This is a genomic window from Sphingobium sp. PNB (assembly GCF_019873065.1).
GTDB classification, from domain to species: domain Bacteria; phylum Pseudomonadota; class Alphaproteobacteria; order Sphingomonadales; family Sphingomonadaceae; genus Sphingobium; species Sphingobium fuliginis.
In genome coordinates, this window is record NZ_JAINEZ010000002.1 from 1 (window position 1) to 114,873 (window position 114,873).

The following is a 114,873-nucleotide window of genomic DNA, read 5'->3' on the forward strand; positions in this document are numbered from 1 at the left end:
ATCAGGACATTCCCCCTCCCGCCTGCGGGAGGGGGAATGTCCTGATTTCACCCCGGAAAGCCGCTCAAATCCGCATCTGGTTCATCAGTCCCAGCGTCGCGGCATAATAGTCCTGATCGGCGGTGGCGGCCGGCAGATTGCGGTTCAGCAGGCGTCCGGCGATGGCGGTGGCGCCGGCGGAGAGCGCATAGGGCGCGGTTTCGCCCGTGACCACATTCACCCAGGCGGGCAGCGGCTTGCCCGCGCGCACGAGGGCGAGCCAATAGCGCGCGATCGAGTCGCAAGCGCTCCGCCGCCCGCTCATCAGGCAGTAGAGCGGCACGCGGATGCCTTCGAAGCCGAAGACCGGATCGCGTCCCTCCGCCGGTTCGACCACGCCCTTGCCCTTGATGTCGAGCCAGTCGGCGGGAAGGCCGGAGGGGCCGAAGCGCGCGGCCTTCAGGATCTTCAGCCCATCGGCCGCCAACGGACCCCAGACGCGCGGTTCCAGCCGGGCGAAGGCGTCGATCGCCGGCCAGACATAATAAGAGGGGTTGACGATCACCCGATCCGCCTTGGCGAAGCCGACAAGGCCGGGCAGCAGCAGGGTGAAGCCATGGCGCTGCACGATCAGCTTCTGCGCGACCGCGCCCCGGACCGCCGCCGACTGCTGGAGATAATCCGCCTTGCCCCAGCGGCGACCCGCCATCAGCAGCGCCCAGGCGATCAGCAGGTCGCCGTCGGTCGCATTGTTGGGATCGGCCACCGGATCGGCGCGGCCGGGCGTGTAGCGCCAGCTATGCAGCGCGATGTCCTTGCGCAACAGCGTCTGGGCGGTCCAGCGCGCCATGACGTCGAAGGCCGCGCTGTCGCCCGCCGCCTGCGCCAGCGCCATGCCATAGCCCTGACCCTCGCTATGGCTGACGCCGCCATTGCCATTGTCGACGATCCGGCCTTCTGGCGCCAGGAAGCGGGCCTTGTAGCCCTGCCAGAGCGCGGGATCGAGCATCAGGCCGTCCATGGATTTGGCGGAGGACTTGGCGCGGGCGCAGCCGGTCGTCAGGGCAAAGGCGAGGGCGGTCAGGACCGTCCGCCGTTCAAATCCCATGACGCAGTTCGATATGCCCGCCCTGGCTGCGTGAAATCCGGGTGCTGAGCCGTTCGCCGCTGCCCATCTGCCGGAACCATGCGTCATAGGCTCCCTCCAGGATGAAGGGGGCGACTCCGGCCCATATGCCGTCGGCATCGCCCTCCAGCCTTTCGGGCAGGCCGTCATGGAAGATGTCGATTCCTTCATCGTCCAGTTCGAATCGGACGCTGCCCCAATGCAGCCTGTCCCAGACCATGTTGCCGTGCTGGGTCAGCCTGTCCATATCCTTGGCATTGACGATCGGATGGCTTTTGGCAAGCCGCGCGCCGACCGCCCGGAAAAAGCCCTGCATCTGTTCCGCCGTGGCGGCGGAGGCGATTTCGCCGAGGATCAGGCTGACGAAGCGCTGGGCGGCCTCCCCGCCGGATGCGAGCATGGCGATGTCCTGATTGCCCGCCATCGGGAAATCCTTCACGAACAACATCAATTGCCTCCGATATTCTGCTTGAGCCCGATCAGTGTCTTGAACTCCTTATATTCACCGAAAGTGTTGATATTCAGTTCCCCGCCCAGCCGCGTGTTCGGGCTGACCCGATAGGAAATCGCGCCGGCCGCCGACAGGCCGAAGCCGGTCTTGCTGATGCTGTCGTAACGGGAACGGACGTCGCTGTTCTGGCTCTTGAGGAAATCCAGCACGCCCTGCGCGCCCGGCTCTGTCGGATAGACGGGCTCACCCTGCTGATCGTAGCTCTGATAGCCGGGCGCGACGCTGGCCTGGATGCTCATCGGGCCGTCATTCGTCCAGTAACGGATCGGGAAATTGACGCTGAGGAAGCTCTGCGGGCTGAAATAGCCGCCATGGCCGTAGGTGAAGTAATTCTGGTTGTTGTCGTAATTCTGGTAATTGACGTTGAAGCCCACGGAAACGCCCGAGCGCGCATTCTGCCACGCCCGCAAATAGCCGCCGGCATTGATCTCCACGCTGTCATTGTCGCGCACCGCCGTGCCGTCATAATGATAGAAGGAGCCGTCGGCATAGACGCCATTGCCGTTGCGGTCATAGGACAGGGACAGGCCGCCGCCGCTCTTCATCACAGCGCCCCAGAAGGCGCTGGTGCGTGGGTCGTCCGTGCCCGCATAGGCGATGATGCTGTCGGTCACGGGCTTGCGGTCGGCCCAGATGCGGGCGGTGGCGTTGGTGGACAGGCGGGGCGTCACCTCGATCCTGCCGGTGACATGCTCCTTGGGGAAACCCAGCGGCGTGACGCCCGCTTCCAGCTTCAGCAGCTTGCTGACATAGCTGGCGGTGACGGCGACGCCTGACTGATGCTGCGTTTCGGCGCTGGTGAGCTGGGACGGCTGTTCGTCCACGATCCCCTGCGCCTCGGGCGTGGCGTTGGTGCCGAAGCGGGCGAGGCCCGACCCGGTCGGGCGGCCCGAATCCAGCACGACCGCCGTTGCCTTGACGCCGACCCGGCCCCCAGCGACGGGGGCGGAGAGGGAAGCGCTGCCAGTCATTTCGCGCAATTTGCTGAGGCCCGTTTCGCCCGAGCGCGACCGATAGCCTGTGTCGACGTCGACGCGCGGGCCGCTTTCGTCGGCCGATTGCTGCAATTGCTGGTCGATCTCCGCCAGCACCGGATCGGCGGGGACGTTCGTTACGCCGTTGTTCCGATCGGCATAGGCCTGATCGGCATAGACCGGGTTGCCGTAGGAAGGCGCCGGCGCCGCCATTCCGGGAAGCCCGGCGGGGGCAGCATAGCCCGGCGCGGGCGGGTAGGCGGGCATGGCAGCCGGGGCGGGCACGCCAAAGCTTGACCCTACGGGCGGCTGAGGGGCAAAGCCCATGGGCGGCGCATAGGGCGCCGACAGGGCCGTGGGATTGCTGCCGAGCGCGAACGGATTGACCGGCTGCGGCGCGGCCATGGCGCGGAAGGGGTTGGCCGATTGGGGCGCCGCCGCGAAGGGATTGCCGTTCGCCATGACGGCGCCGGGCGCCATGCCGGTTTCGCGCATGTAGAGCGCCCGGGCGGTCTTGAGGTAACGCGCCGCGTCCCCGTCATTGCCGCGCGTGCGGGCCATGCGCGCGGCCGCCATATAGACCCGGTAATCGGCCGGATGCATCTGGATCGCCTGCTGGGTGACGGCGCGCGCCGTTTCCATGTCGCCCGATGCGCTGGCCGTGTCGATCAGGCCCACCATCGCGTCGCGATCCGCCGGCTTCTGCGCCAGCAGCATGCGGAAGGTCTGCGCCGCCTGCGCGTTGAGGCCGCCCGTTTGGTACAGCCGCGCCAGGGCGGAAAGGATTTCCTCATTGCCCGGCGCATCGTTCCATGCCGCCTGCAACATGTCGAAGGCCGGGGCGAACTGCCCCGCCTGCCGCATCCGGTCTGCCTGCGCGGCCGCCAGCGTCGCCTTCAGATTGCCAAGGCTGCGTTGGCCCTGAAGCGAGGGGCCGGCCAGCACCGACGCCTTCTGCACGGCGCTCATGGCGATGCCGTCCTGTCCGGTCTGCGCCAGCACCCGCACCGCCGCGTCATAGGCGCCGGCGTCATTGGCGGGGGCGTCCAGCGCCTGCGCCGCCAGCTGGCCCGCGCCGCGCGCATCGCCCAGTTCCAGCATGCCCTGCGCCAGCGCCCCCATGCGGTCGGCGGACAGGCCGCGCATCTCCGACGCCTGGCGCAACATGGCGAGCCCCTGGCCCTGCGCGCCCCGCGCCCCAGCGGCCTTCGCCTGGGCAATGGTGGCGGATATGCCGAGGCCGGCGATGAAGTTGCGCATCTCCGCCGTGCGCTGCCCTTCCGGAATGCGCGCGGCGACGGCCTGCGCATCGCCGGTGCGTCCCGCGCGGTCCAGGATCAGCGCGGCGGCGTAAAGCGGTTCGGGCTTGTCGGAATAGGAAAGCTGGCGGACCAGCGCGTCCTGCTCCGCCACGCGGCCCTGCTGCTGAAGCAACCCGGCAAGATCGTAGGCGACCCATGGATCGTCGGGCGCATTGCCCATGGCGGAGCGCAGCAACTGTTCGGCGCGGGCGCTGTCCCCTGCGTCCAGGGCGGCGCGCGCCTCGTTGCGAGTGGCGCTGGCCTGGGCCGTGGCGGCTCCAGCGCCGGCCTTGCCCAACTGGCGGTAGAGTTCGGCCGCCTCATTATAGCGGCCCTGCCGTTCATAGACGCTGGCCAGCACCGATACCGCAGGCCCCTTGTCGCGAAAGTCCGACTGGCTGAGCGCGGTGGCGAGCCGCTCCGCCTGCGCGAGGTCGCCCTTGTCGAGCGCCGTCCGGGCGGAGTCCAAATCGGCATAGAAGCGCGCCGACTGCAATGCCTCGGCCCATTTGCCCGCGCCCCCCATGCGCGAGGCGCGGGTCAGCAGGTCGCGGGCCTGCGCGAATTCGGACTTGCGCAGCCGCACGATCCCCATGCCGCCCAGCGCGTCGGCATCGTTGGGATTGGCGGATAGCGCCGTGCGGAAGCGGGCGGCCGCGGCGTCGAGCTGTCCGGCCTCCAGCGCGCGGAAGCCGGCGGCACGGGCGTCGCCGCCCCGGTCCGTACGGGTGGCGCGCGCGGGCGCGGTGCGCGCCGGGGCGGGCGCCGCCGTCTGGGCAGGAGGGGCAGGGCGCGGGGCTTGCGCAGGCTGCGGCCTCGCCGCGGCCTTGGGCTGGGGCGCATTGCCGGCAAGGCCGCGCCGCGCTTCGGCATTGGCGGGATCGATGGCCAGCACCCGGTTATAGGCCTGTCGCGCCAGGTCGCCGCGTCCCTTGGACTGCCAGTAGCGCGCCTGCTTGAGCAGCGGGGCGACACCCTGCACCTCCGCCTGCGCCAGGGGCATCGTCGCGATGGCCAGCAGCGGCAGGCCGAGGATGGAGATCGTCTTCTTCATGATCATTTCACCGCTTCGAGGCGCTTGGTTTCCTGCCGCTTGAACAGCAGATAGACCGGTGCGGAGATGAGGAAGGCGACCAGCAGGCCACCCAGGGCGATCAGGAACGGCCGCTGGCTCATCCAATAGGCGATCTTCATCCAGACCGGCAGCGATCCGACCCAATAGCCGTCGCCCACCGCAAAGCTTGCCATGCCTTCGCCGTCCACCACCGAAAGATCGCCCTGCACCTGCGCGTTGATCCTGGTGTCGTTGAGGCCGTTGACCAGCGCCGGCAGCGCTTCGGGATCGCTGGCCAGCAGCGCGACGACGCTGCGGTCGGTGTCGAAGGGCGACTGGAAGCCGACGATGCCGCTGAAGCTGTCGGACCCGGAGAAGAAGCCGTCGACCGTGCCGCTGTCGCTGCGCTCATAGGGGGAGAAGAGGTCGAAGGCCCGCTCCACCGGCGTGCGTTCGGTGACGCGCAGCCGGCCGTCCTGGTAAAAGACGGGCGCGCCGGAAAAGAGCGATTCCGACTGGGCGATCTGGACCGGGCCGATGACCAATATGTCCTTGCCCGCCATGCGCGCGGCATCGACCGACCGGGTGACGCTGGCCCGGATCGCGGGTGCGCCGGTCGCGTCCCCGAAACGGCCCATGACGTTCAGGAAGGCCTCGACCACGGCGGCCGTCGGATCGCCGGGCAGCAGGACGACCGTCTCCGCCATGTCGGGCCGCACGGTGAAGGGATAGCCACCGCCCGCGAAGCTCGCCAGATTGGGCATGTGCAGCGCATGATAGGCGTGGCTGAGGTCGATCGAGCTTTCCGGCAAGATGCTCACGCGCACATTGTCGGGCAGCATTCCCTCGCAGCGCTGCTTGGACTGGACCAGCAGATTATAGTCGAACACCAGCGAGTTCTGGCCGAACAGGTCGTAGCGCGGCAGCACGACGTCGGCGCGCGACGTATAGGCCGTGGGCCGTCCGCCGCCGAACCATTTGTCCCACCAATGTTCGCCGGTCAGCGGCAGGGTGGTCAGATATTGGCCGTTCATCGACAGGTCGAGGCGCGAGCGGGACTTGTCCAGCCAGGGGGCGGAGGGATAGCGGTAGCGCAGGTCGAGCTTGGCCCCCTGGCGCGGCCAGAAGAACAGGTCGGGCGCGACATGGAAACCGGCGCTGAGCGGGCCGGGCGGCAGGCCGATGCCCTGCAGGGCATAGCGCGGCACGATCTCGCCCAGGCGCACCGGCCGGTCGGTCCGCAGCCAGCGCGGCGCGGAATAGCGGGGGAAGGAGGGCAGGCGCACGCCGTCCAGCGACGCGCTCGCCCCGCCCAGCATGCCCCGTCCGATGGCGAGCGCCGCGGCGGCCTGCTTCAACTGCTTCTCGTCGCTGCCGCTGACGACCAGCAACTGGCCCTCGCTGTCCACCGGATTGGTGATGACGGTCGCGGCGGGCCCCCCGGGAAGGTTGATGCCGGGAATGCGGCGGCCCGGCGTCACGAACAGCACGGCGTTGCCGGCGGGAATCTGGCCAAAGCTGGGCTTGAAGGAATAGCCGCGATAGCTGGCCATGCCGCCGAACCAGGATGCGGTGCTGGCCGCCGCCTCCAGCTCGCCATTGGTGGGCTTGCCCGCGAAGACGAAGGGCAGTTTCAGCGCCACATTGTCGTTGCGGTCGAAAAAGGGCGCGGGCAGGCGCGCGAGGTCGGGCTTCAGCGGCAGCGACTGGGTGGTGATGTTCAGCACCGACCGCGTGTTGCTGACATTGGCCCAGAGCGAGCTGTGGAAGGGGTCTTCGCAGTCGCGGGTGTAATGGCCGATGAAGCGCAGGTTGAGCGAATTGTCGCCCGGCAGGAACAGCGCCGGGTTGATCGGCATGGTCACCGTCTGCGTCGTGCCGTCCGAAGGCCGAAGCGGCAGGGCGTTGACCACTTCTCCGTTCAGCAGGACGACGATCTGGCTGAGGTCGCCCAGCAGCGAGGGCGAGAAGTTGAAGGCCAGGGTCAGAGAGGCGCCGGTCACGACCTGGTTGCTGCGCAGGCCGAAGGGAATGCCATATTCGCCGCGCGTTCCGGCGAGGCGGATGGGGTTCTTGACCTGCAGGTCCTTGAGCAGCAGCCGCTGCGGCTTGCCGCCCGCCGCCGGGACCGGCGTGGCCGCGGCGGGGGTGCTCGCCGGCACGGCGGGAACCGCATTGGCGGAAGTGGTGGCGAGCGCCCCAGCGGCCGCGGCGGCGGCCATGGCGCGCATCGCCTTCTTCCGGCGGCGCGGCAGGCGCCATATGTCGATGATCGTGTCGATACCCACGCTGAAAATATCCCTGATGGATTTGAGGCCGGCGACCGGCGCCAGCGGCTTGTCCGATTGCCACGCATCGGCGCGGCCCATGACGGCGCGCACCAGATGACGGGCATGCACCATGTCGAGCGGCTGGAAGCGCAGCTTGGCCCGGCCGTTATCCAGGCGAACCGTGTCGACCGGAATGGTCAGCGTCTCGTCGCCCATCGGCAGCGAGATGTCCGTGACCTTACGCCCCTGGAGCGCGAAACCGTCCGGCAGCTCCGCCGCCAGCCCGCCCAATGAAATGTCCACGGTCGTCCCGTCGACGACATAGCCGTCGTCGAAATAGAGCGTCACGGGCATTTGCGCGGTGATGCGGATATTCTCGCGCACCTGCCGCTGTTCCCGTGCGACCGAAATCGCCGCGATCAGGATCAGCAGGCTGAAGCTCGCCCATGCGGTGTTCAGCAGCACCGTGTCCCACTGGGCGTCGAACAGGAGGGGGAAGTTCAGCTTCACGAAGCCGAAGATCACGCCGAACACCAGCAGCAGCGCGGTGATGACATGCGGCCGCACCGTTGTGCCGTCGAAATAGGTCTGGTCCAGCAGGCCGCCCTTGTCGGTCACGTTGAACTTGCCCTTGCGCGGGTTCAGCAGCGTGAACAGCGTCGGCTTCACCAGATGGAAGGCGAGCAGCGTTTCGTAGATCTCGCCCCAGAAGGGCCGCCGGTCGCCGCCCTGGATGCGTTCGCTCGACATGGTGGAGATGAACAGGTGCGGCAGCGCATAGGCGAAGATCAGCGCGGCCGACGCATGGATGATGTTCTGTCCGCCGATCAGATAGGCGAGCGGCGACGTCAGGAACACGATGCGCGGCAGCGGAAACTGGAAATGCAGCATCGCGTTCAGGTAGCAAAGCCGCTGGTGCCAGTTCAGGCCCGGCCCGAACAGCGGATTGTCGATCCGCATGATCTGCGTCATGCCGCGCGCCCAGCGGATGCGCTGGCCGACATGCAGCACCAGCCGCTCGGTCGCGAGGCCCGCCGACAGGCGGATGCCGATATAGGCGGTGTTCCAGCCCATGCGCTGCAGTTTCAGCGCGGTATGCGCGTCCTCCGTCACCGTCTCGCCGGCAAAGCCGTTGGTCTGCTCCAGCGCGGATCGGCGGATGACCGCGCACGACCCGCAGAAGAAGGTCGCGTTCCACAGGTCGTTGCCCTTCTGCACCGCGCCGTAGAACAGGTCGCCTTCGCCCGGCAGTTCCTTCACATTGCCCAGGTTCCGCTGCACCGGATCGGGCGAATAGAAATGGTGCGGCGTCTGCATCAGCGCCAGCCGCGCGTCCTTCTGGAACCAGCCGACCGTCATCTGCAGGAAGGCGCGGGTGGGAACGTGGTCGCAGTCGAAGATCGCGATCAGTTCCCCGTCGGTCTTCTTCATCGCGGCGTTCAGATTGCCCGCCTTGGCGTGCAGATTGTCGGCCCGCGTCAGGTAGCCGCAGCCGGCCTGCCGCGCGAAGGCCCGGAATTCGGGGCGGCGGCCGTCGTCCAGGATATAGACGTGGAAGCGGTCGCGCGGATAATCAATGTCCATCGCCGCGAAAACCGTGTTCTGGACGATCGCCAGGCTCTCATTATAGGTGGGGATATAGACGTCGATGACCGGCCATTGATCGGGTTCGCCCTCGATCTCCACGACCGGGCGGTCCAGCGGCCAGCTCGTCTGCAACAGGCCCAGGACCAGGATGACCCAGGCGTAGAGTTCCGCCAGATAAAGGCCGGTGCCCAGCAGGGCCGCGGGCAGGCTGTCGAAGTCCAGCGTGTGCGTCGTGCGCCAGAACAGATAGCGGGTGGACACCAGCAGCGACAATATGCCGATGGCGATGGTCGACCGTTTGCCGGGCGAACGGTTGAACAGGATCACGCCCGCCATGGTGGTCAGCGCGAATATCCACTGCGATTCCAGGTCGAGCGGCACCGTCACCACGACGATGACGACGGCAGCCACGAAGAGCCCCGCCGCAAGCCTGAGAAGGGCCTGCGGGGCGAATTGGGAAGGGAGGGACATCAGGCGTCTCCTGTAACCTCGATGTTCGCCTCTCCCGGGGCGGGTTTCAGTCCGATGCGCTCTTCCACGGCGTCGGCGAACAGGCGCAGGTCCTGCAACGCGGCGCTCGGCGGCGCATATTTGCTGATGAGTTCGAACCGCGCGAGCGCTTCGTTGACGGCCTCGTCGCGGCGGATGGTGGCCAGCAACTGATCCCCGAACAGGTCGCGGACGAAGCTGTGGCTGTGGCGCGACAGCTTCTGCCGGTCGTCCAGCTGGTTGAGGACGAAGACGGTGCGGTCCAGCTTCATCGCCGGGGCCGTCTCGCTCAGGCGGTTCAGCGTGGCGAGAGAGGCGGCGGTGGGCAGAAGGGGACAGATATGCAGCACGCAGCGGGGCATCAGCAGTTCCAGCAGGTGCCGGTCCTCCGATGCGACGTCGACGATCCAGATATGGCCGGGATCGAACATCCGCTCGAACTCCCGGTCCACCCGCGCCGCGAAGGCGGCGGAGCGGCTCTGGCCATGGCCCTGCATGACGCTGACCCCGAAGGCCACCAGCGGTTCGCCGCCGCCCGCGCCCCATTCCGGCACGGCCTGCGCCGGCATGAAGCCGAAATGCATCTTCAGCGAATCCTGGAAGGTGCAGTCGAGCGCGTTGACCTCATAGCCCTTGCCGGCAAGGTGCAGGGCGAGCTGGGCTGCCAGGAAAGTCGTGCCGGTGCCCCCCTTGGGCGATTGAAGCAGGATGACGGCCATCAATCCAGCTCCGAGAAGCGGTTGAAGAATTCCTTGAGGTCGACATTGTTCTTCGGCGCCGCCCGCCGCTGGGGCGCGCCATATTGGGCGAAGATCTGATTCGGCGCGGCCGGGGGCTGCGATGTCCTGGCGGCGGGGGCGGGCCGTTCGTCCTGCTGGACCTGCCGGACGGGCAGCCGTGCGGCGTCATCGCCCACCACCTTCTGGTCGCCCAGCACGGCCGCGAAAATGGGCCATAATTCCGTTTCCGAGAACCGGTCCTCAAATTCGCGATAGGCGAAGTCCTTGCGGTTCAGCTTCTCCAGCAGTTTGCGAGCATCGCGGCGCATTGGCCCCCCATATGCGTGAACGGTAAGTAGTTTGTTGCTTATAGCTAATTTACTATATCTTTCTTAATAGAATGACAGTGGGATGCGACAAAAAACTGAAAACTGATATGGATCAAGAAAGATATGCCGATCGTTTCGCTAATAGACTGTTTCTGAACGGTATATGTCGGCAAATACATTCCAGCGGGCTTTTCCGTCATGTCTCATCCGTAACGATCCGGGGCAGCAAGGATCGGTTTTGTGCCAATGAGATACAGGTGGGGCTCGATTCATGGCATTTTTTCCACCTGAACCGGATTGGATTATAAAGGGAATATCATGATCGGGCGGCTGGCGGATAAAGGCCGGTCATTTCCCTTGCGACCCGGACAAGTGTTAAACAAGCTGGAATCACTGGCTCATCATCGCCGGATAGGCGACTTCATCAGGACCATATCATGAAGTGGTGGCCGATCCCGCAAGACGGGGATCGGGCTTTACTACAAACCCTCGGCCTCGACCCAATGGGCGCCTGTGATCTCCCGGGCCAGTTCCCAAACCTGGCGGCGGATGTCGGGAACGGCGACGATTTCCCAATGGGCGCCACGGGTCATCGGGCCGACGACGAAAAGGCGGGGCTGGGCCGATCCGTCGCGGGCTATGGCATGGCATTGGCGGTCGACATCGATGCCGATCGCCAACGGATCGGGGCGGATGTCGCCGCGCGATGCCAGACGACGCAGCAACGGATCGTCGGTGCGCCGCAGGTCGCCCAGCGGGCCGGTGCAATTGACGACCCTGGCGAAGGCGACGGTCTCGCCCTCTTCCCGGCCACGACGACGCAGATGCACATGGATCGTGCCGCCCTCCGGAACGGCCTGCACGACCTTCGCGGCGCGGATTTCCAGCCGTCCTTCCGCCTGCATCGCCGCCAGCCGCTCCGCCACCTGCGGTGCGATGCGGTGGCGGTGCACGTCCCAATAGGGGCGCAGGTGGCGCAGGAAGCGGCTGCGCTCCTCCGCGCTGGCGGCCCGCCACATATCCTGGGTGAAGCGGCGAAGCTCATCCACGGCATTGCGCCAGCCGATTTCCGCGCTGCGTCTGCGCAGCGTCCGGACCAGCGTGGAAGCGGTGCCCTTCGGCCGGTCGCTGCGCGGCGCATAGGGGGGCGCCGGCGCATGGCTTTGCGGCGCCAGCCCACGGCGGGATAGGGCGACGATCCGCCCCCGGAACCCGGCGCGGTCCAGGCTGAGCGCGCAATCCACCGCCGTCAGCCCGCTGCCGAGCAGCAGCACCCGATCGCTGTCCTGCAAGCCCGCCGCGATGGTCGCCGCCCAGGGATCGTTCACATAAACGGCATTGTCGGGGCCGTCCCTGTCGCGCAATCCGGCAAAGGCGGGCAGGTCGTGCGGCGGCAGATTGCCGGGCGCCAGCGCCACGATGTCGGCTTCGATCCCGCCCCCGGAACGCAGGACGACGCATATGCCGTCGTCGCGCAGCTGCAGGTCGACGGCATCGCCGTTCAATATGGTCAGCCTGTCCGCGGCCTGCCCCCGCATCTCGTCCAGCATGGCGCTGAGATAGGCGCCATAGTCGCGCCGGGTGGCGAAGCTGCCTTCCTGGCCCAGTCCCTGCTGCTTCAGCCAGTCGGTGAAATGATCGGGGCTGTCGGGCAGGGCGCTCATATTGGCGGCGCGCACGTTGAGAACATGGCCGGCATGCGCCGCTCCATAGGCGAGGCCCCGGCCCATCCGTTCTTCATGGCGCTCCACCATCGTCACGCGCAACGCACCATGACGAAGCAGGTTGATGGCGAGCAGCGTGCCGCTGAACCCTCCTCCGATAATGGCGGCGTGATCGACCTTCAGCATGGATCAGGCATTTTTCCATAACAGCGGTTGGCCCGGATGGCGCGGCGGACCATGGAAGAAGCAGGATCGCAACTGTCCCAACCCCTTCCGCCCGAACGCATTTCCCAAGCCTAGGAGCGGACAGGCAATAGGGGCAAGCCCCATTGTGGACAAGGGTCGCGGCAATGCCGATCCGGCGTCATGGAACGCCGTCGGCAATATGCTGTGCAACGGCATTTTGACGCATGGGCGGCCGCTCGCTACGGAGGCTGGCATGATCGCATTGCTATCCCCCGCCAAGACGCTTGATTTCGAACGCGCGCTGCCGCCCCTGCCCGTCACCACCCCGCATTTCGCCGAAGAGGCGCGCGACCTGGCCAGATCGGCCGCCAACCTTTCGCAGAAGCGGTTGTCCGAGTTGATGCATATCTCGCCGCGCCTGGCGAAGCTCAATGCCGACCGCTTCCGCGATTTTGCCGACCTGCCCGAACGGCAGGCTCTGTTCGCCTTCGCCGGCGATGTCTATACAGGTTTTGAAGCCTTTACGCTGGACGAAGCGGCGGTCGCCTTCGCGCAGGACCATGTCCGGATGCTGTCGGGCCTTTATGGCCTGTTGCGGCCGCTGGACGCGATCCGGCCCTACCGGCTGGAGATGGGGACGCGCTGGGCGCCGCGCCACAAGAAGCTGACCGACTGGTGGGGCGATCGCATCGCTGAACTGCTCCGCGGGCAGATCGCGGAGGAGGGGTCGGGCGTGGTCCTCAACCTCGCCAGCCAGGAATATTTCGCGGCGGTGGAAGGCAAGCTGGCGGGCATCCGCATCATCGACGTCGATTTTCGCGAGCCCGGTCCCGACGGACCGCGCTTCGTCAGCTTCAATGCCAAGCGCGCCCGGGGCATGATGGCCCGATGGATGTGCGAGCATCGCATAACCGACGTCGATGCGATGCGCGGCTTCGACAGCGACGGCTATCGCTTCGATGCCGGGGAGAGCGAGCCCGATCGCTGGCGCTTCACTCGGGCCTGAGTGGGCTTACCGCCGTTCCGTTGCTACGACCGTCCGGATGGCCGGATGGGAAGCGAGATCGTGATCGCTCGCTTCCCACCCATGATCAGGATTTGGCGGTCGCGGCTTCGGACGTCTTTTCCTCGCCGCCCAGATGCGAACTGGCTGCTTCCAATGCCGCCTTCAGCGACTTGGGCTTGGCGGTTCCATTGGCCTTCGCAGGAGCGGCCTTCTTTACCGGGGCCTTTTCCTGCGCAGGGGCCTTGGAAGCGGCGGTGGCCTTGCCGTCCGCCTTGTCGCCCTTGGCGGCGGCGATCGAAAGGCGCTGGCGCGGCTCCTTCCTGTCCTTACTGGCGGAGGCCGGCGCCGCGGCGCGATTGCCGCGGTTCGATATGACGGGGGCGGGCCCATCCTTCGCCTTGTTCGTCTTTGGCGCTGCGGCCTTAGCAGGCGCCGCGGCCTTCGCCGGCGCATCGGACCCGGCGGCGGAAGCAGCCTTTTCCGATGATTTGGGCGCTGCCGCCTTGGGCGCGGCGGCGGGGCTTGCCGGAGTGGCCGCTGCCTTCGCAGGGGCTGCGGCCTTCGCAGCGACGACCGGCTTACGGCCCAGGCCGGCCTTTTCCGCGACGGCGCGACGCGCCTGCGAATAGCTTTGCGCCACCAGCGGATAGGTGCTGGGCAGCTTGTAGCGTTCCCGATATTGTTCCGGCGTCAGGCCATGGGCGGCCAGATGGCGCTTCAAGGTCTTGTACGGCCTGCCGTCGATCAGGCTGAGGATATGATCGGGCGAGGCGAGGCTCTTGCGCACCGAAACCGCAGGCGTGAAGGTTTCGGCAGCGGGCTCGGCAATGGTCGCCGTGGCATTTTCCGTCAGCGCCGTGCGGGTGGTCTTGATCAGATCGGCCAGGCTTTCGCTCGGAACGCTGTTTCGCGAGACATAAGCGCTGAGCAACTGGACGGTAAGGGCAGTGATGTCGTTCTTGTCTTCGTCGGCCATGTGAGCGAACCCGTTTCAGGAGGATGTTAGCGCTATTTGCGCAAATCGACGCAGATTGTAAATGTCGGATTTCCAGTAAATGGTCTTCTATGCCTGTATTTGCCGGCAATCGATCCAATGTCGGAAAGTCGATCCCGTTCCATGATCGTCAAATCGGCGTGCGTGATCGGGCATCAATCCTTCTCAATGACATCGGTCCGGGGCATGAGGCGGCAGTCGCGCCAGTTCCGGTCGCCCCTGGGCACGAACGATACATAGTCGCCGTCGATGATGAGGGCCGCCCGGGGACTTCGATAATATCGGCCCAGCGATATTGCCCCGCGTTTGAGCGTGAGCTGCCCGTCCTTCCAGACGACCGTGGCGCGGTCGGCATCGGCGCGGACGGAAAAGCGCCGTCCGGCGGCGCACTGGACCTCCATGTCGGCGTCCGGCCGTTGTGCGCCTGCCGGCGCGAGGGTCGCGGCGGCCGCCACTATGGCGGCCATCGGCATGAGGGCGCCGGGGAGAGAGCGGCATGTCATTGCTGGAGCCTTGTTGGAACGGACTTCCTCCCTAACTCGCCGTCGAGTCGTCGGTTCCTGTGGCTAGGGCGTTGGCGATCATGGCGGCCAGCGTCTCCTCCGCCCGCTGCTTGACGCCCGCATCCTTGGACAGCAGGTCGTGCCTGATCCATTGCGGCGCCCGACTGAGAATAGCCATGATCAGATTCGTCGTCTTCTCGTCCATGCAACCGCTATGCGGGCCCTGTTTGCTTCCGGCAACCGCAAAAGGAATCACCCAGATCAAGCTGCGCCCTGGGCGTCGCGGACAATGGCCGCCGCGGCCATGGCGGAACGGCCCCGCGCCTTGACCGATGTTGAACCTGCGGGCGCTGAGTTGTTGCGGCGTGTCGCGAATTTTCGATGGGTTTGCCACGAAGCATGTCAGGCTATGAACCATGCCCGAACAGGTCGACGAAGATGCTGTTGCACCTCCATCCTGTTTTCAGCAATGATATTATAAGAGAAATATTATTCGGACATGTCCGACCATTTATGGCGTGGCAGCGAGGCGTGTCGGCCCCGCTGCCAAAACGCGGGGTAAGTCTTCAGTCGTCCATCCGAATTAAATCCCGGATGAACGCGTCCGGGCCGCCCACGGCGCAGAGGTCGAAGGGGCGCTTGATGGAGCCATCGATCTTCTCGTGCCTGTAGAAGGGCTCGACGACAAGCTTGTTCCTCTCGGTATCGAGGTTGCGTTGCAGTTCCTGCGACTATTCGTCCGACGTCTCGCCTAAGTCGATGGGGAAGAGATCGATGCCCAGCGGATTGAGGCCCGATTTCATGAGGAACGATTTGCCGCTTGGCCAAGCCGCGGGGCATCGATGTTCGCAGCAGGCCTGTTCATTGCCGAATGGCGAATGCCTTGCGCTTCACCGTGAATGTCTTGCGACGGCGGAGCCAATGCTGCACCGGCCGGTCCAGCAGGGCGAAGCCAAGGATGGACGCAAGCATGGCCATCGGCAGCATGGCGATCGCCAAGGCAATATCGCTTGCGGCCCCGGCGCCTGACCACCTTTCCATGAATGTGATCATCGGCCGGTGAATGAGATAGAGAGCGAAGGAGGCCTCTCCCAGCGATTGCAACCCAGGCTGGCGGAGCAGATGCGATAAAGCGCCCTGACCATGGGCGAATATCAATATCAGGACAGCCATCGGCGGCAGGAAGATGAGCTGGTAGCGAAAAGCGAGCGGAACTGCGAACCATTCCACGGCGACCATGGTCGCCGGCAGCGAAATGACCGCAAGCGCCTCCGTTGCGCTCGTCGCCCATCGTCGTCCGATGCACGATCGCCAGGCCCGGCACAGCAGGATGCCCGCAATGAATTCGAACAGCCGCGTAAGCGGGAACACATAGAAGATCCAGTCCACCCAGGGCGAATAACCCGCGACCCTAAGGGCGGTAAAACAGCTTCCCGCCACGATCAGGACCATGCCGGCGATGAAGACCGCGCGCAGCACCGGCTCGCGCCATTTCACAAGCCATGGGAAAAGCGCATAGAAGAACAGCTCGTCGGACAGGCTCCAGGAGGGGCCGTTGAGCGAATAATGGACCAGCGGGTCTGGAGACCAGCTATGAAGCAGCGCCAGGTTCAGCAGCACCGCAGGCATAGGCGGCAGATCGGCGCGCCAGGCCAGATAGGCGAGGAATGCGAGGCCAACCATCAGGTGGAGCGGAAAAATCCTTGCGACGCGCCGATGATAGTAGGTGAGGGCCGAAACCCTTCCTTCCTTCAGGGCGCGCTCATAGGCGTGGGTCAGGATGAAGCCGGAAAGAATGAAGAAGAAGGTGACGCCGCACGCACCCTGCCGGAAGAAAAGATCGTAAAGGCCGCGGAGGACGGGACTTCCGCTGCGCTCCAGAAATACGAGATGGGAAAGCAGAACCAGCAACGCCGCGCAGAAACGCAGCGAGGTGAGCTGCGCGAGCGAGTCCGGCCGGGCAGCGGCCGTCAGCATTTCAGCGCCGGCGTCAGCAACTCCAGATAGCGGCTGGCGGAGGCGCGGGTCGTGAACTGCTCCAGCCAGCCCGGCGGCACGGGCGCCGGCTTGCGGCGCAGCAGGTCGAGCATGGCGTCGGCCAGCATTTCGGCGTTTCCGACCTCGACCAGCCTTCCGAAGCGCCCCCCGTCCAGCGCTTCGGCCGGTCCGGATGGACAGTCCGTGGCGATCACCGGCGTTCCCAGCGCCATCGCCTCTATCACCACATTGGCCAGGCTTTCGAACCGGGAAGACAGGACGAACAGGCTGGCCCTGGCCGTGTAGGCGTGCGGATTGGGAGCGAAGCCGGGCATGGCCACGTCTTCGGAAAGGCCGAGGCTCCCGACCAACGCGGTCAGCCGGTCGCGCTCCGACCCGTCGCCCAATATCAGAAGCCGGCAAGGCATGTTCTGCCTCACCTGCGAAAAGGCGGTGATGAGCGTTGCGAAATCCTTTTGATGTTCGAGGCGACCGATGCCGATGATGACGGGTATGTCGCCGTCGCGGAACCATGGATGATCGACGGGGGCACGGCTCGATTGGATCAGGGCATCGCTGACGATGGGATTGTAGATGCAGGTGATGCTCTGCGGATCGATGTCGATGACATTGGCCAGGTCGCGGGCCGTTCCCTTGGAAACGGCGACGATATTGTCCGCCCGCGGATAGAGCAGATGCGCCAGGCGGAAGAACCAGTAACGCGATTGCCAGGGCTTTGCCGCATCATGATCCACTGACGGAAAACAATGTTCGGTCAGCATCAGGCGAAAAGGGAAACCCGCGATCCAGCGCACCATGATGGCGCAGAGATTGGGAAAGCCAAAGCCTGTGCACATCACCGCCTGAGGCCGGGTCCTGCGGAGATAGGCGCGCAGCTTCGCGATCCGGGCGATTGCCCCGTTCGCGCCCAGCACTTCATAGGGTACGCCCTGCGGCACCAGATCCCGGAACGGCGAATAGGGATTGTCGAGGTCGACCAGGATGACCGGACGGATGCCGCGCGCCAGAAATTCCTCCGCCAGGTTGAAGACGACCCTGTCGACCCCGCCATTGTAGAGCGACCGCGCATAGAAGACGATGTCGGCTTTCGGGATATGGTTCATGGGTCAGCCTTCAGACAGCCTGAATGAGGGATGCGCGCTCCGCCCAATGGGCCGGCGCGGCCGGGCGCGGACGTGAAATGTCGCGCAGGATGTCGGCTATGACGCGGGCCTTCACCGTCCAGTCATGCCCCTCGCGCTCCAAATGGCGGCGGCCGGCGCGGCCCAGTTCGCGGCGCAGTTCCGGCGAGGCTGCGAGGCGGCGCATGGCGGCGGTCAGCCCGTCGACGAAGGCGGCTTCCGACGAAGGCGGCACCAATATGGCGCAATCGCGGCTGGCATATTGGGCCGCCCCGCCCCAGTCCGCGGCGATGACGGGCACGCCGGTCGCCATCGCCTCCATCATCGCGATCCCGCCGCATTCCCGAAGGGAAGGAGAGACGAAGGCGCCCGCCTCTTGCAACATCTCCATATAGCGCTCCAGCGGCACGCGCCCGTGCAGGACGACGCTGTCGCCTATCCCCTCGGCCTGCACCAGGCGCTCGATCTCTTCGAACAGTTCCCCGTCACCCACCAGGTCCAGCCTGGCGCCCCCCTCCCGCGCGAGGGGCGCGAAGGCGCGCACCAGATATTCGATGCCCTTCCAATCCACGAAACGGCCGCAGAAGATGAAGGACATGGGGCCGTCGAGCGCCGGATCGGCGGCGCGGGGATGCCAGCGGCCAAGGTCCACCGCGCTTTCCATCACTTCGCAGATGACGCCGCGGACAGCGGAGGGCAGCGCCGCGCGGGTCCGGTCGTTCGCCACGAGCAGCACAGCCGCCTGCCGCTTGCCGGGAATCAACCGGTGCAGCAGTTCCGTCCCGCGGCGCGCACCCGCTATGGCCCACCGCACGAGCGGACCGTCCATGCGCCGGAAGCCCGGGGGCAGGTCCATCCCGCCGCTCATCGGGCCGATCACCACCGGCGCGCCGAGATCATACATGAAGCTGACCGCCTTCGCGGCGATGGGGGCGGGCTGGAAGACGACGTCGACGCTCCCTTCCTCGACGCGCGCCCTTGCCATCGCTCTCATGCGCGATTGGGTCAGCAACTGGATCAACTGGTTGAAGACAAGATCCTCGACCCGATGCGGAAAGAAGCGGCCGATCCGGAACAGCAGCTTCTGCCAGAGGCCGTCGCTGACGAAGGTGAAATGCGCGAAGCTGGCCGGGTCCAGGTCCGCGGCGAGCTGGTCTCTCACCCGCTCGTGACAGAGGATGCCGACCTTGTGGCCGAGCGCGAGGAACTGCTGGAGATAATAATAGGGAAGGATGGTCTCGCCGCTGAGGTTGCGGGAGACATTCTCCGCCACCATCAGGATATTGAGCCCAGCGGCATCGGGAAAAGGCGCGTCCTTCACGACCCCTCGGCATGATGCGGGAAGATGGGGGGAGGATAGCAGCGCCGTCATTTCGTCACCATTCATCCTATCCCGTGGGGAGTAATGGGAGGGTGATCAGCGGTTCCACCAGCCACCCTTCAATGGCTTTCCGCGCAGAATTCCTGGACGATCGCCACCGCCCTTTCGACATGATGGAGCGCCAGATCGGGATAAAGCGGCAGGCTCAATATCCGTTTGGCAAAGCTGCGGGCGACCGGCATGTCCCGATCGGCGGAGGGCAGGCCGCGATAGACGGAATGATCGCAGACCAGAGGCCAGAAATAGGGGCGGGCGTGAATGCCGGCCGCCAGAAGACGGGCGCAAAGTTCGTCCCGCCGGTGCGCCAGACCGTCTTCGAGCAGCATCGGGAAATAGCTGTGGTTGAGCTGCCAGCCGGGTTCCGCTTCGAACAGCCTTATAGCCGCCATGCCGCGCAGCCCCGCGCGATAGCTGGCGGCTATGAAGCCTCGCCGGGCGATCGCCTGATCGACATGGCGCAACTGGAGCAGGCCGAAGGCCGCCTGGAACTCGCTCATCTTGGCGTTGGTGCCGGCCGCGTCGACAGAATAGGCATCGGAAAAGCCGAAATTGCGCAACTGCGCGATCCGGGCCTTCATCGCTGCGTCCGCGCATATCACGGCACCCCCTTCGAAAGTATTGAAGACCTTGGTCGCATGGAAGCTGAGACACGAAGCGTCGCCCGAGCGCAGCAGGCTTTCCCCGTCGCGCCGGACATGGAAGGCGTGGGCGGCATCGTAGATCACCCTGAGGCCATGGTCTTGCGCGATCCCGGCGATACGCTCCGTCCGGCACGGGTGACCGAAGCAGTGCACCGGCAGGATCGCGCAAGTGGCACCCGAAATGGCCTGCTCGATCATTTCGGGGTCGAGATTGCCCGTCCTGGGATCGATGTCGACAAATACGGGCGTCAGGTTGCAGGACCGCAGCGCATGGGCGGTGGCGACGAAGGTGAAGGGCGTGGTGATGACCTCGCCCCGAAGGTCGAGCGCCTGCATGGCGAGTTCCAGCGCGGCGGTGCCGTTGGAGGTCAGGGCGACATGCTCCACCCCCAGGAAAGCAGCCATTTCCTCTTCAAGCTGCTGGTGGAAGGGGCCGGCATTGGTCAGCCAGCGATTGGCCCATATCCGTTCCAGATAGGGCTGGAATTCCTCCAGCGGCGGCAGGAAGGGGCGGGTGACGGGGGCATTGTCGAGATCGACCGGTGGTGGCCGCAGGGCGGGGGACGGACTGGCGGCAATGGCATTGCCGTCGGCGCTGCCTCCATGGTCAAGCGGGAAGTTTCCGTCGGCCGCGATCTGTTGCAATTCCATTGTCGATCCCCCGGATCATGGAACGAAAACAATATCGCCACGGACGAACGGGCGTCAGTCTGCATTGCCAGCACTGATTTTCCGGAGGTGAATATTGACTGGAGTGGCGGCGATGCTCAGGCCGGCAGCGCCTTCGATCCTCCTCCGAGCCAATGCGCCCGTCTCAAAAACTTCCGGCATGGACGTTCGATGCCTTCATGAACCAGCCAGGACAGGCAGATCACGGCCAGTCCGGCCGACAGAACAGCCAGGGGATGTCTGACGATGTGGAACGGTCCGGTGGCCGGCAGACGGGATTGGAGGGCCGACAACAGCCCCATGGCCTTATAATGGGTGAGATAAACCGGAAAGGAAATGCGCCCCAGGAAATGCATGGGCCGTGAACCGAAGATCGCCGGAAGCGCGCCCCTGCCTGCGCTCAGGCAGAATATCAGCCCGATAATGGCAAGATAGACGAAGAAATCCGTTCCGCGAAAGGCCGTCAGGCAGAGCAGGGACAGGCCGATGCCGACCTGAACGGCGTTGTTCGCGGCCCATTGCGCAATGGCGCCCTGCGCGTGGAGGCGCCAGACCAATTGGCCCAGGGTGAAGCCCGCCAGGCAGCGGATCAGGGTGTAGGGCGCATAGAACAGGTCGAGTTGCCCCTTGGCTATGGGCGATCCGATCCAGTGGAGGGATGCGGAGATGCTGAGGCCCATGATCGTTGCAAGCGCGGCCAAGGCCGTCATCAGCGCAAAACCGGGCCTGCTTCTGAAGCAGAGCCTCGCCAGTATCGGGAAGATCAGATAGGCGATCAGTTCAGCGCTCACCGACCATGCGGGAGGATCGATGCTGGGCCAATCCCCTATCGACTGGAGCATGAAGACATTGGAGACGATCACATCGGCGCCGAAGGCGGGATCATGCCTTTTTCACAGGCCGATCGCGAGGATGGCGGACGTCGCGACGATATAGACTGGATAGATCCGGGCGAGGCGATGAAGCAGAAAGGCGCGCAGGGTGAACGACCCTTCCTTCAGGGCCTGTCCATAGACATGGGAAAGAACAAAGCCGCTGAGGACGAAGAAGAGATCGACCGACAGATAGCCGTGATTGAGCATGGTGGATAAGGGGCTCGTGCTCTGCAATCCCCGTTCGAAATGGTAGATCATCACGATCAGCGCAGCCATGCCGCGAATGCCGGTCATTGCCCTGATCTCTCTGACGATCATCTGCCCTGTCCGCTGAAAGCAAGAGGAGGGGCGAAATTACGGCGGACGGCAAGGGCAATACAGACTGACTTTTGGGAGGGTGGTTCGCCTTTCTCCCCACGGCGCAATGATTTGGGCAATATTCCCCACCCAGGACTCGCCACACAGTCCAGGGAATAGCATCCCGGCGGGGGACATTGAATGCTGATCGCAGGCTGCCACAGGGGACAGGGGATGACATTCTGGTTGCAGAGCTGCGGTGCAACGGACCGATCGGACTGGCCGGTCCCATGACGGCCGAAGCTCCCGCCGACGGCCCGCTGATGACGGTGCCGGAAATCCTGGCGATCGCCTGTCGCCGACGGTGGTGGCTCATCCTTCCGCTGGCCCTGGGCATCGTCGCCGCGATCGCGGCGATACTGACGATCGACCCGCAATATCGTTCGACAGCCACTTTGCTGATCGCGTCGCAGGAAGTGCCGACGACGCTGGTCGCATCCCCCCTCACCAACTATGCCGATGAACGGATCGCGAAGATCCGGCAGCAGATATTGAGCCGCGCCAACCTGGTGCAGGTCATCCGCGATATGCGGCTCTATCCCCGGCAGAGCGCCACGCTGAGCCTGGAAGACGTGCAGAACTTGATGCGCCAGGCGATCAGCGTCGAGCTGGTGGGCGCCGGCAACACCGCCAATCCCGGCCATAATGGCGGCACGACCATCGCGTTCAGCCTTTCCTTCACCTATGACGATCCCGCCATCGCGCAACAGGTGACGGAGCGGCTGACCCGCATGTTCCTGGAAGAGGACAAGCGTCTTCGCACCGAGCAGGCCTCCGGAACGGCGGCCTTCCTGTCGCGGCGGGGCAATGAAATCCGCGACCGGCTGATGGAACTGCAAAAGCGGCGGCGGGAAATCGAGGCGCGCTATAATGGCGCATTGCCCGATCAGGTCGCGCTCAGCACCCAGTCGGCTTCAGCCCTGCGCGCGGAGGTTTCGCGGATCGATGCCGAAACGCAGGGGATCGCGCAGCAGAACGGCATATTGGCAGCCCGGAGCCAGGACCTGGCTGCCGCCCCCAACCCCCAGGCGGAGGCGCTGCGCCTGGCGCAGAACCGTTTGGCACAGCTCACCGCGACTTATTCCGACGCGCATCCCGACGTGGTGGCGGCACGGGCGGCCATCGCCAATCAGGAAGCCGGCCTCGCCGCGCTTGGGCCGTTGAGAGCGGGCGGAGGGGTAATTGCTGCCGAAATCGCATCGGGCCGTGCGCGCATCGGCATGCTGGGCCAGAGGCGGGGCGAACTGGTGGGGGCGATTTCGCAGATGGAGCATCTCACCGCGCAGGCGCCGCAGGCAAGCTATGAACTGAACAATCTGGAACGGGACTATGACAATCTGACCACCCAATATCAGGACATTCGCGAAAAGCAGATGGACGCGCAGATTGCCGCCAATCTCCAGGCCGAGGACAAGGGGGAGCGCTTCACGGTCGTGGACGCCGCCAGCCGTCCCGCCGACCCGGTCTTTCCGGATCGGAAGAAACTGCTCATGACCGGCGCGGGGGCGGGGCTTGCTCTCGGCCTGGTCCTGGTGGCGTCCATGGAATTGTCCGCCGGCCTCATCCATGGGGAGGCCGCCATTGGGCGATTGACCGGCGTGGCGCCGCTTGCCGTGATACCAGCATCCGGCCTGCCGCATCGCGGCGTGGCGGGATTGTTGCGCCTTTCCCTGCCGGGGCTGGCCTTTCCGAAAGGGGGTCGCGATGGTTACGGGGCTTGATGTCGTCGTCGGCGATCTTGGCTATCGTCACCCTGAACCGAAGGTGGGGGCTCGTCCATGTGATCCGGTGACGCTCGACCCGGCGCATCTGGCGGCGAACGGCATATGCGCGCTGGACCATCTGGATGCGCGGTCGCGGAGCTTCATCCTGCTGCGGACGCAGATCATGAACGGTTTTTTCGCGTCGGGCGGCAGGATCATGGCGGTCACGTCGACCCAGCCGGGCAATGGCAAGACGTTCGTCGCGACGAACCTCGCCATGGCGATCAGCCGCGTGCATCCGGTCGTGCTGATCGATCTTGACCTGGCGAAACCCGCTTTGGGCAGTCGCTTGGGCCTGGAACCGCATGCGGGGGTCGACGACTATCTGGCGGGCGCCGCCCCGCTCCCCCTCTGCCGGCAGGAGGTCGATGAACTGCGCCTTTCCGTTTTGCCGGTGCGGCAGCGGCGGCTCGATCCGGCCGGCCTTCTTTCGGGCGACCGGTTCGCCACGCTCTTTCCCGCGCTGGCCGATCCGGAAGGCGATCCGGTCTTCATCGTCGATAGCCCGCCGACGCTGGCCATCGACGAGATATTGGCGATCGGTTCCAGCGTGGAAGGAGTGCTGATGGTGGTCGAGGAAGGGCAGACCCATGCCGACGAGTTGCAGGAGGCCATGGCCCTGCTCGAACCCAGGCCGATCATCGGCACCGTCCTCAACAAGTCGATCGGCGGCATCTTCCGACGGCGCAAGAAGAATTATTATTATGGCGAACGCCTCCTCCTACCCAGCGAGGTGCAACCGTGAGGCCGGGGATCATCCTGGCGGGCGGATCGGGAACGCGGCTGCATCCGCTGACCCGCAGCATCAGCAAGCAATTGATGCCGGTCTATGACAAGCCGATGATCTATTATCCGCTCTCGACATTGATGCTTGCGGGGATCAGGGAGGTATTGATCATCACCACGCCGCATGATGCGGACGATTTCCGACAATTGCTGGGTGACGGTTCGCAATGGGGCCTGAACCTGCAATATGCATTGCAGCCCAAGCCCGAAGGGCTGGCGCAGGCCTATCATATCGGCGCCGATTTTCTTGCGGGCAGGCCGTCGGCGCTGATCCTGGGGGACAATATCTTCTATGGGCAGGGGCTGTCCGACATGCTTGCCCGGGCGGAGGGCCGCCGTTCGGGGGTCACCATCTTCGGCTATCATGTCGACGATCCCGGCGCCTATGGCGTGGTCGATTTCGACCGGCAGGGGCGGGTGGTGTCGATCGAGGAAAAACCGGCGGCGCCCCGGTCCAACTACGCCGTGACCGGTCTTTATTTCTATGACGAGCGGGCGGTGGATTTCGCGGCGCGGCTGCGCCCGTCCGACCGGGGCGAGTATGAGATCACCGACCTTAATCGCCTGTTCCTGGAGGCGGGCGACCTGAACGTCGAACTGATGGGGCGCGGTTTCGCCTGGCTGGACACGGGAACCCACGCTTCCCTGCTGGACGCGGGCCTTTATGTCCGGGTGCTGGAGCAGCGGCAGGGGCTGAAAATCTGCTGCCCCGAGGAAATCGCCTGGCGCATGGGCTTCATCTCCAGCAAGCAGTTCGAGACCTTGGCGGCGCGACTGCGCAAGAGCGGCTATGGCGAATATCTGCTGCGGCAGTTGGAAAGCGGCCCTGCTTCTCCGGGGAGTCTGGCGGCATGAAGATAAGTCCGACACGGTTGCCCGGCGTGATGCTGGTCGAACCCCGGCTGTTCGAGGATCAGCGCGGATACTTCATGGAGACATGGAATGAGCGGGCGGCGGCCCAGGGCGGGATCGAAGCGCGGTTCGTGCAGGACAATCACAGCCGGTCCCACCGCGACATATTGCGGGGACTGCATTATCAGCAGAACAGGCCGCAGGGGAAGCTGGTGCGGGTGGTGCAGGGCGCAGCCTTTGACGTCGCTGTCGATCTGCGTCCGGACAGCGCGACCTTCGGCCGGTGGACCGGGCATGTGCTGTCGGCGGAGAACCGGCACATGCTCTGGGTGCCGCCCGGCTTTGCCCATGGCTTCCTCAGCCTCTCGGACGACACGCATCTGCTGTACAAATGCACGGACTATTACGCCCCCGCGGATGAGAGGGCCCTGATCTGGAACGATCCGGACATCGGCATAGAATGGCCGATCGTCCACATGCCTTGCCTTTCGGCCAGGGACGCCGCGGCGGGGCGGCTGGTGGATATGGGGATGGCCGCGTGATCGATGCCGCGTTCCGGGGCGTGGTCTGGCAGGGGGCGATGCGGTGCGCGTGATGCTGGTGGGCGCGGGAGGGCAACTCGGCCGCGCGCTGGCGGCGACCGTTCCGTCCGGGCTGGCGCATCTGGCAGCCCTGTCGCGCACCGATCTCGACATTGGCGACAGATCGATGATCCAACGCAGGATGGAAGAGATACGGCCCGACCTGATCCTGAATGCCGCTGCCTGGACCGATGTGGAAGGCGCCGAGCGCGAGCCGCACATGGCCCATGCGATCAATGCCGTGGCGGCGGGGCTACTGGCCGAGGCGGCGGCGCGTCATGGCAGCCGCCTTGCCCATATCTCGACCGATTTCCTGTTCGACGGCGCGGCGAACCGGCCTTACCGGCCCGATGATCCGCCCAGTCCGATCAACGCCTACGGCCATTCCAAGGCGGCGGGAGAATGGGTCGTCGCCCAATATCTGCCCGAGGCGCTGATCGTCCGCACCGCCTGGCTCTACGGCCATGAGGGGAAGAATTTCCGCAACACCATGCTGCGCCTGCTCGCGACGCGGGAGGTGGTGCGCGTGGTATCCGACCAGATCGGCACGCCCACCCATGTGCGCAGCCTGGCAAGGGGAATCTGGCGATTGATCGAACATCGGGCCCATGGCATCCACCACCTGACCGATGGGGGAGCGGCGTCGTGGCACGAATTTGCCTGCGCCATCCGGCAAGAGGCGCTGAGGGCCGGCATCTTGCGCAGGGCGGCTCGGATCGAAGCGATTTTGACGGCGGATTTCCCTACATTGGCGCGGCGGCCTGCCTTCAGCCAACTCGATTGCAGCGACAGTTGGGCCTGTCTGGAACGACCACCGCTTCACTGGCGCGAGGAATTGCACCAAATGACTTGGGAGAGGGTGGCGACATGAAGACGCTGTTGGTGGCCGGTGGAGCCGGCTTTATCGGCACCAATTTCGTGCGCCATTGGCATCGGCGCCACCCGCAGGACCGGATCGTCGTGCTCGATCTCCTCACCTATGCGGGCAATGGCGGCAATCTGGACGGGCTGACCCGAGTGGAACTGGTGCAGGGCGACATTTGCGACAGCGCCCTGGTCGAGCGGCTGATGCGATCCGCCGATGTCGACATGGTGGTGAATTTCGCTGCGGAAACCCATGTGGACCGGTCAATTTCGGACCCGGGCGCCTTCATCCGCAGCAATGTGACCGGCACGCACAGCCTGCTCGCCACGGCGCGGAAATTATGGCTGGAGGAAAAGCGGCATCCCGACCGTCGCTTTCATCAGGTATCGACGGACGAAGTGTTCGGCAGCCTGGGACCGGACGAACCCGCCTTCAACGAAAGGACGGCCCATGCGCCCAATTCCCCTTATTCCGCGAGCAAGGCGGGGGCCGATCATCTGGTGCGGGCCTATCACCGCACCTATGGGCTGAATGTCACCACGTCCCATTGTTCGAATAATTACGGACCCTATCAATATCCGGAAAAGCTGATCCCGCTGTTCCTGGCCAATGCGCTGGAGGGGCGGCCGCTGCCAGTCTATGGCGACGGCGGCAATATCCGGGACTGGCTGTTCGTGGAGGATCATTGCCATGCCATCGCGCTGATCCTGGAGGGCGCGCAACCGGGCGCTGTCTATACGGTGGGCGGCGGCAGCGAGATGAGCAATATCGAACTGGTCGACCGGCTGTGCGCCGGCATCGACGCGGCCTTCGCCCGCGATCCGCTTCTGGCGGCGCGCTTTCCGGGCGCGCCGGCGGCGCAGGGCAGGCCCTCGGCGCAGCTCAAGGCCTTCGTGCCGGACCGGCCGGGCCATGACCGCCGCTATGCCATTGACGATGCCCGCATCCGGCACGATCTCGGCTATCGGCCGGCATCCAGTTTCGACCGGCATTTTGCCGATACGCTGCAATGGTATCTGGACAGGCCGGACTGGTGGCGGGCGAAGCTTTCCGACGCGGTTCCGCCCCTTTGGCTGAAGGCGGCTCAGGCAGGCTGAGATCCTTCGCGCCGCATCAGCACGCCGATGGAGTCATATTTCCGTTCCGGCCGCGCGAAGGCGGTCTGCAACAGCAGCAGCAGCGAACGCGGCCAGCTATGGCGGGTGGCGCCTTTGTGCAGGCCGCGCCGGACCAGCCGGTCGAAGATTTCGCACTCCCATCCCCGCCAGCCCGGCGTGAACAGGCGGGTGAAGCCGTTATAATGCAGGGCCGCGACCGTGAAGCCGCCCGCCTCCGTCAACCGCAGCAGGGCCTGTTGGCTGAAGAACCAGAGGTGACGCGGAGCATCGAACATTTCGGAACATTGGCGGAAAGTCTCGAAATGGCGGCAGCCGGCATTGGGCACCTCTATATAGGCCAGCCCGCCGGGGGCCAGCAGGCGGGCGATCGTGCGGATCGCGCGGACCGGGTCCAGGCAATGTTCCAGCGAATGCGACATGACGACCAGATCGAATTGCTGCCCATCCAGCGCGGCAGGCGGTTCTTCGGCGGTGCCGGGGAGCACCGCCAGCCCCCGCGCCGCACAGAAATCCCGTGAACGCTCGTCCGGATCGACCCCCAGGGCCGTGAACCCCCGGTCGCGAAAAGCTTCCAATATCTCGCCGTCGCCCGAGCCTATGTCCAATATGCGGGCCCTGGGCGGCAATTGCCCGGCCACGCTGTCGGGGTCGAAGGGGTGTGCGCGGTCGACCTTCCAGGCGAGGCGGATCAACAGCCGGTCCAGCAGATTGGCCTGTACCGCCGGCATATGGCTTTCGCCATGAGTATAATAGGATGCAAGGTCATAGAGGTCGGCGATCTCGTCCCGACAGGGCATGCGGGCCGCCATTCCCAGGCCGCAATGGTCGCAGCGCAGGACATCCCCGAAGGGCGTCGGCATGTCCTTCTTCGCGTCGATCGGCATGACGATCCAGGGGCGCGTATTGCGGTGACAGACGGGGCAGTCCATTGCCTTGTCTTCCTTCCCTATGCCAGATGGCGCATCATGCCGCTTTCCCGCGCACCCTCCGCGAAGAAGCGCGTTATGTCGCGGATTTGGCCGTCGACGACCATCAGTTCGGCGGGCGGCGCGTGGCTGATGAAATGAAAGGGGCTGGCAGTCAGGCCGTAGGCGCCGCTCTGGTGCACGGCGATGACGTCGCCTTCCTCGACATGCGGCAGTTCCACGGCGCTCGCCAGGCGGTCGATGGAGGTGCAGAGTGGGCCGACAATGTCGATCTTCTCACGCGGTCCCTGGCCGCCCAGCTTGTGCATGCGATAATTGCGGCGGACGACCATGCCGAAATGGCCGGAGGCGGGCAGATGATTGTTCATCCCGCCGTCGCAGATCGCGATGCGCGTGCCGCGAGACTCCTTGGTGGAAACGATGCGCGTCAGGAAATAGCCGGCCTCCGCCACCAGATAGCGGCCAAGTTCCAGCATAAGGCCGCTCTGGCGAAAGCGCGGGTCCATGACAAGGCGATCCAGTTCCGGCCCGATCGCGTCCGCGACGGCCGGCAGGTCGAGCGGCGCGTCGCCGTCATGATAGGGGATGCCCAGGCCCGATCCGAACACCAGTTTTTCCGGCATGAGGTCGTGGTTCGCGCAAAGCCTTCGGAAAATGGTGAGGAAAGCGCGGTAATTTTCAACCACCGCCTCTGCCTTCAGGCATTGGGTACCCGAATAGATATGCAGGCCGACGACCGAGAGCGCGGGCAGGGCGCGAATCTCCGCCAGCGCTGAATCGGCATCCTCCTGATCGATGCCGAAGGGGCTGGGACGGCCCGCCATATGGTCGCCAAAGCCGCGAGGCAGGCTGTCGGGCGCGATGCGGACCAGGACGGGCTGCTTCCTGCCCATGGATCTGGCTATCGCGTCGGCGGCCCGCGCTTCCCGCACGGATTCGACGACCAGCAGGCCAAGGCCCGCCGCCATGGCTTCGCGTAGTTCCTCCACCCGCTTGGCGGGGCCGGTGAAGCTGATCCTGGATGCGTCCCAACCAGCGCCCAGCGCCAGACGCATCTCCCCGATGGAACTGATGTCGAGATGGCCGATGCGGCCGTTCAGCCATGCCAACATGGCTGGATTGGGATTGCTCTTCACGGCGAAGCTGAGGGTGAAGCGGCTGCGGAAGACTTCGTGCAGCCGGGCGATGCGTTCCTCGATCGCATCGGCGGCATAGATGAAGCAGGGCGTTCCGAACCGTTCGGCGGCCTGCGCCAGCATGGCGTCGGACAGCGCCGCCGTCATCGGCTTCGTTCCCCGGCAAAGCGGACGATGCGCGCAGGCGTGTCGAAATTTTCCAGCGTCACTTCGTCGGCCCGGATTTCGATCCCGGCCTGTTCCTCGACAAAGGCGAGCAGGTTGAGCATCGCCACGGAATCCAGCGCACCGGAGGAAAATAGCGGCGTTTCTCCATGGGCGTCGGCGCCGATGTCGGAAAAGCCGCTGATGGTCTGGATCAGGATCGCTTCGGTCAGGGCCATTGCGTCGCTCCCTCGGCAACCGGTGGATTGTGCATGATCTGCGCCTCGCATCGGTGCACGACATCGGTGCGGGCCAGCTTGCCGCTGGCGGTGCGCGGCATGGCGTCGGGCCAGATATGGATGACGCGCGGCACCATATAGGCGGGCATGACCTTGCGGCAGTGCGCCGCCAGCGCCTCCCGCGTTGCGCCGGGGAGCAGGCTTGCCGCAACATGCACGCATTGGCCCAGAAGGTCGTCCTCGACGCCGAATGCGACAACATCGGCGGCCAGCCCGCTGCGATGCACCAGATCCTCCACATCATCGGGGCTGACGCGAAAGCCGCTGGTCTTGATCAGGGCATCGTTGCGGCCGACGAACCAGATGTCGCCATCTTCATCCCGCTTCACGATGTCCCCGCTATGGACGACCGGTTCATCGCCGATCAGATGGGCCAGTTCGGGGCACCGCCTGATCTTATCGGCCGTCGCTTCGGGCCGGTTCCAGTACCCCATGCTGACCAGAGGGCCGCGATGCACCAGTTCCCCGGCCTCCCCCGGAGCGGCGATGCCTTCGCCCGGCTTGACGACATAGACCTGCGCACCGGGAATGGCCCGGCCGATCGATCCCATTTTGGCGTCGAAACGCTGGGGGTCGAGATAGGTGGAGCGGAAGGCTTCCGTCAGCCCGTACATCAGGAAGATACGGGTGTTCGGGAAATGCCGGGGCATGCGCTGGAGGATGTCCAGTGGAATCTTCCCTCCGGAATTGGTGATGAGGCGCAACGACGGGAGCATGACCGGTGTTTCGTCCAGCAGACGGACGAGCTGTATCCAGAGCGGCGGCACGGCGGCCATGCCGGTGACGGCGTGGCGTTCCAGGGTGCGCAGGATTTCCGTCGCCATGGCGAGCGGCTGGTGAACCACGGCGCCGCCGAGCAGCATCATCGTCATCAACTGATTGAGCCCATAGTCGAAACTATAGGGCAGGACGCTGAGCAGGCGGTCCTCGCTGCGCAGGCCAAGATAGCGGGCCACCGACCGCGCGCCGGCCAATATGTTCCGGTGGCTGAGCATCACGCCCTTGGGCTTGCCGGTCGAGCCGGAAGTATAGATGATCGCCGCCAGTTCGCTGTCGAGGCCTGCGGCGGGAGGCGCCTCGTTCGCCGGTTGGCCGGCCCAAAGGTCGGCTGTCAGCACCGTCGCTGCGACATCGTGCAGCCTGACGGCGATCGGCGGTTCCACGATCAGCGCCGACGCGCCGCAATCCTCCGCCACAAACAGAAGCTGCTCCAGCGTGAAGGCGGTGTTGACGTTGACGATCACGCCCCCGGCCCGTGCTATGGCCAGCATGGCAGCGACTTCCCGCATGCTCTTGCGCAACTGGACGATGACCCTGTCGCCCGGTTTCACATCATGGTGAAGCAGGCAGGCGGCGGCTCGTTCGACTTCACGGCCGACCTCCCCATAGTTGTAGGAGCGGTCGGGGTCGATCAGGAAACATGCGTCTGCTCGCTCGGGAAGATTATCCGCGAACAGTTCGAACAGGGTGGTGGAAAGCGCGCTCATGACAGCTTGCCCAGCCGGGGCAGTATCCGTGCGGGCGATCCCACGGCGATGGAGTCCGATGGCACATCCGTCGTCACCGCCGTATTGGCGGCGATCCGCACGCGGTCGCCAATCCTGACGGGACCAAGTACAGTAGAATTGACGCCGATGAAGACGTCGTTGCCGATGATCGGTACGCCTTCGCCCATATTGGTGCCGATGGTGACATTATGCATCACGCCCAGCCTGTCTCCGATAATGGTGTCGGGATGGATCGACAACGATCCCTCGCAATGAATGATGTGGAAACCCTGTCCCATCTGGACATGGGGCGGTATCCATATCTTGGTGATGTTGGCGACGATGATATTGGTGAAACCATAGAGGCGCGACACCAGCCTGCGTCCAAGCGCGGTGCGGCGGTAAAGCCCCCAACGCCCGAAGCGATAGAGGCAGAGCGACAGGAAGGCGGCATTGGCGGCTGTCGAGCCGTGACGCCGGTAATCGGCCGCGACCGCCGCCAGCAGGGCTGAGAAACGCGCCTCATCCCGGGTGGGCCCGCAGTTCGCGGCGGTGCCGTCATGCAAGATCGAGGGTTCGTTCGACCTCGTCGCCATCGACGATGAAGGCTTCATGCGTTCCCACTCCGACTAGCATTGAATAATCCTGGCCCTGCCGGTCCGTCAGCCTTTTAAGTGCCGAGACGGCCCGGTCCGGCGGCTGGATGACGAAGGCGCGGGCATCGGGCGGCATCACCGCCAGCCCGTGGACCAGATGGCTTCCCTCTACCCCCGCCACCACCGACGCGCCGCCGCACAGGCGCACGATCTCCTCAAGGCTGGCGGTGGAGGGGTCCAGGATGGTGAAACCGCGTTTGACCGCGAGCCGCTCTGCAATGGCCTGCTCATTGGCCAGGACCCGCGGCGCCCCGCTTCGCCCGCGCAACAGGAATATGCCCGGATGCCGATCGATCCGCCCGCCGGTCAGCCGCAGGCGGAGCAGGTCCGCGCGCTGCCGCTTATGGTCATTGTGCGACTGGTCGTCGAACAGGATCAATTCCGCGAAGCGCGCCGACGCCCTGCGCAGGGGATGCATGCCCAGCGCCCGCTCATAAGCGGTCATATGGCCGCTGGCGGCCCGAGCGGTAAAGGGCTGGCCGCAATATGCCGCCAGATCATGGGTCAGGCAATCGTCGCTCAGCCAGTTGCCGAACCAGCGGTTGCCGAGCCAGCTTTCATAAAGGACCGCATCCAACAGGTCATGCGGCACGAGGTGGACAGGCAGCCGTGCCGAGCGCCGCTGCAAATGCCGCACCGCATCCCCCGCATAGAGCACGCCGTCGGTCAGCAGCACGTTCTTGAGACGATAGCCCATGGTGGGCGGCTGCATCGCGCCGAAGCCGCCGATAAAGTCCCTTACCACCTCCGCGACGCCGCCGAATTCGGCGCCCCTGATCCGGTAGAGCTGGCCGCCAAGCTTCTTCGCGGGGCGGACCTCCACCACATTGCCCGGTGCGATCTGCCATCGATCGACGGCGGCGGTGAGGATGTCGGGCGGGCGCTTGCCCAGGAGCCGGTGCAGCCCGTTCACACCCGGCCGCCAGGTGGGGCGGCGCGACCAGCGCGGCGGTGTTTCCGGCGGTGCTTCGAAGCTATGCATGTGGGATGCTATGCGCAAGGATCGGCCCCCTCCCGGCAGGGCAGGAGCAAAGTCGCATGCCCGCATGAAAGATCGTATCCCGCCGATGCAGGGGCCAGGATCGCGACATGCAAAACCGCTTCTGAAAAATCGGCAGGGAAGATTGCGGGCAGCATCATAGGGAGGCCGGCGGGATCAACCGCAGCAGAGGCGAAAGCTGGCGATGCCACAGGACGGCGTTGCGTTGCCGTTGCGGCAAATATCTGGCCAGCCGCGCGATGTCCCGCCGTTTCATCCCCGTCCGTTCGCACAGGAAGGGATGGCGGGGCCGGCGTGCGAAATAGCTGTAGAAGATCGCCGCCCGGTCGCGCGCCGTCGCCGGCTTGCCGCGATGATAGAAGCGTGCGGTGTCGGTGAAGATGACGGTTCCGCGCAACCCCTCGCAACTCACCAGATAGGGGGCGATCGGTTTGTCCAGGCGCGCCTCCAGCTCCGCATCGTCCGCCAGTTCGTAGGAAAAGCCGCTGCGGTCGTCCTGCACGGCCCCGTGGCGGCTGATGATCTGGAACGGGCCGCCCGCATGGTCGACATCGTGCAGATAGACGGCGACCTTCATCATCCGCCGGTCTTCCCAATCCCTGTGCCATTTGCGCGTGGATACGGCGCGCCCGTCCGCGACCGTGTAGTTGATGATCGCCCCGTCATAGGCGACGGGCAGGCCGATATAGGCCTCCGCAATGTCCAGCAGCCGCTCGTGCAGGCCCCATCGGAAAATGCGGGGATTGGCGACGATCTGTTCGGGCGGAACATAGAGAAAGGTCTGGCCGTCCCTTGCGCGGCTGTGTGCTTCCTCCGCAAAGCGATGGGCCAGCATGGCGCTGGTATCGATCATCGCCTCGCTGCCCGGCAGGCCAAGCGCGTCGATCTCCGTCACGAAGACGCCGTCTTCCTCCAGCGCATCGACGATCTGCCGCCCGATTGCGTCCAACCGGGGAAGACGGGGACGATGGCGCATGAGGGCCGCGTCATGTCTTGCCCCCAGCCATTCGCGGAAATGCACGTTGTTGCAGATGCGCAGGGCCGTCCTGGCAGGCATGTCGCGCAGCCACTGGACGGGGCGATGAAGAGCATTCTGCATCATCTTGCATCCATCTCCCTCGCAAGTGCCGACACGCTAAAGGGTGAAGCGCGGCAGTCCTATTGGCGGATTGACGTCCATCCTAGCCGGTCGGGAAAAATGGGATCATGGGCTTTGCCGGCAGAGGATCATGGTCCGAAAAGACGGGAGGATCATCTGGGAGCAGAAGCGTGCCGAATTTGCCGCCATGATGGTCGCAGGCGCGAGGCCCGGGGTCGGTTGTCGCCGCGATGCGCGGATGATGGCGCGCGGACGACGGACGCCCGCTGCAGGACGGGATCGTGCGATGCCGGATCGGCGCGCATGACGACCGGGCGACGAAAGGAGGGTCCTGATGGCTGGCTGGCGTGGGCGCGGACTCGGCTTGGCCGGCCAGGCTGCTTTCACCCTGCTTGCCCTCGCCCTGCTGGTCGGGATCGCGGTCTACGCCCTTCCTTCCCCATCGCATGAAGGCCGCCCTCCGGGATTGACGGCGGAAGTCCTGCCGTCGCCCGCGCCGACGCGCATCGGCATCAACCTGTTCGGTCTGGCGACGTTCAACCGCCAGCAGGTCTTTTCCAACCTCATCCTCCAGAGCGAATGGTTTTCCTCACGCGGCGACGGGTGGACGGCCTTTCCCTCCGAGCAGCTCGATCCGCAAGGATGGGTGCGTTTCCTGCGTCCGGGGCAGACCGCTCCCCGGCCGCTCGTCCTGCCGCCCGCGCCCTTTCATCCGGTCGAGATAGGTTGCCGCTTCGAAGGGCGGGGACTGATCGAAGCGGGCGGCCTCGCCCGGCTGCGCGACCGCACGGCACATGGCTTCATGCTCGATATGGCGCCGACCGGAGCGGAGGAGGAAGGCGCATGGATCGAACTGGCGGAGACCGATCCGCAGGACCCGGTGCGCAATATCGACTGCCGCTTGTCCGGCCGGCCCGCCGCGGAGCGCTTCAGCCCGGAATTCCTGTCCTTTGTCAGGCAGTTCGGGATCATCCGCTTTCTCGACTGGCAGCGCACCAACGACAACGTCCTGCCTCGCTGGGAGACGCGGGCGTCGCTGCAAAGCGCCACGCAGGTGGGGCCGGCCGGCGCATCGATCGAGGATATGGTCGACCTTGCCAACCGGACCGGGGCAGATCCCTGGTTCCTCATGCCCTATCAGGCCGACCAGGCCTATATCCGTCAGTTCGCCCGCATGGTGCATGACCGTCTGGCCCCCGGCCGGACGGTCTATGTCGAGTTGGGCAACGAGGTCTGGAATTCCATGTTCGATGCCGCGCGTCAGGCCCAGCAGGAGGGGATGACGCTTGGCCTGGGCGATGGCGACCCGATGCGTGCGCAGATGTTGCGCTATGCGCAGAAGCTGCGCGATGCGATGCGGATCTGGACTGATGTTTTCCGTGATCGCCCGGGACGGCTGGTGCGCGTGGCGGCCAGCCAGAATGCCTGGCCGGACCTCGCCACCATCGTCCTCGACGATGAAGACACCGTGCGCTGGATCGATGCGCTGGCCACAGCGCCTTATGTCTGGATGGAACTCGACGGATATGGCGTCGGCGACGTCGACCGGATATTCGCCCGCGCACCGGCTGCGGTGGAAGCGACCATCGCGGACGCCCTGACCCACAAGGCCATCGCCGCCCGCTATGGCAAGCGGTATCTGAGCTATGAGGGGGGGCAGCATTTCGTGACCGCGAACCTCGACCTCGCCCGAACCCTGCAGCGCGACCCGCGCATGGGCAGGCTTTATCGGGACTATCTGGCGCAATGGGATTCCCGCATCGGCGGCGAACTGCTTCTTTATGCGTCCACAGCGCCGGTGGCCGACTATGGGTCCTGGGGGTTGCGCGAATATGCAGGCCAGCCGCCGGGCGAAGCGCCCAAGCTGCGGGCGGTGCAGCAGTTTCTGGCGCGGCGGCCCTGATGGCGGCGGTGCTCCGGCGTCTGGCCGGCCCGTCCTCGGTCATCGCCGCCCTGGCCTTCCTCTATGTGCAGATCACCTCTGCCCTCCATGTGGCGTCGATCGGCGCGGCGGCCACTGTGCTTTACCTTCATTGCCTGTCCTCAAAGCCGCGCAGGGAAATGGCTGTCCGCGCGTTGCTGACCGTCATTCTGATGCCGCTGATCGCCTGGGCCACCCATAATCCCTGGCTGCTCTATGCGATCATGCTCGCATGGGTGCCGCTTGTCGCGGGCGATGCCGGCCGAGCCGTCCAGGTCTATCTGCTGAGCCTGCTGCTTTTGCCGGGCCTCGACAGCACGGTCTCCATCGGCTCGCTCAAACTGTTCGACTTCGGCGTGCACGACGCGCTGGCTGTGGGCGCGACAATCGTCATATGCCGTAACCGTCGCAAGATGCGGCCGGGCTGGCGGCTCGATCTTCCGGCCTTCGCCATTGTCTTCCTGATCGCCGCGGCGCTGTCGCGCGAAACCAGCCTTTCCAACTTTCTGCGCTTCACCTCCAATGTCGTGCTCGATCTGGGAGTCCCCTATTATCTCGTCAGCCGGGGCGTGCGGGACATCGACGAATTGCGGCGCGCCCTGCTCTGGATGGGGTGCGGAGCCGTGACGCTGGGATCGATCCTGGTCTATGAGGCCATGCGGGGATGGCCGATCTATAATGAGCTGAACGGCCAATATGGATTGATGCCCTTTCTGATCAAGGCGCGCGGCGGCATGTTGCGCGCCGGAGGGCCCTTCATCGAGCCGACGTCGGCAGCGATGGTGCTGGCCATCTGCATGCTCGCCCTATGGGTATGTGGAGACGCCTTCCGGTCGAGGCGGCATCATGGACTGGTCTTCCTGATCGCCTTTGCCGGCCTGGTGGCGCCGCAATCGCGCGGCGCCTGGATCGGCCTGGGCTTCGCCCTGGTGCTGGGCGAGCTATATCTGGGGCGTTATTGGCCGCTGCTGAAACGCGCCATGCTGGCCGGCTGCGGCCTGTCGGTCCTGCTGCTGGCGGCCTTGTCCTCCCCCAGCCTGTCCGAATCGCTGGGCCTGTCGGGAGGATCGAGCGACACGTCCGAATATCGGCGGCAGCTTTTCGACCGGGGGATGGAGGAATATTGGCACAGTCCGGTCATCGGCTTTTCCATGCCCGAACTCAACATAAGGCTGCATGACTTGCGGCAGGGTGAAGGCATTATCGACTTTGTGAACACCTATATATGGATCATGCTGATTTCCGGCGGGATCGGCCTCATCCTCTTCGTCGGCGCTTTTTTTCGATATATGATGGGCCTGTACCGATGCCGGAAACCGACCGGCAGGGATCGTTCCGACCGCGAAGTCGCAGCTTTCCTCTTCTGCTGTCTGGCCATGACGATGGAAATGCTGTTCTTCACTTCCTTCGGCACGCGGCCTGCCGTCTTCATCTTCGTCCTGTTCGGCTTTGCCGCCACCTATCTGAAGATTTCCGGCGAACCGTTCCGTCGTCGTCCGGCCCGGCCTGTGCGGGCCGCCGTCGCATTGTGATCAGGCCATCAAGGGCGTCAGCAGGGCGCTGCCCATCCCGCCGACCAGAATGCCGCCAAGGCCGGCCCCGATGAAGATCAGTTCCTTCCGCAGGTCCAGCAACTGCGCCCGGTGCATCCGGGCCCATTTGAAAAGGACGGACGGCAGTTCCATCAGCCCGATGGCCGCCACAAGGCCAAGCTGCCCTTCCGCCAACCAGGCAAGGGGCGCAGCCACGCCCAGCCAGACCAGCTTGGCGATGCTGGCCTGGAACGTGGTGGCGATTTGGCCGGTCGCGGTCAGCGTCTCGTTCGAACTGTAGGAAGCCAGGGCGAAAAAGGGGGTAATAGCCAGCAATTGCAGATAGATGGCGGTCCCGGCATAGCGATGGTCGTAGAGGATCGCGATCAGCAACGGCGCCGATCCGATCAGCCCGCCCGCGGCGAAGCTGTAGAGCAGGGAAGGGAGCCACCTCTTGGCATAGAAGATCGCGCGCAGGTCGCCTTCGCCCCTGCGCCAATATTCCGCATAGCTGGGATAGAGCACGCGGCTCGCATAGGCGGTGGTGAAGGCCATCGGCGCGGCGGCAAGATTACCCGCCAATATGTACAGGCCGAAAGCGTCCAGCGTCATGAAACGCGCCAGGATCAGCTTGTCGCATTGCATCAGCAATAATGTGATCAGGCTCGATCCGGTGACGTAGCGCGCAAAGCGCCACAGGTCGCGGGCATAAACGGGATCGAAGGCCAGCCGCCGTCGCGCGTCCGGGAAGACCGCATAGCTCAGCAGGCTCTTGCAGGCGCTGGCGGCGATCAGGGCCGTAAGAACCGCCCAGACATTGCGCCACAGGATGGCGAGCAGCACGCTGACGACGATCTGGACGATCATCACCCCCAGTTCCAGCAGCGAAAGGCGAAGGATCATCCTTTTCCTGATCGCGGTGAGCAGGCTGAGCGATCCAAGCCCCTCCAGGATGAAGATGAGCGCGGACGCTTCGATCATCGGCGCGAGTTCCGGCTTGGCGAAGAAAGCCGCGATCGGCTCGGACAGGGCGATCAGCGCGGCGGTCAAAATGGCGGAGCGCAGAAGCGCGATTGTCCAGACTGTGTCGAGGAAACGTACCGAATCGCCCTCTTCATGCCGCACCACAAATGCCTGGAAACCCAGATCGGATATCATGGCCGCGGTAAAGGAAACCGAAGCGATGATGCCGGATATGCCGAATGCCTCCGGAACCAGCAGGCGGGTCAGCACGACGCTGCTGATCGCCCGCAACAGATTGTTGAGGATGACCGATGCGACAACGACATTGGTGTCGCGCGTGGCAAAATCGATCAGCCGGGCCAAAATCTGGCGGCCCGCCAATGCGCCGGCGTCGCGTAGCTGCAGATTGTTCTGCTTCATCGCCTGCGTTCCGCGAGCGTCGCGCGATACCAGTCGACCATCCTGCCGCCCACGGCCTCCATCGAAAAACGCTCCCGGCAATGCCGCCGGCCATTGTCGGCCATAGAGGCCGCTTCTTCGGGATGATCCATCAGCCATTCCAGATTGCGCGCCAGGGCATCGGGATCGCCCATGGGGGTCAAAAGCCCTTGCCGACCTGCCTGAAACATCTCCTCCGCCCCCGCCCAGTCCGTGGAGATGACCGGGCATCCCGCTGCCAGGCTTTCCACCAGCGTGTAGGAATAGGTTTCGCTTCTGGATGCCTGAACGGTCACAAAGGCCTTCCTGCGCAACCGGGCGATGGTGTCCGGCGGCTGCCGGCCGATGAAGCGGACCCCCTCCCGTCCGCGCGGCGACAGATGCGTGGCCACATAATCCTTGAATGACAGGGCGCGTCCGGGGGACAGGGCCATGCCCCAATCCGGCCCGACCAGCGTCAGGCGGACGGACGGGCGTCGCGCGATCAGGCGGTCGAACGCCAACAACATGGTATCCGCGCCCTTGGCATAGTCGAAGCGGCCGACCATCAATATGTGCTGCCGGTCGCAGTCGTCCAGCCGCCACTGGCGGGCGGGCAATCCGACGGGATTGGGGATGGCGGTGCTCATGCCGCGGGCGGGCCGCCGATAGCGCGCGCAAGCGGCCTGAAGCGTGGCGCGGGTCGGCGCCGTCAGCGAAACGGCCCGGCGTACCGCCCATCGTTCCGCCTCGCATCGGTGGTTATAGGCCTCCATCTCCTGTTCGGTGCGCGGTACAGGCGCCTTCAGGAAGAAGGGACCGTGCAGCCGAGTCACGACCGGAACGCCTGACAGGCGCCGGACGGCGTCGCTCCAGCCGAAACTTTCCTCCATATCGAGGATGTCCATCGGCATGATCCGATGGGCCGCCTGCACCTGCGCGGCCACGGCGCGGCCGATGGCGGGCAGGTCCCCCCTGTGACGCTCCCTGTGGCGAAGCCAGTGCCGCGCCAGGGCGTTGACCGGTCCGGCGCGTCCGGATGCGAGGGGCAGATCGTGGATGCGGCCATCGCCATCCACCACCTGTCCGTCCGCGATGATCGACACCCGATGTCCCTGGGCCAGCAGATAGTCGCGCATGGCCGCCACATAGGTCACGATGCCGTTGGCGGCCATGGCGGGCGGCCAATGGGGCGAACAATAACCGATATGCACCCATGGCCTCCCTGCTTCCGGTTCGCCTATCTTATCGGTGGGAGCGCAAGCAAATCGATCATGAGAACTCCCCGGGTGTTTTACCGCGCTTGTGCGGGAGAGGACGAAGGCGCTTAATCCTTCCCGGCGCAAGTCGCCGCAACGGGATTTAAGAGGGACGAATGGCACTGCTCGATCTCGCGGATATTGGCGGCTACAGATGCTTCGATCCGGAACAGTGCAGGACGGCGGGCAAGGCGCTTTTCAATCGATATGCGTCTGAAAGGCCTTTTCCGCATGTCGTCATCGACGATTTCCTCGATACCGATATACTTAGGAAGGTTGTCTCGGAATTTCCGGATAGCAGCGGACATGGCAGTTTCAACCGCGATCAGGAAAGATTTAAGTTCCAATATCGCCCCGATCAGTGCAGCGGCGCCGCCACCCGCATGCTGTTCGCGGAACTGAACTCTTCCGCCTTCCTGCAATTTCTGTCCGAACTGACGGGCATTGCCGGCCTGATCCCCGATCCCTATCATGCCGGTGCCGGTCTCCATGAGATAAAGTCCGGGGGGCATCTGAGTATTCATGCCGACTTTCCCAGACATGAGGAAATGGGGCTCGAACGACGACTCAACCTGCTCATCTATCTGAACGAGGATTGGGAGGCTGGATATGGCGGATCGCTGGAACTGTGGGACAGGAAGATGCGCGCCGCCGAGCGCAAGATCATGCCGATATTGGGCAGGGCGGTCATCTTCAACACCGATCGGGATACTTTCCATGGCCATCCCGATCCGTTGCCCTGCCCGCCGGAACGCTCGCGCCGGTCGATCGCCACTTATTATTACACCGCGCCGGCAGTCGTCCGCCTCCGGACAGAGCGCACCACGGATTTCCGCAGGCGGCCCGGCACCAGCGACAAGCGCGACTGGCGGATCATGCTGCAGCATCTCAAGGCGGACTGGCTGCCGCCCGTGTTGCAGCGCCGCCGACCCGGTTGAAGGAGCGATGCATGCCGGACATGCCTTGCGCCGATGACGGCTCCGTCGGCTTTGTGGTCATCGGCCGCAATGAAGGACTGCGTCTGAGGCGCTGTCTGGAAAGCGTCGCTCGTGAAACGCGGTGCATCGTCTATGTCGACTCCGGATCGAATGACGGGAGCCCCGATATTGCCCGGCGCCTTGGCATATCGGTCATGGAGCTCAGCGATGAGGCGCCCTTCACTGCCGCGCGGGCGCGCAATGCGGGCGCCGCCTGGATGCGCGAGCAGGCTCTGCTCCTTCGCTATATCCATTTCATCGACGGCGATTGCGAGTTGCAGCCGGATTGGCTCGCCCGGGCCCTGGCGGCGATGGCAGCGGAGCCGCAACTGGCCGCAGTGTGCGGCCGCCGCCGCGAGCGCCATCCGGATCGGAGCGCCTATAACCGGCTCTGCGACAAGGAATGGAACACGCATGTCGGCATCGTCGACACATGTGGCGGAGATGCGTTGTTGCGCGTTGAGCCATTTTGGGAGGTGGGCGGCTTTTCCGAGACCTTGATCGCCGGAGAGGAACCCGATCTTTGCCACAGGATCCGCCGGCGCGGATGGATCATCCGGCGCATCGATGCCGAAATGACCGTGCATGACGCCGCCATGACGCGCTTTGCGCAATGGTGGCAGCGTAATCGTCGCAGCGGATATGCTACGGCCCAGGCTTTCGTCCTGCGCGGGAAGGAGGCCCGAGGACTGCTGAGGAATGTAGTCAGCAATATATTCTGGGCCATTCCTCTTAGCTGGCCATTATGGCCTGTTTTCTGGTGCCGCATTTTCGCGCGCAGGGGCGCGCTTGAAGCGAGTTTCCTTTTGTTGGGGAAATTGCCGCATCTCCAGGGTCAGATGGATTATTGGCGCAGCAGGCGACGCCTTATCGAATATAAATGATCGTTACCGAAATCAGATGTCGAACGACAGGATAAGTCTGGGTACGCAGGATCCCGGACCTTATGCCGGACGGATGCATGCGAAGTCGTCCCGCCGGATCATTGCGCCACCCTCTAGAAGCCGGCCGGTGGCGCTTCGCTGAAAAAGGATAGTGTCAGCGCGCAGCCGATAAGCCCCTTGGAAATGGCATATGCCACCATATGCGATCGATTGCGCGTCCGCGTCTTAAGGCGAACGCGCCCGATATGGCGTTCCACCGTCCGGGGCGCGATCTTGAGATTCTGGGCGATTTCCTTTGCTGACTGACCCTTGGCGATGCGAGTGAGAACTTCCATTTCCCTCTGCGTCAGCCAGCTCTCCCAAGCGGGATCGACATCATCCATAGAGCTACCCCATGCAATAAGGTGAACGCCGTTTCGCCCGAGATTGAGTTTTTCTGCTTTGTGATAAGCTTATCAAATATGTAAATACTCTATACTGGAATATGTCCGAAGTTAATAGGTGGGTGCCCTTAAATTTCGCAAAATATGATTTTACCAATCCGGGGTATCCGGATTCTACGGTTCAACTTCGCCCATTGCCAGATGAGACGCTCCAGCTTTCGAAAAGCATCAATGTTGATGGGGTTTCCATCTGTCTGATGATGCAAGGCGATGCCCTTTTTACGTGGGGGAAAATGACCCGCATTTTTCCATTGCCGATCGAGTGCGGTGGAAGCAAATATATGAATTTAAAGACTTAAAGTGAAACAGGATGGATTACGGGCAGGAAGAAAATCAACCCGTAATCAAAAAGGGGTATTGCCTCGAATCGTAAAGATATATAATCTTGGTTACGACATCGAAACTAGCAGGGTAAATCCCTGTAGTTATGTCCAACTTATTCAACCTGTGGATAAAGCTTTACAGGCGGAATAATTCCGTGGTCGCGGTTGCAACTTTGGATCTGCGTAACTGTATGTGTCGGTGGGGCAGGGAAGCCCCATGAGGCTTGTACACAGGCGCGGTATTTGGGGGACCAGCATGCCACATTATAACACTTCAAGCGCTATTGAACTTACCAATCGGGAAACCGAAGTTCTGCAACTTGTCGCCTTCGGCCTGTCGGCCAAGAGGGTGGCGAGAGAACTTGCTATCGCAACCTGCACGGTCGAACGCCACATCGAAAATGTAAGGCTGAAGACGCGGACACGGAACAGGGCCCATATGATCGCTTATGTGATCCGCACGGGAATGTTACCGATACAGCAGGAATCATCCTGACAATCGAAAGGGGATGGATACGGCTTTCCATCGGATCGGCCGGAACCGGACCTGATTTGCCGCCCGGGAGCGTCGGGCGTGCAATGGCCATGCAGGATGGAAGGCGATGAACAATCCGGGCGAACAAGCCGGGTCCGTCGCGCGTCCGCACCGCGAAGTTCCGCTGGGAATATTGCCGCTGACAACGCAGATATGCGATTTCATCGCGTTCAATGTTTCGGCCATATTCCTCAAGACATGGGTGGATGGCGCGGAGACCGGATTATCCTTTGCGGGGGCCGGCAGGCTGGGCCTGGCGGGCGGCACGATCTTCGTCATCGTCGCGCAACTCACAGGAGCTTACGAAGTCGAACTCCTATTTTCCGTGCGCAAGAACTGGTCGCGCCTTTTCAGCGCCTGGCTTGGTACGGCCCTATTGCTGCTGTCGCTGGGTTTCATGCTCCGTCTGATGCCGGCCATTCCGCGCAGCGGCATTTTGTTATGGTTCGCCTCGGGTCTTGCGCTGTTGGCCCTGTCCCGCGCAGTGCTTGTGCTGATCGCGCGACATCTCAAGAGACGAGGATGCTTCAATCGTCGATGCGCGATCTACGGCGCTGGAGAACAGGGGCGCGATCTGGCCCATTATATCATCAACCACGACAAGCTGACGCTCTCGCTCATCGGTTTCTATGATGATCGCGATCATGAGCGGCTGGGCGAATGTCTTCCGCTTCCGCTTCGGGGCGATATGGAAGACCTTGTCTCCGCAATCCGGGCGGGGGAGGTCGATCAGGTGATCCTGGCGCTTCCCTGGGCCGGTGAAGTGCGGCTGCGGCAGATCGTGGCGGCGCTGTCGGTGACGCCCGTGCAAATTCGGCTGGCCCCTGAAAAAGCGGGGTTCGCCTATGCCCGCATGCCCGTGATGCTGCTGGGCGGTTTGCCGGTCATGACCTTGCACGAAAAGCCGATGCACGGCAGCAGGGTCATGGAAAAATGGGCGGAAGACCGCCTTTTATCCTTGTTGCTGCTGATCCTGTCCTCTCCGCTTTTCCTGCTCATTGCCTTGGCCATCAAGATCGAATCCCCTGGGCCCGTCTTCTTCGTCCAGCGCCGCGAAGGCTTTAATTGTCATGATTTCCGGATATTGAAATTCCGCAGCATGCATGCCGACAAGTGCGAGGCGGACCATATCGTCCAGGCAAAAAGGGACGATCAGCGAGTGACCCGTGTGGGCGCCTTCCTGCGGAAGACCAGCCTTGATGAATTGCCGCAGCTCCTGAACGTGCTGTCGGGCGACATGTCGCTGGTCGGACCGCGACCGCATGCGCCGTCGACACGGGCCGCCGGCAGATTGTTCAGCGACGTCCTGACATCCTATGTCGCGCGACACAAGGTGAAGCCGGGTCTGACGGGATGGGCGCAGATATGCGGCTGGCGTGGCGAAACCGACACCGAAGACAAGCTGATCAGGCGGATCGAACATGACCTTTATTATATCGAAAACTGGTCGATCTGGTTCGATCTCTACATCATCCTGCGCACGGTCTTCGTCCTGTTCGGGGGTCAACGGGCGTATTGAAACTCAACCTGCAGCGCCGAAAACCGAATATGGAAAATTCATCATCTACCCGTAGATTATGGAGGATCTTCGAAGGTCCGTCGGTCAGGCCGGCGACATCGATCGCCTATACCATTTTCGCCCAGGAGACGACATTGTCGTTCTGAATCAGGGTTTCGACCCGGGCATGGACGAACGCCCCGATATTGACCGTTCGTGCACCGTGATCCAGCCCGGTCGGAATTTCCGCCGGGTCCTGGCTCAGGCCGATCCCGCAAGCCTTGAGGCAGGCTTCCTTGCGGGTCCAGCCCGACAGGAAGAGGTCGCTTTCCGACATGCCGGGCCGGGCCTGGCACAATGCGGTCCGTTCCTCCGCGTCAAAGCAATCTTCCGCCAGGGCAAGAGCCTGCGGGAACGGGCGGCGGCGTTCGATGTCCACGCCCAGCGGGCTCCGCCGGGTCACGCCGATCAGGATATGGTCGTCCGAATAGCTGAGGTTGAAATGCAGATCGGGCCGATCCAACAGGATCGGCTTCCCATTGCCGGTTTCCCCAAAACGAAGGCCGTCGGGCGCCAGTCCCGACCAGTCGGCCAGCATATGGCGCAGCATGCCGCGTCCGGCGAGAAAGCGATGGCGGTGCCGCGCGAAGCGGAATCTGGCTGCGCGTTCGCATTCCTTCCAGCATCGGGGGAGGAGCGCGCCTTGCGGAACGTCATGGATGTGGACCAGGCGCAGTTCGACATCCGTTCCGGCGGGCAGCAGCCTGCCTTTGCGCATCATGTGACCTGCATCTCGGCAGGAATAGAGGCGGGATCGTCTTTCGGGCGGCGCGGGTTCCGTGCCTTGGCGCGTAAGGCCGAACAGGCCAGGAAGTCGGAGAGGAGATGAGCGGGATCAGGATCGGGCAGCGATTGCAGCTTGCGGCGCAAGCGCCATGCGGCATGCACGGTCATCCAGGCCAGATCGGCGCAGACAGCATAGGCTCGGCCATGATTCTTGACGAAATAATGCCGCCTGGATTCGAACCAATAGCGCGGCAGCCGCGATACGACCGCGCCCTTGCCCGTAAGTCCCGTACTTTGGCCCGCGATATGCAGCACGCGGGCGTCGGGAACATACCAGCATTGCCAGCCCACGCGATTGGCGCGCAGGCAGAAGTCCGTTTCCTCGAAATAAAGGAAATAATCTTCGTCCAGGGGGCCTATCGCGTCCAGCACGCCTGCGCGGATCATCATGCTGGCGCCCGATACCCAGTCGACGCGGGTCGGCCGTTCGCCGACCCGGCGAAGGACCGCCGCGTGCCTCAGCAATCGGCTCACCAGACCGAGCCGCGCCCCTCGTTCGATTTCACTGGCGATGCTCGGAAAGCGGAAGGCATAGGGCCAGACGATGCCGTCCGCATCTTCGATCAGGCTGCCGGCAATGCCGGCTTGCGGATGCGCGCGCATGAAGCCGATCAGCGCATGAAGGGCGCCGGGGCGGACCCGCGTGTCCGGATTGAGCAGCCATATGAAGGACGGCACGAAGCCCGCGGGCGCGGAGGCGATCGCCAGGTTGGTGCCATAGGCAAAGCCGCCATTTCGTTCCGAACGGACGAGGCTGGCCCAGTCGCTCCATCCCCGGTTGCGGATGGCGTCCTCGATCCGCTCCGCCGAACCGTCGCTGGAGGCATTGTCGACGATCACCACGCGCGCCTGGGTATAGGTCTCAATTTCTCCGGCAAGGCTTGACAGGCAATCGACGACAAGGCCGTCCGTCCGGTAGTTCACGACAGCGATCAGCACGGGCGATTGCCGGGGACGTGATGCAGGGGGCATGTTCATCCCGCTTGTTCCCGCGATGGTTCGGCAAGGTCCCGCGGCACTGGCGCTTCAGCCGCCGCCGGGTTCCGGTTGCGCCCGATCAGCACGTCGTCCAGAGCATCCTGCATCAGCCGCGCGAGGGAGGTCACATGCGGCTCTTGCAATGCGCTGCTATGGCCGCCTGCTATTTCCACCACTTCGATATAATGTGCGACCCGGCGCCCCCACCCGAGGGCGACGTCACCGAACTGGTCGGAAAAGGGGTGATCGTCCACTGCGCCATTCCCCGCCGTCGCCTTGTAGAGAACGACCTTCTGCGACTGGATCAGGCCGCTGGGCCGATGCATCCGGTGCGCAGCCTGATAGAGTTCGAGGAAGGAGAGGTGGGCGGGAGCCGCCTCGCCCGCGTGACGGGCGCGCGCCACGGCTTGATCCATCCGACGACGGTCCCGCCGGGAAGCCATTTCATAGGCCAGCATATTGCCGAATTTCCGCACCGTGCCGGGAATCAGTGCCGCCAAGCCCCAAAGCGACCGGCGATTGCGGCCGAAACCTTCCCTCACCCGCCGCCATCGCATCCGCATCGCATGGAAGGGACGCTCCGAAGCCTCCACATCGGCGGCGTCCATGATCCCGAGATAAGCGACATCCTCGCCCGCATCCTCCAGCTGGCGCGCCATTTCCGCCGCGATCACGCCCCCGGCGCACAGCCCGGCCAGCATATAGGGACCGGCGGGCTGCACCTTCCTCATCCTTTCCACATGTCCTCTCGCCATGGCGCTGATGCTGGAATGAACGAAGCTGCCGTCCGGATGGCGTTCGGGTTGGATGGCAAAGACGGGCGGTCCCTCCAGCTGCAGCGCGAGCGTGCGGTAGAGCAGCGTTTCGCCGAGGCCGTCATGAACCAGGAACAGCGCGCCTGGCTCGTCGCCCGGCCGCAGCAGCAGGATGCCGGGTGCGGGACCTGCCGGTGGCGGCCGGTCCGCCTCATCCAGCGGCCCTTCCGCCGGGGTGATGAGCGCCGCCAGCCGCGCCAGGGTGGGCGCCTCTATCAGGGCGGTAAGAGGCAGATTCTGCCCGAACCGCTTGCGCAGGCGGTTGATGAGCTGCACTGCGAGCAGCGAATGGCCGCCCAGGTCGAAGAAATCGTCGTTGCGCCGCACCGCAGCCGTGCCCAGCATGTCCTGCCACATGGCGGCGATGATGCGCTCCGTTTCGGTCCGGGGACTCTCTTCCGGCGGAAGCTCGTCCGTTGCGGCCGCGTCTTGCCGCTTTCGTCGGGACGGGGCGCGGAGTTTCGCAAGCATGGGGTTCAGCTTTTGCGGAGAAATGATGATCGGCCCGGTCTCTCGCGAAGCAAGCAGGCGGTCGATGACCTCCATCCCGTCCAGCGACGACAGGCCCGTCCGATCGTCGGCATCGGTCATTGCAGGGCTTGCTGAATTGCTGCCGGTCAGGCTTGACGGCTGTCGCAGCCTCATCATGGCGAAGCCTTCGATTTCGGCCAGAACCTGTCCTTGCGGGGAAGCGATGCTGATGTCGAAAACCGCGATCTCGCCCGGTTGCGTCTCATCCGGCCGCAGGCGGACATGGCTGACGATCTGGGCAGGCAGCGGCGCGGTCAGGCGCAGGGCGCCATAGGATGCCGGGGCGTAGAAGTCGGTCGCGCCGTCAAAGCCGGGGATCAGCATCTGGGTGCCAGCCGTCGCGAAATCGAGGAGGGCCGGATGCAGGGCAAGGCCGGGCAGGTCGGCAGCGAAAGCGTCGGGCAGGCGCAGATCGATCAGCGCTTCGTCGTGGCCGATATGCACGGCCTCGATGTTCTGCCAGCGCGGACCGAAGGAGAGATGGGCGGCCGAGCCCATCGTGCCGCCGACCGGCCTATGGGGGCATCGCGCCGCGATCGTTTCCCGATCCAGCCGCCTGCCGTCCTGCGGCGTGCCGATCAGCGCATGGCCGCGCGCATGCTGGGTCCACGGCGCGCCTTGCTCCGCGGTCCTGTCACGGCCCATGATGTGGAAACGCCATGCTTCGCCGCCCTGATGCAGCAGGTCGATCTGCAGGTCCCGATCGCCATCGTCGGCCACGGCAAAGGGTTCGAGGAACAGCACCTCGCGCAGTTCGAACGGCCGCTGCCCGGCAATATCCTGAAAGGCCTGCCGCACCAGTTCCACCAGGCCGGAACCGGGTAGGAGGGCCGCGCCGTCGGTGAGCCGATGTTCGTCCAGCAGCCAGTGGGTCCGCGGCGAAAGACGGGCGGAGACGGTGCGCCGGTCCTGCGTGTCGATCAGGATCCGGTCGAGCAAAGCGGCGCCCGCCGCTCGCCCGTTTTCGGGCGAGCGGAGCGGACGAGGCGGAGGCGCCATGATGGAAGCGGCCATCCCCGTTTCCTGCCAGCGCGGCCATCCCGCCGCGATGACCGCCATTCTTCCCCGGCCTGCCTTATGCCGCGCATAGCTGTCCAGAAAGGCGTTGGCGGCGGCATAGTCAGCCTGCCCCGCAATGCCCGCCACTGCGCTGATGGAGGAGAAGAGCATCAGGAAATCCGGTTCCTCATGCGCCAGCGCCCTTTCCAACGCCATTGTGCCTTGGACCTTGGGCGCCAGAACGGCCGCCGCGCCGTCCATCGACTTCAGCGCCAGCGGCCCGTCGTTCAACAGGCCGGCCATATGGAAGACGCCGTGGATCGGCCCGAAGCGGGACCGGGCGGAAGCGACGGCCTTTCGCATCTGGCGGCTGTCGCTGATGTCCGCCTCTATCAGCAGGATTTCCGCGCCTTTCTCTTCCAGCGCGCGAAGCCTGCGAATGCGCCGGCACATGATGTCTCCGGGCGAAAGCGTCGCCAGCAGCTCGGCCCATTGGTTCCTTGGCGGGACGGGACCGCGCGCCACCAGCACCAGCCGGGCGCACTGCGTTTCGAACAGATGCTCCGCAAGGCGGAGTCCTATGCCGCCGAGGCCCCCGGTGATCAGATAGGTGCCGCCGGGCCTCAGGCGGCTTTTGTCCGCTGGAGCGAGCCGTTGCGTTTCGAATGCCTCGACCCAGCGTTCCAGCCGGCGATAGGCAACGACGGAAGCGCTGTCCTCCGCCGTCACTTCCGCGACGATGCAGGCCGCCAATTCTTCGCGGCGGCCGGCGTCGTCGGGCAGGTCGACATCGACACTCACCGTCCGCATGGCGGGATATTCGCCGGGTATGACGCGGCAGGCCCCCAATGCGGCTGCCTTTGCGGGATTCACCGGCTCGTCCCCGATGCGCTGCATGGCTGTTGATATGAGGCCGATCGTAATCGGTTGTTCGACCGCCGCTTCCCCCAGGGCGCGGCAAAGGTGAAAGAGGGACCAGAAACCGCGTTGCATGACGTCTTGGCCTTCGCCCACCAGCCAGTGGTGGAAGATTTGCCGTGGCATGCGATCGCGGTCCGCCAGATATGCGACCAGTCTTTCATAATCTTCCGGACGGGCGGGATTGATCGTCAGGCTGTCGTCGCCCTTCACGCGGAACCGCTTGCCGGCTCGAACCGTGGTCACGGCGCATCCCGCATTCTGGAGCCGAGCCGCCAGCGCATCGCCCAACCCGGCCTCGTCCAGGAACAGCAGCGCCGTGCCGGGTTCCGGAACATCCGAAGCAAGCGGCGCCAGGCGCCATGCGGGGCGGTAGAACCAGCCTGCCTTGTCCGGATGACCGATCATGTCGACATCGTCAGCGCTGTCGCCACCGCCGATCCGCCCCGGCTCGATCCAGTGCCGCTGGCGTTCGAAGCGATAGCCGGGCAGAGGTACGCGACGGCGTTTCTCCCCGGCGTGGAGCTTCTCCCAGGCGACGGGATAGCCCGCCATCCAGAGGCAGCCCAATGTCTTCAGCATATAGGCCTGGTCGTCGAAATGCTCGTCGGCATGGCGGAGAGAGTTGAACACCGGCTGGTCCGATCCGCGTGCCCGATGTTGGCGTGCGAGGCTGGCGAGCGTCCGTCCCGGGCCGACTTCCAGCAGGACATGGCCGCCGGGCAGCAGCTTTTCCAGCGCAGCATCGAAGCGGACGGTTTCGCGCAAATGGCGCACCCAATAATCCGGATCGGTGACATCCTCCGTCCGTGCCCAGTCGCCGGTCAGGCTGGACAGGAAAGCCCGGCCGGGCGGTTGCATGCGGATGCCGTTCACCAAATGCCGGAAATCGTCCAATATGGGATCGAGCATGGCGCTGTGCGCCGCGACGGCGACGGCGACCTGCTGGCTGGACACGCCGGCGCTCTCCAACGTGGCGCGGAGCTGCTCTATGGCTTCGATCGGTCCCGAAGCGACCGTCAAGGCAGCGCCGTTGACGGCGGCAATGGACAGATCCTGCCCGATATGGGGACGAAGCGCTTCTTCGGACAGCGGGACGCTCAGCATTCCTCCCGGCGGCAGGGACTCGAACAGCCGGGCCCGTCCCCATGCCAGCCGGAGCGCCGACTGCAGATCGAAGACGCCAGCCAGATGCGCCACCACATATTCGCCCATGCTGTGGCCGATCATCGCATCCGGTTCGACGCCCCAGCTCATCCACAGCCGCGCTGTCGCATATTGAATGCTGAACAGCAGCGGCAGGCCGACGGCCGGCCTTTGCATGGCCTCTGCGGAGATCGCATCCGGACCGGGAAACAGGGCAGCGCGGAAGTCGGTCGGGGTCAGATCGGCCAATAGGGCCAGACATTCATCGACGGCGTCGCGGAACACCGGTTCCGCCTCATACAGATCGCGCGCCATGCCCACATATTGCGCGCCGCCGCCCGCGAACAGGAAGGCCAGCTTGCGGCTGGCCGGGACGCAATGACGGTTCGCGCTGAAGACGGATTCGCCGTCCCTGATCGCGCCAGCCGCCGATTCATGGCTTTGGGCGACGGCGATGCGGCGAAAGGGGAGAAGCTTTCGACCCCTCTGGAGCGTGAAGGCGATGTCGGCCAGCGCCTGATCGCCCCGTCGTTCCAGATGATCGGCCAGCGCCAGGCCATTGGCCTCCAGCGCGGCGGGAGAAGCGGCGGACTGCACCAGCAACTGCCATTTCCGGGACGGGCCGGAGGGAGCGGGCGGAGGGGCCTCCTCCATCACGACATGGCAATTGGTGCCGCCGACTCCCAATGAACTGACGCCTGCGCGCAAGGGCGATCCCGCCACACTGTCCCAGCGACGCAGGCGTCCATTGACGAAAAAGGGCGACCGTTCGAACCCGCAAGCGGGATTGGACCGGCTGTGGTGCAGCGACGGCGGCAGTTCGCGATGCTGAAGCGCCAGCGCGACCTTGATGAAGCTGGCGACGCCCGCGGCCGTATCGGTATGGCCGATATTGGGCTTCACCGATCCGATGGCGCAGATTCCCACCGCGTCGGTATTCTCGCGGAAGGCTTGCGTCAGCGCCGCGATTTCAATGGGGTCCCCGACCGGCGTCCCGGTGCCATGCGTTTCGACATAGCCGATCGATCCGGCATCCACATTGGCGATGCTCAGCGCTTCGGCAATGGCGCGGGCCTGACCGTCGACGCTGGGCGCGAGATAGCTGACCTTCCCCATGCCGTCATTGTTGACGGCCGAACTGCGGACGATGGCATGGATATGATCGCCGTCCTCCATCGCGTCGCGCAGGCGGCGCAGCACGACGACGCCCGCGCCACTGCCGAAGACGGTTCCCGCCGCCTCGGCATCGAAGGCGCGGCAATGGCCGTCGGGCGACAATATCTCGCCCGGCTCGTACCGATAGCCCCGGCCATGGGGCAGTTCGATGGTGACGCCACCGGCCAGCGCCATGTCGCTTTCGCCGTTGAGCAGGCTCTGCATGGCCATGTGGATCGCGACCAGCGATGTCGAACAGGCCGTCTGGACGCTGACGCTGGGGCCCTTGAGGTCGAGCAGGTAGGAAGCGCGGGTGGCCAGGAAATCCTTGTCATTGCCGGTATGGCGCATCAGGAAGAAGCCGACCTGGCGCACCAGATCGGGATTGGTCAGCAGATTATAGGGCAGATAGGCATTATGCCCCGACCCGGCGAACACGCCTATGGCGCCCCGGAAGCGGTCGGGCGCGTGACCCGCATTTTCCAGCGCGGCCCAGGCGCATTGCAGGAAATGGCGATGTTGCGGGTCCATGATGGCGGCATCCCGCGCGCTGAGTCCGAACAGTGTCGCGTCGAACATCTCCATGTCGGGCATCGGGGCGGCCGCCCGGACATAATGCGGATCGGCCAGCGCGCGGGGATCGACGCCGGCCGCCAGCAATTGCTCGTCGCTCAGGCGGACGATGGATTCCCGTCCCTCGCGCAGATTGGTCCAATAGCTCTCCAGATCGGGGGCGCCGGCAAAGCGGCAGGCCATGCCGACGACGGCGACATGATTGTCCAGGTCGGGATCGTCGGACCGCATGTCCGGCCATGTCGCATGCTGATCCATCAGGCCTGGCTCCGTTCACCGGCCAGCACCGGGGGCCTGGCGGCGACACGACGGGCAAGTGCGGCGCGTCGCCCCTCCGCCCGGGCGAGGCCATCCCGTGCCCCGCGGTCATTCGTCCCGCCGTCCGACAGATGCGCCGCCAGCGACCGGACGGTCGGGAAGCGGAAAATATCGGTCAGCGCCAGGTCGTAACGCAGGTCCGTCGTCAGGCGCCGATGCATCTGCACCGCCAGCAGCGAATGGCCGCCCGCATCGAAGAAATTATCGAGCGATCCCACTGATTCCAGCTTCAGCACATCGCGCCAGATCGCGGCGATCCTTGCCTCGACCCCCTCCTGCGGCGCGACGAAGGCCTGCTGCGAAACCGGCGTCGCCCGTTCCGGGTGGGGCAGGGCGGCGCGGTCGATCTTGCCATTGGGCGTATGGGGCAGCCGCGCCAGCCCCACATAATGGGTCGGCACCATGAAGTCCGGCAGTTCGGCGCGCAGCCTTTCCCGGATTCCGCCGAAATCATGATTGGCGGGCAGCGGCGCGGCATAGGCCACCAGCATCTGTTCGCCATCCTCGGTCCGGATCGCGTTGACCACGGCTTGCCCTACACCGTCCATGCGGTGGAGCAGCGCCTCGATCTCGCCCAGTTCGATGCGATAGCCGCGTATCTTGACCTGGTGATCGAGCCTGCCGAGAAATTCGAGCGTGCCGTCGCGCCGCCTGCGTCCCAGATCGCCGGTGCGGTAAAGGCGGGCGCCCGGATCGGCGGGATCGGGCACGAAGCGTTCGGCGGTAAGCTCCGGCCGGTTCAGATAGCCCCTGACCACGCCGCTGCCTCCGATCACGATCTCGCCCGGCACGCCAGGGGGCAGAGCGTGCTGTCGGCTGTCCATGATCGTGACGGACTGATTGGCGAGCGGCGTGCCCAGGGGCACTGGCCCACCCCCCTCCGTCACCGGATGGAGGGCGGACCAGATGGTTGTTTCGGTGGGGCCATACATGTTGGTGATCTTGCCCCGGACGGTTCCCAGAAGCGCTTGGGCAAGATCGGGCGGAAAGGCCTCTCCCCCGATCATCAGATGGTCCAGCGCGGCGATATGCGGCCGTACCCCCGGTTCCGCCAGAAGCATGCGCATCAGGGAAGGCGTGCATTGCAGGTGCGTCACCCGGTGCCGTTCCATCAGCGCGGCCATCGGTTCGCCAGCCGGTTCGTCCGCCTCCACGGCCAGTCGGCGCAACCGGTCGAGATGGGGCAGATGCGCCAGAACCTGTTCGCCATCGACCCCGAAATCGATCAGGCTGGCGATCTCGTCGACACCGATGGCGCGCAGCCTGTCGACCATGGCGATGCATTGTTCGGGCGTGCCGAACAGCCCACTGCTCTCGAAATAGCGGTCGAAGGCATGCTCCAGCAGCATGTCGGTTTCTTCGGCGCTGAGGCTGTCGAACTCGATGTCGGATACCGTTTCCGTCATGCCAGGCCGCCGCTTGAACGCCGGGAAGGACCAGGCATATTGCTTCACCAGGCTGGTGGCCGTGCGCAGATAGGCGATCAGCGGTTCGCGCACGATGCTGCGGATCGCTGCGGCGTCGGGGCCGACGAAGCTGTGCAGCATCAGTGCGACCTGGCCCTCGCCTTCATGTCCCGCGTCCCGGCGCGCCTGCCGGTAGGTGGCGATCTTCCCTGCCAGCTCGTCGATGGACTGGCCCAGCAGATGGGTCAGGATCGATGCGCCGGCGCGACCTGCCGCCGCGAATGTCTCGATGCTCCCGGCGGAGGTGATCCAACAGGGCAGTTCCGGCTGTACCGGGCGCGGCAATGTCCGCACCTCGGCCGGGCCGACCGGCCCATCGAAACGGCGCCTTTCCCCCCGCCACAGCGCACGAACGGTTTCCATATCGCGCAGCAGCCCGGCATTGCGGTCGGCATAGGCTTCGGGACGCAGCAGGAAGTCATTGGGCTGCCAGCCGGAGGCGAAGGCGATGCCGACCCGGCCGTTGGAGATATTGTCGACCACCGACCATTCCTCCGCCACCCGCGCGGGATGGTGCAGCGGCAGGACGACGCTGCCGCCCCTGATCTGCACGCGGCTGGTAATCGCGGCAAGGGCGGCACCAGTGACGGCGGGATTGGGGTAAAGGCCGCCAAAGGCATGGAAATGACGCTCCGGCGTCCATAGAGCAGCAAAGCCGTGGGTGTCGGCAAAGCGCGCACCCTCCAGCAGCAGGCGATATTTGTCGCTGCCCGAACTGGCTTCGTCGCTGGCGAAGTAGAACAGGCTGAAGGCCATGGGGCGACGGGGCTGCGCCACGGGCTTCAATTCATGGCCTGTGGTCAGCACCACATGCATCCCCCGCGTCAGCGTCCAGCACAGTTCCAGCACGGAAATGTCGAAGCTGAGGCTGGTGACCGCCAGCCAGGTGCCCTGCGCCCCGATATGCCGATCCATGCCTGCGAAGAAGTTCACGACATTGCGATGTTCGACCATGACGCCCTTGGGCCGGCCGGTGGAGCCGGAGGTGAAGATCGCATAGGCCAGATGATCGGGCCCGCTGGAGGAAGGGAGGGATGCGCCGTCCTCACGTGCAATATCATGCCAATCGGCATCGATCCGGACCATCGGCGTTGCTGGGGCGTCCAGCGCAAGATGTGACCGGGTGACGATCGCCTGAAGCCCGGCATCCTCGATCATCTGGCTGATCCGCGCGGCCGGATAGGCCGGATCGAGCGGGACATAGGCTCCCCCCGCCTTCCATATGCCGAGCAGCGCCACCATCAGATCGGTCGACCGGTCGCAATGCAGCCCCACCAGGCTGTCGGGACCAATGCCCATCCGCCGGAGATGACGGGCAAGCCGGTTGGAACGTTCATCCAGTTGCCGGTAGGTCAGGCTTTCCATCCGGCAGGTCACGGCGGTTTTTTCCGGCGTGCGCGCGGCCTGCTGGCTGAAGAGCTGATGGACGGTTGCGTCCTGGCGGCAGGGCAGCGAAATGCCGTTCGACCATGACGCCGCCTGTTGCAGGAGGGCGGGATCGAGCAGCGGCAAATCCGCGACGGGACAATGCGGAGCGCCGACCGCGTGCCGGTGAAGCGTGGCGACGCCCTGTTGCATTGCCTGCACCACCGCACCGTCTAGGGCGGCGCTGTCGAACAGCCAGCGGCATGCCCGTCCGTCGGAGCGAATGGCGATCGACAATTGGGAACCCGCGGGCAGCCTGCCTTCTTCGAGATCGTCGACGATCTGCACGATGACGGGGAAAGCCCGGCCGGGGGCTCCATCGCCAGCCATGCGCGCGGGCAGGTCGACGCGATAGCCCAGCCGCCGGTGAACCTCACGCAGGGACGCCGAAAGCCTGTCGCGGAAGCTCTGCATGCCAGCGTCGAAATCCATCGCGACGGGGATTGGCAGCACGGATGCGAACCATGGTTCCACGCCCGCAACCCGCATGCCGAGCACTGGATCGGCATAGCCGACATCGAATGACGCGCGATCATGGATGCGGGCCAGATAGGCAAGGGTCGAGGCCAGCAGCGACTGAGCCGCATATGGACCGTCCGGTTCCTCCAGCACTGCGTCGATCCGTCCTGCGCCCGAAGCATCGGCGCCTCTTTCGATCCCATCGAGGGACAGGAGGTCCAGTCGACGCAACCGCTTGCGCCAATATTTCTCATGAACCGCGAAGGCCCCTGCCAGTTGAGACAGGGCATCCTGCCGCTCCGGTTCCAGCAGGGTGAACCGCAGGCTCGGCCGCAGCCCGAAGCGGGCCGCCGCGTCCGCCGCAGAGAGGGTGACGCCCTCGGCGGACATGATCCGGTCTATGGACAGGTCGCCATCGCCGGTCGCGACGGTCATGCCCTGCGCATCGATGCGGAGGATCGTTCCCGGCGCTGCGTCCGATCGGCTGTCCGTCGCCGTGGCGCTGGGTATGAAGAGCAGCCTGTCGCCCAGCAGCATGTTCGGCAGGGCGACGGGATTGGCATGGGTCCCGAAGTCCAGCGCGCGGACCAGGGCTTCGATCCTTTCCGCCCCAAGGGACCATGGGATTGCGCCAGCGCCTGCCGTGCGGTCGGCGCGGAACTCTTCCGTCGCGGCGAATTCAGCCTGATCGACTTCAATGACCGTCCCGGCGGCCAGCGCATCGACCAGTTCCGCAAAACTCTCCATGGCGGCGGCGAAGCATTTTGTGTTGAGTGAAAAGGCCGTCTCGCCCGGATCGATGGGGAATGTCCGTGCCGCCAGGATCGATCCCCGGTCGACTTCATGCGTCATGCGGTGCCAGCTTATGCCATGGTGCGGCTCGGCATTCAGCAACGCCCTTACGGGTGCGTTGAGCCCCGGATAGCGCGGCAAGGGACCGTCGTGGAAGTTGATCGCGCCCTGGGAAGGGAGCGCCAGCACCGTTTCGGACAAGATGTTGAGATTGGCGATACTGAAGAGATAGTCGAAGGTTCCGATGTCGGAGCCGTCAATATGGCCTGCGGACATGATCCACGGAATATCTTTTTTCTCTGCCCAGTTGGTTATGGATTCCCTTTCCGTGACAATGGCAACGACATCATGACCGCGATCGAGAAGAATATGAGCGCATTCGATGAGAATCTGCTCATCACCGACGAGGACGCATCTCCATGGCTTCGATATTGCATGCATGATCGGCTTCGTCCCTGTTTCAGGAAAGGGTGATATGGGTCGTTCCACGCTTGCGGATCTGGCGGGCGACGACGATGCCGCAGGCCAGCAGGCAGAGATAGGAGCCAAGGCTGGGGCCATTCTCCTCCTGCCCTTCGTCCGCGCTGCGGGCCGCAGCCATGGACGCGCCGCTGGCGGTAACGGCAGTTTCCGTCGAAACGGCGGGCTGCGCATCGATGTTCTCATCGACCTGGCAGGTGAATATGAACAGCATCGCCAATAATGCGGTTGTTCTTTGAACAGCTTGTACCGACCAGAACGACATCGCATGCTCCTCGGCAATCGAAACGACATGAGACATTCGCGGTGCGACCCGGACGAGCTCCCTTTTGGGCTGGCTGACACTATGTTCGATCTGTCGGGTCGCTTTCAGCCTGTCCTTTGCGTCGTGGAAATTCGGAGGGTGGATTCTTAATTCAGCGGGCCGCGATCGGTGCGGACCCATTTGCGTTGGCGCTGGATGAGAAAGCGGGCGAGGACCGGCATTTTCCACAGCAGGTAGAGGAGCAGGCGATGGACCGTCGAGGCGGGAAGCAGGTCGCGCCCCCATCTGACCCAGACGCCAACAAGGCCCAGGCCGAACAGCGCGCCGCTGATGGTCAGGAACAGCAACGGCGCAATATTCTGCCCCAGCAGGGCGCCGATCCCCAAAAGCATCATGGCCGCCGTCGACAGGATCGCCAGCAGGGCCAGGGGTGGAACCAGCAGGTCCAGCGCCAGTGCCCACGCGCTGACGCGGCCGCGCAGCGCGGCCGCGAACAGCCTCGCCGCATGGGCCGGCGCCGACGCCATGCTGCCATGTTCCCAGCGTGTGCGTTGCGAGACGGTGCCGCGGAGCGTGCTGGCGGCGCTGGTGAAGCGCGCATATTCCGCGAAGCGGACCCTGTCGCCGCGCAGATATAGATCCACACCCAGTTGTACGTCTTCGACCAGGCTGGAGGTGGCGAGCGGCGCGGTGCTGAACATGGCCCAGGGAAAGGCCATGCCGCTGCCCTGCAACAGCGCATGGCCCGCCAGTCTTTGCAACCCCTTCTGACGCACGAAATTCTTGAGGCGGAAGGCCAGGTTCGACATGGCGATCCGCGGTTCGGCCGAACCGCTTTCGATCAGGTAGCAGCCCTGAAGCGCGGCATCGTTCCTCGCCGCCTGCGCGGCGATCAGGGGGATCGCGCCGGGTGCGGGCAGGGTATCGGCATCCAGCACGAGAACCACCGCGGGCGGATCGCCGCGCAGGGCGTCGCGGCCGAAGGCCAGGGCGAAGCCCTTGCCGCGATTGTCCGGGTCGTGTCGTTCGATCACTTCGGCGCCATGGGCGCGGGCGACGGCTGCCGTGGCGTCGCTGCAATTGTCCGCGACGACGACCAGCCGGTCGGTCGCGGCAAGCTGGGCCTGTGCCGCTTTCAACGTTGCGGTGATAGCCAGGGCTTCGTCGTGCGCGGGGATCAGCACGGCGATCCGGGGTGAGGTCGCGGCTGGTGGGGACGCTGCCGCGTCCGACAGGGCGAGAAAGCATTCCAGGCCGACCATGAGGAGCGGAATTCCGACCATGAGCGCGACGAGCCAGAGGAAGAGCGTGATCATCGTTACACCAGGGGACGGAAAAGCGCCGCCAGGGCGGCCGTGTTGCGATCCACGTCATGATAGCGGCGCACGCGCTGGCGTCCGACCTCCCCCATGGCGGCCAATATGTCGGCGTCCGTCTCCAGCACGGTTTGGAGCCCTTCGGCTATGGCCTCCGCCGAACCCGCCGGCAACAGGAAGCCGCAGGCGTCGTCGACCAGTTCGGGGATGCCGGAAATGCAGGACGCGACCACGGGCTTGCCAAGCGCCATGGCCTCCATCAGCACGACCGGCAGTCCTTCTGCGAGGCTCGGCAGGATGAGGGCGCGGGCATTCAGCATTTCCTGACGCACGCGGTCCGCGCTGCACCAGCCCAGCAGGACGACGTGATCGTGCAGTCCCAGCCGTTCGATCTGGTCTTCCAGTTGAGCGCGCAACTCGCCGTCGCCGATGATCCGCAGTTGGAAGCGATGGTCCTGGGCAACCACGGCAACCGCTTCCAGCAGCAGTCCAAGCCCCTTTTGCGCGCTCAGCCGGGCTACGCAGACCAGATGATCCGAAGTCCCGGTGATATAGCCGGCAAGTTGTTCGACATAGCTGAGCTGTTCCTGTTCGATGCCGCATCGGACGACCTTGATCTTCGACCAGTCCTGCGTTCTCGTCCATCGGATCAACTGTCCCCGGCAGAAGCTGGATATGGCGATGACGAAAGCGGCCCCCGATACTTTTTCGCGCAGCAACAGCGCCCTGGGAGCGTCGAACTCATCCGGGCCGTGCAGTGTCACGCTGTAGGTGACCTGGCTCAACTCCCTTGCCAGCCGGGCTACCGCCGCCGGATTGGTCCCGAAATGGACGTGGACGTGCCTGATCCCCGCCCTTTCCATATATTTTGCCAGCAGGCAGGCCTCCAGCAGATAGGCGCCGACCCGCATGGGATCGGACATGCCCTGGCTCAGCATCCGCCATGCGGTCGCGACGCCGCGCGCCAGCCGGATCGGGTGGGCGATCATCCGCGACAGGAAAGCAAGGACAAGTTCCAGATAATTGCCGTTCAGCAGGATATGCGTGCGGTCATATTCGCTCCGGTCCGCGGGATCGGGCAGCGCGCAGCCGCCGTCTCGAACGGAAAGTCGGGTCACTTCGAAACCCTGGCGCTCCAGCGCGAGGATCTCCCGCCGGATGAAGCTGTGACTGGGTTTGGGATAGACATTGGTGAGATAGGCAACGCGAAGCGGCCTGGCGATCGATGGCTCCATGGGACATCGGGAGCGATTTGCCCATAATTCTTGTGCAACCAGCATCGTCATCATCTCCCCGGGTGCCGGTGCATTTGCAGATCGCGGCAGGCGCATGTCCGGCAGGGGACCGGCGCGATCCATTGCAGGACAGGGTGATCGGCCTTTGCCGATCTGGATAGTCTTGCTTTCGGGTTCCGATGATTGTGCCATGGCAAATGACGTCAGAAAAATCCCCACAACCTCTGCCAGACTAAAGAGGCAATGGCTCATATTTCAGTTGGATACCGATGGTCGTGGAAGAAAGGGCGCGTTCCCCGGGCGGTTCCCGACGACGATATTCCGCGACGGCCGAAGCAGTGATGCGTCGGTTTATGCGCCGTTCCAGGCGCAGGCTCGCCTGCGCTGCGTCCAGGCCGGGCAGCGCGGTGCGTTGCTGGGTCGCGCGTTGGTAGCGGCCGTCAAGGGCCAGGTTCAGACGGGGCGCGAGCCGCCATTGCGCCGCTGCTCCGATGTCGATCCGGCGTTGCAGCCCCCCCAGCCCGCTAACCTCGGACGTCAATGCTCCGCTGGCGCACAGATTCAGCCGAGGGGAGTCGCGGCACAATTCGATGCGTCCCGCCGCCTGGCTTCGTCCGTCGGCGGGCGTCGATTGGAGCGCCGGCGTGCGAACATGTTCCAGCCCCAGTTCCATCCGCAGACGCCAGACCGCGCTCAGTCTCTGCTCCAGCGAGGCGTAGCCGGAATAGACCTTGCTGTCAGAGGCTCCGTCGACGCTGCTGCGCATATAGCTCCAGCGCGTGCCGAGCGTGGTATAGGCGCTGGTCCTTCGGATTGCGCTGAGGGCGAATATCGTCGATCGCGTATCTCGCAGGGTCGCCATGCCGGGATAATGCCCGGATTCGAAGGTCATTTCCGGTTGGATGCGGGTGTGGCTGTCGGGATTCCAGCGCATCGACAGCCTGCCCAGCCGGCCTTCCCGCACTCCGGTGCTTTTCACCGAAGCGTCGATGTCGGTGGCGAGCCGATCGATCAGCGGTTCGCGGCTGAAGAGGGCGAGGGCGGACAGGGTTAGCCACTCATTCTTCCGCCAGTCGGCCGCCAGTTGCGCATTGCCGTGGACGACATCCTCATAGCGGCGGCTGTAATGCCGCCCGGCCAGCAAGCCGCTCAGCGTGACGTTCAATCCCGTCATGTCGCTGATTTCGATGGCGGGCCTGATACCCGCGTCCACGACCGCCGCCCCCCGGTCGGGTCCTGCAATCAGCAGCGGATTGTCCGCCAGGGCGAGGCTGCCCTCCATGGCAAGGCCGGGTCGGACATCGGCCACCACCCCCGAAGGACAGGACAGGCTGCCGGCGAACATGCAAGCTGCCGCCGCGCCCTTGCGGGATGCGCGGAGCAGCTTCGCGGCGCCGCTCATGGGATGACGAGTGTGTCGCCGCTTTTCAGGACGGGAATGGGTTCGGGCAAGGCGCCCGCGCGCAGGCGCCTGCCGCCTTTCAGGATCTGCGCGATTCGGATGCGTTCGACGACCTGGCCATCGGGCGTCTGTCGCAGGATGACCGCGCCCTTGACGTCTGCGAATTCCGCCAGGCCGCCCGCCAGGCTGAGGGCCTGCACGATGTCGACGCCCTTGCCGGCGGCATAGCTGCCGGCATTGCGGACTTTGCCGATGACATAGAATCGCATGCCGGCCGAATCGCGCACCGACACGGTGACGTCGGGTGCGCCGTTGCGGTATTTTTCCGCCAGTTGGCTGCGTATCGCCTGCGTGACCGTTCCCGTCGTGCTTCCCGCCGCCATGATCCGCCCGGCGAGCGGAAAGGAGAAAGAGCCGTCGGGCTGGACGCGGACGAGCCTTTGCATCCGCTCCTCGCCCCAGACCATGATGTCCAGCTCGTCGCCGGCATTGATCCGATATTGGGCGTCCTCCCGCACCGATGCGGTATCGATTGCTTCGGGCGCCGCCCATGAAGGGCGGTGGCCGGACGCCGCGGCAGCCAGGGTCAGGCCGCACAGCATGAGGCGGGACCGGGAGGCTGGCGATTTCATGATCTGTCCCCTTCAGCCAAGCTTGCGGTGAGACTAATCCGCTCGTCGGGTTGCGAATATTCGGCAAGCGTCCCCCCTAAAAATCCGGACGTAGTTGGCCGGAAAGCATTGCAGCGCGCGGCATGGGCATAGTGGTGTCCCATAAGGACTGTCGCGGCTGGCGTTGACGAGCGGCGCATGAGGGAAGGGGCTGTCATGGCGACGCTATTATCTGCAACGGATATGCCGCTCCTCCCGGCAACCGGTTCCCGGACGGCGGCGAGCGGGAAGATCAGCTTTCTCGACTTCGATTTCTGCGATCTTTCCGTTGCGGATGCGCTGGCGGCGATCCTGGAACGCCCCGCCGGCTCGCCCTTCGCCTATGTGGTGACGCCCAATGTGGATCATGTCGTGCGCATCCAGCGCCGTCGGTCCGATCTTTGGCCTGCCTATCGGTCGGCCTGGCTCTGCCTGTGCGACAGCCGCATCCTGTCCCGCCTTGCCGCCAATGCGGGCGTGAAGCTGCCGGCCGCGCCAGGCAGCGACCTGACGGCGGCCCTTATGGCCGATGCGCTCAGTCCCGGAGACCGGATCGCCATCGTCGGGGGATCGACGTCCCTGATCGCCTCGCTGCGGGAAAAGCTTCCGGCGGTCGATTTCCTGCATCTCAACCCGCCCATGGGATTCGCCGCCAATCCGTCGGCCTTTGCCGAGGCGCGCGATTTTCTGGTCCAGGCGCGGGCTCGGTTCGCGATCATCGCGGTCGGCTCGCCGCAACAGGAAATGCTTGCCTGGCATGTGGCGCGAACGGGAAAAGCGGTCGGGACGGCGCTGTGTGTCGGCGCCAGCCTGGAATTCCTGACCGGCGAACAAGTGCGCGCGCCAGGGTGGATGCAGGCGATGAGCCTGGAATGGCTGTTCCGCTTTCTGTCCAACCCACGACGTTTGTGGCGCCGCTATATGATCGAAGGACCGGTCATCCTGCCCATTTACCGCAAATGGTTGTCCCGGCGCCTGGCGAACGGCAGTGACGGCCCGGGGTGATGAGGGGCCGCGATGGAGGAGGGGATCTCTCCTCCTCGGCGTCCTGTTCCTGGCTGCCTGCTCCGGCGGTGATGGCGAGGGGAAGCCCCAGCCTGCCGTCCTCATGATGCCCACCGCTCCGCATCATATTCTCCTTTCCGGCCACAGCCTTACCGATGGAGCCTATCCCGCCCATCTGAGGCGCGTCATGAACCGCCCGGACATGCGCATGCATGTGGAGACGCGCAACAAGGCGGGATCGACCATCGCCATGAGGATAGACGAGGGATTGCTGGACGATCTGCGCCATGCCGCAGATGCCGGATCGCCCTTCGATATGCTGATCGTCACAGAGCAACATACGCTATTGGGCAATATCGTCTGGAACGACAGCATCGCCAATCTGACGAAGGTGCATGACCGCTTCATCTCCCATAATGGGAAAGGAAGCAGCTTTCTCCTGTCATCCTGGTTGAATATTGACGATCCGGCCGATCCGCGCCGGTGGATCGATGTCGAAGCGGCCATGGCGCCGGTCTGGGATTGCGTCGTGATGCGGATCAACCGGTCGCTCGCCGCACAAGGGCGGTTGGACCGCATCCAACTCATACCGGCGGCGGCAGCCATGGCCTGGCTCGTGCAGCGGGCGACGGCCGATGAGGAAGTCGCCGGCATCGGCACGAACGCCACGGCGCAAACTGTGCGCAGGCTGTTCGTGGATGATGTTCATCCGACGGCATTGTCGTCCTGGTTCGTCGCGCTCGTGACCGAAGCATCTATCTACCGGCGCATGCCCGAAGACCATCAGCCACCGCCGGGAATATCCGACGTACTGAACAGATCCTTGCGGATTCTGGCGTGGCAATTCGTCGACGATTATTTCAGGACAGCGCCACCAAGTCTGGAAGATTGCCGACGACATGTCTTGCAAGTCGCCATACCTCAATATCTTGCCTATCAAAGGGATGGTAATTGGCGGCATATGGGTAAGTTCGCGGCCCATTGGAAGTGGCTGCGGCACAGGCTGGGATGGCAGATATTCTTTTCCATCGATCCCAGGTCGGGATTGCTGCGATAAAGGATGTCCGCCTCCGCCCTTGCAAGCCAGCGCCTGTAAAACGCTATCTTTCCCGCCGATGGGACAACCGGCAGCATTTTCAAGCTTTCATGGCCAGTTTTCAGGATGCATTTCGCATGGTGAACCTGCCAAATCTCGGAATATGCATGATGGCACGGATGCAGGCGGATGATCTACGAAGGACAGCATCTTTCCGGATCGATCGAACTGGATGGCAATAGTTTCATCCGGTGCAGTTTCGTCCATGCCGCGTTGATCTATCGCGGTGGCGAACCGCCGCGTCTTGTCGACTGCAGCTTCGATCCTGCCTGCATCGAATTTCAGGGTGCGGCCGCCAACACGATGCGCCTGCTTGGCGCGATGTCGCAGCCGGGCAGCGGCCTGCGCTATTTCGCCGCGCGGACCTTGTGGGAGATATTGGACTGTTCCGGTTCGTCCATTGCCGTCGCAGGGGAGGCTGGATTACCCTCCGTTTAAAAATTTCCGGTTAGCAGGACAGGTTATGCGATGGTGGAACGGTGCTTGTCAGTCCAAAGCGTCGGTCGCTCTCTGCGTCGAATTCCCCGTCCAGCGCGACATCAAGGACAGTCCGCTCCGGACCGTAGAGGAAGGTTGCGCCTTTGGGCGCGCCTGAATTTTCTCCATCCGCTCCGAAATCGATTGTGATCAGGCGCGCGGCAATGGCCTTGGTCACCATGTGCGTTCGATTGCGTGCGTGCAGCTTCAGGCGGATCATGTCGATATATCCCTCGACCGTCCGGGGTGCGATCTCGATGGTCTGGGCGACTTCCTTTGCGGAAAATCCCTGGGCGACCAACTTCAATATCTGGATCTCGCGCTGTGTGAGCAGGTCGTGATCGTCTGCCTTTCTCATCTCCGCCTCCTTGCCCCGCTCTTCGGCGGAGTGGTCATGGCGCGACCCAAGATTTCTTGGCGGGTTGGAGCCGGCTTTGCAACTGTCCCCGCAGCAATCACAACCGGCGAAGCCGAACAAGAAGCAGATGCCCCCGTGCGCAAATCCCCTATTGCGACCTTGGTTGTATGCCAATCGCAATAGCTTATGCAAGCGGCCTCCAATTTGCCCGTAATTTTACCTAAGCAAAAAGGGGTATCATCGTCGAAGGGACATATTCCCGCCTGTGGAAGTGAGGCGAACGCCGTTTAGCCGATGAAAAATCGGAATAAAGGGCTGAATGTTCCATTCCCGTAAATTTACGCTGTGCCAAATCGCACTGTTCTTGGCCGACCGTTGATCTTATTTTCCAGTTAACGCCCAAATGGTGATGAGTCCTGTTGGAAGACGCGCGTCTCCGGCATCGGGATCATCATGTCTGGACGTTCCCGACTTCACCCCTTGTCTTACAGGAACGTCGCGTCGGGTTCAGCAAAGCAATATCGAACAGGAGGATGCTATGGTAAAACAAGCCTTGCTATTGACGGCATCGGCGGGCGCTTTGTCGCTTTGCGTGCTCGCGGCCCCCGCCCATGCGGACAGTCCGGCGGACGTCGACAATGGCAGCAATGTCGTCAGTCACGGCAGCGCCAACAACGGCAGCAATACGACGAACGATTCGTCCGACAACAGTACGCATAATCTGACGGCATCCGCTGCAGGAGCAGCCTTCGGCGGCAATGCGGCCAATGGCGGCAGTACGGTCACCAACGATGAATCCGACAGTTCGACGGATTCCTCGTCATCGGTTCACGCCGCCTTTGGGGCAAATGCCGCCAATAATGGCAGCACGGTCACGAATGATGAGTCGGACAATTCGACGAACAGCAGCGTCGCATATCTTGCATCGAAGGGTGGAACCAATGTCGTCGGCAGCAATGTCGCGACCAAGGGTGGCGTCGTCGGCGATGTCGACAATAGCGACAATAGCGACAACTCCAACAACAGCACCAATGCGAACGCTGCATGGGGTTCGATCGCTGCCAATGGCGATGTCGTGAACGACGAGTCCGACAATTCGCAATATGCCGTGGCGAAATATGGCAGCAGCGCCGCCAATAATGGCGGGACGGCGAGCTGGAGCTATTCCTCGGTCGTGGCGCAGTCGAAGCTGGCGGGCCTCGTGACCGGCAATTCGGTCAGCTATAATGTGCCAGCCGATGGCGGCGCCGGCACCGGCAGCAGTTCCGGCCTGGGCGGCGGTAATTCCGGTTCCGGCGGCGCGGGCGGCAGCCCCCTGATCGACAACAGCATCTCGCTCGACAATGGGGCGATGTCGAACTTCGCCGGTCTCAATGCCCAGAACCTCAACACGGGCGTCGGCGCCTTGCAGAATGCGAGCATCAACGTCAGCGCATCGATCGGCACGCTGACCCTGCAATAAGGTTCCGGAAGATGGAGGACGGGCCGGCTTCCCAAGGCGGCCCGCTTTCCGCCGGGGCGGGAGCGGGCGGCGAAACATGACCCCCGCCGCCCGCTCCGCTCTCCTGATCGACGGAGGATGTCATGCCCAGCACTTTCCTTATGCCTCTGCTGTGGGCCGGCTTGGCCGCGGGGTCGGGGGCCGGCGCATTGGCGGAGCGGGCGGGCGTTGCGCCGGTTTCTGAACAGGGGCCGTTCGGCAAGGTCCCGGCGGTGGACAGCGCCGCGCTCCGGTCCGCCGCAGGCATGGCCAATCTGGAGATGATCGCGACCGCCAACAACAGCGGCATCGTCGCCGGCAACAGCGTCAACGGCCAGTCCGTGACCGGTCAGATCGCGATCGACGGCCAATCCTTCCAGAATATGACCGGTCTTTCGATCCTGACCGCCAACACCGGCAACAATGTGTCGATCAACACGGCGATGAACCTCAATGTCTCGATCCAGCAATAGGATCGGGGCCGCCGCCCTGCTCGCATTGTCGGGCTGCGCCGCGCCACAGGGGGCGGGCAGCGGACTTGGTCTCGGACGCAACGATTATGTGCTGCCGGTGCGCAGCATGGTGGAACGGCGTTTCCTGACGGTGGTCCGGCAACGCTATGACTTCAGTTGCGGATCGGCGGCACTCGCGACGCTGCTGCATTTCCATTATGGCGATGTTCAGACCGAACAGTCGATCTTCCTTGGCATGTGGCGGGACGGCGACCGGGAACAGATCCGCAAACAGGGCTTCTCCCTGCTCGACATGAAGCGTTATCTGGCCGCGCGCGGCATCGGGTCCGACGGCTATCAGGTGACGCTGCAACAGATTGCGGCGACCCGCATTCCGGGCATCGCCCTCATCAACATGAACGGCTATCTGCATTTCGTCGTCGTGAAGGGTGTGGAGAACGGGCAGGTGATGGTGGGCGATCCGTCGCTCGGCATCCGCCTTATCTCTGCGCGCAGGTTCCAGGCGATGTGGAACCGGATACTGTTTGTCGTCAACGACCGGCCGGAAGCCGCAAAGGCAAGTTTCGGCAAGGACAGCGACTGGGCGCTGGTCGCCCGGTCCCGCGCAACCGCCTTGATGGAGCCGGTCAGCCTTCAGGCGCTGGCGCTCACGCGCCCCCAGGCCTTCCCGCCGGAACTGTAAGGACGCATAGAGATGGCCGAACCTCGTCCCCACCATCCCCGCTGGCTTTCCCGACCCTTCCTGACAGCATCGGCCTTCACCCTGACGCTGGCGATCCATGGCCAGGCGCTGGCCAATCCCTTCGGCGTGACGCCGGTCAGCGACGAATCGTTGAGCGACATGCGCGGCGGTTTCGACCTGCCCAACGGCATGAGATTGTCGCTGGGCGTGGAGATTGCGACCTTTGTCGACAACAGCCTGGCGCTGCGCACCGTCCTCCATGTCACGGAACCGGGCCATTCGGGCGTGCAGGTGACGGTACCGGTGAGCTCGGCGGCTCTGGGCGCGGTTTCGGTGGCGCAGGCGGAAGGCGGTGCGGCGGTCATGCTGAAAGGCCCCGATCTGGAGATCCAGCATCTGGCCGGCAGCAACACCGGCGTGCTGATCGCCAACACGCTCGACAACCGGTCCATAGATACCATCGCGAACGTCAACATCGCGTTGGGCGATGCCGCCGTTCCGGTCGGCAACATGATATTGCGCATAGAATCCGTCGTCCTGGATGCCGTGCGGGCGGGAATATAGCTTATTGAGGGAGGGGGGCATGCGAAGGAACGTCGCGAAGCTTTTGATGGCGTTGGCGTTGGTGTTGGTGTTGCCCGCGACGGCGACGCCTGCGCTGGCGCAGCAGGGCGGTGCGCCCGATCTTGCCGCCCTGCGCGATCAGCTCCAGGCGCAGCGGCTGGAACTTGCGCGGCAGGAGAGGCTGCTGAACGAGCAGCGGGCGCGGCTGGAGCGGCTGGAGGACCAGTTGCTTGGCCGCATGCGGGGGGCGGGGCTGGGGCCCGGTGCGCAGGATGGCGCGCCACAGGCCGCCGATGCAGGAGCCTCCGTCCAATCCGTCGAGCAGGTCGGCGCTCCGCCGGAGGACAGGACCGATCCGCCCGAAGTCGCCGTTCTGGCAGATCAGGGCAGCATCATGACCAAGGCAGGCCGGATCACCATCGAACCCAGCGTCGAATATGCCCGTACCGACCGAAACCGCTTCGTCTTTCGCGGCATAGAGGTGCCGCAGTCGGTTTTGGTCGGCGTGTTCGACATCAATGAAAGCCGGCAGGATGTTCTGACCGCGGCGATGACGGCGCGCCTTGGCCTCAGCAATCGGCTGGAGGTCGGCGCGCGGCTGCCCTTCGTCTATCGCGACGACACGGCCGTGCTGGTTCCGCTGGTGCAGAATCCGCCGCAGTCGGGCGTCGGCACCGTCGATAGCTCGACCGACGGATCGGGCCTTGGCGACATCGAATTGTTCGCCCGCTATCAGTTGACCGACGGATCGGGCGGCTGGCCCTTCCTGATCGCGGGGGTGCAGGGCATCATCCCCACCGGGAGAGACCCGTTCGAAGTTTCCCGCAACGCGCTGGGCAACGCGACGCAATCCGCCACCGGCGCCGGTTTCTGGGCAGTGGCGCCGAACCTGACCCTGCTGCTGCCGAGCGACCCCGCCACACTCTTCGCCTCCATCGGCTACACCTTCAACTTCGGGAAGAATATAGGCCGGCGGATCAGCGATGCCCTGATCGAGCGGGTGAAGCCAGGGGGAGCGCCCAATGCCACGCTGGGCGTCGGCATTGCCCTCAATCCACAGCTTTCCCTGAGTTTCGCCTATGCCCATACATGGCAGTTCGCGACGAAAAGCCGCATCCGCCCGATCTCCATCTCCAACGGGGTCGAAACGATCGGGGAGCCGATCCGCAGCAAGACGCGCGACCTGCAGATCGGACGCTTCCTCTTCGGCGTCGGCTATCGGGTCAATGCACGAACGACGATCAACTGGACGGTCGAAATGGGCGCAACCGACGATGCCAGCGATATTCGCACGACGTTGCGCATACCCTTTAGCTTGAACTAGACCGGATTTCGCTCCGATCGCATCGGCAGAGGATTGCTTCTGCTTGGAATATGCTCTGGCGCGGCGATCCGGTTATATCGGATGGGCGGGACACTCTATTGCGCGCATGGTCGGACCCTGCCCTGTTCGGCCGCCGCTTCGCGCCATTGTCCCTGCGCGATGCCGTTGAGCGTCCAGTCCCCGATCCGCCACCGCACCAGCCGCAAAGTCGGGTGCCCTACCGCAGCCGTCATGCGCCTGACCTGTCGGTTGCGTCCTTCGCGGATCGTCAGGCTCAGCCAGCAATCCGGCACGCTCTTGCGGAACCGGACCGGGGGATCGCGGGGCCAGAGGGGGGGCGCGTCGATGCGTTCGACCTGCGCGGGCAGGGTCAGGCCGTCCTTCAGGCGCACGCCACGCCGCAGCGCCGCCAGCGCCGCCCCGTCCGGGTCCCCCTCCACCTGCACCAGATAGGTCTTGGGCATCTTGAAACGCGGGTCGGCTATCCGCGCCTGCAGGCGGCCGTCGTCGGTCAGCAGCAACAATCCCTCGCTGTCGAGGTCGAGCCGGCCCGCCGGATAGAAGCCGGGGCGGTCGATATAGGCGGCCAGCGTCGGACGGGGCGGGCCCGTCCGTTCGTCGCTGAACTGGCAGAGCACGCCATAAGGCTTGTTGAACAGGATCAGCGCCATGACGGATCAGTCCGCATCGAACGCCAGGCTGCCCTGGTCGATCAACGCCGCAACCAGCGTGACCACGGCGGCGGAGGCCGCGAGTTCCGCATCCACGACCATGGCCGGTTCCATGCACAGCCCCTCGGCCAGTCGCGCCGTGTCGCCGTCGCAATCGAAGCCATGGCCGTCCACGAACAGCAGCAGTTCCGGCTCACCCTGGCGGATGAAGGAAAAGCGGCTGGCGGGATTGCGGCTGAGCGGCACGCCCTGAGCCAGAAGGGCGCGCACCGTCGCTTCGTCCGCCGGCTCATCCGGCCGCCAGTCCATGTCCGCCGACTTGGGCAGGCTGTTGTAAAGGCCGAACCAGCGGGCGAAGGCGCGGCGGTCGGACAGCGCCTCCAGCACCATGGCATGCATCCGGTCGAGGGCCGACGCCGCGATCTCACCGGCATTGGGCTGGATGATGAGGTCGGGATCGGCATAGCGATCCTCGTCCACCATGTCGTCGGCCTGATGCCGGCACCAGTTTTCGATCAGTTCGGCGCGGGACGGCGCGCGGAAGCCGATGGAATAGGTCATGCAGTCCCCGCCCACCGCCACGCCGTCATGCGCGAAGCAGGGCGGGACATAGAGAATGTCTCCGGGTTCGAGGACATAGTCCCCCGTCGCCTCGAAATCGGGAATCAGGCGCAGGTCGTCATGCGGCAGCAGCGGCGTTGCGGAATCGCATCGCGGGCCGACGCGCCAGCGCCTCCTGCCCAGGCCCTGCACCAGGAACACGTCATATTGGTCGAAATGCGGCCCGACGCCGCCCCCGTCGGTAGCATAGCTGACCATCACATCGTCGATGCGCCAGTCGGGTATGAAGCGGAAGGGTTGGATCAACGCGGCGACATCGGGCACATGATGGTCGACCGCCTGCACCAGAAGAGTCCAGGCGTCGCCGAGTTCGGTGAAACGATCCTCCGGCAGCGGGCCGCTTTCCATGGCGAGCCGATCCGCCTGCCGGGTGATGAGGCGCGATTCGACGCCCTCCTCGCAGGCGAGGCCGGCCAGCTCGTCCGGCTCCAGCGGATTGCGCCACGCGCTCCACGGGTTGCGGATCAGCAGCGGGCGCTTCTGCCAATGGTCGCGCAGGAACAGGTCGATGTCGAAACGGGCGAGATGCATGCCCCGCCCATGCGCCGTCCTGCACCCGCTGTCAAAGAAAGGAACCGCGCCAGCGCGCCGTTCAGACGGCCCAGTTCAGGTAGAAGTCCTTGAGCGCGTGCGCATCATGGAGGGCGTTGTGCGGCATCCGGCTGTTGGACGCGGCGCTGAACCCCGCGCCGTTGATGAGTTCGAGGCGCAGCCCGTCCAGCCTGATCATCTCGGCCGGGCCGGTCACGAGCAGGGCGCAGAAATGGGCGAGGTCATCGGGCCAGTCGGCGATGATCAGCGGATCGCGGTCATGCGCCAGATAGGCTTCCAGATGCTGGGCGGCCTCCACCCGGTTCAACTGATGGTCGACGCCCGGCGGCACGAAGCGCAGATAGGGAATCACATTCTTCTCCACCCAGGGATGGATTTCGGCCGGCAAGGGAAGCGAGACGTAGAAATCCTGGTCTCCAATTTCGGGGACGAGCGCCAGGCTGATGAGGTCGCCGCCGAAGCCGTTGAATTCTGTATCGAGGAAATATCGCATCTCGCTCCTTTGACGCCGCGCCGCATTGCCGTAAAGCCCCCGCTGGCGGCGGACCCGCCCGGAGTAGTTGGTATGCAGGCACGCGAATTCATCGGAACGGCGCAGGTTCCCGGCGGGGAGGAACTGACCCTCTATCGGCGAGGCGGGGATTTCATGATCGTGCTCGACCGCAACGAACTGATGAGCAGCCGGATGAGCGGGTCGGAGGAGGCGCTCGCCAATCTGAGCTGCGAACGGCTGCGCGGCCGGGCGCGCCCGCATCTGCTGATCGGCGGCTATGGCATGGGCTTCACGCTGCGCGCGGCTCTGGCGGCGCTCGACGGCACCGCAACCGTCACCGTGGCGGAACTGGTGCCGGAGATCATCCAGTGGGCGCGCGGGCCGATGGCGGAACTGGCCGCAGGTTGCCTGGACGATCCGCGCGTGCGGCTGGTCCAGGCTGATGTGGCCGATCTGATCGGCGCTGCGCGGGGGCTGTACGACGCCATCCTGCTCGACGTCGACAATGGGCCGGACGGCCTTGTGCGCCAGGCGAACGACCGTCTCTATTCGGCGCAGGGGATCGCGGCTGCGATCGCCGCGCTCAGGCCCGGCGGCATATTGGCGATCTGGTCCGCCGCTCCCGATGCGAGCTTCACCCGCCGCCTTTCCCGCGCTGGCCTGACGGTCGAAGAGGTTGCCGTGCGCGCCCGCAGCAACGGCAAGGGGCCACGGCACGTCATCTGGTTCGCCACGAAAAGAGCGTCCCGATAGCGCAAACGTCCGGGGCGACCCACGAACAGGGGCAGCGCGGCATGGGAATGCGCCTGCACGAACAACAGCAATAATGGTTCCGTCCTCTTATAAAAAAATCCCGGCCTCACAATCCGATGAGAAGGATCGTCCGTCATACGGGCTTATCGGCGACGTTGCTGGTGCAATTGTGCAACAAGGACAAGCTGTTGCGACCAATGAAGACCGACCGGCGGTTTACGCGGGACTATTCGAATTCTAAGTGCGGCACCCTCTGGATTTCGAAGCTTCTCGAAGGATATTGACTTGAAGAAGATCATCGCCATCGCCGCCGTCGCGGCTTCTTTCGCCTCTCCCGCCTTCGCGCAGGACGCGGTGCGCTCCAACTTCTCCGGCCCCTATGTCGGCGCCGTCGTGGGTGCCGACCATGCCGATCTCGGCGCGGACGCGCATGACACCGGGCTGCTCTATGGCGGCGTCATCGGCTATGACATCAACCTGCGGGGCGCGGTGTTCGGCATTGAAGGCGAATATGCCGATTCCGACACCAAGGATTCGAGCACCGACGTCTTCGTCGCCGGCGATCGCGTCAGCGCGCGCACCGGCCGCGATCTCTATGCCGGCATTCGCATCGGCGGCCAGGTTGCCGAAAATGTGATGCTCTATGCCAAGGGCGGCTACACCAACGCCCGCGCCAAGGGTTCCTATCAGAACGGCGCCACGATCCAGACCGCCTCGGGCAACCTTCAGGGCTATCGTCTGGGCGCTGGCGTCGAAACCAATGTGATGGGTTTCCTTGCCCGCCTCGAATATCGCTATTCGAGCTATGAGCGCGTCTTCGACGTGAAGCCCGAGCGCCACCAGGCTGCGCTGGTCGTCGGCTATCGCTTCTGACTTGGACGCGGGAGCGGCGCCCCCTCGGGACGCCGCTCCCGCGGCATCTGGTTTGCCCGTTCAGCGAAATGATCTGGCGAGGATGACCAGCGTCGGATCGCCTTCCACCGGTTCGACCGCAAAGCCCTTTTCCCGCTCCAATTCTATGGTGCCGTGATTGTCGCGGCTCTCGATCGAGATCACCCGCCGCACGCCGCGCTTCTGCGCCTCGCCGGCCAGATGGTCGAGCACCGCCCAGCCGACGCCCCGGCCCTTATAATCCCCGCGCACCGATACGGCGACTTCGGCCGTGTCCATCGCATTGTCGCAGGCCAGGATGCCGGAGGCGACGAGTTCGCCCGTGGCGCCATCGAACGCCAGGATGCTTTCGCTGCGGAAATGGTCGGCATGGATCAGCGGGTCGAGTTGCTCATGACCGACATGGGGCACGGCGGAAAAGAAGCGGAAGCGTCGGTCCTCGTCGCTGACCTTGTCGAAAAAGGCCGCGAGCAGCGTCTCGTCGCTTTCCTCCGCAGGCCGGACATGGAGCTGGAGGCCCGACCGGGTCGGCAGGCTGAGGATGGTCTTGGCGTCGGTCATGAAACTGTCTCCCTTGTCAACGGCGCCAGAGTAGCTGTCGGACCGACGGCGCACCTTGATCCTCGACAATCTGGAAGGATCAGGGTGCGCCGGCAGGGAACCTTCAGGCCTTTGCTTTACCGCGTTTTCCAAGCCAGCAGACGATCCCGTCTGCTGGGAAACGCCTTAGGCGTCGATATTGCGCCGGAAGGTTTCGGGCAGGAAGATCATTCCCAGGACGACGGTCGCCGCCGCCACCACGACCGGGTACCAGAGACCGTAATAGATGTCCCCGGTCGCCGCGACCATCGCGAAGCCGATCGCCGGAAGCAGCCCGCCCAGCCAGCCATTGCCGATGTGATAAGGCAACGACATGGAGGAGTAGCGGATGCGGCTGGGGAACAGTTCTACCAGCATGGCGGCGATCGGACCATAGACCATCGTCACCAGCAGCACGAGGTAGAAGAGCAGGGCGACGACGAGCGGCTTGTCGATCTCGGCCGGGTTCGCCTTGCCGGGATAGCCGACCCTGGCGAGTTCACCCTCGACGGCAGGGCGCGCCGCGACGGCAGGCTTGTCGCCCTCCGCTGCCCTGGCCGGGCTGGCGGGCGCGCCGATCAGTTGGGCGGTGAAGGCCGCGATGGCCGCCTTCTTCGCATCGCCCGAAAGCCGGGAAGGGTCGGGCGCCGTGAAGCGCCTGCCGCCGACCGCGACCGTTGCGACTGTGCCGGGCGCGGCGACGACATTGGTGTAGTTGACGCCCGCCTTGGCCAGTGCGTTCTTGACGATGTCGCAGCTTGTCGTGTCGAACTTGTTCGCGCCGACCGGATCGAACTGCGAAGAACATTCCGCCGGGTCGGCCGTGACCGTGACCGGGGCGGCTGCCTGTGCCCGGGCCAGCGCCGGATTGGCGGCGTCGGTGAGCAGGTGGAAGACCGGGAACAGCGTCAGCGCGGCCAGGGCGCAGCCCGAAAGGATGATGGGCTTGCGGCCGATGCGGTCGGACAGCCAGCCGAAGAACAGGAAGAAGGGCGCTGCCATGAGGAGCGCGATGATGATGAGCGTGTTGGCGGTCAGGCCGTCGATCTTCAGCATCTTCTCCAGGAAGAACAGCGCGTAGAGCTGGCCGCAATACCAGACCACCGCCTGGCCCGCGATCGCGCCGAAAAAGGCGATGAAGACGATCCTGAGGTTCTTCCACTCACCGAAGGCTTCCTTGATCGGGGACTTGGAGCCTGTGCCCTCCGCCTTCATTTTCTGGAAAACGGGCGATTCATGCAGCTTCAGGCGCAGCCAAAGGCCAAGGACGAGGAACAGGCCGGAGACCAGATAGGGAATGCGCCAGCCCCATTCCTTGAACGCTTCCTCGCCCACGCCCGTGATGGGCGATCGGACGGTGATCACGATCAGCAGCGCCATGGCGAGCCCGGCGGTCGCGGTGATCTGAATCCAGCTCGTGTAGAAGCCTCGCCGGTTGTCGGGCGCATGCTCCGCGACATAGGTTGCCGCGCCGCCATATTCGCCGCCCAGCGCCAGCCCCTGGAACATGCGCAGCACCACCAGCATGATCGGCGCGGCGACGCCGACCGACTTGTAGGTGGGAAGGCACCCGACCAGGAAGGTGGAGAGGCCCATGACCAACAACGTGATGATGAAGGTGTAGCGCCGCCCGAACAGGTCGCCGATGCGGCCGAAGACGAGGGCGCCGAAGGGACGGACGATGAACCCCGACGCGAAGATCAGCAGCGCCATGATGAAGGAGGTGGTCGGGTTGAGGCCCGTCAGGAACTGCGCCGCGATGATCGCGGTCAGCAGCCCGTAGAGATAGAAATCATACCATTCGAACACGGTGCCGAGCGAACTGGCGGTGATGATCAGCTTTTCGCTTCGCGTCGCCTCATGATGTTTTGGCAGTCCGTCATATGTCGAAGCCATAACCGTCCCTCCTGTCAGAAATTATATTTCGCCGCGACGTCGAACCGGTCGACATGGCCGTTGAGATCGTTGACGAGCCGGCGCTCGCCATGCCGGTACTCGATGCCGAGATCGACGTTCTTCACCGGGGAATAGAAGAGGTTGCCGGCGACGCTCCACGCCTGGCGATTGAACATCGCTATGCCCGAAGTCGTCGCCGGATCGAGATCGTCGGCGTAGAAGATGCGCTGATAGCTGGCGATCAGGTTGACGCGCCATTGGTCGTCCAGCGCATAGCGGCCCGCGCCGAACAATGCGAGGTTGCGGACGCGGGCGAGTTCCCCATTGGCCTGGAGGACCGCGTCCGGGCCGAAGTTCAGGCCGAGATAGCGGCCGATCCCTTCGCCATAGCTTGCCTGGAACCGGATGTCGCTGCTATGCCTGTGGTCCAGGAAGATCTTGCCGGCGGCGCTGATGCCCCATCCCAGGCGGGAATCGACGATATGGGCTGCGCCCGTTTTCGCATTGTCGACGCGCAACTGGCGGCCCAGCACCGCAAGGTCGAGGAAACCGAACCCGCCCGCATATTCCAGCCGCCCGGTGATGTCGGGCGCATGGTCCTCGCCATTTTCGACGAGAGCGGGTGCGCCGACAGTGGCGGAAGCCGTTTCCGGATTTTCCGCCGCGAGATGGAAGGCGAGGCCGTGGCCCAGCGGAAGGCTGTAGCGCACCATCGGCTGGCGCACGAAGATCAGGCCGTCGACGCCCCCGACATAATCGGTGCTTTCCGGGAAGATCGCGGGGTTGGAGAAATTGGTGAAATCCTGCCCGAAGGTCCAGCGATCGAGCTGGATGAAGGCGCGCCGCATGGCGAGGTCATAGGCGTTGGTCGTGCGCTGCGTGCCCTGGCCCAGCGCCTGGGGCGTGCCGGGCGCGGCCTGGAAGTCGAATTCGATATAGGCCTTCAGCGCATGCTTGCCGAGCTTGGTCGTGGCATCCACCCAGAAGCGCGTCTGCTTGGCCGAGAAATCGGTGACATGGGTGGGGGAAGTCGGGGAGGCGGGATTGAAGACGGGAATGGACTGCGGCAGATAGAGGTCGCGCCCCAGCGTGTTGCTCGGATCGTCGCCGCCGCTGTAGCGGGCGCTGCTCGCGAGCAGCTTCACATAGCCGGACAGGACGACATTGCTATTGCCAGAGCGGAAGCCAAGCCTGGGCGTGCCGTCCGCCAGTCGGCTCATCTGCGCCGAAGCCTCCTGGCTCTTGCGGGTGGCGTCGGCGGCGGCGGCGCGGGTTTCGTCCTGCTGGCTGCGCGCGGCGGCGAGTTCCGTCCGGAGCTGGGTGATCTCGCTCTCCATCCGTTCCAGACGCGCGGCGAGATCCGCCTCCTTCATGGTCTGCGCGCCGGCCAGCTGGGGCGCGGCGAGCGTGCTCGCCCCCAGCAGCACGCGCAATAATGGCCTGTTCGGCTTTGGCATCAACCTCTCCACGATCCGGCTTGTGTTCCGGCTATGGTCAGGATCGCGCATGCCGCCGTGGCGCGACAGCCGAACCATGGTCGGACATGTTCGACCTTCGTCGGGGGTCCGATGTGCGCCTGCGGCAATTAGGATGCCGCCCACGGATCGGTAGCGATCAAGGAGAGGAGTGCGAGACTATGGACCAGGGCATTTACCCCGTTCCCAACCACTGGGCGAACGAAGCGCTGGTCGACGCCGCGCGATACCGGCAGATGTATGCGCGCTCGATCACCGATCCGGATGGCTTCTGGGCGGAGGAGGCGCAGCGCCTGGACTGGATGCGTCCTTTCAGCCAGGTGAAGGCGACCAGTTTTTCGGCGGAGGATTTCGGCATAAGCTGGTTCGCTGACGGCACGCTCAACCTGTCCGCCAATTGCCTCGACCGCCATCTGGCGGAGCGTGGCGACGCCATCGCGATCCTCTGGGAGCCCGACGATCCGGCAGAGCCCGAACGGCGCATCAGCTATCGCGCGCTGCATGAGGCGGTATGCCGCTTCGCCAATCTGCTGAAGGCGCGGGGCGTCAGGCGGGGCGACCGCGTCACCCTCTATCTTCCCATGGTGCCGGAGGCGGCGGTCGCGATGCTGGCCTGCGCGCGGATCGGCGCGATCCACTCGATCGTCTTCGCCGGCTTCTCGCCCGAAGCGCTTGCCGGCCGCATCGAGGATTGCGCGAGCCGCATCGTCGTCACCGCCGACGAGGGCCTGCGCGGCGGCAGGAAGGTTCCGCTGAAGGCGAATGTCGACGCCGCCCTAGCCCATTGCGCGGATGTCGATACCGTCATCGTGCTGCGCCGCACCGGCGCCGACGTGGCGATGGCCGGGGGCCGCGACATCGACTGGGCCACGGCGGTGGAAGCCCAGCCCGCGGAGTGCGAGCCGGAGGAGATGGGCGCGGAAGACCCGCTCTTCATCCTCTATACCTCCGGTTCGACGGGCAAGCCGAAGGGCGTGCTGCACACGACCGGCGGCTATGCCGTCTGGGCGGCGATGACGCACCAATATGTGTTCGATTATCGCCCCGGCCAGATCTACTGGTGCGCCGCCGACATCGGCTGGGTCACGGGCCACAGCTATGTCGTCTATGGGCCGCTGATGAACGGCGCGACGACCGTGATGTTCGAGGGCGTGCCCAATTTCCCGGATGCATCCCGCTTCTGGCAGGTGGTGGACAAGTTCGGCGTGGAGATTTTCTACGGCGCCCCCACCGCCCTGCGCGCGCTGATGCGCGAGGGCGACGAATGGGTGCGCAAGACCAGCCGCAAGTCCCTGCGGCTGCTGGGCAGCGTCGGTGAACCGATCAATCCGGAGGCGTGGGAATGGTATCATCAGGTCGTGGGTGAAGGGCGTTGTCCCATCGTCGACACCTGGTGGCAGACCGAGACCGGCGGCGCGATGATCAGCCCGCTGCCCGGCGCTGTCGCGCTCAAGCCGGGCTCAGCGACGTTGCCGATGTTCGGGGTCAGGCCCGAACTGGTCGATGGCGACGGGCGGCTGATCGAGGGGGCGGGCGAAGGCTGCCTCGTCCTCGCGGATAGCTGGCCGGGGCAGATGCGCACCGTCTGGGGCGATCATGACCGCTTCTTCCAGACCTATTTCACGACCTTTCCGGGGCGCTATTTCACCGGCGACGGATGCCGGCGCGACGAGGACGGCTATTATTGGATCACCGGCCGCATCGACGATGTCATCAACGTTTCCGGCCACCGCATGGGCACGGCGGAGATCGAGAGCGCGCTCGTCGCCCATCCCAAGGTTGCCGAGGCCGCCGTCGTCGGCATGCCGCACGACCTCAAGGGGCAGGGCATCTACGCCTATGTCACCACCAATGCCGATGTCGAGCCGGACGATGCCCTGCGCGGCGAGCTGATACGCTGGGTACGCAGCGAAATAGGCCCCATCGCATCGCCGGACGTGGTGCAGTTCGCCCCCGGCCTGCCCAAGACCCGTTCGGGCAAGATCATGCGGCGCATATTGCGGAAGATCGCGGAAAACGACGTTTCCAACCTGGGCGACACGTCGACGCTTGCCGATCCCACCGTGGTCGATAATCTGCTGGCGAACAGACCACGGTTGGAAGAGGCGCAATAGAAACGATTCTCATCGCAGACGACCACCCGCTTTTCCGTCAGGCGCTGGCGGTGGCGGTGATGAAGGTCGCTCCGCGGGCCAGCATCATCGAAGCGGGAACGCTCGCCGGCGCCGTTCAGGCGGCGAGCGGGGCCACGGGCCTGCGCCTCATCCTGCTCGACCTGAAGATGCCGGGCGCGGTCGGCTATTCGGGCATAGCGCTGTTGCATGCGGAACAGCCGGACGTGCCGATCCTGGTGGTTTCAAGCGCGGACGGGGCCAAGGCGGCGGAGGAAGCCCAGGCGCTGGGCGCCGTCGGCTTCCTCTCCAAGGATAGCGACCTGCCCGCGATCGAGGCGGCGATCGCGCGGGCGTTGGGCGGCCACCGGCTCCCGCCCGCTCCGCCACGGCCCGAGGATGCGGTCCAGAAGGAGATCGCATCCCTGACGCCCACCCAGTTGAAGGTCCTGCTGGAGGTGCTGAACGGCAAGCTGAACAAGCAGATCGCGCACGACCTCATGGTGACCGAAGCGACGGTGAAGGCGCATATGACCGCGATCATGCGCAAGCTGGATGTGCAGAACCGCACGCAGGCGGCACTGGTCGCGCGCTCGCTGGGCCTCGATCTCAACCACTGACGCGGGCCAGAAAGGCTGAGATCGCCTCCGGCGCAGCAGGCTTGGCGATGAAGGCGATGTCGAGCATGGCGGCGCGGGTGGCGAGGCTCGCATCGTCCTCCGCCGTGACCAGCGCGGCGGGCAATCCCGGATGCTCCCGCCGCAGCGCCGCGATCAGGGCAAGGCCGTCCTCTTGCGTCCCAAGCTGGAAGTCGACCAGCGCGGCGTCGGCTGCGGACGCGAGCTTTCGGGCGGTCCTGCCTTCGGCGGCGGCCAGCGGCCGATGGCCGAGGCTGGCCAGCAGCGCCTCGGTCGCGGCTACGATCATCGGATCGTCATCGACCACCAGCACGGCCAGACCCCTCGCCGCCGGAAGGGGGGCCTGCGCCCCCGGTGCCGGTGCCGGCGCGGCTGGCCCGGTTGCGGCAGGCATCAGCAGGCTGAACCGGCTGCCCTTTCCGGGCACGGACCGCACCTCGATCCGCCCGCCGAGCAGCCGGACGATGCGGCGTGCAAGGGCGAGGCCAAGGCCGAGTCCCTCGACGTCCAGCGCGCCGAGCCGGGTGAATTCCCCGAAGATCGTCCCGATCTGGTCGGCGGCGATGCCGACGCCGCTATCGACTACGTCGATCCGGATCATCGAACCCCTGCGCCGGACGCCCAGTAATATCCCGCCCTGCTGCGTGTAGCGCAGGGCGTTGGAGACGAAATTCTGGAGGACCGAGCGGAGCAGTCCCGGGTCGGTATCGAGATGGCCGGAAAGGGGACCGGTCAGCAGGCGCAGCCCCTTCTCCTTCGCCATCGGCGCGAATCCTTCAGCAAGGCTGGCGAGAAACGGCGTAAGGTCGATCGGCTCCGGGCTGGGCTCGACACCGCCGGCATCGAGCTTGCTGATGTCGAGCAGAGCGCGGAGCAGCCCTTCCGCCGCCATGATCGCGCTGTCGATGCGTTCGGCAAGGATGTGCGGCGTTCCTTCCACCTCGCGTTGCAGGGCGGCGGTGAACAGCCGCGCGGCGTGGAGCGGCTGAAGCAGGTCGTGGCTGGCAGCGGCGAGGAATCGGGTCTTGTCCTTCGTCGCTTCGGCCAGGCGCAAATTGGTCTCGCTGAGTTCGCGTGTGCGGTCGGCGACGCGGGTTTCCAGTTCCGCCAATGTGCGGCCCAGCTCGTCGCGGATGCGTGCATCCTCGGTGATGTCGATGAAGCTGGTGACATAGCCGCCGCCCGGCATCGGCCCGCCGATGGTCTTGATGACGCGGCCGTCCTTTCGCCGCCGCTCGAAACTGTGGGGCAGGCCGCGGCGCATGTGCCGCAGGCGTTTCCTGACGTGGAATTCTATGTCCTCGTCGCCGAAATCGCCCAGCCGCCCATTATGGCGGATCAGTTCCGCGATCGGCACGCCCACCCGCAGGAAGCCGGAAGGAAAGTCGAACAGGTCGAGATATTGGCTGTTCCATGCGATCAGGTTCATGTCGGCGTCGACCACGCTGATGCCGGCATCGATATGTTCGAAGGTCGCGGCGAGCAGTTCGCGGGAGAAGCGCAGCGACTGGCCGCGCTCTCCCAGCAGCCGGGTAACGTCGGAAAGGCTCATCTGCCCCCCGGCCAGTGCCGAGGCGACCAGCGCGCGGGCGGAGGAAGCGCCGACGACGCGCGCGATGAGCGTGCGGGCGCGCTGCGCCGACCGCCTGTCGATGGGCGTGCCCCGCATGGCCGCCGGAAATTCTCGGGCAGCCTCCTCTTCACCGATGAAGCTGGCGGTGAGCTGCGCCAGTTCGGCCAGGTCGGTGATCGGGCGCTGGCTGCCCAGGCGGGGCAGGACGGGCGCCTTCACCTTGCGCGCGGCGACCAGGCCGAAGACCAGAAGGTTCGCGCCCAGGCTCCACGCCACGCCATGCACCAGCGGCGACGCGGCGCCGATGCCGAAGAGGCGCAGGGGATCGGCGGCGCTTCCCTCCAGCGCATCCAGCCAGGCGGGCGGCAATATGGGCGGCAGGGCGAGGGTGTAGAACCAGATGACAAGGCCGACGGCAAGGCTTGCCCGCGCCGCCAGCGCATCGCGACCCGGCGCATAGGTGGCCAGGATCAGGTGCGGCGTGAACTGCGCCATGGCGGCGAAGGCGACAAGGCCGATCGAGGCGAGCGACTGTTCGGCCGAAACCAGCAGCGCCCAGGCGAGCGCCGCCGCGATGATGGCGAGGATGGAGAGGCGCCGCACGAGCAGCATGCGCCGGCCGAGCGCCCCGGCGCCCGCTTCCCCGCCATTCTCGCGCGCGAGCAGGGTGGGGAAGAGGAGGTCGTTCGAGACCATGGTCGCGAGCGCGGTCGAATCGACCACGACCATCGATGCCGCCGCCGCGATCCCGCCCAGCAGGGCCAGGGCAAGCACGATGCCCTGTCCGGTCATTCCGGGCAGGGCCAGCATGTAGAGATCGGGTTGGGCGCCGCGCAGCAGGCTTGCGCCGGCCAGCGCGATGGGCAACACCATCAGCGCCATCGCGCCGAGATAGGCAACCAGTCCCCAGCGCGCGCCGACAAGATCGCCCGGCTCCCGCGCCTCTACCAGGCCCATGTAGAATTGCCGGGGCAGGACGATGACGGCCATGGCGGAGATGAGGAAGATGATGCCGACCTCGATCGACAACCGTTCCGGCCGGAAATTGGCGGACAATATGGCGACGCCCCGGCTGAGGTCCGTCGGGTCCGCCTGTGCCAGCAGGACGAAGGCGAGGACGGCCACCGTGGTCAGCGCGACGATCTTGAGGAGGGATTCGATGCCGATCGCATAGACCAGGCCTTCGCTGCGCCCCGCCAGTTCGAACCGGCGGGCGCCGAACAGCATGGCGAACAGCGCCAGCAGCCAGGCGGCGGTCAGCATGGTCAGCGTCGCGACGGGGCGGCCCGTCACGATGGAGATCGCGCTGCCGATGGAGCGGAATTGCAGCGCGACATAGGGCACTGTTCCCAGCAAGGCGATGACCGTGACCAGACGGGCCACGACCACATCATGACCGAAGCGCGCGGCGATAAAGTCGGACACGGTGGTTGCCTGTTCCTCCGCCACCGCCTCGGCCAGCCTGCGCAGGAAACGGGGCGCGACGATCAGCAGGCAGATCGGCGCGAGATAGATGGGGAGGTAATGCCAGCCGTCGCGCACGGCGCTCCCGACCGCGCCGTAGAAGGTCCAGCTTGAGCAATAGACGCCCAGCGCCAGCGCATAGGCGCCGTGGCGCACGTCATAACGGCCGAGCGCAAGGCCGCCGCGCCTTTCGACGATGGTGGCGATCCCGAACAGCAGCAGGACGATCGCGAGCGCGAGAAGGGCCGCCGAAAGCAGACTCATGGCCCATCTCTACTGGCTCGAGGACGCCGGAACAATGCGCCGAAGAGGTCGTATTTCCGCCGGTGCGCGGAGCGCCCGGTTCCGGCAATTCCGCCTTATCGGTCGCTGATATTGGAACCCGTCGCCTGATTATCCGCGCCCGGCGCGTTGGGCGGCACTTCGCCAGATCCGCTGGTCGGCAGCGGTCCTGCGGCGCCATTGCCCGGCGCATCGTCCGCGCGGTTGATGGCCGCTCCGTTGACTGCATTCCGGTCGGACGGGGTCTCGCCCGAACAGGCCCCGGCAAGCAGGCTGCCTGCGATCAAAAGCATACGGACCATCCTTTCCTCCTCCCTTGGCATGGGCACCAGCGTCCCGCGCAGCCGATCACCGGCCTGCGCCTCATCAAACGCGACCGGGCGCCGGGCGATCCTGTCCCATCGATGACGCAGGTTAGGGCGCGGTCGGGTTTCGGGCCCTGCTCCAGGTCTTGGTCTTACCGCCGCCGCAATCGGACGACCGCTTCGTCCAGTGCGGACAGGAAGCGGGACCGGTCGGCCTTCGCGAACGGCGCTGGTCCGCCGACGCCGTCCGCCAGGATGCCGGCGCGCAAGTCCGCCTTGATCGCCCGTACCGCCACGGCATTGCCGATGGAGGCATGGGTGAAGGGCTTGCCCGTGGGCGCGATCACCGCACCGCATCCAGCCTTCAGGCATCGGTCGGCCAGCAGGATGTCCGCGGTGACGATGATCGAGCCGGCGTCCACATGCCCGGCGATCCAATCATCCGCCGCATCGAACCCCTCGCCCACAACGATGCGGGAGACGAGCGGATGCGCCGGCACCCTGATGGGACTGTTGCTGACGACGATGACCGGCACGCCATGGCGCCAGGCGACCTTGTAGGTCTCCTCCTTCACCGGGCAGGCGTCGGCATCGATAAGGATGTTGGGCGTTTTGGTCTGGGGCATGGCTGCCGCTCCATGCACCGCCTGATGGGCGCCGCGCAAGGCGGGATGAATGCGTGACCTAATCCGCCGGGCGCATCGGTTCGCCCTCCGGCGGCATTGCGCCCGTGGGGGGTCGAGACGCCGGATCGGGCGCGTCGATGCTTGAATGGATCATCAGGCCGACGATGACGACAATGCTCAACAGGATCGCCGTCAGCAACAGGCCCATGCCAAGCCTTCTGCGTCGCCCGCTCATCGCCTGTCTTTGGCGCGGGGCTCGGGCCGCGCCGGCAGCTCATCCAGCTTCGCGAGCAGGTCCTTGAAGAGGTCGTCATCCTGTATGGGAAAGTGCCGCCGGAATCCTTGACCGAGAAGCTCAAGGTCTTTCGCTGTCAGCAGGCCAATGGAAACGATCTGGTCCGGCACGGCATCCTCCTTATCGCTGGGAACTGCGGCGGAGCCCGCAAGTGCCAAGGATTCCACCTGCGACATGAAAATCTCTCCCGCTCCCCCGGCAGCAAGCCGGGGGGAGCGGGGCCATTCCCCTTTCAGGAGATGGCCGCCATTTCCTCCTGTCCCGGCGCAGCCGCCCCGCCCCGCCGGCCGAAGCGGGCATAGAGCGTGGGCAACAGGAACAGGGTCAGCAAGGTCGCGGAAACAAGGCCGCCGATGACTACGGTGGCGAGCGGCTTTTGCACCTCCGCCCCGGGGCCGGTCGCCAGCGCCATGGGCACGAAGCCGAGCGAGGCGACCAGCGCCGTCATGACCACCGGCCTCAGCCGCACCTTGGCGCCTTCGCAGGCTGCCTTGCCGCGATCCATGCCGCGCGCCATCAGGTCCTGGATCGACGTCACCATGACCAGCCCGTTGAGCACGGCGATGCCGGACAGGGCGATGAAGCCCACCGCCGCCGAGATCGAGAAAGGCATGCCGCGCAGCGCCAGCGCCAGAACGCCGCCGACCAGCGCGAGAGGGATGCCGGTGAAGACGATCACGGCGTCCCGCACGCTGCCGAGCGCCCCGTAGAGCAGCAGGAGAATGAGCGCGAAGCAGGCCGGTACGACCAGCAGCAGCCGTTCCCGCGCCGATGCCAGATTTTCGAACTGGCCGCCCCATTGGAGATAGGTGCCGGCGGGCAGCCGCACGTCCTGCGCGATCCCCGCCCGCACATCTGCGACGACGCCGGACACGTCGCGCCCGCGCACATTGGCCTGCACGACGATCCGGCGCTTGCCGTTTTCGCGGCTGATCTGGTTCGGGCCGTCGACCAGCGCGATCCGGGCGACGCTTGCCAACGGCACGAAGGCACCCGCCGGAGTGGGCACCGGCACCTGGCCCAGCGTCTCCAGATCGGTTCGCGCCTCCTCGCCCAGCCGGATCGTGACGGCAAAGCGCCTGTCGCCCTCGAAGATCATGCCCGCGTCGCGCCCGCCCACCGCGGCGGCCAATATGTCCTGCAACACCCGCGCGCTGATGCCCAGCCGCGCCATCGCATCGCGATTGGGTTGCACGTCGAGAATGGGGAGGCCTTCGGTCTGTTCCACCCGCACGTCGGTGGCGCCCGGGGTCCGCCGCAGCACGGCGGCGATGCGATCCGCCGTGCCGCTCATCTGGTCGACATCGTCACCGAAGACCTTGATGGCGATGTCGCCGCGCACCCCCGCGATCAGCTCGTTGAAGCGCATCTGGATCGGTTGGGTGATCTCATAGGCGTTGCCCGGCAGCATCGCGAGCCGCTGCTCCAGCCGTTCGACCAGATCCGCCTTGGCGAGGCGGGGGTCGGGCCATTGCGCGCGGGGCTTCAGGATGACGAAGGTGTCGGTCGCATTGGGCGGCATGGGGTCGGAAGCAAGCTCGGCCGTGCCCGTCTTGGAAAAGACGAAGCGGACTTCGGGCTCCCCCGCGACGGCGCGTTCGACCGCGAACTGCATGGCCTGGCTCTGGTCGACCGAAGTGCCCGGAACGCGGACCGCCTGGACGAGTATGTCGCCCTCGTCGAGCTGGGGCAGGAATTCCTGCCCCAGCATCGAGAAGCCGGCGATGGCCGCCAGAAATGCCGCGACCCCGATCCCGATCGTCCGGCTGGACCGGCGCATCGCCGCTTCCAGCCCCGACCGATAGCGTGCGTTCAGCCAGGACATGATCCGCCCCTCCTTCTCCTCGACCGGCTTCGACAGCAGCAGGGCCAGCATGGCCGGAACGAAGGTCAGCGAGAGGATGAAGGCGAAGCCGAGCGCGAGGATGACCGTCATCGCCATCGGCGTGAAGGTCTTGCCCTCCACCCCGTCCAGCGTGAGGAGCGGGACATAGACGAGGATGATGATCGCCTGGCCGTAGACGGACGGGCCTATCATCTCGCGCGCGGCCAAGGCCACGGCCGACAGCCTTTCTTCAGGGTTCAGCGTCCGGCCACGGTCATGCTGGTGCTCGGCGATCCGGCGCAGGGCATTTTCCACGATGATGACGGCCCCGTCGACGATGAGCCCGAAGTCGAGCGCGCCCAGGCTCATGAGATTGGCCGAGACACCGCCGCGCAGCATGCCGAAGCTGGTGAGCAGCATGGTGATGGGGATGACCAGCGCGGCGATCAGCGCGGCTCTGAAATTGCCGAGCAGGGCGAACAGCACGACGATGACGAGCAGCGCGCCTTCGGACAGGTTCTTCGCCACCGTGCCGATCGTCGCATTGACCAGCGCGGTGCGATCCAGAACGGGCTCTACGATGACGTCGGTCGGCAATGAGGCATTGATCTCGTCCAGTCGCCCGGCGACGGCGGAGGCAACGGCCCGGCTGTTTTCCCCGATCCGCATGACCGCGGTGCCGACGACGACCTCCCGTCCGTTCTCGGATGCGGACCCCATCCGCAGCGCCTGGCCGGTCCGCACCGTCGCGACCTGATGGAGCAGGATGGGAACGCCTTCCCGCGTCGCGATGACCGTTCGGCTGAGATCGTCGGCGTTGCGGATGCGGGCATCCGACCGCACCGTCAGCCCTTCGCCGTTGCGGTCGATGACGCCCGCGCCGACGGCGCTGTTATTCTCCTCCAATGCGGTCGCCAGGTCGTTGAGGCTGAGGTTCAGCGCCGCGAGCCGCTGGACATCGGGCGCGACCTGATATTGCTTCACATGGCCGCCGATGGAATCGATGCCGGCGATGCCTGGCGTGTTCTTGAGCAGCGGGGCGACGATCCAGTCCTGCACCGTGCGCAGATAGGTCGCCTGATCGGACTGGCCGACCAGCCGCTCGCCCTCCGGCGTGATGTAGCTGCCGTCGGGCTGGATGCCGGGTTCGCCGGGCGAGTGTCGGTCATCCTTGCGATGGGCCAGATGGACCGTCCACATATAGACTTCGCCAAGGCCGGTGGCGATCGGGCCCATTTCAGGCGTGACGCCGTCCGGCAGGCTATCCTCCGCGCTGCGCAGCCGTTCGGCAACCTGGGCGCGGGCGAAATAGATGTCGGTGGAATCGGTGAAGACCGCCGTCACCTGGGCGAAGCCATTGCGGCTCAGCGATCTTGTATATTCCAGCCCCGGCACCCCCGCCAGCGCGGTCTCTATCGGGAAGGCGACCTGCTTTTCGACCAGTTCGGGCGACAGCGCGGGCGCGCGGATATTCACCTGCACCTGGTTGTTGGTGATGTCGGGAACCGCGTCGATGGGCAGGCGGCTGAGCGCCCAGCCGCCGATCGCGGCCGCGATGAGGGTGACGAGCAGCACGAACCAGCGCCGCTCGACCGAAAAGGTCACGATACGCCCGATCATGGTTCAATCCTCATGCGTGGCTTCGCTCTTCCCGAGCTCGGCCTTGAGAGTGAAGCTGTTGGCGACGGCGATCTGCTCGCGCCCGGTCAGGCCCGACAGGATCGTGACCGCGTCGCCGCCTGGCTGGCCTGTAGTGACCGGTACGGCCCTGAACCCCTGGGCTGTGCGGACGAAGACCGAGGGCCGCCCTTCGACCGTCTGGACCGCGCCGGACGGCACCGTCATGCCGCCCGATTCGCCCGTCGCCGCGATGGCGGCGGTGACGGGTTCGCCGATACGCCACTGGCCGCCGCGATTGTCGATAAGGGCCAGAACGGGGACGAGGCGCGTGCTCTCATCGAGCACCGGAGAGACGAAGCCGATGCGTGCGCTGGTCCTGCGGTCCGGCGCGGTGATGTCCACGCGCGCGCCCGGCCGGACGCGGCTCGCATCGGCAGGGGAGAGCGACAGGCGGACCGCCAGTTTAGAGAGATTGGCGACGCGATAGAGTTCGGCATCCTCGGCGACCATCTGCCCCAGCGTCACGGTGCGGGCGATGACCTGGCCACCGATCGGCGCGGCGATGCCCAGCCGGTTGAGCCCGCCGCCCCCGCCCCCTGACGCCGCAATCCGCTGCCGGGCGAGGTGCAGCGCGATCCCGGCCTCCGTCGCGGCGGTGCGTGCCGCGACCAGATCCTGTTCGGGCGAAACCCGTTCGGCAAACAGGCGCTGTTCCCGCCGCAAATTGGATTGGGCGAGCGCCAGCCGCGCCTGCGCCGCTTCGGCCTCCGCCTTGAGCGAGGCGATCTCGCGGCTTTCGATCACCGCCAGCATGTCGCCCTTGCGCACCCATTCGCCCAGATTGCGGCTGAGGGCCACGATGCGCCCGCCGATCGCGGCGGAAACCACCTGCGTCCCCTGCGGATCGCCCTCTATGGTGGCGGGCAGGGTGATGGCGCCCGCCCCACCCGGGGTGGGCCGGGCGAGTTCGATGCCCGCGGCGGCGATCTGCTGCGCGGTGAGGCGGATCAGCCCTTCCTCGCCGGCATGCGCCTCCCCTTCGGCATGGCTTTCTTCGGCAGGCTGGTTTCCGCAGGCGGCGACCGTGAATGTCAGGATTGCGGCCATGACGGTCCGCTGGAGGAGGTTCATCGATCGTCTCCCTGATCCGGCGCGCGAGCGGTCAATCGCTCCAGCTGCGCTCGTGCATTGTGATAGGCGAGCAGCGCCTCTATGGCGGCTGCCTTCGTTTCGGTGAGCGTGCGTTCGGCATCGAGCAGGTCGAGCTGACTGAACTTGCCCTCGCGATAGCCGATGCGGGCGATGCGGGCGGCTTCCTCAGCGGCCGCAAGGGCGGGTCCGGTCGCCGTCTCCGCGCCGATGGCGGCGTTCGCGGCCTCGGCCTGCGCCTGGGCTATCGCCTGGGCGACCTCCTGCGCGGTGGCTCGCCGCTGGGCTTCGGCGCGACGCTGCTCCGCCAGCGCCTGCCCGACCGCCGCCTTGCCGCCGTTGAGGAAGGGGAGGGGCAGCGACAGGCTGAAAAGCGCTGCGCTGTCGTTGGTCGCTTCCAGTCGGCGGACGCCCGCGCCCACGGTCAGATCGGGAATGCGCTGGGTTCGGGCAAGCCGCACCTGCGCGCTGCTCGCCGCCAGATCGGCGTTGGCGGCGGCAAGCGCCAGCGTCTCTATCGGCTCCAGGGGCTGCAACGGGCCGTGGGCTGTGCCGATACGGTCGAACCAGCCTGCGTCGAGAGCGCCGGGGATCGCCTGCCCGATTCGCTGGGCCAGGATGAAGCGGGCCGTTTCCGCCGACCGTTCCATCCGCACGAGAGCAGCCTGCGCATTGATCCGAGCCAGCTCGGCGCGCTGCACCTCCATGGGCGAGGCGCGGCCGGCACGCAGGCGGACATGAGCGGCATGCAGGCCTTCCCCGGCAATCCGAAGCTGGTCGCGCGCATTCGCCAGCCGCCGCTCCGACGCCGCGGCCTCCGCATAGGCCCGCGTCACCGCGAACCGCAGGTCGACCCGCGCAACCGCCTGTTCGATCATGGCGCGATCGCGCTGGGCGCCCGCGACGGCCAGCCGGGCCGATCGCTTTCCGCCCAGTTCCAGCGGGAGGGCCAGCGAAGTCGTGGCCTCCAGGCTTTTCGTGTCCGCATAGAGGCCGGTGCCGGCCACATTCTCGGCTTCGACGGTGAGGATGGGGTTCGGCCGCAGACCGGCCGCTGCCTGCGCGGCCCTGGCTGCATCGACGCCGGCCCCGGCCGCGTCCAGCGAAGGGGCAGTGGCGCTGGCGAGATCGAGCGCCTGCTCAAGCGTCAGGCCGGGCGGTGCTTCGGCCGTCGGCGCGGACTTCGCCTGCGTGGCGGATAGGGGTGAGGTGGCGGCAAGCAACGCCGCCAGCAAACGGTTCATGTTCGGAAACTCCTGACAACGGATGACCGCCTGCGCGATGCGCAGGCCGGGCGGCAGTGGTCAGGCGATCGGCGGTCTCAACTCGCTCCGCGGAGGTGCGGCGCCATGGATGGTGGGCGTCCAACGCAGCTTCACCATCCGATGGACCGGACCGGACGTGATTTCCGACATGGCGACAGCGGCCGCGACATGATGCCCATGGCATCCCCCATGTTGGTGAGGATAGGCGCGGTCGGTATCGCCGGACGTCTGTCCCGCATCGCCGCCGTCATGCGTTTCGGCAGCCGCTGGTCCTTCTGCGTCGATGCAATCGATCGGCTCCATCGCATGCGCGACCGATGCCGTCGTAAAGGACAGCGCCAGCGCGAGACAGGCGAATAGGGCGAGCAGCCGGTTCATGCGCCTGCCTTTAACGAGCATTTTCGGGCTGGTTGCAAGGGGAGAACGCTACCCCGCAGCGCGTTTTTCGGCATGGCGATGGATATTCGAGCGACGATTCCGCCATGCGGGCGCCTCATTTCCTGGAGGAAGCGGCTATGTTTTGACGGCTACTGCCTCGTTGAAGCGGAGCGCGGGACGCGAAGCACCGTCAACCGGTGCGGGGGTGAGGCTTGTCGGCCTGAGGCTTATGATCAGGGGTCTCCGTCAGGCATGTTGTTCCTCCAGCGCACGCGTTTGCAGGCGATCTGCCGCTGGCCTGCCTATACGCCTGCTATCGTCCAGAAGGTCCGACAGGACTGACAGGGAAGGGGAGCGATGGTCCGGCTTCCGGACATGCCGGCCTGCGGTCATGGCATCCTCCTGCAGCGGGCTGAGCCGGAGCATGTCCCTGATGCGGTCCGCCAGTTGCCGGGCGCGTTGTGAGGGCTTGGAGGAAAGGGCAACCTCGTAGGAGATGGCTGGCAGGGCCGGCAGCAAGCCGGTGAAGCCGGGTGTCGAATTGTCCGCGAAGAAGCGCGAATGCGCCGTTATCTCGATGCCGCAGGCCACCGCCGCACGAAGCGAGGCAAGTTTGGAGGATTAAACGACGACTTTGAACCGTCGACCCGCCTTGTGAGCGTGGAGAAGATCTTCTCCCGATAGAGGCATGGCTCCTCCTGAACCATCCTATGTCCTCTCGCAACAGGCGCCGAACGCCAAGCTGGTCCGTTGTCCCGAGACCGGGCATGGCTTCCTGTTCCAGGAAATCGAGGACTTCGTTGCCGAAAGCGATCGCTTCCTGGCCTAGGCGGATGGAGCGGCGGCACCGGCTTCCGCCTGTGGAAGCACGACCCATGTGGCAGTCCGGGGCGGTTCGCCCCTCGGGAATCGCCTAGCCCCGCCGCCATTTGTCACGCTCGGCAAAGACGCGGGCGACTTCCTCCATATGTTCCGCGCCCCAATTGGACAGGGGCGCCAGGGCATCGGCCAGGCTGCGGCCCAGTGCGGTCAGCGAGTAATCGACCCGGGGCGGCACTTCCCTATAGTCCGTCCGGACGACGATGCCGTCGCTCTCCAGTTCCTTGAGCTGCTGGATGAGCACCTTGTCGCTCACGCCGCGCACGGCCCGCTTCAGTTCGCCATAGCGATTGGGCGCTTCCAGCAGGAAGTAGATGATCAATGGCTTCCACTTGCCGGCGATCACCTTGAGGGTGGCGTCCAGGCCGCAGGAGAAGCCCGGCATGCAGGATGGTTCCTCGGACATATTTTGATACTTACCAAAAGGTGCATACTTGTCCATAGGAATGTGCCTCGCCAGCTACGCATCACCTGAAAAAGGAGATGCGAAGATGAAGAGATTGAATGGCAAGACGGCGGTGGTGACGGGCGGCGCAAGCGGCATCGGCTTCGCCACGGCGCAGCGTTTCGTGGAGGAGGGCGCTTTCGTTTTCCTCTTCGGACGTCGGCAGGAAGCGCTTGATGCGGCCGTCGCCCGGCTTGGCGGGAACGCGGTCGCCGTGCAGGGATCGGTGACGAGTCCTGAGGATCTCGACCGGCTGTTCGCCGCGGTGGAAGCGCGGCGGGGCCAGCTCGACATCGTGGTGGCCAATGCAGGCACCGGCGAGTTGGTGCCTTTGGGCGAAATCACCCCGGAACATTATGACCGCACGTTCGACGTCAATGTGAAGGGCGCGATCTTCACGGTGCAGAAGGCCTTGCCACTGATGCGGGATGGCGGCGCGATCATATTGACCGGCTCGACCACCGGAGAAATGGGAACGCCCAGCTTCAGTGTCTACAGCGCTTCCAAGGCCGCCGTCCGCAATCTGGCAAGGAGCTGGGCGCTGGACCTCAAGGGCACCGGCATTCGCGTGAACGTGCTCTCGCCCGGGCCGACGCTCACCGATCTGGCGCTCGACGTCGTCGGCAGGGAGGCTTTCGAGGCATTGGGTGAAGCAACGCCCCTCGGGCGCCTGGGCGATCCGTCGGAGATTGCGGCGGCGGCGGCGTTCCTCGCGTCGGGAGACAGCAGCTTCATGACCGGCGGCGAGCTGTTCGTCGACGGCGGCCTGGCGCAGATATGAGCGGGCGCCGGGCGTCATCGGGGTCTTGACAGGAACAGGCGCCGACCCCCCCTCGGGGGGCCGGCGCCGTCCGGCAAGCGGGCCTTTCAGATCTGCACTTGCCCGCCGTCCAAGAAAAGTTCGATCCCGTTGATGAAGCTCGCCTCGTCGGAGGCGAGGAACAACACCGCCCTGGCGATTTCCTCCGGCTGTCCGACGCGGCCGGCCGGGATCAGTCCCGCGAGATATTCCTTGGTTCCTTCCGCCTGTTCGCCGCCGCCGAACAGTTCATTGAGGCCGGCGGTCTCGGTCACGCCGGGGCTGACCGCGTTCACGCGGATGCGGCGGTCCTTCAGGTCCAATATCCAGTTGCGGGCGAAATTCCGCACGGCCGCCTTGGTGGCTGAATAGACGCTCAGCGCCGGCGTGCCCGCCACGCAGGTGGTGGAAGCCGTCAGGACGATGGATGCGCCGTCCTTCAGCAAGGGCAAGGCCTTCTGCACGGTGAACAGCACGCCCTTCACATTGGTGTCGAAGGTCCGCTGATAATGGTCCTCGCTGATCGCGCCCAGCGGGGCGAACTCGCCGCCGCCCGCATTGGCGAAGAGGACGTCGATCCGTGCATGGTCCTGCTGGACCGCGTCGTAGAGCCGGTCGATGTCGGCCAGGTCCGCCATGTCGCCGCGAACCCCCGTCACCCTGCCGCCGATGGACCGGACCGCCGCGTCGAGCGCATCCTGACGGCGGCCGGTGATGAACACCGATGCGCCTTCCTCGGCAAAGGCCTTCGCCGTGGCCAGCCCGATGCCGCTCGTGCCGCCCGTGATCACCACCACCTTGTTGTCGAACTTGTCCGTCATCGTCTGTCTCCTTGAGCATTTCGGCAGGATCGCCTTTGCCCGATGGAGATAGATTCGGGACGATAAGGCTTGTAGTCGGCAGAAATGGCACTTAGCGTTCCTTAAGAGGAACGATGATGAAGATTGATCTCAATGACTATGCCTATTTCGCGCAGGTTGTGGCCCATGGCGGTTTCGCGGCGGCCGGCCGCGCCCTGCGCGAACCCAAGTCGAAACTGTCCCGCCGCATCGCCGGTCTGGAGGAGCGTCTGGGGCTTCGGCTGATCGAACGGTCCAGCCGCCGCTTCCGCGTCACTGACACAGGCCAGTCCTTTTATGAGCGATGCCGCACCATCCTGGCCGAAGTGGAACAGGCCGAAGCACTGGTCATGCAGGCGCAGGCCGAACCCCATGGCCGGGTTCGCTTCAGTTGCCCGTACGGTCTCGTCGAAATCGTCTCGGACCTGGTTCCCGCTTTTCTCCGGCGCTATCCCGGGGTCCGCCTTCAAATCGTCGCGACTGACCGGGCCGTGGACCTGATCGAGGAACGCATCGACGTCGCCCTGCGGGTGCGCACGACGCTGACGGGCGATGCGGCCCTCACCATGCGTTCATTGGGGAAATCGACGCGCATTCTGGTGGGCAGCCCGCAATGGGCGAGCCGCCTTGCCGATATTGCCGGACTGGCCGATCTGCCCTGCCTGGGTACGAGCGATGCCGGCGATGAAAGCGAATGGCATTTGGAAACCGACGACGGGCGTTCGCATACCATCCGCTTTGCGCCCCGGCTGGGTTGCGAAAACATGCTGGCGGTGCGGAAGGCCGCGGTGGAGGGCCTGGGGATCGCCCTGCTTCCCGACCATATCTGCAATGCCGCGCTGGCGGAGGGGCAGCTTGTGCATATCCTTCCCGCATGGCGCGGCGTGCAAGGGATCGTGCATCTGGTCTTCACGACCCGGCGCGGCCTGCCCCCGGCGGTCAGGGCCTGGATCGACCATCTCGCCGCCGGTTTCCCGCGGGGGATGCTGGCCGCGCAACAGTGATCGCCCTGGCGTTCCGGCTGTTTCCGTCCGGGAGATTCCGCCTCAGAAAATCCCCGCCCCGGCGAGCGGGGCGGGGACCGGTGCGACCCGATTCCTTCGTGACCGCTGGCGCACTAACTTTCCCTGCATCATGCGCAAACAACATGGATTAGGCGGTCCGGCGTCCTCGGCCCTCATGTCGGATTTTTACAATCCGAATCGGGTGGATTGCGCAAGAGCAGCCCTGCGACCCGAAGGGCTTTCATGCCTTTCTCCTTGGCTCGGCGGCTTCGGCTGCCGGGCCAGTTTTTTGGGAGTGCGGCCCCCTGCCGGCGGTCATGGGGGCATGGGAAAGGGGCGGGCGCTTCCATGACCCATGGTGCGCGTCCGGCTTCCCTCATCGCCGTTTATGGGTTGGCCGCTCCTTCAAAGGGCACGGTCCTGCGCTAAAGAAATCTAATAGGTCCCCCAGCATTGCTTGTGAGACTAATCTCTACCATTAAAATAGATAATGGCCATTCCATGCCGGAAGGATGAGTATGAAGCCGTTACGTGCCGTGATAGATTCCTGGCTCCGCTTGCGCGATGCCGCCCGCCGCGAATTTCTGCGTGATCCGAATGTGATCCTCTTCGAGCGCGCGCCGCAGCAGGAAAGCGCCGGTGGTCGCTGAGGGCTGGTCGCGGCGTGGTTTTCTGGCGGCGGGCGCGGCGTCCGGCCTTTTGCTGGCCGGCTGTGGCGCCGGGCGCGACAGGCCCCGGCTGCGCGCCGCGATCGTCGGCAAGGGCGAGACCGACATGCGGTTGCTGTTCAAGGCCGCCGGCATCGCCCGGCAGGATTTCGACATCCACTATAGCGAGTTCCAGTCGGGACATCTGGTGGTGGAGGCGTTGAACGGCGGGTCGCTGGATTATGGAGGAATGAGCGAGATTCCGCCGATCTTCGCGGCCGCCTCTACGATCCAGAGCTTCCGTCAGATCGCCGTCCTTCACGGCGACGTCAATAATCAGGCGGTTCTGGTGCCCAAGGGATCAAAGGCGCGTTCCATAGCCGACCTGAGGGGCAAGCGCGTCGGTTATGTGCGGGCAACCACCTCGCAATATTTCCTGATCCGGATGCTGGAGGAAGCGGGTCTTGGCTGGGGCGACATCACGCCCGTCGCCATGGGCGTTGCCGACGGCGCAGCCGCCTTTTCCCAGGGCGCGCTGGACGCCTGGGCGATCTATGGCTTTCCGATCCAGCGGGCCATCGCGACCGAGGGTGCGCGGATATTGCGCACCGCTTACGGCATCCTGTCGGGCAACTATCTCGTATGCGCCCATGCCGATGCGCTGGCCGACGCGGAAATGTCCCAGATCATCCGCCAATATCTGGCGCTGGTGCAGCAGGCCTATGGCTGGGCCGTGGCCAATGAAGCCGAATGGGCGGGCATCGTCGCCAGGGACATCGGCGTTCCGCGCGATTATGTGGTGGACCAGTTCCGCCGCAAGAGCGACAGTTACGAACTGCGCCCCGTCACCGATGCGGCCATCGCCTCGCAGCAGCAGGTGGCGGACCTTTTCCTCGCGCAGAAGCTGCTGCCCAAGCCGGTCGATGTCCGACCGCTCTGGGACGCGCGCTTCAACGATTCCATACCGAAAAGAGGCTGAAAATCATGACCCGCCACCCACCCGCCGCCTCAGGCCGCCGGGTGGGAAAGGCCGATCGCGCTCGCCGTTCCGGCAGGACGCCAGGAAGCCGGCGGTCATGCATGAAAAGCAGTAAGGCCGCGACACGGTCGTAAGGCTTGGCGTCGGCATCTCGGCCAGTATGCTTCCGCCAAAGCCCGCCACCGCTGCTGCCGGGCAGTGGAACATGCAGGCTCTCCGCCAGTTGGCTCCTTTTACGGCTGACAGGAGAGATCCATGGTTCCCCAACATATTCCCGACGGCAAGGATCAGGCTGACGGGACTGGCGCGTCCGTGGACGACCTGCCCGCAGCGGGTGGTAGAGACCCGCATGGGGCTGTCGGCAGCGGCTCACATCTCACCCCGGACCGCAAGCCTGACATCAGCACTCCACCCGCAGCGGGCACTGACAATCGGGGCAAGCGGCCGAAGGAAGGCATTGGCGAAGTCGAAGGCAGCGGTGCAGGCGCGGGCGGCGGCGGGAATCCCGAGGATTTCGACAGCGACACCGCCGGCGGCGGCGCGGCGCAGTAACGGGCCCGCCGCGCCTTGCGTCTGTGCGAAGACATGCCGGATGGCCTGGTTCCACGCGGTCTGACGCAACATATATGTCCCGGCGATCCGGCCACCGTCAAAAGGCGGTCTTCTCCTCCAGATGCTGTTCGACATCTGCGCGATCGATCCACAATGTGCGGAATTTCTTGTCGGCCAGCAGCCGGAGCTGGTCGCTGTTATGCTTGGAGCCCGGCTGGCTGGAATTGCCGTAGCTCATCAGGCCCACCGCCTTCATCGGCGTGCCGAATTCGACCATCGACACCCAGGTTTCGCCGTGGACGGGCGTGCGCTCGCCATTCTTCATCGGCCCCCAGGTGATCGTGCGGAACACGCCGGTGTTGCCGAAGCCTCCATTGGCCGGAAGGTTCACGTCGCCGATATGGAAGCGCGAGACTTCGCCATATGGGCGGTCGACCGCGCCATAGACTTCCCTGGTCTTCGCCACCGCCTGCTTCAGCATGGCGACCGCCGCCGCCGGGGCCTTCAGGCCGCGTGGCGTCTCCAGCGGATCGTCCAGCGTCCATTTGACGGCATAGTTGGATTGATCCGTGAAATTCTTCGGCGCGAAGATAGCGGCCCAGGTCTCGAACAGCAGGGCGGCACGGCTGTCGGGTTCGAAGCGACGGTCCCAACCCTTGAGCAGCGTCACGGCCGTCTGCACATCGGGATCGGCGGAGGCCGACGCGGCCGCCAGCAGATCGGGCAGCAAGCGTTCCGCCATCAGCGATGTCGTCGTGACCTTGCGCGCCACGAAATCCTCGAAGCCGATCTTGTCCGTCCCGCTCATCAGCTTGACCGACATCTGCGCACGCTGGCTCATCGGTCCCACCGGCGCGACATAGGCGGGGAAATCCCTGGGATCGAGCGCACGGGGCCAGGTGGCCAGCCATGGCGGATCATTGGCGTTCTGCACGAAGCCGCTCGCGGGATCGAGCACCTTGGGCATGTCGTCATAGCTGTGGACATCCTTCCACAGCGTTGCGGAGGTGTCGCCGGGAACGGGCGCGGACCAATAGCTGAGGTCGCCGTTCGCATGTCTGGGCAACAGGCCGTTGTCGAGATAGAGGATATGGCCCGCACGGTCGGCATAGATGATGTTGAACATCACCACCTGCATCTTGCGCAGCGCCTTTTCGAAGCCGGCCCAGTTTCGCGCCTTCCCCATTTCGAGATATTGCTGGAGCACGCCGGGGCGGTCCAGGCCGGCCACCTTGAGCGCGATGGTCGTTTTGCCGTTGGGCAGGGTGAAGACCGGGCCCTGCACGGCGCTCTTCTGTTCGAAGCTGACGGTTTTCAGCGATCCGTCCGCCTGTTTCACCTTGTAGCTTTTCGTGACCGACCTGAACGGCAGGACCTTCCCGTCGAAGCGATAGCCGCTGCCTTCCAGCGTCAGCCTGTAGCTGGTGAAGCCCTGCATCGTATTGACGGTGTTGGTGAAGCCCAGGTCATTGTTGAAGCCGAAGCGCAGCACGGGCAGCCCCACTTGCGTGGCGCCATAGATGGCAAGGCCCGGCGCATTGATCTGCGCCTCATAATAAGTGAGCTGGCTTGGCGCCCAGGGCAGATGCGGATTGGCTAGCAGCATCGCCTTGCCGCTGGCCGAACGGGACGGCGCGACAGCCCAGGCGTTCGATCCGCCCGCTTCGTTGATCGATGGATCGCTCAACACCTTCCGGTCGGATGCGATATAGCCGAAGTTCATCAGCCTTTGCGCATGACCGATGATGTCCACCCCGGTCAAGGGGAGCACGACCTTGACCTCCGGCGCGATCCTGTCGGGATGCGCGGCGGCATAGGCATTCACCCCGGCTGCGAAAGAGTCGAGGTTCTTCCGCATCTGCGGGGTCTGCTGCCTGAACCATGATTTCGACCGTTCGGGAACGTCGTTGGCGATCAGCCATTTATCCTGGCTCTCATATTTCGCCCCCCAATATTCCGCGGCCTGGGCGCGGCTTTCGCCATACATGCGCAGCAGCAGATTGCCGTGGCTTTGCGCCTGGGCATAGCCGAAACCGTAGAAGCCGCCTTCTTCCGTCCTGGCATAGATGTGCGGCACGCCGAAGCTGTCCCACAAAATCTCGCCCCCGCCCCATTTGGCCGAAGGGGCGGCGACGGAGGCAGTCATTGCGGAGGAAGCGGCCAGCGCCGCCAGCCAGATCGTCATGTGGCGCATCGCCATCATCTCCTGTCATCGCGGAAAATGCGCCGCCTCTGCGGGAAGGCGGCGCTTCATGGTCCTGTGGGTTAGAAGTTCAGTCCGACACGGGCATAATAGAACCCGCCGGTGAAGCCGATGGGCGAAGTGCCGGGATAGGCGCCCTGGCCCAGCGTGGCGCTGATCTGCCCGGTTTCGTCGGGATAGACGTTGAACAGGTTGTTCGCGCCGACGGCCAGGTTGACCAGCGGCGTGACCTGCCAGCCCAGTTCCATGTCCGTGATCCACTTCGCGCCATAGCTGCGGTCGTTCGGATAGGTCGTGACGCCGCCGCTGGTCACGCCGTTCTGCAACACCTGGAACTTGCCGAAGCGCGTCAGGCGGGAGGAGAGCGTGAAATCGCCCAGCGTCGCGAGATTGCTGATCGACAGCTTCGTGCGCGGCAGGTTGGTCGTCATATTGCTGCGCCGGGCGCGGTCGAACAGTTCGAAGCTGATCGTGCTGAGTTCCGGCGGGTTGTCGATGATGTCGGTGATCTTGGTCTTGTTGTAGTTGTAGCCAAGGTTCCACTGCATGGCGAGCGCATCGAGCAGGTTGTGTTTGTATGAGGCGACGATGTCGATACCGCGAGTCCGGGTGTCGATGGCATTGGTATAATATTGGGCCGACAGTGTATTGGCCTGCGATGCAGGAATACCGCTGGCGATCAGGATATTGGAAACCGCCGTGCCGGTCAGCGTGCTGGTGATGGTGATGCGGTCGTCGACGTCGATCTGATAGGCGTCGATCGTCAGGTTGAAGTTCGGCAAGGGGGTCAGCACAACGCCGCCCGATATGTTGAACGATTTTTCGGGCTTCAGCGGCTTGGCGCCCAGCGCGACCGCCGCCGGATCGTCCACCGCCAGCGTCTTGATCTGAAGCAGGACGTTGTTCACGCCGTTGACGGTGCGGAACTGGTTGGTCGTCTGGGTATAGATCTGCTGCGCCACCGCCGGCGCGCGGAAGCCGGTATTCGCCGCTGCGCGCAGGGCGATCCAGGGTGCGATGGCATAACGGCCGTTCACCTTCCAGATCAGCGTATTGCCGCTGCCGTCGTCATAATGCTCGAACCGGGCAGCCGCGCCGATGGTGATGTCCTTGCTGGGGTCCCAGGCGACATCGCCATAGACGGCATAGTTGTCGCGCGACATATAGGCTGCGTCGCTGGGCTGGAAGCCGGCGGAACTCTGCGCGCCGGGCGTCATGCCCGATGAGATGAAGGTGCCGACCGCATAGCTTGCCGGATCGCCCGCGAAGGTCTGGTAGCGCTCGTGCCGCTGCTGCGCGCCGGCCGACACCTGGAGGTTGCCGCCGCCGACGTCGAAGCCGCGCGTCAGGTCGAGCGAGGTGACGAACTCCGACGACTTCAGCGTGCCGATGTAGAATTCGGTGGGGCTGAGCGCGCCCAGCGTGGGATTGACCGTGCCTTCGGAAGACTGGCGGGCGCGGTTGCGGCCGTAGCCGGTGGAAAAGTCCCAGTCCCATCCGGACAGTTCACCCTTGGCGCCGACGGTGAATTCGAAATCCTCCTCGTCGATCATGACGTGCGGGCGATAGCCATTGGGGTAGATCGCCATCACATTGTTGACGTCCTTGGGATAGCGGTAGGAATACCACAGGTCCGACCGCCGCTGGCTGTAGGTGCCGAAGGCATAGAGCTGGACGCCGCCGAGGTTGTAGCCGGCGTTGAGCGCGGTATTGATGCTGCGGGAGGGCATGACGCCGAAGCTGGTGGTCACGATCCGCTCCTTGCCCACGGCTGCGGCATCGCGCGGGTCGAGCTGGCCGCCGATCAGCGGATAGAGGCAGGTGGTCGTCGCCGTCACCGAACAGTCGGCCAGCGGCAGCGCCCGGTTCGACATCTCCTGCTTCTTGAGGTTGAGGGAGAGGTTGGCGAAGCCGCTGTCGCCCAGCTTCATGCCGAAGTTCAGGTCCGCCTGGTACAGTTCGCCGTCGGAACGGTCGAAATTCTGGCCGGCGGTGACGTTCGCGGAACCGCCCTTGGCGTCGTCCTTCAGGATGATGTTGATGACGCCCGCAATGGCGTCGGAGCCATATTGCGCCGCCGCACCGTCGCGCAGCACCTCGATATGATCGACGGCGGAGGTCGGGATCATGTCGAGGTCCGAAGGGACCGATCCGTTGTAGAGGGTGGATACCGCGTTGATGAGCGAGGTCTTGTGGCGGCGCTTGCCGTTGACGAGGATCAGCGCCTGATCGGGATTGAGACCGCGCAGACCGCCGGTCGCGATGACCGTGGACGTCGCGCCGCCGGCCCGCACCGGCAGGTTGAAGGATGGCACCAGCGTGTTCAGCGCCTGGAAGACGCCGGCCTTGCCCGTCCGCGTCAGGTCCGCGCCGGAAATGACGTCGATCGGCGTCGGGCTGTCGGTGACGGTGCGCGCCTGCCCGCGCGATCCGGTGACGACGATGGCGGGACCGTCGGGTTCTTCGGTGCTCGTGGCGCCGGCCTGAGGGGCAGGGCCTGCGCCGGCCGACTGAACGGCGAAGGGCAGGGCGGTGACGCCCAGGCTGGCGACCTCTACCGCGCGTGTCTTCTGCGCCCGGGCGCTCAGCGCCAGCGCCATGACATTGTTGTTCGACAATGTGATCTTCAGGCCCGACCCCGCGATCAGCCGCTGGAGCGCGACGTCGGGCGCCATCTTGCCATTCACCGACTGGGCGTGCAGCCCGGCAACCTGATCATAGGGAAAGAGAAGCTGGATGCCCGACTGCTTGGCAAAGAGCGTCAGCGCGGTCTGCATCGATTGGGCCGGGATCTTGAACTGCGTCGGTTCGGCGGCGGTCGCTGACTGCGCGCTCCATGCAATGAGCGCCGCCGTTGCGCACAACGACAGGTTCCGAAAATTCTGCGTCATCGTACCCCCTGTGAAAATTTGCATTGTCAGTGGTGGATACGGAGGCCGATCGCGTTTCTGCTAACGACGCTTGAAAATATCTCATTTTCGTGACGTCGAGGCTCATTCTATCGAATGAAGACCGCTGCGCCGCCAAAGAGACGAAAGCGTAGGGAGGTATCGACAGGAACAGGGGACAAGCGTGGACGTGGAATCGATCAGGGCGAGGCTGGATTGGTTCAAGCAGGCCATCCTGCCGCATGAAGGCGCCTTGCGTTCGCGGCTGCGCAGGGTCGTATCGCGCAGCCACGATGTCGACGATCTTGTCGCGGAATGCATGACCCGCGCCTATGCGAGCGGCGACATCCACCGCGCGCATAGCGGAAAGGCCTTTCTGTTCCAGATCGCGCGCAACCTTCTGATCGACGAGGCCAGGCGGGAAAAGATCGTCTCGCTCGAACTGGTGGCCGAACTCGACGTGCTGCAGGCCGACAATTCGACGGAGGAAGCGCTGCAGGCGCGTGACGAACTGCGTCATCTGCAGGCCATTCTGGATACGCTGCCGCTGCAATGCCGCCGGGCCTTCATCCTGCGCCGCGTGCACGGGAAATCGGTCAAGGACATAGCAGAGGAAATGGAGCTATCCGTCTTTACCGTAGACAAGCATTTGACGCGGGCGGCCGTGAAGATAATGCAGGCTATCGGGCAGTTTGAGGGTTCTGGATTTGGCTGGTCGCTACAGAAGCGCGGAGGACATGCAGGCGATCGAGGCCGAAGCGGCTCGTCTGTACCTTAAGGCGCGGGCAAGCGACGCCGCGCAAGACTGGGACCAGGCCTATGCGTGGGTGGCGCAGGATCCCGCTCACGGCTTCGCCTTCGCCAAGGCGGAGGCGGGCTGGGAACTGACCGGCCGGTTGCAGGAACTGCCTGTCGGCGGGGACGATCAACCGGCCCCCGTCCCATCGGTGGATTCTGGCGCCGAGGACGCCGCTGTCCCGCTGATCGGGCGGCGGGGCCTGCTCGTCGGCCTTGCCGCTGCCGCCGCATCGATAGGGGTGGCGGCGACAGTGACGCTCAGGTTGCTGGGGGCGGTCGACCGCTATCGCACGGCGCTGGGCGAGACCCGCACGGTCAAGCTGGCGGACGGATCGCTGGTTCACCTCAACACCAACAGCTCGGTCGAGGTCGCCCTGCGGGACGACATCCGGTCGATCAAATTGCTGAAGGGGGAGGCGCGCTTCGATGTCGCCCACGACGCCAGGCGGCCTTTCATCGTCAATGCCGACGGCACGCTGGTCCGTGCGGTGGGAACCATGTTCAACGTGCGCCTGCGGCCCGACGTCACCGAATTGACGGTGATCGAGGGCATGGTGGCGGTGCGCAACGGAGGCTCCGCCGTCCGCAGGATCGGCAGCGGACGCAGCGCCGCCGTGCGCAGCGGCAGCATTGCCGTCACCCATCTCGAGCCGGCCAAGATGAAGCAGCGGATCGCCTGGCAGGAAGGCATGGTCGAATTCGATGGCGATACGCTGGCGCAGGCGGTGGGGGAGTTCAACCGCTATCGCTCCAACCCCATGGTGATTGGCGATCCCGCCATTGCCAGCCTGCGGATCGGCGGCGCCTTCCGGCTGGACCGGTCGCAGGATTTCGTCCAGGCGCTGGAGAGCGGCTTCGGCGTGCGCGCCGTCCCCGGCAGCGACAGCTCGATTATATTGGTGTCCGCCGAATAGCATTAGCAGAAGGCGGCGGGCCGTCCGTATCAGCAGGGATGGAACATGTTTCGTCTCTCCAGCCGGCCAGCCTGTCCAGGCAGGACCGCCTGCGCTCCATCCTGGGCGGGTCGATCGGCAATCTGATCGAATGGTATGACTGGTACGTCTATTCTGCCTTCACCCTCTATTTCGCCCCCGTCTTCTTTCCTTCGGACGACAGCACCGCGCAACTGCTGAACGCGGCGGCGATCTTTGCCGTGGGCTTTCTGATGCGCCCCATCGGCGCCTGGGTCATGGGCATCTATGCCGACCGAAGGGGCCGGAAGGCAGGCCTGACCCTGTCGGTCATGCTGATGGCGGGCGGTTCGCTGATGATTGCGGCGATCCCCGGCTATGCATCGATCGGCGTGATGGCGCCGCTGCTGCTGCTGTTCGCGCGCCTGATGCAGGGGCTGTCGATCGGCGGAGAATATGGCGCCAGCGCGACCTATCTTTCCGAAATGGCGCAGCAGCGGCAGCGCGGCTTCTTTTCCAGCTTCCAATATGTGACGCTGATCGCGGGGCAGTTGCTGGCCCTCTGCGTGCTGTTGCTGCTCCAGCTTGCCCTGACGGAACATCAGCTCGAAAGCTGGGGCTGGCGCGTGCCCTTCGTCATTGGCGGGCTGATGGCGGTGGGCGTCTATCGCCTGCGCCGGGGTCTCAGGGAAACCGAGGCGTTCGAGCAGAGCGCGGCGGTGGAGGAGCAGCCGCGATCGAGCGGATGGAACCTCATTCGCCGCCATCCCCGCGAAGTGCTGCTGGTGATGGCGCTGACGGCGGGCGGTACGCTCGCCTTCTACGCCTACAGCACCTATATGCAGAAGTTCCTGGTGAACAGCGCCGGCTTCGGCCGGCAGACGGCGACCGCCATCATGGCCTCGGCCCTGTTCATCTACATGCTGCTGCAACCCATGGCCGGATGGCTTTCCGACCGGATCGGGCGAAAGCCTTTGCTGATTGGCTTCGGGGCGGGCGGCGTGCTGTTCACCACGATGATCTTTACGACGCTGGAAACGGTGACCTCCTCTTTCAGCGCGTTCCTGCTGGTGCTGGCGGGACTGGTCATCGTCACCGGTTATACCTCGATCAACGCAATCGTGAAGGCGGAACTGTTCCCGGCCAATATCCGCGCACTGGGCGTCGCGCTGCCCTATGCGCTGGCGAACACATTGTTCGGCGGCACGGCCGAATATGCCGCGCTCTGGCTGAAACATGCCGGAATGGAGGGCGGCTTCTACTGGTATGTCACCGCCATGATCGGGGTCTCGCTGATCGTCTATCTGCGCATGCCCGATACCCGCAACACCAGCCGCATCTAGCTGTGGAAAGAAGGGGGAGCCCCATGAAGACCAAGATCCCGTCCCTGTGCCATATCCTGCCGGCGATGATCCTCTGCCAGCCTGCCGTCGCCCAAGACCCGGCGCCGGCGGAACCGCCGTTCACCTCCGTCCAGACCGCCGATTTCGCCATTGCCGGTTCGCTGTCCAACAGTTGGGCGGATTTCGACAATGACGGCGATCTCGACCTGGCCGTATCGTTGAAGGGCGGCGACATCCGTCTATACCGCAACGACAAAGGCCGCTTCGTGAATGTCGGACCGGAACTGGGCCTGCCGACCTCCGGCCCGGAAATGCGGGGCGTCGCATGGGGCGATTATGATGGCGACGGGTGGATCGACCTGCTGGGCGGGGCCACCATGCCGGGCGATATGAGCCTTGTCTTCCACAATGAGGGCGGACGGAAATTCACCAATGTCGCCTCGGAACTGGGCCTTACCATCCCCAACCGTTCGGCGCGTCAGACGAGCTGGGTCGATTATGACAATGACGGCGACCTCGACGTCTATGCGGCCAACCGCATCGGTCCCAACAGCCTGTTCCGCAACGATGGCGGCAGGTTCGTGCAGGTTTCGCAGGGTGCGGGCATATCCGACCCGCGGCCCACGGTGGGCGCCTGCTGGTTCGACTATGATCGCGACGGTTTTCTCGACGTCTTCCTCGCCAACCAGTCGGGCGCGGCGGACGCGCTCTGGCGCAACAATGGCGATGGCAGCTTCACCGACGTCGCCCCGCAACTGGGCATGGACAATCCGGGCCGGTCGAAGGAGGAAGGCGGGGTCGGCTGCGCCGTCGGCGACTATGACAATGACGGCTTTCTCGACCTGTTCGTGCCCAATTACGGCATCAATACGCTCTATCATAATAATGGCGATGGCAGCTTCACCAATGTCGCGAAGGAATTGGGTGTCGCCATCGACAATCACGCCGTCGGCGCCGCCTGGGGCGACTATGACAATGACGGCTTCATCGACCTTTATGTCACGTCCTACCACGGCCCGCGCGATCAGCAGCAGCCCAGGGACAGCCTGTTCCACAATGAAGGCGGCAGGGGCTTCCGCCAGGTCCTGACAGAAAAGTCCGGGCTGAACGTCGGGGACCATGGGGTGCAGTGGGTCGATTATGACCGGGATGGAGCGCTCGATCTCTCTGTCATGCGCGGCTATACCAGCCAGGGCGGACATTTCCTGTTCCACAATGATCTGGATCGCGCGGCGGCCAAGCGCAGCCTGTCCGTCACGCTACTCGATGCGAAGGGGCGCTTTACCCGCATGGGGGCGGAAGTGCGCCTGTATGACAAGGCGGGCAAGATCCTCGCCACGCGCCAGCTTTCGACCGGCGACGGCTATAATTCGGAAAATGCGGCGCCCCTGCATTTCGGCCTGAAGTCGATGGAAGCAGTGAAGGTGGAAGTCACCTGGATGGCCCGCGATGGGCGCAAGGTCCAGACGCTGCGTAACGTAAATCCGGCGCGCTATCTGGGCAAATCTCTCGTGATCAGGGAACGGTAGCGCATGACCGTTCCGGAAGGGCGATGGGGCGTCACCTGTCGCCCCTCCGCAGCGACGCCTGTCGACTGAAACCGGCGCGTCCGGCAGAAGTCAGGATCGAATCGTTCTGCGGGGCATGGGCGCGGCTGCACAGCACGTCGCGATAATGGCGCTCAAGCGGATTATTGCGGGTAAGCCCGGGATTGCCGGTGGCCTCCACCGCCAGCGCGACGGCATCGATGGCGTTGCCGGTGATGAGATATTTGAGGAGTTGCGCGTCCGACGCGGACGGCGGCGACCCTTCATCGGTACGGCGGATCAGGTCCTGCAGCAATATCCTGTTGTTCAGCAGAAGCGCGTCAATGCGGCCCAGCAGTTCCTGATAACGATAAAGGGAGGATAGGGGCGCGCCCAGATTTGTCGGTATGCGGCTGCTCGCAAATTCCGCGAACCAGTTGCGCCCTTGTTGCGCCACCGCGTCGTAGAGGCTGCCGAGCAGGCCGACCATCCATGCGAGCTGGAGCGAATTATCCTCGTTCCATTCCTCCGGCCGCCGCAAGTCGACGGCGTGGTCGAACGGAATCGCCACATCGGTCAGGATGACGTCGTGGCTGCCGCTTGCGCGCATCCCCGCATGATTCCAGGTTTCCTCTATGCGTATGCCCGGGCTGCCTGCCGGCACGAGGAAGTAGCCGACAAGCGGATCGTCGCCCTCGGTACGGCCCCAGACGATCATGTAGCTCAGGATCGGGCTTCCGGTGGAGAAGAGCTTGTGACCGGAAATCCGCCAGCCTTCCCCGTCGCGCTTCCCCGTGGTGGCCGGCAGGCCGCCGCGCGTGGGCGTGCCCAGTTCCGGCTCAACACGCAATGCATTGGAAAGCGCCCCCCGCGATACTGCTTCGGCCTCGACACGGCGGCGCAGATGTGCGGGCCAGCGGTCCTTGCCGCGCATACCGGCGTGGGTCAGATACTGCATGATGAGGACCAGCGCCGTTGAGGGGTCCCCCTTCGCAATCTCCCGCACGACTCGGCTGGTCTCCGCAAGGTCCGCGCCCCGGCCACCTCTTTCGGGCGCAATCGTCAGCGCCAATAATCCATGCTCTTGCAAGGCGGCGAAATTTGCAAAGGGAAAGGAAGCGTCGCGATCATGGTCGGCGGCGGTTGCAGCGAAACGCTCGCGTAAAATGGCCAACACATCGTCCGGGACAGGAGTGGGCCGCAAGTCGGATGCTGTCGCCATTATTTCCCCAGCGCTATATCAAAAAAGGACCGATTGCCGATGGCTGATCGACGTCTTTCCTCGCCGCTTCCGCCCGCTGCCGGAACTCGACAACATCTCCGATCAGGCGAGCGATCAACCCTGTCGAGCCACCATGAAAGCCAATGGACGCAACAAAAGGGCGCGTCAATTTTATATCATAAATCCCAATATCGCATTTTCTCATTGGGGCAGGCGCCTGATGTTCCCCACCGGCTTCTCCTCCAGCCATAATCGGAATCCCCATAAAGTGTCGGCCTGAAGTCGGTCGCCCCCGGTGAGCCATTAAATTCTCGAGTTCATGCTTGAGAAAAATTCAGATGTGAGCGCCGGCAGCCAGGTATATTCCCTATGCCGATCCTTGAACCTGCCATGCCGACATCGGCTTTGGAGGCAGGAACATCTTGGCTGGAGCAAGCGAGCATGTTCATCGCAACTTCTATCGCGATTTCAAAATGACGACCCATCCTTATCCTGTATCGCCCGCCCGAGCGCCGGGCCGGCCGCACGGCATTCATGAGCAACTTGCGCGGCAGGCCGTGCTGGAACACGGACCCTTCGGCAAGAGTCGCCGTGCCGGGGAACTGACATGTCCTTGATCATCGCCAGCCAGTTGGAACCCGATTTCAACCGCAGCCTTGGCCTGCACCCGTCTGCCCCGACCCTGATCGACGTGGCGGAGGATGAACCGTGGACCGCCGCGAACGAGGCGGACATATTGCTGGTGCGGCCTTCCCTTGCCTGGCGGCGATCCACTCAGGAGGCCCGGCCGAAAATATGGCCGGGGCGGCTCAAATGGGTCTATAGCGCCTCGGCCGGGGTGGATTTCTACCCCGGCTGGCTGCTGGACGCCCCGCTCGTCACCTGCGGTCGCGGCGTCGCATCGGAGGAGATCGCGGACTATGTGATCGCCGCCATCTATGCCCATGCCAAGAATCTGGAGGCGGCGACTGCCCGTTCGCGCGATCAGTGGGTTCCTCGCCCGCTGGGCCGCGTATCCGGGACGACCATCGGCATCGTCGGGCTGGGCGCGATCGGCGCAGCGGTGGCGCGGCGCGGCCTGGCGCTGGGCGCGCAGGTCATCGGCCTGCGGCGAAGCGGCGCGCAATCAGGCATCAGCGGCGTGCAGCATGTCCGCGACCTGGAAACGCTGGCGGCGGAGGCGGATCATATCGTCATCGCCGTGCCCGGAACGCCGGAGACCCGCCACCTCTTCAACGAAGCCCTGTTCGCCCGGATCAAGCCCGGCGCGCATCTCATCAACATAGCGCGGGGCTCGGTGATCGATCAGGAGGCGCTTATCGATGCGCTGGACAGCGAGCGGCTGGGTTTCGCAACGCTGGACGTCACCGATCCGGAGCCGCTGCCCGAGGGGCATGCACTCTACACCCATCCGCGCGTACGGCTGACGCCGCATATCTCCAGCAACTACAGCCTGATCCGCCACCGCTTGCTGGAGAAGGTGAACGACGATCTGTCCCGCTTCATCCGCGGCGAAAAGCCCAGCGACATCGTCGACCCGGCACGTGGCTATTAGGAAGGAGCCGCATCAGGACCGATCCGGAGCGATGCCGTCGAACATATCATCATCGTCATGCTGAACCGGTTTCGGCATGGCGGTTCGGCGGCGGCGATGGCCGGCGACAATTTGCCGTCCGGCGCGCCAAGGCGATTTCCAGGCAATGACTGGGCAATCCATAACGACAACGACAGGCCGAAAGCTGCGATCCGGTCAATCGGATCCGAAACCGCGCTACAGCGTCTGCACCGTTTCCCGCGCCAATTCGGCCAGCCGATGCGCCGCCTTGTCCAGTTTTTCCCCAGCCCGCAGGATCGCGGCGACGCGCGGGAGTTGCGGCAGGCCGTCATGCTCCAGCACCTGGTCGTTCTCCAGGAACAGATGCGTGCGGCAGGTAATGCCCAGGCCAGCCCCCACCGCCGCCTTCAGCGTCGCCAGATTGGGCGTCTCCACCGCGATCCGCCATTGCAGCCCGCTATCCTCCAGCGCCCGGATCGCCGCCTCCCGGAAACGGCAAGGTTCCTCCAGCACGGCGAGCGGGATCACCTCCCGCTCCGCCAGCGCGGCCTCGCCATACCAGCTCATCGGCGCGACCGTCACCGCATGCGGATCGTTGGGCGCGGCGAAACCCAGCAGGATGTCCAGCTCGCGCCGGTCGAGCAATGTCTGCAACTCCGCCGTGCCGGCGACCCGCGCATAGATTTGCGCATCGGGATGCAGTTCGGAAAAGCGCGACAGCAGTCCGCTGAGCAGGCTGTCCGCGAAATCCTGCACCATGCCGATGCGCGCCGGGCCGGCGAAACGGCCTGCGCTGACCGCCGCGACCGCCTCGTCATGCAGCATCAGCACCCGCCGCGCATAATCGAGCAGCACTTCCCCGGCAGAGGTCAGGTTCAGCCGCCGACCTTCCCGCAGGAACAGGGTCTGCTGCACCAGTTCCTCCAGCCGCTTGATCTGGAGGCTGAGCGCGGACTGGGTCACGAACACCTGCTCCGACGCGTTCAGCATCGACCCCGTGTCCACGATGGCGACGAAGCTGCGGAGCAGATTGGTAGGCAGATTGACCGGCATGAAAACCTCATAGCAAGGGAAGCACAGCCGATCCGAAGCCGGGAACGGAGTCGCAGCCTTATCGCGAAGACTTATATATCAATCAAAATAGTAGAGATTTAAAGAGGGCATAAAAATCTTGGCCACAACGATCCGGACGCGCAAACCCGCCATTTTCTGCGGCCGAACGCGTCCGATTCAGGTTCAACCGGTTCGAATGAGCGCTGCTCATAGGTCGGCCAATTAAAACTTAATTGAAACAGTAGAGAATTCATGTTGGGCTTTCCCTCACCTATCGAGAGGGCGAGTTGATGACGGTTTTGACGGCGGACAGGCGCGGCCATGCGCATGGCGGGGTGCAGAAATTTTCCCTGGCGCGCTTCGGCGGACGCTGGCTTTCGCCCGTCCTCTTGCTGCTGCTGTGGGAATTGGGGTCACGCAGCGGCCTGATTCCCGAACGCACGCTGGCCGCGCCCTCGGCCGTCATCGGGACGCTGGTGGAGATGCTGCTGTCGGGCGAACTGCCCTCGAACCTGCTGGTGTCCTTCGCCCGAGTCGCCGTCGGCCTGCTGATCGGGGTGGGGCTTGGCCTCGCCCTCGGTCTGGTCGCCGGACTGTCCCGCACCGGAGAGCTGGCGGTCGACCCGCTGATGCAGATCAAGCGGACCATTCCCGTGCTGGCGCTCACGCCGCTTTTCATCGTCTGGTTCGGGATCGGGGAAACGCCCAAGATCGCGCTCATCGCCTTCGCGGCGGTCTTTCCGGTCTATCTCAATCTCTACAGCGGCATCCGCGGCGTCGACCTGCGCCTGCTGGATGCGGCGAAAAGCTTCGGCCTCAGCCGTTGGGAGCAGATCTGGCACGTCGTCCTGCCTTCCGCCTTGCCTTCGCTGCTGGTCGGGCTGCGCTACGCCCTGTCCGTGGCCATATTGGTCCTGGTCGTGGCGGAGCAGATCAACGCCTCGGCCGGGCTCGGCTATCTCATCAACAATGCCCGCGATTTCATGCGGACCGACATCATCGTCGTCTGCCTCATGGTCTATGCCATTCTCGGCCTTGGCGCCGACTGGCTGGTCCGCACCGTCGAAGCCCGCGCCCTGATCTGGCGCCCCAGCATAGTGGAGCAATAAGCATGGACGCCCGTCTCGGATTCACCGCCCTGCAAAGCGCCGCCGGCCACAGCGATATTCCGCATCCCGAACCGGTGGTGAGGCTGCGCGATTTCACCCGACGTTTCGGCCCCAACACGATCATCGACGGCCTGGACCTCGACATCGCGCCCGGCGAGTTCATCGCGCTGCTGGGTCGTTCGGGTTCGGGCAAGACCACCCTGCTGCGGACCCTCGCCGGGCTGGACGAGGTGCGGGGTCAGGATGTGGAAGTCCCCGATTCCCGCGCCGTGGTGTTCCAGGATGCGCGGCTGCTGCCCTGGAAGCCGGTATGGAAGAATGTCGCCCTGGGCCTCAAGGGCGACCGGGTGCGCGACCGCAGCGAAGCCGCGCTCAAGGAGGTCGGCCTTGGTCATCGGCTCGACGCCTGGCCGCTGACGCTCTCCGGCGGGGAGGCGCAACGCGTCGCGCTCGCCCGCGCTCTGGTGCGCGAACCCAAGCTGCTGCTGCTCGACGAGCCCTTCGCCGCCCTCGACGCGCTGACCCGTTATCGCATGCACGACCTCGTCCTGTCGCTCTGGCGCGCGCACCGGCCCGCCGTGCTGATCGTGACCCATGATGTGGAGGAGGCGATCGCGCTGGCCGACCGGGTGCTGGTGCTCGACAAGGGGCGCATCGTCGCGCAGGAGCGGATCGCGGTTCCGCGCGGCGAACGCTCCGCTATTTCCGGGCGGCTGCGCGAAAAACTGCTCTCCTATCTCGGTGGCGAGGATCATGGCGAGGGCGTCGTTCCTTTCGCGCCTATTGCCGAGGCAGCCGAATGAACGCTGTCTCGACCCTGCAACGACCCGTCGAGGGCGCCGCGGACATCGGTCGCCTGCGCGGCTTCGTCACCGCCTTTGCCGACCTGCTGGCGGCGACCCGCGATGAAGGGGCGATATTGGAAAGCGGACGCGCCCTGCTGAGCCGCCTGATCGCCAGGGACGACTGGCTGCCGGAGCAATTCACCTGCCCGCATCCGGATCGCTATCAGCAATATCTGCTCCATTGCGACAGCCGGGAACGGTTCAGCGTCGTCAGCTTCGTCTGGGGGCCGGGCCAGTCGACCCCGATCCATGATCATACCGTCTGGGGCCTGGTCGGCGTGCTGCGCGGCGCGGAAAAGGTCGAGCGCTTCCGCCAGTCGCCCGATGGCCGGCTGATCCCGCACGGCGAACAATTTCTGCGGGAGGGCGAAGTCGACGCCGTCTCCCCCCGCATCGGCGACATTCATCGCGTGACCAATGGCCTGCCCGACCGGCCGTCGATCAGCATCCATGTCTACGGCGCCAATATCGGCGCGGTCGAGCGGGCGACCTATGCCGCCGACGGCACGCCCAAGACCTTCATATCGGGTTACGCCAACGGCGTGATCCCCAACCTCTGGGACAGATCGAGAAACGCATGACCACCGATACGCTGGACCGTATTCAGACTGCCACGCCGCAGGATATTCGCCGCGCCCTGCTGGTGGGCAGCGAGATCGCCCTGATCGACGTGCGCGAGGAGCATGAATTCGCGCAGGGCCACCCCCTCTTCGCGGCCCAGATTCCGCTGCGCCGTATCGACGAGGAAGCGCGCTGGCGCATCCCCCGGCTCGACACGCCGATCGTCGTCTATGACAATGGCGAAGGTCTTGCGCGCAAGGCGGCCGTGCGGTTCGAGGGGCTGGGCTATACCGACGTCCGCGAACTGGAAGGCGGCCTCACCGGCTGGCGCGAGGCGGGCTATGAGCTGTTCGAGGATGTGAACAGCTATTCCAAGGCCTTTGGCGAACTGGTCGAACATCGTCGCCATACGCCCTCGCTGGCGGCGGAGGAGGTACAGGCGCTGATCCGGGAAAAGGCCGACATCGCGATCCTCGATGCCCGCCGCTACGACGAATATAACACGATGAGCATTCCGACCGGCACCAGCGTGCCCGGCGCCGAACTGGTGCTGCGCGCCCGGACCATCGCGCCCGATCCCGATACGACGATCATCGTCAACTGCGCTGGCCGGACGCGGTCGATCATCGGCACGCAGTCGCTGGTCAATGCCGGCCTGCCCAACCGCATCTTCGCGCTGCGCAACGGCACGATCGGCTGGACGCTGGCCGGGCAGGATCTGGAGACCGGCCAGACCCGCGTCGCGCCGGAGGTGGACAATCGCTCGGCGGAGGAGGCTCGCGCCCATGCCCGCGATGTCGCTTATCGCGCCGGGGTGAAGCGCATCG

At 64.9% G+C, this 114,873-nt stretch carries 99 protein-coding genes and 1 pseudogene (1 of these 100 only partly in view); 41 read left to right on the plus strand and 59 right to left on the minus strand.

Features of this window, described 5'->3' with window-relative positions; translation table 11 throughout:
• Positions 1-64: 64 nt before the first annotated feature.
• From K7W03_RS00775 to K7W03_RS00805, 7 genes are all read right to left on the minus strand, one after another.
• Positions 65-1,087: a glycosyl hydrolase family 8 gene (locus K7W03_RS00775; RefSeq protein ID WP_222885249.1), complete on the minus strand. Its 1,023-nt coding sequence runs from the start codon at positions 1,085-1,087 to the stop codon at positions 65-67.
• Positions 1,077-1,553: a cellulose biosynthesis protein BcsD gene (gene bcsD / locus K7W03_RS00780; RefSeq protein ID WP_025549999.1), complete on the minus strand. Its 477-nt coding sequence runs from the start codon at positions 1,551-1,553 to the stop codon at positions 1,077-1,079. The genes K7W03_RS00775 and bcsD overlap by 11 nt, the downstream gene beginning before the upstream one ends.
• Positions 1,553-4,945: a cellulose biosynthesis protein BcsC gene (locus tag K7W03_RS00785; protein WP_226869594.1), complete on the minus strand. Its 3,393-nt coding sequence runs from the start codon at positions 4,943-4,945 to the stop codon at positions 1,553-1,555. Before K7W03_RS00785 ends, bcsD begins: the two co-directional genes overlap by 1 nt.
• A 2-nt stretch (positions 4,946-4,947) precedes the next feature.
• Positions 4,948-9,273: a UDP-forming cellulose synthase catalytic subunit gene (gene bcsA / locus K7W03_RS00790; RefSeq protein WP_222885251.1), complete on the minus strand. Its 4,326-nt coding sequence runs from the start codon at positions 9,271-9,273 to the stop codon at positions 4,948-4,950.
• The gene (locus tag K7W03_RS00795) at positions 9,273-10,010 is read right to left on the minus strand and encodes a cellulose synthase operon protein YhjQ/BcsQ (RefSeq protein WP_025550001.1); all 738 of its coding nucleotides are present in this window, start codon (positions 10,008-10,010) and stop codon (positions 9,273-9,275) included. Before K7W03_RS00795 ends, bcsA begins: the two co-directional genes overlap by 1 nt.
• The gene (locus K7W03_RS00800; RefSeq protein WP_140043096.1) at positions 10,010-10,339 is read right to left on the minus strand and encodes a hypothetical protein; all 330 of its coding nucleotides are present in this window, start codon (positions 10,337-10,339) and stop codon (positions 10,010-10,012) included. Before K7W03_RS00800 ends, K7W03_RS00795 begins: the two co-directional genes overlap by 1 nt.
• Positions 10,340-10,818: 479 nt before the next feature.
• A complete protein-coding gene (locus K7W03_RS00805) occupies positions 10,819-12,189 on the minus strand; it encodes an FAD/NAD(P)-binding protein (RefSeq protein ID WP_222885252.1) in 1,371 nt (456 codons plus the stop codon).
• Between the two features lie 253 nt (positions 12,190-12,442).
• On the opposite strand from K7W03_RS00805, the gene yaaA reads away from it, so the two are divergent.
• Positions 12,443-13,195 carry a peroxide stress protein YaaA gene (yaaA, locus tag K7W03_RS00810; protein ID WP_222885360.1) on the plus strand — a complete coding sequence of 251 codons (753 nt, stop codon included), beginning with the start codon at positions 12,443-12,445 and terminating at the stop codon, positions 13,193-13,195.
• Between the two features lie 85 nt (positions 13,196-13,280).
• On the opposite strand, the gene K7W03_RS00815 is transcribed toward yaaA, so the two are convergent.
• The 8 genes and pseudogenes from K7W03_RS00815 to K7W03_RS00850 form a co-directional block, all read right to left on the minus strand.
• Complete coding sequence (locus K7W03_RS00815) at positions 13,281-14,171, minus strand: MucR family transcriptional regulator (protein WP_222885253.1); 891 nt, start codon at positions 14,169-14,171, stop codon at positions 13,281-13,283.
• A 173-nt stretch (positions 14,172-14,344) separates the two neighbouring features.
• Entirely contained in the window at positions 14,345-14,692 is a 348-nt protein-coding gene (locus tag K7W03_RS00820; RefSeq protein ID WP_065846475.1) for a hypothetical protein, read from the minus strand.
• Positions 14,693-14,723: 31 nt separating this feature from the next.
• A complete protein-coding gene (locus K7W03_RS00825; RefSeq protein WP_171407208.1) occupies positions 14,724-14,870 on the minus strand; it encodes a hypothetical protein in 147 nt (48 codons plus the stop codon).
• A gap of 683 nt (positions 14,871-15,553) precedes the next feature.
• Entirely contained in the window at positions 15,554-16,669 is a 1,116-nt protein-coding gene (locus K7W03_RS00830; RefSeq protein WP_222885254.1) for an acyltransferase family protein, read from the minus strand.
• Positions 16,663-17,793: a glycosyltransferase gene (locus K7W03_RS00835; RefSeq protein WP_222885255.1), complete on the minus strand. Its 1,131-nt coding sequence runs from the start codon at positions 17,791-17,793 to the stop codon at positions 16,663-16,665. The genes K7W03_RS00830 and K7W03_RS00835 overlap by 7 nt, the downstream gene beginning before the upstream one ends.
• Positions 17,794-17,803: 10 nt before the next feature.
• Positions 17,804-19,132: a glycosyltransferase family 4 protein gene (locus K7W03_RS28180; protein ID WP_222885256.1), complete on the minus strand. Its 1,329-nt coding sequence runs from the start codon at positions 19,130-19,132 to the stop codon at positions 17,804-17,806.
• Positions 19,133-19,251: 119 nt separating this feature from the next.
• Complete coding sequence (locus K7W03_RS00845; protein ID WP_413469285.1) at positions 19,252-20,412, minus strand: DegT/DnrJ/EryC1/StrS family aminotransferase; 1,161 nt, start codon at positions 20,410-20,412, stop codon at positions 19,252-19,254.
• A gap of 188 nt (positions 20,413-20,600) precedes the next feature.
• Positions 20,601-21,695 (minus strand): annotated as a pseudogene (locus K7W03_RS00850) (acyltransferase family protein).
• Between the two features lie 269 nt (positions 21,696-21,964).
• Between K7W03_RS00850 and K7W03_RS00860 the strand changes: the two are divergent.
• Genes K7W03_RS00860 through rfbB form a run of 6 tightly spaced genes read left to right on the plus strand, consistent with a single transcriptional unit; the run spans position 21,965 to position 27,678 of the window.
• Positions 21,965-23,455: a GumC family protein gene (locus K7W03_RS00860; protein WP_222885260.1), complete on the plus strand. Its 1,491-nt coding sequence runs from the start codon at positions 21,965-21,967 to the stop codon at positions 23,453-23,455.
• Complete coding sequence (locus tag K7W03_RS00865) at positions 23,439-24,242, plus strand: CpsD/CapB family tyrosine-protein kinase (protein WP_222885261.1); 804 nt, start codon at positions 23,439-23,441, stop codon at positions 24,240-24,242. The genes K7W03_RS00860 and K7W03_RS00865 overlap by 17 nt, the downstream gene beginning before the upstream one ends.
• Positions 24,239-25,138, plus strand: coding sequence for a glucose-1-phosphate thymidylyltransferase RfbA (gene rfbA / locus K7W03_RS00870; RefSeq protein ID WP_061935083.1), 900 nt, complete (start codon positions 24,239-24,241; stop codon positions 25,136-25,138). Before K7W03_RS00865 ends, rfbA begins: the two co-directional genes overlap by 4 nt.
• Entirely contained in the window at positions 25,135-25,677 is a 543-nt protein-coding gene (gene rfbC / locus K7W03_RS00875) for a dTDP-4-dehydrorhamnose 3,5-epimerase (RefSeq protein ID WP_222885262.1), read from the plus strand. The genes rfbA and rfbC overlap by 4 nt, the downstream gene beginning before the upstream one ends.
• Before the next feature lie 52 nt (positions 25,678-25,729).
• Positions 25,730-26,587 (plus strand): dTDP-4-dehydrorhamnose reductase, encoded by an 858-nt coding sequence (gene rfbD / locus K7W03_RS00880; RefSeq protein ID WP_226869609.1) that lies wholly within the window; start codon positions 25,730-25,732, stop codon positions 26,585-26,587.
• A complete protein-coding gene (rfbB, locus tag K7W03_RS00885) occupies positions 26,584-27,678 on the plus strand; it encodes a dTDP-glucose 4,6-dehydratase (protein WP_222885264.1) in 1,095 nt (364 codons plus the stop codon). The genes rfbD and rfbB overlap by 4 nt, the downstream gene beginning before the upstream one ends.
• Here the strand turns inward: rfbB and K7W03_RS00890 are convergent.
• From K7W03_RS00890 to K7W03_RS00920, 7 genes are all read right to left on the minus strand, one after another.
• Positions 27,666-28,628 carry a class I SAM-dependent methyltransferase gene (locus K7W03_RS00890; RefSeq protein ID WP_222885265.1) on the minus strand — a complete coding sequence of 321 codons (963 nt, stop codon included), beginning with the start codon at positions 28,626-28,628 and terminating at the stop codon, positions 27,666-27,668. The genes rfbB and K7W03_RS00890 overlap by 13 nt on opposite strands.
• Positions 28,629-28,645: 17 nt before the next feature.
• The gene (locus tag K7W03_RS00895) at positions 28,646-29,908 is read right to left on the minus strand and encodes a type III PLP-dependent enzyme (RefSeq protein WP_222885266.1); all 1,263 of its coding nucleotides are present in this window, start codon (positions 29,906-29,908) and stop codon (positions 28,646-28,648) included.
• Positions 29,905-30,144, minus strand: coding sequence for an acyl carrier protein (locus K7W03_RS00900; protein ID WP_222885267.1), 240 nt, complete (start codon positions 30,142-30,144; stop codon positions 29,905-29,907). Before K7W03_RS00900 ends, K7W03_RS00895 begins: the two co-directional genes overlap by 4 nt.
• The gene (locus K7W03_RS00905) at positions 30,135-31,691 is read right to left on the minus strand and encodes an AMP-binding protein (protein ID WP_222885268.1); all 1,557 of its coding nucleotides are present in this window, start codon (positions 31,689-31,691) and stop codon (positions 30,135-30,137) included. Before K7W03_RS00905 ends, K7W03_RS00900 begins: the two co-directional genes overlap by 10 nt.
• A complete protein-coding gene (locus tag K7W03_RS00910) occupies positions 31,688-32,287 on the minus strand; it encodes a serine O-acetyltransferase (protein WP_226869595.1) in 600 nt (199 codons plus the stop codon). The genes K7W03_RS00905 and K7W03_RS00910 overlap by 4 nt, the downstream gene beginning before the upstream one ends.
• Positions 32,250-33,329, minus strand: a complete 1,080-nt coding sequence (locus K7W03_RS00915) for a glycosyltransferase family 61 protein (protein ID WP_222885270.1) — start codon at positions 33,327-33,329, stop codon at positions 32,250-32,252. The genes K7W03_RS00910 and K7W03_RS00915 overlap by 38 nt, the downstream gene beginning before the upstream one ends.
• Before the next feature lie 154 nt (positions 33,330-33,483).
• Positions 33,484-34,449: a hypothetical protein gene (locus tag K7W03_RS00920; RefSeq protein ID WP_226869596.1), complete on the minus strand. Its 966-nt coding sequence runs from the start codon at positions 34,447-34,449 to the stop codon at positions 33,484-33,486.
• A gap of 331 nt (positions 34,450-34,780) precedes the next feature.
• Between K7W03_RS00920 and K7W03_RS00925 the strand changes: the two genes are divergently transcribed.
• Both K7W03_RS00925 and K7W03_RS00930 read left to right on the plus strand, forming a co-directional pair.
• Positions 34,781-36,349, plus strand: coding sequence for a hypothetical protein (locus K7W03_RS00925; RefSeq protein ID WP_222885271.1), 1,569 nt, complete (start codon positions 34,781-34,783; stop codon positions 36,347-36,349).
• Positions 36,349-37,899, plus strand: coding sequence for an O-antigen ligase family protein (locus tag K7W03_RS00930; RefSeq protein WP_222885272.1), 1,551 nt, complete (start codon positions 36,349-36,351; stop codon positions 37,897-37,899). The genes K7W03_RS00925 and K7W03_RS00930 overlap by 1 nt, the downstream gene beginning before the upstream one ends.
• Here the strand turns inward: K7W03_RS00930 and K7W03_RS00935 are convergent, their stop codons facing one another.
• The 3 genes from K7W03_RS00935 to K7W03_RS27670 form a co-directional block, all read right to left on the minus strand.
• Positions 37,900-39,282, minus strand: a complete 1,383-nt coding sequence (locus K7W03_RS00935) for an oligosaccharide flippase family protein (RefSeq protein ID WP_222885273.1) — start codon at positions 39,280-39,282, stop codon at positions 37,900-37,902. It abuts the gene before it with no gap.
• Positions 39,279-40,493: a glycosyltransferase family 4 protein gene (locus K7W03_RS00940; RefSeq protein ID WP_222885274.1), complete on the minus strand. Its 1,215-nt coding sequence runs from the start codon at positions 40,491-40,493 to the stop codon at positions 39,279-39,281. The genes K7W03_RS00935 and K7W03_RS00940 overlap by 4 nt, the downstream gene beginning before the upstream one ends.
• 113 nt (positions 40,494-40,606) lie before the next feature.
• Entirely contained in the window at positions 40,607-41,062 is a 456-nt protein-coding gene (locus K7W03_RS27670) for a hypothetical protein (RefSeq protein WP_226869623.1), read from the minus strand.
• Here K7W03_RS27670 and K7W03_RS27675 point away from each other — a divergent pair.
• Both K7W03_RS27675 and K7W03_RS00950 read left to right on the plus strand, forming a co-directional pair.
• A complete protein-coding gene (locus K7W03_RS27675; RefSeq protein WP_319024278.1) occupies positions 41,057-41,476 on the plus strand; it encodes a 2OG-Fe(II) oxygenase in 420 nt (139 codons plus the stop codon). The two genes, K7W03_RS27670 and K7W03_RS27675, sit on opposite strands and share 6 nt — an antisense overlap.
• Before the next feature lie 11 nt (positions 41,477-41,487).
• Positions 41,488-42,399, plus strand: a complete 912-nt coding sequence (locus K7W03_RS00950) for a glycosyltransferase family 2 protein (RefSeq protein WP_226869597.1) — start codon at positions 41,488-41,490, stop codon at positions 42,397-42,399.
• Between the two features lie 113 nt (positions 42,400-42,512).
• Here the strand turns inward: K7W03_RS00950 and K7W03_RS00955 are convergent, their stop codons facing one another.
• Positions 42,513-42,782, minus strand: a complete 270-nt coding sequence (locus K7W03_RS00955; RefSeq protein WP_061935111.1) for a response regulator transcription factor — start codon at positions 42,780-42,782, stop codon at positions 42,513-42,515.
• 639 nt (positions 42,783-43,421) lie between these two features.
• Between K7W03_RS00955 and K7W03_RS00960 the strand changes: the two genes are divergently transcribed.
• Positions 43,422-43,661, plus strand: a complete 240-nt coding sequence (locus K7W03_RS00960; protein WP_062017071.1) for a response regulator transcription factor — start codon at positions 43,422-43,424, stop codon at positions 43,659-43,661.
• Between the two features lie 106 nt (positions 43,662-43,767).
• On the plus strand, positions 43,768-45,219 hold the full coding sequence (locus tag K7W03_RS00965; RefSeq protein ID WP_222885276.1) for an undecaprenyl-phosphate glucose phosphotransferase: 1,452 nt from the start codon (positions 43,768-43,770) through the stop codon (positions 45,217-45,219).
• 106 nt (positions 45,220-45,325) lie between these two features.
• Here the strand turns inward: K7W03_RS00965 and K7W03_RS00970 are convergent, their stop codons facing one another.
• From K7W03_RS00970 to K7W03_RS01010, 9 genes are all read right to left on the minus strand, one after another.
• Complete coding sequence (locus tag K7W03_RS00970) at positions 45,326-45,979, minus strand: 4'-phosphopantetheinyl transferase family protein (protein ID WP_222885277.1); 654 nt, start codon at positions 45,977-45,979, stop codon at positions 45,326-45,328.
• Positions 45,976-47,022, minus strand: a complete 1,047-nt coding sequence (locus tag K7W03_RS00975) for a glycosyltransferase family 2 protein (RefSeq protein ID WP_226869598.1) — start codon at positions 47,020-47,022, stop codon at positions 45,976-45,978. Before K7W03_RS00975 ends, K7W03_RS00970 begins: the two co-directional genes overlap by 4 nt.
• The gene (locus K7W03_RS00980) at positions 47,019-53,417 is read right to left on the minus strand and encodes a type I polyketide synthase (RefSeq protein WP_222885278.1); all 6,399 of its coding nucleotides are present in this window, start codon (positions 53,415-53,417) and stop codon (positions 47,019-47,021) included. Before K7W03_RS00980 ends, K7W03_RS00975 begins: the two co-directional genes overlap by 4 nt.
• Positions 53,417-57,895 carry a MupA/Atu3671 family FMN-dependent luciferase-like monooxygenase gene (locus K7W03_RS00985; protein ID WP_222885279.1) on the minus strand — a complete coding sequence of 1,493 codons (4,479 nt, stop codon included), beginning with the start codon at positions 57,893-57,895 and terminating at the stop codon, positions 53,417-53,419. Before K7W03_RS00985 ends, K7W03_RS00980 begins: the two co-directional genes overlap by 1 nt.
• A 184-nt stretch (positions 57,896-58,079) precedes the next feature.
• Positions 58,080-58,319: a hypothetical protein gene (locus tag K7W03_RS00990; RefSeq protein WP_222885280.1), complete on the minus strand. Its 240-nt coding sequence runs from the start codon at positions 58,317-58,319 to the stop codon at positions 58,080-58,082.
• Positions 58,320-58,510: 191 nt separating this feature from the next.
• The gene (locus K7W03_RS00995) at positions 58,511-59,680 is read right to left on the minus strand and encodes a glycosyltransferase family 2 protein (protein ID WP_222885281.1); all 1,170 of its coding nucleotides are present in this window, start codon (positions 59,678-59,680) and stop codon (positions 58,511-58,513) included.
• Between the two features lie 2 nt (positions 59,681-59,682).
• Positions 59,683-60,915, minus strand: coding sequence for a glycosyltransferase family 4 protein (locus tag K7W03_RS01000; RefSeq protein WP_222885282.1), 1,233 nt, complete (start codon positions 60,913-60,915; stop codon positions 59,683-59,685).
• A gap of 232 nt (positions 60,916-61,147) precedes the next feature.
• Positions 61,148-62,317 (minus strand): hypothetical protein, encoded by a 1,170-nt coding sequence (locus K7W03_RS01005; protein ID WP_222885283.1) that lies wholly within the window; start codon positions 62,315-62,317, stop codon positions 61,148-61,150.
• On the minus strand, positions 62,314-62,949 hold the full coding sequence (locus tag K7W03_RS01010; protein ID WP_222885284.1) for a polysaccharide biosynthesis/export family protein: 636 nt from the start codon (positions 62,947-62,949) through the stop codon (positions 62,314-62,316). The genes K7W03_RS01005 and K7W03_RS01010 overlap by 4 nt, the downstream gene beginning before the upstream one ends.
• Before the next feature lie 195 nt (positions 62,950-63,144).
• Between K7W03_RS01010 and K7W03_RS01015 the strand changes: the two genes are divergently transcribed.
• The 3 genes from K7W03_RS01015 (at position 63,145) to K7W03_RS01025 (ending at position 65,506) form a co-directional block, all read left to right on the plus strand.
• Positions 63,145-63,972, plus strand: a complete 828-nt coding sequence (locus K7W03_RS01015) for a WecB/TagA/CpsF family glycosyltransferase (protein ID WP_226869599.1) — start codon at positions 63,145-63,147, stop codon at positions 63,970-63,972.
• A gap of 103 nt (positions 63,973-64,075) precedes the next feature.
• Complete coding sequence (locus K7W03_RS01020) at positions 64,076-65,029, plus strand: hypothetical protein (RefSeq protein ID WP_222885285.1); 954 nt, start codon at positions 64,076-64,078, stop codon at positions 65,027-65,029.
• Positions 65,030-65,197: 168 nt separating this feature from the next.
• Positions 65,198-65,506 carry a hypothetical protein gene (locus tag K7W03_RS01025; protein WP_222885286.1) on the plus strand — a complete coding sequence of 103 codons (309 nt, stop codon included), beginning with the start codon at positions 65,198-65,200 and terminating at the stop codon, positions 65,504-65,506.
• A gap of 10 nt (positions 65,507-65,516) precedes the next feature.
• On the opposite strand, the gene K7W03_RS01030 is transcribed toward K7W03_RS01025, so the two are convergent.
• Entirely contained in the window at positions 65,517-65,903 is a 387-nt protein-coding gene (locus tag K7W03_RS01030) for a response regulator transcription factor (protein ID WP_222885287.1), read from the minus strand.
• Between the two features lie 538 nt (positions 65,904-66,441).
• Here K7W03_RS01030 and K7W03_RS01035 point away from each other — a divergent pair.
• From K7W03_RS01035 to K7W03_RS01055, 5 genes are all read left to right on the plus strand, one after another.
• Entirely contained in the window at positions 66,442-67,365 is a 924-nt protein-coding gene (locus tag K7W03_RS01035; protein ID WP_153017812.1) for a hypothetical protein, read from the plus strand.
• A gap of 122 nt (positions 67,366-67,487) precedes the next feature.
• Positions 67,488-67,856, plus strand: coding sequence for a hypothetical protein (locus tag K7W03_RS01040; protein WP_222885288.1), 369 nt, complete (start codon positions 67,488-67,490; stop codon positions 67,854-67,856).
• Positions 67,837-68,538, plus strand: a complete 702-nt coding sequence (locus K7W03_RS01045; protein ID WP_222885289.1) for a C39 family peptidase — start codon at positions 67,837-67,839, stop codon at positions 68,536-68,538. The genes K7W03_RS01040 and K7W03_RS01045 overlap by 20 nt, the downstream gene beginning before the upstream one ends.
• Positions 68,539-68,550: 12 nt before the next feature.
• Entirely contained in the window at positions 68,551-69,102 is a 552-nt protein-coding gene (locus K7W03_RS01050; RefSeq protein WP_222885290.1) for a hypothetical protein, read from the plus strand.
• Between the two features lie 19 nt (positions 69,103-69,121).
• Positions 69,122-70,426, plus strand: a complete 1,305-nt coding sequence (locus tag K7W03_RS01055; RefSeq protein WP_222885291.1) for a transporter — start codon at positions 69,122-69,124, stop codon at positions 70,424-70,426.
• 95 nt (positions 70,427-70,521) lie between these two features.
• On the opposite strand, the gene K7W03_RS01060 is transcribed toward K7W03_RS01055, so the two are convergent.
• The 3 genes from K7W03_RS01060 to K7W03_RS01070 all read right to left on the minus strand — a co-directional run bounded on the left by K7W03_RS01060 (position 70,522) and on the right by K7W03_RS01070 (position 72,763).
• Positions 70,522-71,097 (minus strand): pseudouridine synthase, encoded by a 576-nt coding sequence (locus K7W03_RS01060; RefSeq protein ID WP_222885292.1) that lies wholly within the window; start codon positions 71,095-71,097, stop codon positions 70,522-70,524.
• Positions 71,098-71,103: 6 nt separating this feature from the next.
• Positions 71,104-72,249, minus strand: coding sequence for a cupin domain-containing protein (locus K7W03_RS01065; RefSeq protein WP_222885293.1), 1,146 nt, complete (start codon positions 72,247-72,249; stop codon positions 71,104-71,106).
• 61 nt (positions 72,250-72,310) lie between these two features.
• Entirely contained in the window at positions 72,311-72,763 is a 453-nt protein-coding gene (locus K7W03_RS01070) for a hypothetical protein (protein ID WP_007686433.1), read from the minus strand.
• 72 nt (positions 72,764-72,835) lie between these two features.
• Here K7W03_RS01070 and K7W03_RS01075 point away from each other — a divergent pair, with 72 nt between their 5' ends.
• Together K7W03_RS01075 and K7W03_RS01080 are read left to right on the plus strand one after the other, a co-directional pair.
• Positions 72,836-73,516, plus strand: coding sequence for a spermidine synthase (locus tag K7W03_RS01075; RefSeq protein WP_061935152.1), 681 nt, complete (start codon positions 72,836-72,838; stop codon positions 73,514-73,516).
• A gap of 285 nt (positions 73,517-73,801) precedes the next feature.
• The gene (locus K7W03_RS01080) at positions 73,802-74,389 is read left to right on the plus strand and encodes an outer membrane protein (RefSeq protein ID WP_025550011.1); all 588 of its coding nucleotides are present in this window, start codon (positions 73,802-73,804) and stop codon (positions 74,387-74,389) included.
• Positions 74,390-74,449: 60 nt separating this feature from the next.
• Here K7W03_RS01080 and K7W03_RS01085 read toward each other — a convergent pair whose 3' ends face one another.
• The 3 genes from K7W03_RS01085 to K7W03_RS01095 form a co-directional block, all read right to left on the minus strand.
• The gene (locus K7W03_RS01085; protein ID WP_044661061.1) at positions 74,450-74,968 is read right to left on the minus strand and encodes a GNAT family N-acetyltransferase; all 519 of its coding nucleotides are present in this window, start codon (positions 74,966-74,968) and stop codon (positions 74,450-74,452) included.
• Positions 74,969-75,133: 165 nt separating this feature from the next.
• Positions 75,134-76,882 carry an MFS transporter gene (locus tag K7W03_RS01090; protein WP_222885294.1) on the minus strand — a complete coding sequence of 583 codons (1,749 nt, stop codon included), beginning with the start codon at positions 76,880-76,882 and terminating at the stop codon, positions 75,134-75,136.
• A 14-nt stretch (positions 76,883-76,896) separates the two neighbouring features.
• On the minus strand, positions 76,897-78,339 hold the full coding sequence (locus K7W03_RS01095) for a DcaP family trimeric outer membrane transporter (protein ID WP_222885295.1): 1,443 nt from the start codon (positions 78,337-78,339) through the stop codon (positions 76,897-76,899).
• Positions 78,340-78,518: 179 nt separating this feature from the next.
• On the opposite strand from K7W03_RS01095, the gene acs reads away from it, so the two are divergent.
• Both acs and K7W03_RS01105 read left to right on the plus strand, forming a co-directional pair.
• Entirely contained in the window at positions 78,519-80,471 is a 1,953-nt protein-coding gene (acs, locus tag K7W03_RS01100) for an acetate--CoA ligase (protein ID WP_222885296.1), read from the plus strand.
• Positions 80,468-81,088 carry a LuxR C-terminal-related transcriptional regulator gene (locus tag K7W03_RS01105; RefSeq protein ID WP_025549456.1) on the plus strand — a complete coding sequence of 207 codons (621 nt, stop codon included), beginning with the start codon at positions 80,468-80,470 and terminating at the stop codon, positions 81,086-81,088. Before acs ends, K7W03_RS01105 begins: the two co-directional genes overlap by 4 nt.
• Here K7W03_RS01105 and K7W03_RS01110 read toward each other — a convergent pair.
• The 10 genes from K7W03_RS01110 to K7W03_RS01155 form a co-directional block, all read right to left on the minus strand.
• Positions 81,078-84,407 (minus strand): PAS-domain containing protein, encoded by a 3,330-nt coding sequence (locus K7W03_RS01110; protein WP_222885297.1) that lies wholly within the window; start codon positions 84,405-84,407, stop codon positions 81,078-81,080. The genes K7W03_RS01105 and K7W03_RS01110 overlap by 11 nt on opposite strands.
• Positions 84,408-84,502: 95 nt before the next feature.
• Positions 84,503-84,727 carry a hypothetical protein gene (locus K7W03_RS01115; protein ID WP_226869600.1) on the minus strand — a complete coding sequence of 75 codons (225 nt, stop codon included), beginning with the start codon at positions 84,725-84,727 and terminating at the stop codon, positions 84,503-84,505.
• Between the two features lie 155 nt (positions 84,728-84,882).
• Positions 84,883-85,356 carry a YaiI/YqxD family protein gene (locus K7W03_RS01120; RefSeq protein WP_222885298.1) on the minus strand — a complete coding sequence of 158 codons (474 nt, stop codon included), beginning with the start codon at positions 85,354-85,356 and terminating at the stop codon, positions 84,883-84,885.
• Positions 85,357-85,414: 58 nt separating this feature from the next.
• Positions 85,415-85,591 carry a hypothetical protein gene (locus tag K7W03_RS01125; protein WP_173664356.1) on the minus strand — a complete coding sequence of 59 codons (177 nt, stop codon included), beginning with the start codon at positions 85,589-85,591 and terminating at the stop codon, positions 85,415-85,417.
• A complete protein-coding gene (locus tag K7W03_RS01130) occupies positions 85,588-85,827 on the minus strand; it encodes a hypothetical protein (RefSeq protein ID WP_025549459.1) in 240 nt (79 codons plus the stop codon). Before K7W03_RS01130 ends, K7W03_RS01125 begins: the two co-directional genes overlap by 4 nt.
• A gap of 56 nt (positions 85,828-85,883) precedes the next feature.
• On the minus strand, positions 85,884-89,096 hold the full coding sequence (locus tag K7W03_RS01135) for an efflux RND transporter permease subunit (RefSeq protein ID WP_222885299.1): 3,213 nt from the start codon (positions 89,094-89,096) through the stop codon (positions 85,884-85,886).
• 3 nt (positions 89,097-89,099) lie between these two features.
• Complete coding sequence (locus K7W03_RS01140) at positions 89,100-90,227, minus strand: efflux RND transporter periplasmic adaptor subunit (protein WP_226869601.1); 1,128 nt, start codon at positions 90,225-90,227, stop codon at positions 89,100-89,102.
• On the minus strand, positions 90,224-91,489 hold the full coding sequence (locus K7W03_RS01145; RefSeq protein ID WP_222885300.1) for a TolC family protein: 1,266 nt from the start codon (positions 91,487-91,489) through the stop codon (positions 90,224-90,226). The genes K7W03_RS01140 and K7W03_RS01145 overlap by 4 nt, the downstream gene beginning before the upstream one ends.
• A gap of 60 nt (positions 91,490-91,549) precedes the next feature.
• Entirely contained in the window at positions 91,550-91,888 is a 339-nt protein-coding gene (locus tag K7W03_RS01150; protein ID WP_025549463.1) for a hypothetical protein, read from the minus strand.
• Positions 91,889-92,134: 246 nt separating this feature from the next.
• A complete protein-coding gene (locus K7W03_RS01155) occupies positions 92,135-92,479 on the minus strand; it encodes a hypothetical protein (RefSeq protein ID WP_048575962.1) in 345 nt (114 codons plus the stop codon).
• Positions 92,480-92,576: 97 nt separating this feature from the next.
• Here K7W03_RS01155 and K7W03_RS01160 point away from each other — a divergent pair, with 97 nt between their 5' ends.
• Positions 92,577-92,717 (plus strand): hypothetical protein, encoded by a 141-nt coding sequence (locus K7W03_RS01160; protein ID WP_197565247.1) that lies wholly within the window; start codon positions 92,577-92,579, stop codon positions 92,715-92,717.
• Between the two features lie 84 nt (positions 92,718-92,801).
• Here K7W03_RS01160 and K7W03_RS01165 read toward each other — a convergent pair whose 3' ends face one another.
• Positions 92,802-93,152: a winged helix-turn-helix transcriptional regulator gene (locus tag K7W03_RS01165; protein WP_226869602.1), complete on the minus strand. Its 351-nt coding sequence runs from the start codon at positions 93,150-93,152 to the stop codon at positions 92,802-92,804.
• A 106-nt stretch (positions 93,153-93,258) separates the two neighbouring features.
• Here K7W03_RS01165 and K7W03_RS01170 point away from each other — a divergent pair, with 106 nt between their 5' ends.
• Positions 93,259-93,993, plus strand: coding sequence for an SDR family NAD(P)-dependent oxidoreductase (locus K7W03_RS01170; RefSeq protein ID WP_099186588.1), 735 nt, complete (start codon positions 93,259-93,261; stop codon positions 93,991-93,993).
• An 86-nt stretch (positions 93,994-94,079) separates the two neighbouring features.
• Here the strand turns inward: K7W03_RS01170 and K7W03_RS01175 are convergent, their stop codons facing one another.
• Positions 94,080-94,832, minus strand: coding sequence for an SDR family NAD(P)-dependent oxidoreductase (locus K7W03_RS01175; RefSeq protein WP_222885301.1), 753 nt, complete (start codon positions 94,830-94,832; stop codon positions 94,080-94,082).
• A 113-nt stretch (positions 94,833-94,945) separates the two neighbouring features.
• Here K7W03_RS01175 and K7W03_RS01180 point away from each other — a divergent pair, with 113 nt between their 5' ends.
• From K7W03_RS01180 to K7W03_RS01195, 4 genes are all read left to right on the plus strand, one after another.
• On the plus strand, positions 94,946-95,854 hold the full coding sequence (locus K7W03_RS01180) for a LysR family transcriptional regulator (protein ID WP_226869603.1): 909 nt from the start codon (positions 94,946-94,948) through the stop codon (positions 95,852-95,854).
• Between the two features lie 512 nt (positions 95,855-96,366).
• A complete protein-coding gene (locus K7W03_RS01185) occupies positions 96,367-96,504 on the plus strand; it encodes a hypothetical protein (RefSeq protein ID WP_222885302.1) in 138 nt (45 codons plus the stop codon).
• Positions 96,494-97,480, plus strand: coding sequence for an ABC transporter substrate-binding protein (locus K7W03_RS01190; protein ID WP_222885303.1), 987 nt, complete (start codon positions 96,494-96,496; stop codon positions 97,478-97,480). The genes K7W03_RS01185 and K7W03_RS01190 overlap by 11 nt, the downstream gene beginning before the upstream one ends.
• 255 nt (positions 97,481-97,735) lie before the next feature.
• Positions 97,736-98,032: a hypothetical protein gene (locus K7W03_RS01195; protein WP_061936162.1), complete on the plus strand. Its 297-nt coding sequence runs from the start codon at positions 97,736-97,738 to the stop codon at positions 98,030-98,032.
• A gap of 97 nt (positions 98,033-98,129) precedes the next feature.
• Here K7W03_RS01195 and K7W03_RS01200 read toward each other — a convergent pair whose 3' ends face one another.
• Both K7W03_RS01200 and K7W03_RS01205 read right to left on the minus strand, forming a co-directional pair.
• A complete protein-coding gene (locus K7W03_RS01200; protein WP_222885304.1) occupies positions 98,130-100,226 on the minus strand; it encodes a penicillin acylase family protein in 2,097 nt (698 codons plus the stop codon).
• 71 nt (positions 100,227-100,297) lie between these two features.
• Positions 100,298-103,126, minus strand: coding sequence for a TonB-dependent receptor (locus K7W03_RS01205; protein ID WP_222885305.1), 2,829 nt, complete (start codon positions 103,124-103,126; stop codon positions 100,298-100,300).
• Positions 103,127-103,307: 181 nt separating this feature from the next.
• Here K7W03_RS01205 and K7W03_RS01210 point away from each other — a divergent pair, with 181 nt between their 5' ends.
• Genes K7W03_RS01210 through K7W03_RS01225 form a run of 4 tightly spaced genes read left to right on the plus strand, consistent with a single transcriptional unit; the run spans position 103,308 to position 107,704 of the window.
• Positions 103,308-103,901 (plus strand): RNA polymerase sigma factor, encoded by a 594-nt coding sequence (locus K7W03_RS01210; protein WP_319024274.1) that lies wholly within the window; start codon positions 103,308-103,310, stop codon positions 103,899-103,901.
• Positions 103,861-104,835, plus strand: coding sequence for a FecR family protein (locus K7W03_RS01215; protein WP_222885306.1), 975 nt, complete (start codon positions 103,861-103,863; stop codon positions 104,833-104,835). The genes K7W03_RS01210 and K7W03_RS01215 overlap by 41 nt, the downstream gene beginning before the upstream one ends.
• A 38-nt stretch (positions 104,836-104,873) precedes the next feature.
• Positions 104,874-106,175 (plus strand): MFS transporter, encoded by a 1,302-nt coding sequence (locus K7W03_RS01220; RefSeq protein ID WP_048575957.1) that lies wholly within the window; start codon positions 104,874-104,876, stop codon positions 106,173-106,175.
• A 23-nt stretch (positions 106,176-106,198) separates the two neighbouring features.
• Positions 106,199-107,704 (plus strand): CRTAC1 family protein, encoded by a 1,506-nt coding sequence (locus K7W03_RS01225; RefSeq protein WP_222885307.1) that lies wholly within the window; start codon positions 106,199-106,201, stop codon positions 107,702-107,704.
• A 31-nt stretch (positions 107,705-107,735) separates the two neighbouring features.
• Here the strand turns inward: K7W03_RS01225 and K7W03_RS01230 are convergent, their stop codons facing one another.
• Positions 107,736-108,878, minus strand: a complete 1,143-nt coding sequence (locus K7W03_RS01230) for an acyl-CoA dehydrogenase family protein (protein ID WP_319024279.1) — start codon at positions 108,876-108,878, stop codon at positions 107,736-107,738.
• A gap of 16 nt (positions 108,879-108,894) precedes the next feature.
• Between K7W03_RS01230 and K7W03_RS01235 the strand changes: the two genes are divergently transcribed.
• Positions 108,895-109,203, plus strand: coding sequence for a hypothetical protein (locus K7W03_RS01235; RefSeq protein WP_222885309.1), 309 nt, complete (start codon positions 108,895-108,897; stop codon positions 109,201-109,203).
• Positions 109,204-109,240: 37 nt separating this feature from the next.
• On the opposite strand, the gene K7W03_RS01240 is transcribed toward K7W03_RS01235, so the two are convergent.
• Positions 109,241-109,408, minus strand: coding sequence for a hypothetical protein (locus tag K7W03_RS01240; protein ID WP_222885310.1), 168 nt, complete (start codon positions 109,406-109,408; stop codon positions 109,241-109,243).
• A 122-nt stretch (positions 109,409-109,530) separates the two neighbouring features.
• Between K7W03_RS01240 and K7W03_RS01245 the strand changes: the two genes are divergently transcribed.
• The gene (locus tag K7W03_RS01245; RefSeq protein WP_025549478.1) at positions 109,531-110,478 is read left to right on the plus strand and encodes a D-isomer specific 2-hydroxyacid dehydrogenase family protein; all 948 of its coding nucleotides are present in this window, start codon (positions 109,531-109,533) and stop codon (positions 110,476-110,478) included.
• A gap of 216 nt (positions 110,479-110,694) precedes the next feature.
• Here K7W03_RS01245 and K7W03_RS01250 read toward each other — a convergent pair whose 3' ends face one another.
• Entirely contained in the window at positions 110,695-111,531 is an 837-nt protein-coding gene (locus K7W03_RS01250; RefSeq protein ID WP_025549479.1) for a LysR substrate-binding domain-containing protein, read from the minus strand.
• 290 nt (positions 111,532-111,821) lie between these two features.
• Between K7W03_RS01250 and K7W03_RS01255 the strand changes: the two genes are divergently transcribed.
• The 4 genes in view from K7W03_RS01255 to K7W03_RS01270 are tightly spaced (at most 2 nt apart) and all read left to right on the plus strand, a layout consistent with a single transcriptional unit that may run on beyond the window.
• On the plus strand, positions 111,822-112,640 hold the full coding sequence (locus K7W03_RS01255) for an ABC transporter permease (protein ID WP_061936147.1): 819 nt from the start codon (positions 111,822-111,824) through the stop codon (positions 112,638-112,640).
• A 2-nt stretch (positions 112,641-112,642) separates the two neighbouring features.
• Positions 112,643-113,443, plus strand: coding sequence for an ABC transporter ATP-binding protein (locus K7W03_RS01260; RefSeq protein WP_044661067.1), 801 nt, complete (start codon positions 112,643-112,645; stop codon positions 113,441-113,443).
• The gene (locus K7W03_RS01265) at positions 113,440-114,066 is read left to right on the plus strand and encodes a cysteine dioxygenase (protein WP_226869604.1); all 627 of its coding nucleotides are present in this window, start codon (positions 113,440-113,442) and stop codon (positions 114,064-114,066) included. The genes K7W03_RS01260 and K7W03_RS01265 overlap by 4 nt, the downstream gene beginning before the upstream one ends.
• Positions 114,063-114,873 carry the 5' portion of a rhodanese-like domain-containing protein gene (locus K7W03_RS01270; RefSeq protein ID WP_222885311.1) on the plus strand. 452 nt of this gene lie beyond the right edge of the window, so the window shows 811 of its 1,263 coding nt (coding positions 1-811); it begins with the start codon at positions 114,063-114,065; its stop codon lies off the right edge, out of view. The genes K7W03_RS01265 and K7W03_RS01270 overlap by 4 nt, the downstream gene beginning before the upstream one ends.

Bases quoted from the DNA above. Each gene is read 5' to 3' on its own strand.
- K7W03_RS00775 (WP_222885249.1), bottom strand. From the start codon at position 1,087: ATGGGATTTGAACGGCGGACGGTCCTGACCGCCCTCGCCTTTGCCCTG.
- bcsD (WP_025549999.1), bottom strand. From the start codon at position 1,553: ATGTTGTTCGTGAAGGATTTCCCGATGGCGGGCAATCAGGACATCGCC.
- K7W03_RS00785 (WP_226869594.1), bottom strand. From the start codon at position 4,945: ATGAAGAAGACGATCTCCATCCTCGGCCTGCCGCTGCTGGCCATCGCG.
- bcsA (WP_222885251.1), bottom strand. From the start codon at position 9,273: ATGTCCCTCCCTTCCCAATTCGCCCCGCAGGCCCTTCTCAGGCTTGCG.
- K7W03_RS00795 (WP_025550001.1), bottom strand. From the start codon at position 10,010: ATGGCCGTCATCCTGCTTCAATCGCCCAAGGGGGGCACCGGCACGACT.
- K7W03_RS00800 (WP_140043096.1), bottom strand. From the start codon at position 10,339: ATGCGCCGCGATGCTCGCAAACTGCTGGAGAAGCTGAACCGCAAGGAC.
- K7W03_RS00805 (WP_222885252.1), bottom strand. From the start codon at position 12,189: ATGCTGAAGGTCGATCACGCCGCCATTATCGGAGGAGGGTTCAGCGGC.
- yaaA (WP_222885360.1), top strand. From the start codon at position 12,443: ATGATCGCATTGCTATCCCCCGCCAAGACGCTTGATTTCGAACGCGCG.
- K7W03_RS00815 (WP_222885253.1), bottom strand. From the start codon at position 14,171: ATGGCCGACGAAGACAAGAACGACATCACTGCCCTTACCGTCCAGTTG.
- K7W03_RS00820 (WP_065846475.1), bottom strand. From the start codon at position 14,692: ATGACATGCCGCTCTCTCCCCGGCGCCCTCATGCCGATGGCCGCCATA.
- K7W03_RS00825 (WP_171407208.1), bottom strand. From the start codon at position 14,870: ATGGCTATTCTCAGTCGGGCGCCGCAATGGATCAGGCACGACCTGCTG.
- K7W03_RS00830 (WP_222885254.1), bottom strand. From the start codon at position 16,669: ATGCTGACGGCCGCTGCCCGGCCGGACTCGCTCGCGCAGCTCACCTCG.
- K7W03_RS00835 (WP_222885255.1), bottom strand. From the start codon at position 17,793: ATGAACCATATCCCGAAAGCCGACATCGTCTTCTATGCGCGGTCGCTC.
- K7W03_RS00860 (WP_222885260.1), top strand. From the start codon at position 21,965: ATGACGGCCGAAGCTCCCGCCGACGGCCCGCTGATGACGGTGCCGGAA.
- K7W03_RS00865 (WP_222885261.1), top strand. From the start codon at position 23,439: ATGGTTACGGGGCTTGATGTCGTCGTCGGCGATCTTGGCTATCGTCAC.
- rfbC (WP_222885262.1), top strand. From the start codon at position 25,135: ATGAAGATAAGTCCGACACGGTTGCCCGGCGTGATGCTGGTCGAACCC.
- rfbD (WP_226869609.1), top strand. From the start codon at position 25,730: ATGCTGGTGGGCGCGGGAGGGCAACTCGGCCGCGCGCTGGCGGCGACC.
- rfbB (WP_222885264.1), top strand. From the start codon at position 26,584: ATGAAGACGCTGTTGGTGGCCGGTGGAGCCGGCTTTATCGGCACCAAT.
- K7W03_RS00890 (WP_222885265.1), bottom strand. From the start codon at position 28,628: ATGGACTGCCCCGTCTGTCACCGCAATACGCGCCCCTGGATCGTCATG.
- K7W03_RS00895 (WP_222885266.1), bottom strand. From the start codon at position 29,908: ATGACGGCGGCGCTGTCCGACGCCATGCTGGCGCAGGCCGCCGAACGG.
- K7W03_RS00900 (WP_222885267.1), bottom strand. From the start codon at position 30,144: ATGGCCCTGACCGAAGCGATCCTGATCCAGACCATCAGCGGCTTTTCC.
- K7W03_RS00905 (WP_222885268.1), bottom strand. From the start codon at position 31,691: ATGAGCGCGCTTTCCACCACCCTGTTCGAACTGTTCGCGGATAATCTT.
- K7W03_RS00910 (WP_226869595.1), bottom strand. From the start codon at position 32,287: ATGGCGACGAGGTCGAACGAACCCTCGATCTTGCATGACGGCACCGCC.
- K7W03_RS00915 (WP_222885270.1), bottom strand. From the start codon at position 33,329: ATGCATAGCTTCGAAGCACCGCCGGAAACACCGCCGCGCTGGTCGCGC.
- K7W03_RS00920 (WP_226869596.1), bottom strand. From the start codon at position 34,449: ATGATGCAGAATGCTCTTCATCGCCCCGTCCAGTGGCTGCGCGACATG.
- K7W03_RS00925 (WP_222885271.1), top strand. From the start codon at position 34,781: ATGGCTGGCTGGCGTGGGCGCGGACTCGGCTTGGCCGGCCAGGCTGCT.
- K7W03_RS00930 (WP_222885272.1), top strand. From the start codon at position 36,349: ATGGCGGCGGTGCTCCGGCGTCTGGCCGGCCCGTCCTCGGTCATCGCC.
- K7W03_RS00935 (WP_222885273.1), bottom strand. From the start codon at position 39,282: ATGAAGCAGAACAATCTGCAGCTACGCGACGCCGGCGCATTGGCGGGC.
- K7W03_RS27670 (WP_226869623.1), bottom strand. From the start codon at position 41,062: ATGAATACTCAGATGCCCCCCGGACTTTATCTCATGGAGACCGGCACC.
- K7W03_RS00950 (WP_226869597.1), top strand. From the start codon at position 41,488: ATGCCGGACATGCCTTGCGCCGATGACGGCTCCGTCGGCTTTGTGGTC.
- K7W03_RS00955 (WP_061935111.1), bottom strand. From the start codon at position 42,782: ATGGATGATGTCGATCCCGCTTGGGAGAGCTGGCTGACGCAGAGGGAA.
- K7W03_RS00960 (WP_062017071.1), top strand. From the start codon at position 43,422: ATGCCACATTATAACACTTCAAGCGCTATTGAACTTACCAATCGGGAA.
- K7W03_RS00965 (WP_222885276.1), top strand. From the start codon at position 43,768: ATGAACAATCCGGGCGAACAAGCCGGGTCCGTCGCGCGTCCGCACCGC.
- K7W03_RS00970 (WP_222885277.1), bottom strand. From the start codon at position 45,979: ATGATGCGCAAAGGCAGGCTGCTGCCCGCCGGAACGGATGTCGAACTG.
- K7W03_RS00975 (WP_226869598.1), bottom strand. From the start codon at position 47,022: ATGAACATGCCCCCTGCATCACGTCCCCGGCAATCGCCCGTGCTGATC.
- K7W03_RS00980 (WP_222885278.1), bottom strand. From the start codon at position 53,417: ATGGATCAGCATGCGACATGGCCGGACATGCGGTCCGACGATCCCGAC.
- K7W03_RS00985 (WP_222885279.1), bottom strand. From the start codon at position 57,895: ATGTCCGCAGGCCATATTGACGGCTCCGACATCGGAACCTTCGACTAT.
- K7W03_RS00995 (WP_222885281.1), bottom strand. From the start codon at position 59,680: ATGATCACGCTCTTCCTCTGGCTCGTCGCGCTCATGGTCGGAATTCCG.
- K7W03_RS01000 (WP_222885282.1), bottom strand. From the start codon at position 60,915: ATGGAGCCATCGATCGCCAGGCCGCTTCGCGTTGCCTATCTCACCAAT.
- K7W03_RS01005 (WP_222885283.1), bottom strand. From the start codon at position 62,317: ATGAGCGGCGCCGCGAAGCTGCTCCGCGCATCCCGCAAGGGCGCGGCG.
- K7W03_RS01010 (WP_222885284.1), bottom strand. From the start codon at position 62,949: ATGAAATCGCCAGCCTCCCGGTCCCGCCTCATGCTGTGCGGCCTGACC.
- K7W03_RS01015 (WP_226869599.1), top strand. From the start codon at position 63,145: ATGGCGACGCTATTATCTGCAACGGATATGCCGCTCCTCCCGGCAACC.
- K7W03_RS01020 (WP_222885285.1), top strand. From the start codon at position 64,076: ATGATGCCCACCGCTCCGCATCATATTCTCCTTTCCGGCCACAGCCTT.
- K7W03_RS01025 (WP_222885286.1), top strand. From the start codon at position 65,198: ATGATCTACGAAGGACAGCATCTTTCCGGATCGATCGAACTGGATGGC.
- K7W03_RS01030 (WP_222885287.1), bottom strand. From the start codon at position 65,903: ATGAGAAAGGCAGACGATCACGACCTGCTCACACAGCGCGAGATCCAG.
- K7W03_RS01035 (WP_153017812.1), top strand. From the start codon at position 66,442: ATGGTAAAACAAGCCTTGCTATTGACGGCATCGGCGGGCGCTTTGTCG.
- K7W03_RS01040 (WP_222885288.1), top strand. From the start codon at position 67,488: ATGCCCAGCACTTTCCTTATGCCTCTGCTGTGGGCCGGCTTGGCCGCG.
- K7W03_RS01045 (WP_222885289.1), top strand. From the start codon at position 67,837: ATGTCTCGATCCAGCAATAGGATCGGGGCCGCCGCCCTGCTCGCATTG.
- K7W03_RS01050 (WP_222885290.1), top strand. From the start codon at position 68,551: ATGGCCGAACCTCGTCCCCACCATCCCCGCTGGCTTTCCCGACCCTTC.
- K7W03_RS01055 (WP_222885291.1), top strand. From the start codon at position 69,122: ATGCGAAGGAACGTCGCGAAGCTTTTGATGGCGTTGGCGTTGGTGTTG.
- K7W03_RS01060 (WP_222885292.1), bottom strand. From the start codon at position 71,097: ATGGCGCTGATCCTGTTCAACAAGCCTTATGGCGTGCTCTGCCAGTTC.
- K7W03_RS01065 (WP_222885293.1), bottom strand. From the start codon at position 72,249: ATGCATCTCGCCCGTTTCGACATCGACCTGTTCCTGCGCGACCATTGG.
- K7W03_RS01070 (WP_007686433.1), bottom strand. From the start codon at position 72,763: ATGCGATATTTCCTCGATACAGAATTCAACGGCTTCGGCGGCGACCTC.
- K7W03_RS01075 (WP_061935152.1), top strand. From the start codon at position 72,836: ATGCAGGCACGCGAATTCATCGGAACGGCGCAGGTTCCCGGCGGGGAG.
- K7W03_RS01085 (WP_044661061.1), bottom strand. From the start codon at position 74,968: ATGACCGACGCCAAGACCATCCTCAGCCTGCCGACCCGGTCGGGCCTC.
- K7W03_RS01090 (WP_222885294.1), bottom strand. From the start codon at position 76,882: ATGGCTTCGACATATGACGGACTGCCAAAACATCATGAGGCGACGCGA.
- K7W03_RS01095 (WP_222885295.1), bottom strand. From the start codon at position 78,339: ATGCCAAAGCCGAACAGGCCATTATTGCGCGTGCTGCTGGGGGCGAGC.
- acs (WP_222885296.1), top strand. From the start codon at position 78,519: ATGGACCAGGGCATTTACCCCGTTCCCAACCACTGGGCGAACGAAGCG.
- K7W03_RS01110 (WP_222885297.1), bottom strand. From the start codon at position 84,407: ATGAGTCTGCTTTCGGCGGCCCTTCTCGCGCTCGCGATCGTCCTGCTG.
- K7W03_RS01115 (WP_226869600.1), bottom strand. From the start codon at position 84,727: ATGGTCCGTATGCTTTTGATCGCAGGCAGCCTGCTTGCCGGGGCCTGT.
- K7W03_RS01120 (WP_222885298.1), bottom strand. From the start codon at position 85,356: ATGCCCCAGACCAAAACGCCCAACATCCTTATCGATGCCGACGCCTGC.
- K7W03_RS01125 (WP_173664356.1), bottom strand. From the start codon at position 85,591: ATGAGCGGGCGACGCAGAAGGCTTGGCATGGGCCTGTTGCTGACGGCG.
- K7W03_RS01130 (WP_025549459.1), bottom strand. From the start codon at position 85,827: ATGTCGCAGGTGGAATCCTTGGCACTTGCGGGCTCCGCCGCAGTTCCC.
- K7W03_RS01135 (WP_222885299.1), bottom strand. From the start codon at position 89,096: ATGATCGGGCGTATCGTGACCTTTTCGGTCGAGCGGCGCTGGTTCGTG.
- K7W03_RS01140 (WP_226869601.1), bottom strand. From the start codon at position 90,227: ATGAACCTCCTCCAGCGGACCGTCATGGCCGCAATCCTGACATTCACG.
- K7W03_RS01145 (WP_222885300.1), bottom strand. From the start codon at position 91,489: ATGAACCGTTTGCTGGCGGCGTTGCTTGCCGCCACCTCACCCCTATCC.
- K7W03_RS01150 (WP_025549463.1), bottom strand. From the start codon at position 91,888: ATGAACCGGCTGCTCGCCCTATTCGCCTGTCTCGCGCTGGCGCTGTCC.
- K7W03_RS01160 (WP_197565247.1), top strand. From the start codon at position 92,577: ATGGCTCCTCCTGAACCATCCTATGTCCTCTCGCAACAGGCGCCGAAC.
- K7W03_RS01165 (WP_226869602.1), bottom strand. From the start codon at position 93,152: ATGCCGGGCTTCTCCTGCGGCCTGGACGCCACCCTCAAGGTGATCGCC.
- K7W03_RS01170 (WP_099186588.1), top strand. From the start codon at position 93,259: ATGAAGAGATTGAATGGCAAGACGGCGGTGGTGACGGGCGGCGCAAGC.
- K7W03_RS01175 (WP_222885301.1), bottom strand. From the start codon at position 94,832: ATGACGGACAAGTTCGACAACAAGGTGGTGGTGATCACGGGCGGCACG.
- K7W03_RS01180 (WP_226869603.1), top strand. From the start codon at position 94,946: ATGATGAAGATTGATCTCAATGACTATGCCTATTTCGCGCAGGTTGTG.
- K7W03_RS01185 (WP_222885302.1), top strand. From the start codon at position 96,367: ATGAGTATGAAGCCGTTACGTGCCGTGATAGATTCCTGGCTCCGCTTG.
- K7W03_RS01195 (WP_061936162.1), top strand. From the start codon at position 97,736: ATGGTTCCCCAACATATTCCCGACGGCAAGGATCAGGCTGACGGGACT.
- K7W03_RS01200 (WP_222885304.1), bottom strand. From the start codon at position 100,226: ATGCGCCACATGACGATCTGGCTGGCGGCGCTGGCCGCTTCCTCCGCA.
- K7W03_RS01205 (WP_222885305.1), bottom strand. From the start codon at position 103,126: ATGACGCAGAATTTTCGGAACCTGTCGTTGTGCGCAACGGCGGCGCTC.
- K7W03_RS01215 (WP_222885306.1), top strand. From the start codon at position 103,861: ATGCAGGCGATCGAGGCCGAAGCGGCTCGTCTGTACCTTAAGGCGCGG.
- K7W03_RS01220 (WP_048575957.1), top strand. From the start codon at position 104,874: ATGGAACATGTTTCGTCTCTCCAGCCGGCCAGCCTGTCCAGGCAGGAC.
- K7W03_RS01225 (WP_222885307.1), top strand. From the start codon at position 106,199: ATGAAGACCAAGATCCCGTCCCTGTGCCATATCCTGCCGGCGATGATC.
- K7W03_RS01240 (WP_222885310.1), bottom strand. From the start codon at position 109,408: ATGGGTCGTCATTTTGAAATCGCGATAGAAGTTGCGATGAACATGCTC.
- K7W03_RS01245 (WP_025549478.1), top strand. From the start codon at position 109,531: ATGTCCTTGATCATCGCCAGCCAGTTGGAACCCGATTTCAACCGCAGC.
- K7W03_RS01250 (WP_025549479.1), bottom strand. From the start codon at position 111,531: ATGCCGGTCAATCTGCCTACCAATCTGCTCCGCAGCTTCGTCGCCATC.
- K7W03_RS01255 (WP_061936147.1), top strand. From the start codon at position 111,822: ATGACGGTTTTGACGGCGGACAGGCGCGGCCATGCGCATGGCGGGGTG.
- K7W03_RS01260 (WP_044661067.1), top strand. From the start codon at position 112,643: ATGGACGCCCGTCTCGGATTCACCGCCCTGCAAAGCGCCGCCGGCCAC.
- K7W03_RS01265 (WP_226869604.1), top strand. From the start codon at position 113,440: ATGAACGCTGTCTCGACCCTGCAACGACCCGTCGAGGGCGCCGCGGAC.